The organism is Rickettsia asiatica, from assembly GCF_007989425.1.
Taxonomy (GTDB): domain Bacteria; phylum Pseudomonadota; class Alphaproteobacteria; order Rickettsiales; family Rickettsiaceae; genus Rickettsia; species Rickettsia helvetica.
In genome coordinates, this window is record NZ_AP019563.1 from 346,030 (window position 1) to 461,372 (window position 115,343).

A 115,343-nucleotide genomic window follows, 5' to 3' on the forward strand; every position below is an offset into this window, starting at 1 on the left:
CAAGAATCAGATCGGCTAAAAATCAAACAAGAAATAGTGCAGTTCAGCTTGATAGTACGATAAAGCAGACCCAAGCAGGGGTTGTAAGTGTGTGGGAGGGATTTGAAGCAGCAAAATCTCGTATTGTTGCAGCTAATCAAGGAGTGGATGCTGCTCAAATATCATATGACGGTACTGTGCAAGAGGAAATAGTCGGGTCTAAAACAATGTTAGATGTTTTAACTGCCGAAGAAAAATTATACGAAGCAAAAATAACTTGTGTGGATGCGTATAAATCTTCAGTACTTGCGGCATATCAAATGAAATTGTTAACCGGCGAGCTAACGGCTCAAAGTTTAAAACTTAAAGTAAAATATTTTAGTCCTGAAGAAGAGTTTAAGACTATTAAAAAGAAAATGTTTATAGGTTTCTAACGTGAGTAAGGAAAATAAAAAGAACCAAGATATGTCTATAGAAGACATATTAAAATCGATCAAAGGAATAATTAACGAACGTAAAAATCCTATTCACGAAAATGATAGTGAAAATGAAGATATATTAGAGCTAACGGAAATAGTAAATCAAGATGAAGAAGAAAAGTTAATATCAACTAAATCTGCTGAAGAGGTAGGTGATATTTTTAAAAATTTTACCGATACTATTAAAGATAAAAAGCTGGATAATAATATTTCATCTAAAAATGCACTTGAAGAATTAGTCGTTGAGATGTTAAAACCGGAACTTAAAGCTTGGCTTGACAAAAATCTACCTTTACTTGTTAAAGAGTTAGTAGAGATTGAAATAAAGAAATTGGTGCAGAATAGTAAGAGGTAGGAGAGTGAATTATTGTCATACCGTGGCTTGACCACGGTATCCAGAAAAAAATTTAAAAGACTGGAGGCCGTGATCAAGTCACGGCATGACAGGATAAATAAGGAATTATATGTTAAATAAATTATGTAAGATATTATTTTTTATCAATCTGTTATTAGTTGCAGTGCAAAGTTATGCTTCACCTCCGCCCTTACCGCCATCATTACCGGCTGCTGAAGTAGATACTAACGATAAGGATGTTAGCGCTAGTTCCGATATTTCTTTTTTTGATAAATTTAAGCAATTTTTTAGTAAAACAAAAAAGAAAGATATACCCCCTAAACAGGCAAATGAACAAACTAAAGCAGACCATCAAGAAGAACCAAAGCTCGCTTCCCAAGAGCCTAATGAAAATGAACAAGCTGAGCCGTTTATAGATGTCGGTAATACAGCATTGCCTAGTGCCACCGCAAGTAATGAACATGAAAGTAGTGTAAATTTAGCTTCTCATGACATTCATAAATCTAATGAAAACGAGGCATCTGAACCTTTTATAGATGTTGGTAGTACAACATTGCCTAGTGCTGCAAGTAATGATGTTCATACAAATACCGAGCATGAAAATAGTACAAATTTAGCTTCTCATGATAACACACCGGATATACAAGTTACACAACAAGAATCTAATGAATCGGAAACATCTGAACCTTTTATAGATATTGGTAGTGCAAAGTTACCTAGTGCTACAAGTAATGAAATGCATGAGGAAGAAGTTGTTTCTAATGAGCATAATGATACAAATTTAGCTTCTAATATTATAACTCCTAACGTACCGAGACCGATAGTATCGATGCCTCCGGCTCAAGCAGGAAGTTATGTAGTGCCTCCGCAGCGACCGGTGCAAATATATAAACCGACCAATTTATCGCCTGTGCATAAGCCTATTCCTCTTAATCCACCTCCTGATGCTAATAAAGAGGAAGAAAGCGTAGCACCGATATCACCACCGTCGATACCTAATATGCCTGCTGTTTCTCCGCCTGTGGTTAGCCCGCCGGTAACCCAAGATACTACACCAAGTACTATGCCGACAACAGTACCTCCTGCAGAAACTCCGGTAGTACCTAGTAATGTACCTGCACCGCCGGTAATGCCTACAGATCAACCGTCTACACAGCCTATAACACCGACTAGCCCAAATACACCCGTTACTACTCCGCCTAAAGTAGTTCCTACAACCGATTCTTCGGCGGAAATAAATAACTTGCAAGAGACATTTATTGCTGTTTCAAATGTCCCAAAAAAACAAGATTGGAATACTCCGCTTATACCCGTTGTTGTAGTGAAGCCGAATCAACCTCAGCCTTTAGAGAAGCAAATTAAGAATAATCAAACTACGAATAATCAAGAGAAATCACCGCCGATAAGCTCTCCAAATGTCACGATTCAAAAACAAGATAATAACGTAAATAATGAAACATCGGAGTTGGTAACAAAATTTGTTAAAGATGAAACGCAAATGTTACTTTTACCTGATGATGATATAGTTCTTGGTAAACTAACAGAGCAAGCGACTTTAGAGCAGATGGATATGTATGCATATATAGGGCTATTTCAAAAGAAAGAAGAATGGATAGTAAATGCCGAAAGAAGAAAAGTTGTAGAGAGTTTTATTAAATATGATAATGATATAAATAAAAAGAAAGATATTTATGCCAACCTATCTTATTATAGTGCAGTAGATAATGCTTTTAGAGCAGTTGATAGAAACAATCTTTTGGGGTTGCGTGCGTTACTTGACGTTTATCCGATATTGCAAGAAAAGAGCAGATTAGGTGAAACATTACTAACTGCTGCTATTTATAACGATAATTACTATTTAGCAAAATTTTTGGTCATACGAGGTATTAAAATTTCTACTCTAAATGATGAGTGCCAATATCCATTAGATATTGCATTAGCTCAAGGAAACGCTAACATAGCTTGCATGCTAATCAAAGCTAAGGGGTATAACTGATAAGATTATTTTTATCGTCATTGCGAGCGACTGCAAGGAGTGTGGCAATCTCATGAAATAGTATAAAATCCTGAGATTGCTTCGTCAAAACTTACAGTTTTTCCTCGCAATGACGTAGAATTTTCAAATAATTTCTTTCAAAGCAGAATTGCTTTTCTATATTAAATAGTTTAATTTAGGAAAGAAAATAATTAATTGAATCTCTAATATATGAGCGATTTATTCAGCTTTAACAAAGAAAAAAAAATTAAGCTAGTCGATAATAACTATAGTGCAAAAGATATTGAAGTATTAGAGGGACTTGAGCCTGTTCGTAAAAGACCAGGGATGTATATCGGCGGCACTGATTCAAATGCTATGCATCATTTAGTATCTGAGGTGTTGGATAATGCTATGGATGAAGCGGTCGCCGGCTTTGCAAGTATCATCACGATAAAAATGCATCAGGATCATAGTATTACTATATTTGATAACGGTCGCGGTATCCCTATTGATAATCATCCTAAATTTCCTGATAAATCAGCTTTAGAAGTAATTTTAACCACTCTTCATTCAGGAGGTAAATTCTCAAATAATGTTTATCATACTGCAGGCGGATTGCATGGTGTTGGACTATCGGTAGTAAATGCTTTATCTAAACATTTAGAAATAAAGGTTTATAAACAAGGTAAATTATATAGCCAAAGTTATTCTAAAGGAGAAAAGTTAACTGATTTAATATGTGAAGAAGCATCTAAAAGGCTAAGAGGTACATCAATAAATTTCACTCCTGATCCGGAAATTTTTAGTGAAAAATTACATTTTAATCCTAAAAAGATTTATGAGCTTGCAAGGTCAAAAGCTTATTTATATCGCGGTGTTACTATAGAATGGGAATGCGAAGTAGAAGTGCCGTCAGATATACCTAAAAAGGCATTAATAAATTTTCCAAACGGTTTAAAAGATTATTTAAGTTCAAAAATAACTTTAGATAATTTAATTATTCCGGAAATTTTTTCAGGCAATATAGAGTCTACGTCAGACGGGATAAAACTTGAATGGGCAATCTGCTGGCAAAATAACGATAGCTCGGCATTTATTCAATCATACTGTAATACCGTTCCGACTCCTCAAGGAGGAACACATGAGCAAGGACTTAAGTCGGCTATTTTACGTGGGCTTAAAGCATACGGTGAAATGATAGGGAATAAAAAAGCTGCTAATATAACTATTGAGGATATTTTAGAAACCGCAAGTGTCGTACTTTCTATTTTTATAGCTGAGCCGTCTTTTCAAGGACAAACTAAGGAAAAATTAGTATCAAACGGTGTAAGTAAACCGGTTGAGAATATAATAAAAGATCATTTTGACCACTTTCTTAGTAGCGATAAAGCTTTAGCTACTAATTTACTTGAGCATGTAATTAGCATTGCCGAGTTTAGAATAAGTAAGAAAAACGAAAAAAATATTTCCCGTAAAAATGCCACTCAAAAATTACGTTTACCCGGTAAACTTGCTGATTGCACACGAACTTCACCTGAAGGGACGGAATTATTTATTGTAGAAGGTGATTCGGCAGGAGGCTCTGCAAAACAAGCACGTAATAGAGAAACGCAAGCAGTATTACCGCTATGGGGTAAAGTTCTAAATGTTGCGAGTTCTACGCTTGAGAAAATCGTTAATAATCAAGCAATACAAGATTTAGAAATAGCTCTTGCTTGCGGTAGTTTAAAGAATTATAAAAAAGAAAATTTGCGTTACGAAAAAATAATTATTATGACTGATGCAGATGTTGACGGTGCTCATATAGCTTCGTTATTAATGACTTTCTTTTTTTTACGAATGCCGAAATTAGTAGAAGAGGGGCATTTATATCTAGCTAAGCCTCCGCTTTATCGTTTAACGCAGTCTAATAAAACTTATTATGCAGGTGATGAAGAGGAAAAAGCTAAGTTAACAGATAAATTATCAAAAGCTAGTAAAGCTAAAATTGAAGTAGGTAGATTTAAGGGGCTGGGTGAAATGATGCCTGCACAATTAAAGGAAACTACTATGCATCCGGAAAAAAGATCGCTTTTAAAGGTAACTTTAGAAGATTTTCAAAATGTCGATAAAATAGTAGATGATTTAATGGGTAAAAAGCCAGAAAAAAGATTTCAATTTATTTATGAACAGGCTTTAGTTAAAATGGATAAGATTATTAGTGAGCTGGATATTTAATCGTCATTGCGAGCGTCCTCAATGTCACCCTGTGGCTTGACCACGGGGTCTCAGGACATAGCCTGTGATATAAGATCCTGCGATCAAGTCACGGGATGACAAAAAACACACATATTTGGAGTATTATGTTATTACGTTTAATTATAACACTATTTTTTATTATAAATTCTATTTGTGCATTTGCAGAAGAAGAAAAAGAACCTGAAAATAAAATATCAAATCAGGAGGCTTATAAGCAATTTCAAGACGTATTTGAACGTATCGAAAAGGATTATGTACAGGTACCCGATAGGCAAAAAATGATAGATGAAGCAATTAACGGTATGTTAAACTCACTTGATCCTCATTCAAGCTATTATACCGATGAGGATTTAGAAGATATTTTTACTTTTACAAAAGGTGAATTCGGCGGAATCGGTGTTGAAATAATGTATGATAGCGGAGCAATTAAGATAATATCGCCTATTGACGATTTGCCGGCTTTCAAAGCAGGGCTTAAAGGCGGAGATTATATAGTAGGCGTGAATGACGAGTTAGTCTCTACGCTTGGTCCTAATAAAGCTATAAAAGAAATGCGTGGTACACCGGGTACTAAGGTTAAATTGTTGATAATTAAGGAAGAAGAGGCAAAACCGCAAGAGCTAGAGCTTACTCGCGAAATAGTAAAAATCAAGCCGATAAAAGCACATTTAGAAAAAAATAATATTGCATATATACGTATAACTACTTTTAATGAGTCAACAATTTCTGAGCTGAAGGCAGCAGTAAAGAAGTTAAAAACTGAAAGTAAAGATGATCTTAAAGGTATAATTCTAGATTTACGTAATAATGCCGGTGGTATACTCGATCAAGCTATTGCCATTAGTGATTATTTTATTGATTCCGGTGTAATTGTAACAACAAAAGGTAGAACTACATCAAGTAATAGCGAAACTAAAGCAAATGAGTTTTCGTTAAAAGCTCCCAAAGTACCTATGATAGTTTTAATAAACGGTAATTCTGCCTCTGCCTCGGAAATAGTTGCCGGAGCTTTGCAAGATCATAAAAGAGCAATAATACTTGGCACTAAGTCTTTCGGTAAAGGATCAGTTCAGGCTTTAACGCAAATTAATTCTAGGGCTGCCGTAAAACTCACTATATCTAAATATTACACCCCAAGCGGTCGTTCTATTCAAGCAGAAGGAATAGAGCCTGATATTTTAATTGAGCCGGCAAAAGTCGAATATCCTAAGGTGAAAAAAATAGATAAGCGTTTTTCAGAAAGTTCTTTAAAAAATTACTTAAAGAATGATAATGAAAAAAATAAAGATTATTCATCTAAAAACAAAGATAGCACAAAAGAAACAAGAGCCAAAAATAATAAACAAGAAGAGAATGAATTATCGGAATTATACAAAAAAGATTATCAATTTGCTCGTGCTTATGATGTAATTACAGGGTTGATTATTAATAAGAAGCTGGACACAAAAGAGAAAGTTAAACAAGAAAGTAAAGAGAAAGGGTAATGTCATGCCTAGCTAAAAGCAGGAATGACATCAATGACTTTTTTAAGAGCCATACAAGCATAAAATACTTGCTCTTAAAAGAAAAGAAAGGTCGTAATGAACCATAATAAGTATATAGTAAGATTGTCATTCATTATATTGTTTCTTAATATTGTCATAAATATGATGTTTTACCGTTATTTTATGATAAAAGAAATGATAGTAAAACAAGTGGTTTTGGAACATACTAAAATTGTAGAACTTTACACTGATAATATTTGGAATACTCATCAGAACGTAATCAGTAAATTACATAAATTCGATTATTTAAAATTATTACAAGATCAAGATTTTATTAATTTTGCAAAGATTACCGCTCAATGGTTCACCAATCTTAATATTAATATTTCTCTCTATGATCTTAAAGGTAATAAATTCATCACTAGTAATATGTTACATATGTATAGTGTAGACAATTATAAAGATGATAGTTTGGTTGAGATAGTTACCGCAAAAATCGATAAATTTTTTTTAAAGTCTTTTACTTCAAAAGCTCCGCTTCGAGACGCTTTTAAAGGTATTACAAGTCATATATTATTACCAAGGGTAATAATAGAAAATGAAAGTGATTTAACAGTGGAAGAAGCTTCCTTTGTTACTAGCTATATCCCTGTTATAGATAATAATTTAGATTTTCCCATAGATGCAGTATTTGAGATTAACACTAATATTACCAGCCAGTGGCAAAATATAACCTCTCTTGAGCAAAAGGTTTTTATAACTTTTATCATTATTTTTATAATATTCTGCACTATAATTATTAGTAACACTAACTATGCTAGACAAGTTATTGAGGAGCAGCTTGAAACAAATAGAAATTTAAAAGCTCAAATAGTAAAAGTAGAAAAAACCAGATCTTCAAATACAAAGTTTTTTGCTAATATTAGTCATGAATTGCGTACACCACTTAATGCTATAATAGGCTTTTCGGAAATTCTTATGTCGGAAAGAGATGCAGAAAAAAATAAAAATTATATTAAAGATATAAATGATGCTGGTAAACATTTGCTTAGTATGATTAATGATATTTTAGATCTTTCTAAAGCTTCTGCCGATAAATTAAAAGTAGATAGTATAGATCTTGATTTAAATAAATTAATTAGTTCTTCACTGATACTTGTTAAGCCTCGTGCCGATCAAGCCAAAGTGGCTTTAATTAGTAGATTACCGAAAGAGCATGTTGTTATAAAAGCTGATCCAAAAAGGCTAAAACAAGTATTCTTAAATCTTTTATCAAATGCCGTGAAATTTACAAATTCCGGAGGAAGTGTTACTATTACACTTGAAAAAGATGAGTTAGCAAAATTAGTATATATAAAAGTTATAGATACCGGCATCGGTATTGAGGAAAAAGATATCCCAAAAACTTTATCGGAGTTCAGTCAAATTGATAGTGAGCTTAGTCGAAAATACGAGGGTACCGGTCTTGGGTTGCCGCTTACTAAAAAGCTGGTTGAGCTTATGAACGGTAAATTTGATTTGCAAAGTAAGATAAATGAAGGTACCACCATAACAATAACTTTTACATATGACGATAGTATTAAAATATAAAAAATTGTGTGGAATATTAAAAAATTTTCGGTATACTTGTTTAATGTGAAAAATTGGCTACGTCGTTTTATAAGATCTGCGGTTCTCACGTATTAAGTATACGCTGTGATCCTCACCTTATAAACTCTTTGCTCTTTTCCAAATAAAACTTCGTCTACTTACTCTTCGTTTATTCAGAGATATTATAAAAAAATATATGAAACTTATTATCTTATTATTTACTTTTTTATTTTCTATGTTTTCTTTCGGAGAAAGCGAAACTATTAAAGGAAAGCCTTTAAAATATGCAGCAAATAATGATTTTGAAAATAGACTAGATGAACAGGAACAAGAAATCAGAAGATTAATCGGTAAAGTTGAGGTTTTACAGCATAAAATTGATATGTTAACGCAAAACTCAAATATTCCAAATCAAGAAGAAAATACTGAAGTTTTAGAAGTCGGTGACTCAAAAAAACAAGATGTTTTTGATGTAGCTTTGCTTAAAGATATGCCGGATAATGCTCCTAAAAAACCTATTGCGGTTAATAAGGATATAGCTCCCGATAAGCAAGCTTACGATTTGGCTCTTGCTGCTTATAAAGATAATAAACTTACTGAAGCAAAAGATAAATTTAAAAATTTTATCCAAAAATATCCTAACAGTTCGCTGATTAGTAATGCTTATTTCTGGTATGGGGAATGCTTTTTTAAACAAAAAGACTATAACGGAGCAGCAGTTAACTATTTAAAAGGCTATAAAGAGTCACCGAAAGGGGCAAAATCTTCCGATGGGTTATTGAAGTTAGCACTTTCCTTAGGCAAACTAAAAAAAACTCAGGAAGCATGTAATATGCTTGCTAAGCTTGATAAGGAATTGCCAACTAATAGAACTGCCGCATCCAAAAAAATGGCAGAAGATGCTAAGATCAAATTTGGCTGTAAAAATAAATAAAAATAATAAAATATGACTGATATTTTGGATGAAGTACTGAGTGATCAAAATGAAGAAAAAAGGTTAATGTTTTTCAAAAAGCTTTTACCTATAATAATAATCATTTCTATAATAGCTATTACTATAATGGTTGTTATTAATAATAATAAAGATAAAAGAATTAAAAATAACCAAAAAAACGGAGATATTCTTGTTAAGACTGTTGGTTTGGAAACAACAAAAGATAATGAAGAATTAGCTTTTAATACTTTAGAGAATTTAGTTACTACTAGTAATACTAAAATAAAAGAAATAGCTGCATTAGAACAAGTAGCCATAAAGATTTCGGAAAAAAAATATTCAGAAGCGAAAGACCTGCTTAATAAAATTATTGAAAATAAAGAATATTCCGAAATTTCTACTTTTTATGCACGTATTTCATGGTGTGGTCTTGTTATTGATGATCAAAATCTAGATATTCAAGATAAAGAAAAATTGACCAAATATTTAAACTATTTTGATGACGAGAAAAAACCTTTTTGGGCTACGGCAACTATTATAAAAGCTATGTGGGATATTAAGAATAATATGAAATCGCAAGCAGAAAAAAATCTAAAAAATTTATTAATTTCAAATAATGTATCTGATCTAATAAAAGATCAGGCTAAAGCATTGCTTGTAAATTTAAATAAATAATAATTCGTACTTAAGGAAAAATATGACAAAAAAAATAGCACTTCTGTTATTACCGTTTATTTTAATTTCATGTAACGGGCTTGGACTAAAAAGGGTAAAAAATATTGTTGAATTGACTCCTAAATTAGCGATTCAGACCAATGAGCCGATATATTTAGATTCTAATGCAAATATATATGCATTTAATGCAAATATGCTTAAGAATAAACAGTATAGTTTCGCTAGAAGCAAAACAATTACCGAGCCAGTTTTTATAGGCGATATGATTTATGCATTGGATATTAGATCAAATATTTCTGCATTTTCTATAGAGCAAAATAAGATTATTTGGTCTTATAATTTAAGTAGACATAAAAAAGATAATTATATAGGCGGCGGAATTTTACACCATAGTGGAAAATTATACGTAACATACGGTTCAAGGTTGTTAGTAGTGCTAGATGCAAAATCAGGTTATGAAATAATTAGAAAAGAACTTCCGGATATTATTAGAATTAAGCCTATTGTGCTAAATGATAATACTGTCTTAGTACAAACTATCAGTAATCAAACTATTGCTTTAAATGCAGAAACTTTAAAAACCGTATGGGAACATGAAAGCCTAGCGGAAGTTTTATCGGCTAGTTATTTTATGACGCCGATAGTACAACATGACAATGTAATAGTAACTTATAATTCCGGGCAAGTACTTGCCTTAAATATAAAAAATGGTGAAGTAAGATGGAATTTTGAGTTTGCAAATCTTAATGATCATACAGCTATACCGAATTTTGATGAATCAAGTATTTTATGTACCCCCGTTCATGATAATATGAATCTGTATATAGCGACCGGTCTTGGTAAGCTTATTAAACTGAGTACAGCAACCGGTAGTGTGATTTGGCAGGTAAATGCCGAGGATATTCAATCAATGTCTTTAATCGGTAATAGCCTATTTGTAATAAATAATGCAAGACAAATAGCAGCGTTTAATCCTGAAACAGGGAAAGTAAAGTTTGTAACTGATTTAAATGATGGAAAGGATCCTAAGAAACTAAAATCTGCTACTTTTTTAGTACCTTTTGTTGGAGTTGATAATAACAATAAGCGAAGTTTAAATGTTATTTCCGTTAACGGTGTTTTATATAGTTTTGATGTTGATAATAATGGATTAAACATGATGCCTCATATTGTCAAAATTATAAAAAATATTCGTTATTATGGGCTAAGAGCAAATAATAATTTATATTTTTCTACCGATAGAAAAATAATATTTGGAAGTAAATAGGATTGCCTAGAAAAAGTTGTTTTATATAGCATAGCTTAGTCTTCCGGTGTCATTCCCGCGGAAGCGGGAATCTAGAAAAAAGCGAGATAAATCGAGCTTTTAATTTTAAAAACTTACTGTGTATACACCTTTTAATTACTAGATTCCCGCGAAAGCAAGAATGATATAGAAACTTTAGGTTAACTCTTTTTAGACAATACCAGTAAATAGATTATATTTAACTTGACAAATGGCAGGTATTAATGCTATTAAGTATGTTTCTTAAGTCTTTATTTAAAAAATTAAAAAGATAATATTGTGAAAACTTACTCGGCAAAGCCATCGGAAATTGAAAAGAAATGGTGGGTCATAGACGCAAAAAATATTGTACTAGGACGACTCGCTAGCAGAGTTGCTAGTATGCTACGCGGTAAGCATAAGCCTAGCTTTACACCTCATTTAGATTGTGGTGATAATATAATCATAATAAATGCGGAACATGTAAAATTAACAGGTAAAAAAGTGAATCCCAAAGACGGAAAAATATATTACAGGCATACAGGATTTCCAGGTGGGATAAAAGATACTACGGCAGGTAAAATCTTAAGCGGTAAACACCCTGAGAGAGTTATTAAAATGGCCGTAAAAAGAATGATTACAAGAAATGTTTTAGGTGCTAAGCAAATGAGTAATTTGTATGTTTATGCAAATGGTGATCATCCTCATATGGCACAACAACCTACTGTTTATGATTTTGCAAGCCAAAATCCAAAAAATAAAAAGTAATAGAATATGACCGAGTTAAAAATTAAAACAGAAAAAGTAGAAAAGCAGTTAACTAAAGAACCTTTAAAACCGGTATTAAAAACTCCTAAAGAAAAAATAGATAATTCAGGCAAGTTTTATGCTACAGGTAAAAGAAAAAATGCTATAGCACGAGTATGGCTTAAAGTAGGAAAAGGAAAAATAGTTGTTAATAAAAAAACAATAGACCAGTATTTTCCTTCTGAAACTTATGTGAAAACTATCTTACAGCCTTTTGTCTTAACAAAAACTATTGATCAGTATGATATAATTTGTACTGTTAGAGGTGGAGGAATTTCAGGACAGAAAGGTGCTATTTTACATGGAATTTCTAAAGCTTTAGATAAATCTGCTCCGGATGTTCATGCTATTTTGCGTAAAGGCGGTCTTTTAACACGTGATTCTAGGGTAGTAGAGCGTAAGAAATACGGACAACGTAAAGCACGTAAGAAAACACAATTCTCTAAACGTTAAGATAAAATTTGAGAAGTTGCTAGTCAATTGATCCATGCAACAATACACTATTTTTGTTTAGAATGACACTTCTTTACGATCTTAACAAATTATATAAACACTTTTCCCCTGGCGGGGTAGCTCAGCTGGTTAGAGCAACGGAATCATAATCCGTGTGTCGGGGGTTCAAATCCCTCCCTCGCTACCATTCATTCGTCTTTTTGAAAGTTCTATAGTAAACTGATTTGAACTTTGTGCTTCGTTGTTTATCGTCTCGCCTATTAATATATAGGCTCTACCCTCGTGCCTGTCACAAAATGGGGTTGAGTTTACTATAGTTTTTAATAAAATTTTGTATAAGATAAATATTAGACTTCTTGCATAACCTATCTTATAAAGAGGAATTTGAAGGAGACACGGAACACAGAACCGGAGCATAGTCAAATCTATGTGAGGATTCAAGTACCGGATTACCTTTAGAAAGAGGTTATGCAAGAAGTCTATTTTATATTAGGTTCTGTGAAGATCTCTAAAAAGATTTGATTTGTACTAAAAAATATCTCAAAATAACAAATCAATTAGAAACCTTTACCAAGTCTAGCATTTTATGAAATTGATTTTAACAAGTTTAATTCTTATATTTATGAGCTTTCTTCCAATATATGCTAAATCCTTACCTAAAGGGTTCGTATATCTGAAAGATATCGATCCTACAATTATTCAAAGTATGCGTTATTATTCAGATAAAAATTTTGTTGGTAAAAAGGTAGAGGGTTATAAAGCACCGGAAGCAATTTTAACCATAGAAGCTCTGCTAAGGCTCTTAAAGTAGTACAAGCTGAGATAAAAAAAGATGGTTATTCACTTATTATATATGATGCATATAGACCATAAAAAGCTGTACAACACTTTTTAAGATGGAGCAAAGATAATATTGATCAAAAAAATAAGGAAAGCTTTTACCCATATATAGATAAGTCTAAATGTTTTACATTAGGTTATATAGCTGAAAGATCCAGTCATAGTAGGGGTAGTACTGTAGATTTATCAATAATAAAAATTCAGCAGAAAGTTAATAATAACCCGAAAGTCATTAAGAGAAAGTTGAAAGACGAGCGTGTTATATCCTATTTAGATGACAATACGGTAGACATGTATACTTCTTTTGACGTATTTGATGAAGCTTCACATCATGACAGTAAATTAATTGATAAGCAATATTTAGCAAAACGTAATTATTTACGTTCTAAGATGCAAAAACATAATTTTACAGCATGTCAAATTGAGTGATGGCATTATACACTTGAAGATGAGCCTTATAAAGATCAATATTTTAACTTTGATATAGAATAAAAAACTATGATAGTATTAAGCAAGAAAAGATGCATACCATGTGAGGGCGGTATTCCGCCGCTTGAGAAAAAAGAAATTGATAAGTTACTAGCAGAGTTATAAAATGATTGGCAAGTGAATGAATTAGGGCATCTTTATAAAAAATATAAATTTTCTAATTTTATAAAAGCTATGGAATTTGTAAATAAGATAGCTGAAATTGCAGAGCAGAAGCACATCATCCCGATTTAACTATATCTTGGGGAGCATGTAGTGTGGAAATATGGACTCATACAATCGACGGTCTTACAGAAAACGACTTTATATTGGCTGTAAAGATAGAGAAAACTAATTAGCTCTTGAACATCTGCTAATATTTATTTGACAAAAATAAATATATAAATATACTTGAAATTATTACATAATGACGTCATTTTTTCATGGAAATCTTAAGAAATAATTTACTATCTAAAATTGAAGAAGAATATTCTATTCACCAAGTTTGCGGGTTAGTAGGACCAAGGCAATCGGGTAAAACAACATTAGTAAAATCTTATTTAAACAGTATAGAAATACCTACACATTTTCTTTGATTGTGAAAATCCTTTACATTTAGCTAGACTTGAAAATCCAATGCTTACTTTTCAAGAATTTACAAGGCTTGATAGTAATTGATGAAGTACAATTAAGACCCGATTTATTTCCTGTGCTACGTGTAATTGTAGATAACAATAAAGAAAGTAAGTTTCTAGTTACAGGCAGTGCTTCACGTGATCTACTAAACCAATCTTCTGAAACCTTAGCAGGAAGAATAGGTTATCACCAGGTTACTCCTTTCACTCTTGAAGAAGTTAAAGATTGGAAATTATTATGGAAAAGAGGTGGATTCCTAAAGTCATTTCTAGCTGCTTCTAATAAATTAAGTGAACGATGGCGGGATGAATATATAAAAACTTTCTTAGAAAGAGATATATTAAAACCTGGCTTTGATTTAACCCCTTCAATTGTTAATAAATTATGGCGTATGCTTAGTTTTATGCAAGCTCAAGTTTTAAATATTCATCATTTAAGTCAATCCTTGGGAATAGATCATCGTACTGTTAAAAGGTATCTTAATATTTTGGAAAGTGCTTTTATGATTACTTTATTAAGACCATGGCACAACAATTCAAAAAAACGTGATGTAAAATCTCCTAAAATATACATTAGAGATAGTGGTTTATTATATAGATTACTTGGATTATCAGATGAAGAAATAGAATTTAACCCAAAACTTGGAGCTTCTTTTGAAGGCTTGGTTATTGAAGAGATAGTACGTCATTTTAATGCTTATGAAACTTCTTATTTTTGGGCTACTCATAGCGGAGCTGAACTTGATTACTTATAACAAATGGAATAAGAAAAATAGGATTTGAAATAAAATATACTGAAAACCCTAAGATAACAAAATCAATGAATATCGCTTTGAATGACTTAGAATTAGAACATTTATATTTAATAATCCCAAGTAACGAAAAATTTAAACTCTCTGAGAATATTACTTGTTTAGGAATTGAAAATCTTAGGTTTTGTAAAGATTTCTAATTTATTTACTGATAGCCTCTTATATATTAAAAGTAAGAAAAACTACTGAATTAATGATTCAAATTCTTTTACGACGGCTTGATAAAGTTTCCGTTTGAAAGGAATTATAATAGATAATAGCTCGTCAAGTGATGCCCAACGCCATTGATCAAATTCCGGATTAGAGGTATTTATATTAATATCTTCGTTATTTCCGGTAAATCTAATGAGAAACCAGCGTTGTTTCTGTCCACGAAAATTACCGTTCCACAATTTAGGTATTAAAAAGCTTGGTACATCATAACTATACCAGCATTTGCTTTCGGCAATAATATATCCTTTATCGCTTCCTATTTCTTCTAACATCTCACGCATTGCTGCAATACTTGGTGTTTCGCCGGGAACTATCCCACCTTGCGGCATTTGCCATGCAGATATTTTTGTATCTATTCTTTTACCGACGAATATATGGTTATCGGCATTTAATATCATCATGCCGACCCCTGGTCTATATGGTAAATCAAGATGTTTTTTGGAAGAATTTCTCATTATTTTTTTACTTTAAAAAATCAATTATAATTTTACTACTTTATTTTTACCCGTTCTTTTAGCTTCATACATAGCTTTGTCAGCACGTTCAATGAAAGATTCTATTGATTCTTCTTTTTTATATTCCGTAACTCCGATTGAAATAGTTTTTTTTAAAGGTTCAATTTGATCTTCAATGTGAAAATCCATATATTCTATTTTAACTCTAACTCTCTCCGCAGTTTCAATTGCTTTAGAAATATCTATATCCGTTAAGAGTATAGTAAATTCTTCACCGCCGAATCTTGCTATTAAGTCTGTTACTCTGAGAGTATTCTTCAAAATACGGGATACAATTGTTAAAACCTTATCGCCTGCTTGATGACCGTAAGTATCATTTACATGTTTAAAATTGTCGATATCACACATAAGTAAATATAATTTAATACTTTCTTTATTAGCTTTCTCAATCATTTGTTTAAGGTGTATATCGAAATAGCGACGATTAAATAAGCCGGTTAAGCTGTCTTTAGCTGCTAAATTAACACTTTGTTCAAGATCATTACGTAAATTATCTTGGTATTGCTTACGCCTTAATTGTGTTCTAATTCTAGCAAGCAATTCGCTTTCCTCTATAGGATAAACGAAATAATCATTAATACCGAGTTCAATACCTTTCACAACCAAAGGCATACCGTCTTCATCAATTTGTAAAATTATTACCACGCCACTTATTTCTGCTTTACCTCTTAAAATAACACTGATCCTCAAAGGATCTTCATTTTCGAGCGTACTACTGATAATTACTAAATCGGGTGTATATTCATTTATAATATCTAATTCATCGGAATTACTTATTACCTTTACGTTTTGGGTAATCTTAAGTAACATTTGTTTTATATTTTTAGCTTGTACTATATCATCATTAATTAGTAATATTTTTTTATCTGTGAAAGTGTCATGCATTTCGATATTTGTTACGCCTAATAATGCATTAGTGTTATTACGAAGCTTTAACTCATCAATTAAGCTTTTCATTCTAGATAGCGATTTAAGTCTTACAAATAGAGCAGTATCGTTAATCGGCTTTGTTAAAAACTCATCAGCTCCTGCCTCAAGACCTTTAACTCGATCATCAATATCGGAAAGTGCAGTTACCATTACAACCGGTATATGAGTAGTTTCCGGATCGGTTTTTATCGTTTTACATACCTCAAATCCATCCATTTCCGGCATCATAACATCAAGTAGTATAATATCAATTTTTCCCTTTTTAAGAATTGCTAGTGCTTCTTTGCCGCTATTTGCAGTAAGAACCGTATAATACTCTTTTAAAAGTTTGGCTGTTAGTAACTTAATATTGGTTTCTATATCGTCTACTACTAATATTGTGGTCATAAGATTAAATTCTTGTTTTTAAAGGAAATAATTTGTATATTTATACTTTAATTTTAAGTTTTAAATGTATAATATATGAAAATTTCAGCAAGTTCAATTAGAACAGGTAACATATTAGTTTATAATAATGATTTATGGGTTGTAAGCAAAACACCGGAACATACTCAACCAGGGAAAGGCGGAGCTTATGTACAAGTTGAGATGAAAAATTTAAAAACAGGGACAAAGCGTAACGAAAGATTCAGTTCTTCCGATTATTTAGAAAAAGCTGAACTTGAACAAAAAGATTATCAATTTTTATATTTTGAAGGTGATGATTTGGTATTGATGGATACCAAACATTTTGATCAAATAAATGTTCCCAAGGAAATTTTAGAAGAAAAATTACCTTTCTTAACTGAAAATATGATTGTTAAAGTCGAATTTTATAATGAAAAGCCTTTAAATATTGAGCTTCCTCCAACTGTTATACTTGAGATTAGTGAAACTGATCCGGTAATAAAAGGAGCAACCGCTACCGCTTCTTATAAACCAGCAATTTTAGAAAACGGTATTAAAGTTAAGGTGCCGCAATATTTAGAAATAGGAGAAAAAATTGTTGTTAAAACTGATGATATGACATATGTTGAAAGAGCCAAATAAGTATAATTGTCATACTATGGCTTGACCACGGTATCCATATAAAATTAAAAAAAAACTAGACCCCGTGATCAAGTTACGGGGTGACATCTGTTTCTGGATTCCTGCACTCAACGGAATGACAACCAAGCCATGCAACAATATGCCTACAAGCTCGTGGACATAACAACGAGAAATTAACTATCATTTACATCAAATGCAACCTATAACTAATTTATTAATTAATGCCCTGCGTAAAGCAGTTAAGTTTTTGCATAGAGATTTTTTAGAACTCGAAATGCTACAAAAAAATTCTGTAAGAAATGAAGAATTTTGCAAGCGATCTTATTTAAAATTAAAAACTTTATTATGTGAAGAATTAAAAAAACATACACAATATTTATTTTTTCCGGAAGATAAATTCGATTTAAATAATAATTATGAGAGTGTTTTTGTAATTAATCCTATAGATAGCCCAAATAATTTCGCCAGAAGCATACCTTTTTTTGCGATATCCGTAACTTATTTAAAAAGGAATCAAGAAGTTTTAACTCCTACTTCTACAGTAATATATTTCCCTGCTCTTAATGAAATTTATTATGCTGAAAAAGGTAAAGGAGCTTGGATAGAAAAAAATAATTTAAACTCTAATTATCAAGGGTTAAGACTTAGAGTTTCCGATAATGCCGATTTAAAGAACTGTTTAGCAATTATTGAAGATGTAAATCATAATGATTTGGAGGAGATATACTCCGGTGAAGTGAAGAGTGATTATATAAATAATATGAGATCTTTTGGCTCTCCTTGCTATGCAGCTACGCTTGTAGCTTCAGGTAAAGCGGATTTAATATGTTTATCATTATTAAATTTTACATTATATTATGCATTTGAGCTTCTTATTAAGGAAGCAGGTGGGATAATTATAGATTCTAGCGATAAATTTATATATTCAAATCGTTATATTGCTAAGAAACTTAAAAAATATTAGACAAGAAATTATTTTAGATTTGCATTTTTATTGTTAGAATATAATAATATTAATATAATTATTAATTCATAAAGTTATGGCACATTATAAAGAGTTTGAATTTGACTGCGATTTTGGTGGACAAAGAGCCAAGTTTAAGTTTTATATAGGTATGCCGCAAGAAGGGCATCATCCGCTACAATTTCAAGCAAAATGGTTATCTGACGAAAGAGGCGGTACTATTCCTGATGAGGTTATGAAAGCAATATCACAGCTAAATGATCTTGCCAAAAAACACGGTGTTCCACTTCCGGATTTATGCGTATATGCTCTTGGTTCTGCTCAAGAAGCCCAAGCTACCCATCAAGAAGAAGATGAAGACGAGAGTGAGAACCAAGAAGATAAAGCAGAGCAGGCATAGTTTAAAAATAATAAGGAGATTCATAGAGATTAAAATGAAACAATATAATGATTTATTTAAAATTATTCACCGCGAAGGATATATATTTATTGCTAGCTTTGCATTAGTAAGTTTTTTATTAGCATCATTTAATGAAAAACTTGGCTGTATTGGATTTATTGCTACTGCTTGGTGTATTTATTTTTTCCGTGATCCTGATCGCTTTGTGCCTATAAGTGATGATCTGGTAATAAGTCCTGCAGATGGAATAATTCAAGAAATTAAGGAAGCATTGCCGCCGCTGGAATTAGGGCTTGGTGATGTGGAAATGATTAGAGTTAGTATTTTTCTAAATATTTTTAATGTCCATGTTAATAGAATTCCGGCAAACGGAAAAATTTTAGCACTTCATTATAATCCGGGAAAATTTTTTAATGCTTCACTCGATAAAGCTAGTATTTATAATGAGCGTCAATCAGTATTAATGGAAACTGATCAAGGACAGAAAATTGTTTTTGTTCAAATAGCCGGACTGATAGCAAGGCGTATAGTTTGTGATTTAGAAGAGGGTAATGAAGTTAAAACGGGCGAGCGATACGGTATAATTCGTTTCGGTAGCAGAGTAGATGTTTATCTACCGTTGAAAACAGCTTTATTAGTGAGTAAAGGGCAGACTGCTATAGGTGGTGAAACTATCATTGCTGATTTTGGACGTAAAAAGACAGCAGAATTTAAGTTTGAGAGGAAGTAGTCTCATAACTTCAAAACCGTCATTGTGAGCAGCCGTAGGCTGCGTGGCAATCTCATGAAATAGTAACAAACTCCTGAGATTGCTTCGTCAAAACTTACAGTTTTTTCTCGCAATGACGTTATAAATACATTTTGAGTATAAAAATTGTTAAGAATTCGTAAATCTATAATAACTAAGCCTGTACCTCTAATAAAATTAATTCCCAACTTTATTACGTTGCTTGGTTTAGTAACCGGTATGAGTTCTATAAAATTTGCTTTGGATAGCCGATGGGAACTTGCGGTATATTGCATTATAGTAGCGGCAATTATTGACGGTATCGACGGTAGAATAGCAAGGATACTAAATGCAGCTAGCCCATTTGGGGCAGAGCTTGATTCATTATGCGATTTTGCTAATTTCGGTATAGCTCCTGCTTATTTAATATATTTATGGTCTTTTCAACAATATGAGTATAAGGTATTTTCATCAGCAGTAATGCTATTATTTATAGTGTGTATGGCATTGCGTTTAGCTCGCTTTAACGTTGGTATTTATCAACCGAAACAAGATAAAAAAACTGAATATTTTTTTACCGGTGTACCTGCTCCATGCGGTGCTTTACTTGCTTTAATGCCTGTAATGATAGATTTTGAAATCGGTATGTTATTAAATATCAATACACGTACTCACACCATAACAATTAATATATATTTAGCTATTATAGCTTTTCTACTTGCTAGTAGGCTTCCTACAATCTCAACAAAAAATTTAAGTATTAAACCTGAATATTTATCGCTTGCAATGATTTTAGTTGCTATTGTTATTATAAATCTTATCATATATCCATGGTATTCACTGCCGTTAATTGCAGTTATATATATTCTTTCTATACCAATTTGTTATTTTTTTAAACATAGAGGGTATTGGTAAAGTTAATTATGCCGAGTGTATTACAACAAGCTATCGACAAATATAAACATCATATATTTACTAAATATGTAATTATTATAGCCTTAATAATATTTATTTATTTGGGATATAGAATTTATGTTTGGGCAAATACACAATTCACGGATAATGCTTACATAGATGCAGATATTTCAAATGTTAGTGCTGAAGTTAGTGGTGTTTTAACAAAGTTATTTGTTACCGATAATACTAAAGTTAATAAAGGCGATCTGATAGGTGAAATTGACGATAGAGATTATAAGGCAAAGCTTGCAGCACTTGAAGCATCTATTGAAGCTTGCATAAAAAATATAGAAATTATAGAGCAAAAAATCTCAATAGGGCGGATTAGCCTAGAACAAGCAGCTGAAAAATCAAAGCTTACTAAAATAAGCTTTGATATTGCTTCAACGGATTTTACTAGAGTGCAGGAATTAAATAAGGCAAAATTTGCTAGCTCTAAAACGTTAGATGATTCTAAGAACGCATATCAAAAAGCCAAAACGGATTATAAACAAGCACAGTTAGATTTAGATATATCTAAGCAAAATTTACAGCTTCTTGAGCTTGAAAAAGCAGCAGAACAGGAAAAACTTAAAGAGCTAACGGAAAATAAAAAAGTAACCTTAAGGAGCTTACAAAATACTAAACTTATTGCTATGGTACCCGGTATATTCGGTAATAGTAGTTTAGAAGTCGGAAATTATATATTACCCGGTAGAGCATTGTTTTCTATAGTGCAGGATAATTCAATGTATATTCAAGCTAATTTTAAGGAAACACAAATTAAGAAATTTAAGTCCGGCATGAAAGTCAAAATTGAATTTGATGCTTTGCCTAAAAAGGTAATTTACGGGAAGATTCGTAATATCGCTCCTGCTACCGGCTCTAAATTTAGCTTAATCCCACCAGATAATGCTACCGGTAATTTTACTAAAATCGTACAACGTGTACCTGTTTTAATAGATTTTGAATCCCCAAATGCTAATCTAGTTCCCGGCATGTCAGCAATCGTATCCATTAGAACGGATCAAAGGACGTAATTTTCGCTAAAGAATAGCCATATTATAATTATTCTATCAAAAGTATATACAGAATCTAGTATATTTACTTAAAAAGTTATATAATATAAGTAATACTAATAAGTAATAATTAATATGCAAAGATATTTAGATCCTACGAATGATATTTATTTAAAAAAATCTTTCGTGATTTAGAGAGGTTAAAGGAATTTATCAATGCAGTTCTTGAACTACCTGAGGGGCTTAGAATTAAAGAAATAGAATTTATACCTGTAGAGCAAGTACCTATGCTCGATAAAGGGAAAAAAAAGCATAGTTGATTTAAAGGTTAAAGATGAAGCCGGTAGCTGGTATATAATCGAGATGCAAAAAAGAAATGAAAGCGATTACTTAAAAAGAGTACAATATTATTCTGCTCATTCTTATGTACAGCAACTTACACAAGGAATAAAGCATAAAGATTTATTACCGGTAATAGTTATTTCGCTTATAAAGACTAAAATGTTTGATGACGAAGTGCCTTGTATCAGTCTTCATAAAATGCTTGAAACTAAAACAAATAAGCAATATTTATTTGATTTTTCCTATGTATTTATAGAGCTTAAAAAGTTTGATAAAGATAAGTTTGATACTACTATAGATGAGTGGCTACATTTATTTAAATGTGCAGAAAACGAAACTAGCCCGCCTGCAAATATAAAGAGCGAGAAAGTATTAGATGCATACAATGTAATAGAAATGCATCACCTCACACCCCCGAAGAATATGATGCCTATATAAGAGCAAAATTAATGGAAGATGCTGAAGAAATAGCTTTAGAAGAAAAGTTTGAAAAAGGTAAAGCTGAATTAATATAAATGATGTTAAAACAAGGCAAACTGTTCAGCAAATAATAGAGTTTACAGGGTTATCTAAGGAAGAAACAGAAGAGCTAAAAGCAAAAATAGAAAATTCTAAAGCTAGTTGATTAATTATTTACCCCTTAACTCTGCTAATTCTTTTTTTAGTTTTATTACTAAAGTTTGTAATTTTTCAAATTCTTCGCGAGTGACGTAATTACCTTTAAGTATTTTACCCTCAATTATGCCACAGCTTTTATCCGCTATACTATTTAAGACTTTTTGTGCTACGCTGCTAGCTCCAACAGCTACTTTTAAAATATTATTTGTTTTCATAGTACCTCTATCGATAAAGCATGCAAGCCGCTATTAAATTCATCGGCAAGTAAGTTATTAATAGTGCGATGATTGGCAATTAGGCTTTTTCCCTGTAATGTTTCTGCAGAAATTCTTATTTTTATATGGCTGTGGATTCCGTCATAATGACTCGCATGTTTATAGCTTTCATCTATTATTTCTTGAAAATGTGGTTTTAACACACTTAATTTTTCTTGTATCCTTTCTATGCGGCTCATATTTTTATTTCATTTACAGTAAAAATGTCCTAATATTCTTAAGTATATAATTTTATGATAAAAATGGCAATGTCAGAATTAATAACGGATTATAAAGATTTACAAGATGAGATAGATAAATTGGAAAAAGGCGTATGTTTTGCTTGTAGATTAGTTAATTATGATGAAATAGAATTTATAGAGCAAGATAAACACTTTATAATTAAAGATTTAGATCAAATCATTGAAGATATAAGCAAAGAACTTAATATTTTTTCAAAGTTTAAGAAAATAAAGCAAGATAGAATATTATTTATCCTAAATACTACTGATTCTGACTTAATTAAAAATTTTGCTAGAAAATTATATTTATTTTCGCAGCTTTATATTAATGAACAGAAGCCGGCAATTTATATGAATTGTTATATTGCTAGTATTAAATTTCCAAAAGTAAGTAATAATGCTAAAGAAATTGAAAAAACATTAAATATGTTACTTGCACAAAATAATAATTATTATTACCGTGAATATAGCAGTACAGAACATGATTTGGAAAATATAAGAAAATCTAATCTTCAGCTTAACTTACTACGACAAGCCTTAGCAAAAAAGACTATGCGATTTGCTTATCAGCCTATAATAGATCGCAATACTATGAAAATTCATTATTATGAATGTCTGCTTCGTATACCTGACGAGAACGGCGTTTATATTTCCATAGGTCCTATAATCCCTATTGCTGAAAATAAAGGATTAATTTTTATAATTGATCAAATTGTTTTGGAAATGACTGTTAATGAACTTGCCCGCAACCCAAACTTAATGTTAGCCGTTAATATTTCAAATATAGGAACAAGCGATGAAGCTTTATGGGAAATAGCAGAAAACTTATTAAAAGCTCATAATGTTCGGGATCGCTTAATTATTGAAATTACAGAAACTTCTTTCAATGAGAATTACGATAAAATAACTTTATTTATTAATAAACTACGTAAGTACGGATGTAAATTTGCATTAGACGATTTTGGTTCGGGTTTTACTTCTTTTAAACAACTTCAAAGCTTACCAATTGATATTATCAAAATTGACGGTAAATATGTGCGTAGTATTACAAGTGATGTACAAAGTAGGTATTTCATAGAAAGATTAATTAAAATTTCAGAAGATTTAGGTATTGAAATAGTAGCTGAATTCGTAGAAAACGGAGAAATAGCTAAATTTTTAATTGATCTAAAAGTCGGTGGGCTACAAGGGAACTTCTATTCCGAAGCAAAGTTTGATAGGGTGGATGAGGTTTAATTATTGTCATACCGCGACTTGGTCGTGGTATCTCATGATATAGCCTGTGACACAAGATCCCGTGGTCAAGGCCACGGGATGACAAAGGGCTTGACAACCTACATAAAAACCTATATGCAGAACTCAACTTTAAATGATTAAACTTAGATGCTGTTACTTGAATTAAAAAAAACTAATCAAACCTTAGAAACTATACATTTTATAGGGATCGGTGGCGTTGGAATGAGCGGTATTGCCGAGATATTACATAATCTAGGTTATAAAGTACAAGGTTCCGATTTAGTAGAAAATTATAATACTAAAAGGCTTGAGTCATACGGCATTAAAATATTTTTAGGACACGCTGAGCAAAACATTACCAATGTTTCGTATGTTGTTATTTCATCGGCAATTAATCCAAATAATCCTGAAATACAAGAGGCATTAGAGTGTAAAATTCCGATTATTAGACGTGCGGAAATGCTTGCTGAACTTATGAGATTAAAATGTTCAGTAGCAGTTTCGGGATCGCATGGTAAAACCACTACTACTTCTTTAGTTGCTTGTTTATTTGAGGCCACCGGTTTATGTCCTACGGTTATTAACGGCGGGATCATAAATAATAAATCGACTAATGCATATCTTGGTTCAAGTAATTATTTAATTGCGGAAGCCGATGAATCGGATGCAACGTTTATTCATATTCCATCAACTATTGCGATAATAACTAACATTGACCCCGAACATTTAGATTATTATAAAGATTTTGAAACATTAATTGGTGCTTTTAAAAGCTTTATTACTAATTTGCCGTTTTACGGTTTTGCCGTTTGTTGTATCGATCATAAAATAGTTCGTAAGTTAGTAGATGATATTACTGAAAGGAAGATTGTTACTTATGGAATCGATTCGGAAGATGCTCATATTATAGCGTTTAATATTAACACTGATATTGCCTCCTCTACTTTTGACGTAAAAATTAGTCTACCAAATGTACTAGGTACAACGATTATTGAAAAAATTACTATTCCAACGCCTGGAAGACATAATATTTTAAATAGTCTTGCTGCAATTGCCGTTGGGATAGAATTAGATTTCGGTATTAAAGCTATTAAAAACGGTTTTAATAATTTTAAAGGAGTGAAGAGAAGATTTACTAAAGTAGCGGAATATAATAGGGCTTCAATTATTGATGATTACGCTCATCATCCTGAGGAAATCAAAGCAACACTTGCGACGGCTAAAAATATAGCAAATAAACAAAACGGTAAAGTTATTGCTATTTTTCAGCCTCACAGATATTCAAGAATGCAGCATTTATTTGATGATTTTATGCTTTGCTTCGCTGATGCCGATATACTCTATATTACCGATATATATGCTGCAGGTGAAAACCCTATAGAAGGAATTACAGGACAAAGTTTAGTTGATAAGATTACTAAGAATAAGCATCACGATAAAGCAAATTTTCTAGTGCAGCTAGATGATGCGGTTGGGGTTATTATAGATAATGCAGCTTCCGGTGATATGATAATTATGATGGGAGCAGGTAATATTTCAAGTTTTGCTAATGAATTAGATGGGAGATTGTCATCCCGCGACTTGATCACGGGATCTCAGAATACAGACTGCGATACAAGATCCCGTGATCAAGTCGCGGGATGACAGTAAAAATATGTTAATTTTACCGATAGTAAAAGGCGAGTATAAAAAAGATTATAATTTAAAACATCTGACATGGTTTAAAGTAGGCGGTAATGCCAAAATTTTCTTTAAACCTTTAGATAGCGAAGATTTAAAAAGTTTCTTAATACAAAATAAGCAAAAATTATCTATAACTACTTTTGGAGCAGGCTCAAATATTATTATAAGAGACGGCGGCATAGAAGGGGTCGTTATAAAACTTGGTCAGAATTTTAGCAATATTGAGTTTATAGATAATCATTTGATAGTAGGTAGCAGCTGCCTTAATTATAATTTAGCAAAATTCTGTCAAGTAAATGCTATTTCCGGTTTTGAGTTTTTAGTAGGTATTCCAGGGACTATCGGCGGCGGAGTTGCTATGAATGCCGGTGCTTACGGCTCTGAATTTAAAGATATTATAGTGAAGATTGAAGCGATTGACTTTGCAGGAAACTTTTTAACATTTGCCAATGAAGAAATCGGTTTTAAATATCGCAGTAATAATTTACCAAAGGATTTAATTATTCTCAAAGTCGTTTTTAAAGTAAATAAAGGCGATAGTGAAAATATCTTATTACGGATGAATGAAATAAATAACGCAAGATCATCTACGCAGCCTATTAAAGAACGTACAGGAGGTAGTACTTTTGCAAATCCTGAAGGGCTTAAATCTTGGGAACTTATTGACAAAGCAGGGCTTAGAGGCTATAGAATAGGCGGTGCTTCGATGTCAGAACTTCATTGTAATTTTATGATAAATAACGGCGATGCTACCGCTAAGGATTTAGAAAATTTAGGTGATTTCATCCGGCAAAAAGTATTTGAAGATAGCGGGGTTGAATTAGAATGGGAGATTAAGAGAATAGGGGTATATCGATGAACACTTGTCATCCCGCGACCTGATCGCGGGCACTCAGGAGACAGACTATGATACAAGATCCCGCGATCAAGTCGCGGGATGACAATATAGAATCAAAGCAAATAATATGAAATATCAAACACATTGGGTGGAACACTCTGTAGTCAAAATATTAAGTAGTACCGGTAAAAAACATATAGCGTTAGTAGCGGGTGGTATGTCTGCTGAGCGAGAAGTATCTTTAGTGTCAAGCGAAGGAGTTAGTAAAGCTTTAATTGAATTAGGGTATAGAGTTACCTTTATTGATATGGGAGCAGATATTGCAGTTAAATTACAAGAAATAAAACCTGATATTGTTTTTAATTGCCTGCATGGTACATATGGTGAAGACGGTTGTTTACCAGGATTACTTAATATAATGCGGATTCCTTATACTCATAGCGGCGTGTTATCTTCAGCTTTAGCATTCGATAAAATACATTCTAGGAGCTGGTTTTTAACGAATAATATTAATATGGCAGAAAGTATTGTCGTAAGTAAAAGTGATGATATAAAAAGCGATCCTATGAAACATCCATATGTAATTAAGCCTTTTACGCAAGGATCAAGCATCGGTGTTGAGGTGATATTTGAAGAAGATGATTTTAACTTTGCCGATTATGATTTTCCTTATGGTGATCAGGTAATAATAGAGCAATATATAAAAGGGCGAGAATTGCAAGTAGCGGTATTAAACGGCAAAGCTCTTGGAGCTTTAGAGATTAAATTACTAAAAAATCGTTTCTATGATTATGAAACTAAATATACCGAAGGATTTGCTGAGCATCTTTATCCTGCTCCGCTACCTGCTAATTTATATGAAAAATTACTTATAGAATCAGAAAAAATTTATAAAACAATGAATTGTAAAGGTCCTGCTAGAGCAGAGTTTATTTTAGAAGATCAGACGAACAAATTATATGCTTTGGAGATAAATACTCACCCAGGTATGACGCCTTTATCCATAGTGCCGGAAATTGCAGCTTATGCAGGGATAAATTTCACTAACTTAATTGAAGAAATTATAAAGACGGCAAGCTTTAAATCATGAGAAAAAAAACAAGCTCCAATAAAAAAAAACAAACAAAAAAAACTAATAATATCTCATTACGCCGAAAATTAGGACTAATTTACAAAAAAGCAATATTAGGGCTTAAGATTGCTTTAATTATCTTTGTATGTCTATTTATTTTTACAAAATATTTTGCCGGCGTAAAAACCTACTTAACAACAAATATATACCAAACAACAACAAAACTTGGGTTTAAACTTGAGAATGTTATCATTGAAGGACAGCAAAATGTCGATGAGTCTACAATATTAAAGGTTTTAAATGCGAGTAAAGGTAGTCCTATTTTTGCTCTTAAATTAGACGAAATTAGAAATAATTTAAAGAAAAATAAATGGATCAAGGAAGTATATGTCAGTAGAAGATTACCAAATACGGTATATATAAAATTATTTGAAAGAGAACCTATTGCTATTTGGCAAATTAATAATCAGCTTTTCTTAGTCGATGAAGAAGGTTACGAAATTAGTAAAAATATTCAGCCTTTTCCTCATTTATTACATGTTGTAGGGGAAGGGGCAAATATCTATGCAGGTAAATTAGTAGTAGAGTTGCAGAAATATCCGGCATTAATGAATAAAACTTCAGCTGCTGTAAGACTCGGAGATAGAAGGTGGGATTTAAATCTTAAAGGTAATATAAGTATTAAGTTACCTGAAAAAGAGTTTGAAGAAGCATTAAAATATATCGATGCACTAAATAAAGCTAACAAGCTATTTAACCAAAATTATAAGGTTTTGGATTTGAGGGATAGAAATAAATATTATATTGAGAAGTACTGAGAATCGTCATTGCGAGGAGAAACATAGTTTCGACGTGGCAATCTTGTCACGCATCCTGAGATTGCTTCGTCGAATTACTTTGCAATTCTTCTCGCAATGACGTTTTTGGAATAACAAGCATAAAAAAATGAAAGAGAAAATATCAAATTTTGTAACACTTGATTTCGGTAGTAGTAAGATTGCCGTAATTGCTGCCTATATTAGTAAAAAAGGTGAAATTAAAGTAGCTAGCCAAAATTTGCATCATTCTAAAGGTATTAAATCAGGAGTTATATCAGATTTAAAAAATGCTGAAACTAGTATTGTTTCGGCAATTTACGCACTTGAAAAAGATTGCGGTAAAAATATAAAAAAAGTTATATTATCGTTATCAGGTGCTGACACTAAATCTTATTATATTAATTATACCATTAAAGTTAACGGGCAAACTGTAACGCAGCAGGATATTAAAAAGTTACTACAAAAAGCATTACTTGAATTTAAAGTTAAAAACCAAGAAATTATTCATTATTTTCCTCTTGAATTTACCCTTGATAATAATACAGTCGAGAATCCTATCGGTATGTATGGTAGAGAACTTAGTTGTGAATTACATATTATTGCAGCTAGTTCAAATATGTTATCAAATATTGTACAATGCTTCGCTAAATGTCATGTTGAAGTCACAAATATTACTCTAGCAATTTATGCTTCTGCTATTAGCTGTCTTACGAATGATGAAAAAAATCTAGGCTCGCTTATTATAGATATGGGTGATAAAACTACCTCTTTCGGCATTTTTTTTGCAGGTAAATTAATATATACAGGGCATGTAAATATAGGTAGTTTTCATATTAGCTCGGATATTGCTAAAGTCTTTGGTATTGATCTTGTTACGGCAGAGAAATTAAAAATTTTATACGGTAATGCAATTATACCTTTATTTGAGAAAGATAGTATTATAAATATGGATGATTTTCAGGTTGATACTCATCATAATTTAAATACTTCTGTAACAATTTATAAATTGGCTGAGGTAATAAGAGCAAGAGCCGAAGAAATATTATCAATGGTAAAAGCCAAATATGATAAAGCAACAAAAGGGCAGGTTGAAGTTTTTAGAGTTGTAATTACCGGCGGTGGGTCTCAGCTTAGAGGGCTTAAAGAGCTTTCAAATAGAGTTTTTGAAAAACAGAGTAGAATCGGTAAACCAGAGATTATTGCCGGTTTTACAGAAGACTATAATCCGGCTATGTATTCAGCAACTATAGGAATGCTAAAAATTCATGCTCTAAAACAGCAAAAAGAATTCGCTCATATTAGACTTGATGAAAATAGCAGCTTCTTTAAAAAAGCTTTTGATTGGTTTAAGGAGAATGTTTGAATTTGATTATTATTTTTTTTCTTGCTACTGTGGAAAAATACCTTGAGAATCATTATATAATTTCAAGGATTTGGAATCCTGCTTTTTCTAGCTGTTTAGTGTTTCAGCTTCTGTACGAAAAACTTGCCATGCAGCGTTAATAATATCGCTAAAAATAGTCTTTTGTTTTAAAGCATCCTCAGTATTAATATTTTTCCATGTAGATTCCTTTGATAATGTTGGAGGAGGCGTTAAAAAGCTTGCAATTAGTATGCCGCTAGGTTTAAGCACTTTACTAAATTGTTTATATAGATCAGTAACTTTATCATCATCAAATTCATAAATATTAAGACCATTACTCATAAGGATATCATATTCCTCGTGAATATCAAGATTCCAAGCATCTTGAAAGTTAACATGCGTAAGATGATGATTTTTAGCGTTTTCTTGTGCTAATTCTAAAGCAATAGCATCTAGATCAATCCCTGTCAGATGCATTTCTTTTATTTCGCTGTAATCTAATGTAAGCAAATCGTCCATAGTACCGCAAGGAACAGAAATAAATTTCATTCCGTCTTCTAACTTATCCTGTAAAATTTTTTGAAATATTTTAAAGCGTTCTTGGGTAGCTTTAACAGAAGGAGCATGATACAAAATCCATCTTTCTAAAGGGTGGAGTTTTTCTTTTTTAAGACCATGAATTATTATATAAGATGTCCAATAACCATTCAGTCTTTTATTGGCCAACAAAAAACGACCTAACTCAAATTCACGTAATTGATCAAGTAAGGCAAGCTGTTCATCTAATGGCAAAAAAGTAATATGCTTGTTTTCCAACTCTTTTTTGAGTTGCGAAGCATCAAAAGTAGATTTAGTTAATCCATGATGCATTATTAATCTTGGCATAAATTATATAGGGTTTGATTCTATGTTTTAGGTCTATGCTTAGAGCAAATTAGTACATTCCCTTTAACTTCGATAATAAAAAGTCGGTCGCCTGTTTTTGCATCGATTTCGTTTGGGGCAAGATAAGCATTCATAATAGTACCGGACCATCTTACTTGTCCTATAGTATCAGAAGAAACAGTAGCACTATAAACCTCTACCGTTTTGCCTATCATATCCGAGTAATTTTCTGTTTTATCAGTTTTATTATAAACATATTTTTTAAGAGGATAATATAATATGCAAAACCAAATAAGCGATAATATACCAAAAAATGTTATTTGATTTGTTAAGCTAACTAGAGTATAGTTATATACCACAAGAGTGTTTGATAATGCTCCGAGCCCAAAGAATAAGAATCCAATGCTTGGAATTGCAAAGGATTCAACAACTATACAAATTATGCCGATTATTAACCATATTTCGGTGAGATAATTATTTATCATGAACATAAGTTTTTAAAAATAATATTACGTCAGCTATGTCTTGTGGTTTTGAGATACCGGCAAAGGACATTTTAGTTCCTGAGGCATAGCTACTTGGCTTACGTAAGAAAGCAAATAAACTATCATCATCCCATACGCCGCCAAGTTTTGATAGAGCAGGGGAATATTTATAGTCTGCTATGCTTGCTTTTGGTCTGCCTGCTACATCCCACAAATGAGGTCCTATTTTGTTTGGACCGTCTTTATCAAGGGAATGACACATTAAACATTTCTTAGCTATCTGTTGACCATTATCGGCATTAGCGGCTTTCATCAATTCCGGTATATTTACCGGTGCTTGCTCTATTGCCGTAGTATCTTGATTTTCTGTCGATTCCTGAACTGCAATGCTATAACCACGATGTAAAACTTGTAAGTTTGGTTTGTATAATATATTTGCAACAAATCCAACCATCATAGCAATTAAACTAGCAAATAAGATGGCTGCAACAATTTTATTTAATTCTTTTCCAGACATTTATTTTGTTTCTTTATTAGAGTTTATACTATAATTTAAGTTGTAAGAGAAGTTAATTAAATAAATAAAAGAAAAATTTATAAAAATATTGTTCTTTGGAGAGAAAAATAAATGTCTGATTCAAAAAAATCAAGGGTTAGAAAAATATTTAATAAGTTAAAATCTTATTGGACTAGTTTTAGACAAAGTAAAATCGGTAAAATATTATTTAGCAATAGTTTAAGTTATGCAGTTTCCATAGCTTCTATAGCAATTACAGTTTCCGGACTTTTTACTCCTATATCACCGATAATTATGGCTGTAGCTGTGATTTCAGGCGTTAGCGTAGGAATTCAGGCTATAAACGAGACTTGGAAAGTACATAGTTTGCGTAAACTTCATAAAGAGAATAATTTATTAGTACATAACAGAAATGCTAAAAGTCAGCAAGATTATATATTATCATTAGAACCGAGCTTAAAAGATATTTTAAAAAATGAATTATATATGCCGCAAACGGCAGGTAAGGATTCTACTCAAGATAAGTATGAGTTAAATGTAAATAAATTGAAAAGTACAGGACGAATATTTGGAAATAATTTAGGTGGAGCTGCAAATTTGGCTGCCTCTATTATTAAAGGTGCTAGCGGTAATGTGCTTGATATATTAAAAGCTACGGGTTACGGTGTAGTTACGACCGCATCATTAATTATCGACGGTCTTACTGAAAAGGAAAAAATAGAAATAAAAGCAATATTTAAATTCAATATAAATGAAGAATATAAAAAACAAGATACTCCTATATATGAAAATTTAGAACAATTAGAGAATTATACTAAGAATCAAGTATTACAAACATTAGCTTTAAAAAAATTAATAACGGATAAGAATTATTGGAGTATGAATAAAGACCAAAAAATACAAAAATTTCGAGAAATAAGAGGCAGTTTTAATTTTGAAATAAAAAGAAACGGTTTAGAAGAATTTTTGAGAAAAAATAAAATAACAATGGATAATAGAAAAGAGAATTATGTTAAAGATATTAAAAATGTAATGAATCCATTTTATGAAAATCCTAGTAAAGCTGAAGGATATAGTCCTTTAACTAAAGCTATGGATAAAGATAAAGTTAATAATGCTGAAATAAAAAGGATGAAAAGTGAAAAGTCAAAAAGGATACAAAAAAGAAAGCGAAATTTAACAATATGAAATGATTATTATAACTCACTGGCAGTAACAAATTTGTAAGAGGTAGTATCGCTAAATATTCTATGCAATAATTCATTATTAAGAGCATGGCTGGTTTTATAGCCTTTAATTACACTTACAACGCTAGTGCCGCTGGTATATAAATCACCGAATAAATCTAATAGTTTATGGCGAACAAATTCATCTTCATAACGTAAGCCGTTTGGGTTTAAGATTTTATCTTGCTCATCTATTCCTATAGCATTCTCAAATGAGGCACCTTGGGCAAGTCCTTTGCTTTTCAAATAATCAATATCTCTTATAAATCCAAAAGTTCTAGCATCCGCAATATTTTTAGTAAAAGATTCTTGATCCCCAAAATTTAGATTTTGTCTGCCTATAGCTTTACTGCTAAAATCAATGGTTAAATCTACAGTCATGTGATCGGAAGGAGTACAATATAATTCACAATCTTTATGAACTACTTTTTTATCCTTTAAAATTTTTAGATATTTTTTAGGAGCATTTTGTAATTTTTTACCTGCACATTCAATCATAAACACAAAAGGTTTACTACTGCCGTCCATAATTGGTACTTCAGGGCCGTCAATTTTAATAATTGCATTATCAATGCTGCATCCCCAAAGTGCTGCCATTAAATGTTCAATTGTTGAAATTTGAACTTTATGATCATTACTTATAGTGGTAGATAACAAGGTATCGGAAACATTGAAATAGCTAGCTTCAATATAATTATTTTCAGAAGATATATCGGTTCTAATGAATATAATTCCGGTATTTTCTTTAGCGGGTTCTATAGTTAACTGGGTGCGTTTTCCTGAGTGAACCCCGATCCCGTAACAACTAACCGGTTTTAATAATGTACTTTGCTGCATTTTAGGCATTGTAAAAATATATTTAAGTATTAATATTTAATGCCAAATTATACAAGCTATATTATGTTACAAAATATTACATGAATGTCATTGCAAACGACTGAAAGGAGCGTGGCAATCTCATGAGGCGATATAAGAATTCCTGAGATTGCCACGTCGGTACTTCATACCTCCTCGCAATGACGAAAACCTCTTAAAATCTATACAATTTATACTTAATACAATACCAAAAATGATAAGCTACAAAACTACCGACTACGGCAAAAACGGAAAATAAGAAATCACTGCCGTTAATAGTGCCGTAAGGTACATGAGATGATAAAGCTCCGGCATATATACCGATGCTGCACATTGAAAAATACGAAAATAAAGCTGTTCTAAGTTCGTAATCCCTAAATTTATCAATTAGTATTAAAATATTGCAAATATAAATGGATCCTAAACAACTACCGATTAGTATTATATATAATATATTAAGGTTTTTATTAGTTCCATGAAGCGGTAGTAAAATAAAGCAGACTAGTAGAATTATAGTTAGTGATAAATTAGCCAAATATTTATTTACTTTGCTTAATATGTAGCATATAGGAATTATAGAAAAACATATTGCTAGGAAAATATATTTTAGTATGAGTCTTAAATTAATTAATGCTAATTCTTTCTTTAATGCAAAAGCTTCATAATACCATAATATATCTAGGGTGACATAAGCAACTACGAAGCCTGTCAATAATTGTAATTCGACATTTTTTATTAAGGATGAGAATTTTGAATTTAAATTTAATTTATGAGATGTAGGATTATAATGCAGAAATTCGGTTAGTATATTGATACAGTATAACAATGCACAAATTACTATAGTATTATTTGTCGGTTTTATAAATGGATTTAATAAATCTACCATTAAGTTTCCACCCGCCCATAACAACATTATAAAAGCTAAAAAAAAATATTTCTTTTCTTTGCTACTCTCAATAATGTCTAATGTTATAGAAGTGAAATATGAAAATGTTCCAAAATTAATTAAAATAAAATTAATTTTAATTAAAGTATAATTATTTAATAAAATTAGGTTTATTGTACAAATAATTAATAAAGATAAGCTAATTAAAATAATTTTTTTATTACTTAACTTATTAATTAACTGTGTTGAGGCAAAGCCTGCGATTATCGAACCTATAAATTTAGTTTGATTTATATGATTTATTTGTTCTCCGCCTAGATTTTTATTTATCAGTAAAAAGATTTTAAAATTATAAAAATTTATAGCATTGATACAGGAAAAAATAAATATTCCCAAAAGTGAGAAAAAAATAGTTTTATAATCGTTTTTTAAAGTCATAAATTAAGTGTTTGCTAAACATAAATACATGGTATATAACTCATAATTATAATGATTAAGATTAGACTTCTTGCAAAATTAACTTCTAAAGGTAATTTGTGCGTCAATCTGGTACTCGAGTCCTCACGTAGGTCTACTACGCTGTGGTTCTGCGTTCCGTGTTTCCTTCAAATTCCTCTTTATAAGTTTAATTTTGCAAGAAGTCTATTATTATCTTAAAAATCAAAGAGATTCGTAATTCCATTATTTTAAGTATATATGGATAATTATTAGATTATCAGCTTTTAATCAAGTATGGTAGTCTTATTTATAATTTGTATATAATTATTATTTAATTTTAAAAAAATTAATGAATTAAATAATATGAAAATATTTTAATGTAAGAAAAATAATAATATATTTTTTAGTATTTTAAAGAGGTGTTATTTGAAGTTTATCTAGAATTTCATTTTTGCTCTTTAATCATAGATAAATTATCTATTTAAATAAATTAATACAAGATAAGCAATGATTTTTCTTAAGATACAAGCATTATATTAATTATTTGTTCTTCAAGTTAGTGAGCAAGATAAATGAATAAAAAGATTATAATTGATGCTAATTTTCCAAGCGAAACAAGAGTAGTTTTATTAGGACAAAGCAACAATATAGAAGATATTGAATTTCAAACAACCGTAAGACAACAAAATAAAGGTAATATTTATTTAGCAAAAGTCACAAGAATAGAGCCGTCGCTACAAGCTGTTTTTATAGAGTATGGAATGGATAAAAGTGGATTTTTACCGTTTAGTGAAATTCATCCTAACTATTATAATTTGCCTGCCTCGGAGAGAAATTTTCCGGTTAATGCTTTTCCTGAAATAGCTCTTTCAAATATTACGGTTGAGGATGATAAAGAGAAACCGGCTGCTATATATGATTCTTTGGTTGATAGTGAAGAAATTGACCTAAAAACCATAGAAGATTTAGTAGAGAGTAAATTCCAGTCAGAACTTAATTTAGAAGCGGCTGATGATATTGAAATTATTCAAAGCGGCACCCCTGAGTCAAATATTCCGCAATATAAACAATATAAAGTTCAAGAAGTAATAAGAAAAAACCAAATATTATTAGTACAGGTTACTAAGGAAGAACGAGGAAATAAGTGTGCCGCTTTTACTACTTATATATCCTTGGCTGGTAAATATTGTGTTTTAATGCCTAATAAAGGTTCGCAAAACGGCATATCGCGTAAAATATCAAACGGGGAAGAAAGAAAAAGACTGAAAGATATTTTAAATAAAATAGTAAGCGGTGACAAAAATGCTTATAGCGTCATTGTTAGAACCGCAGGTAGAGGAAGTAGCACCTTAGATTTGAAGAAAGACTATAATTATTTAGCAAGGTTATGGAATAAAATTCGTAAAAGTACTATTAAATTTCCGGCTCCGTGTTTCATTCATGAAGAAGATAGTATAATACGTAAAACCATACGTGATATGTGTGATCACAATGTTAAAGAAGTAGTGATTCAAGGACAGGAAGCCTATGAAGATGCTTCAAAATTTATGCAGGATTTATTACCTTCAGAGCTTTCAAAACTTAAAGAACATAAAAATAAAACTCCTATATTTACTAAGTTTCAAGTAGAAGAGCAATTAGTTAAATTATATCAGCCTGTTGTGACACTACCTTCAGGGGGATATATCGTTATTAATCCTACGGAAGCTCTTATTTCAATTGATGTAAATTCCGGTAAATCAACTTCTGAAAAAAATATTGAAGAAACGGCACTAAAAACTAATTTAGAAGCAGCCAAAGAAGTAGCAAAGCAAGTAAAGCTTAGAGATCTATCAGGTTTGATAGTTGTTGATTTTATAGACATGAGTGAAGCTAAGAATCGTAAAATTATTGAACGATCCTTTAAAGAGTTTTTAAGTCGTGATCGTGCTCGTATACAAACCGGTAATATTAGTCAGTTTGGACTACTTGAATTCTCAAGGCAGAGATTACGTTCTTCTTTCTTAGAAACTAATTCGGCAATTTGTTCTCATTGTAACGGTAAAGGAGTCATTAGAGCGAGTGATGCTAATGCTATGTTAATTTTACGTACTATAGAGAATGAAATTTTTGAAGAAAGAATTGATGTAATAAATGTTTTTACCAATATCGTTTCAGTTATTTATCTACTTAATAATAAACGTGCTGAGATAAAATTTATTGAAGAAAAATATAATATAAAGCTTAATTTTTATTCCGATCCTAATGCTACATCAGATAGTTATTCAATTGAAAAAGTGAAGCTGTTGAAGAAAAATAACAATAATGTTAATCCTGTTAAGCCGGTAATTCAGAATCATAGTGCCGATTATACTGAAGAAGAGTTGAAAAAAGAACAGTTACGCAAAAATAAACATAAATGGAAAACAGCTAATAATAGTAATAATATTGCTAATGAAGTAAAAGATAAGAGTTTAGAGGCAAAAGAACCGGTAGAGCAAACCGTAAACGTTGTGGAAGAGGTGAAAGTTGTAGAAAGTAATGCCGGCTTAGAAGAAGCACAAGCTGCTCCAAAAAAGACAAAACATAGATATCATAATAAAAAATCAAATAAGAAACATCCTGCTAATACCGCCGAAGATATGGAAAAGAATGCAGAGTCTTGATGTGAGGGTAATTGTTAGGGTGTTGTATGACTCCTCAATTGTCTGAGCTACGGAAAAACTATAAGTTTTGACGAAGCAATCTCATGCCAAAATCCTGGGGTTGCCACGCTCTCTTCATTCGCGGTGTTGTTGCATGGCTTGTGTATGCCATTCCCGCGTATGCGGGAATCCAGTAAAACATATAAAAAACTCATTTTTTATATGTTTATTTTATCAAATATGTAACTTCTGTATCAATATTGAAGTTATTTTCTGGATTCCCGCCTATGCGGAATGACATCTAGCAGATTTTTCGAGCCATGCAACAACGCTTTCGTTCGCTCGCAATGACGAAGCAAAAAAACATAAACTTAAAATAAAAGTGCAGAAAAATTTAATTACAAAATGGTTGTGTATAAGTTGTATAATGGTCATAGCGATGATTGTTATAGGAGGGATAACAAGGCTTACCGGTTCTGGTTTATCTATAGTTGAGTGGCGTCCGGTAACCGGTATTTTGCCACCTTTTAGCTTTGATACTTGGCAAGCGGAATTTGCTAAATATAAAGCTTTTCCTGAATATAACTCCGTTAATTACGGAATGACTTTATCACAGTTTAAATTTATTTATCTGTTAGAGTTTATACATCGGTTACTCGGTAGAATTACAGCTTTAATATATATCTTACCTTTAATATATTTTTATTTTAAAGGCATAATAAAAAATCGTGATATTATACCTTATATAACTGCTTTGCTATTATTTTGCCTGCAAGGCTTTATGGGGTGGTATATGGTTAAAAGCGGCTTGTTGAATAGCCCGTCTGTTAGTCATTTTCGACTTGCTTTTCATTTAATTATCGCCGTAATTATTTATCACATACTTTTTTATCAATTAATAAAAAATCGTTGTGATATTTTGTTAATCCCGTCACAAACAGATTTAAAATTACCATTAATATTTTCTGGTATTGCTATTACTGTAATATATGTGCAAATTTTTTTAGGTGCTTTAGTTGCAGGGCTTGATGCAGGGCTGATATATAATAGTTTTCCGCTAATGGGTGATAGTTTTATTCCGATGGAGATAAAAGATAATTTCTTTGATCTTAAAAATTGGTATGATCCGGTTTTTATACAATTCATACATCGTTTAGGTGGCTATAGCGTATTTTTGATTGTTGTGGTTTTGGTAATTTGCTTGTTAACAATAGAACATCCGAAATTAAATAAGATAGCTTATTTTCTAATGATTGCATTATTGATGCAGATATCTACCGGAATAATTACTCTTTTATACTCTGTACCTATAATAATTGCCTCTATACATCAGCTTTTTGCTATAATCCTTTTATCTATAATAATTTGGTGCTATTTTTTAATAAAAAGTAGTTAAAATGTCACCGTGGTCAAGTCGGCGTTATTGCATAGCTCAGAGAATCTATGCAACAATGCCTTCCCGCTTATGCGGGAATGACATAAACCGATACATGCAATAACACAATAAAAAGCTCTAAATGATCATCGATGTCAATACTCCTATTTCTTCTAGATTAGATAAATATTTAAAACGTCTATATCCGTTATTGACTCAAGGAGTAATAGAGAAAGCATTACGTCAAAAACAAATTACCGTTAATTCTCAGAAAGCAGAGGCGAGTTTAAGAGTAATAGACGGCGATAAAATTTTTATTAACGATAAGTTTAATTTACCCGTTAAGCAACCTGAAAAATTAGTTTTTACCGATGCCGAAATTAAGCTAGTGAAGAAAATTACTACCGATTATTTGATATATGAAGATGATAATTTAATAGCTATAAATAAACCTGCAGGGCTTGCTACTCAAGGTGGCAGTAAAATAAATTTATCTATTGACTCTGCATTAAAATATTTGAATTATAAAGGTGCTGATTTTAAGCTAGTACATAGGTTAGATAAAGAAACAAGCGGTTTGCTCTTAATAGCTAAAAATTATTTAAGTAGTGTAAAACTTCATGATGCTTTTAAAGAAAAATTGGTTGTAAAAACATATTTTGCCGTAACCTATGGGAAGCCAATTAAAAATGTAGGCGAAGTTAGAAGTAATATAGAAAAGAGTAAAGGAAGTACACCTAAAATTACTGATATTGATAGTGAAAATGGTAAACTTGCCATTACTTATTATAAATTACTTAAATCACTTGAGAATAACTTATTTTTAATTGAATTTACGCCGGTTACAGGTAGAATGCATCAATTAAGGTTGCATGCTAAATTATTAGGTTGCCCGATACTTGGAGATGATAAATATGGTAATAAAGAAATAATGCCGTATAGTAAATATATGTTCCTACATGCTAATAATATATGTTTATCTGAAAAGATTTTTGGTAAAGAGATTAATTTAGAAGCAAAATTACCGTTTTATTTTAGTAGACATCTTACATAACACAGCTAATAAAGAGGAATTTGAAAGAAACACGGCACGCAGAACCAAAAAAGTACGTGAGGATTCGAGTATCGGATCTACGTACAAATTACCTTTAGAAGCAAGTTATGTAAGATGTCTACTAATAAGTTTGTGGAGTGTTGAAGTTATGATTCATAGATATTTTTTATTGCTGCTTTTTTTAATTATTAATTGTATTGATTGTTTTGCAGATATACAGCAAAGAATCAATGAAGCAGAAAAAGAATATATAAGTAATAGATTTTTAAATGCCGTTTTTATATTTGCCGATGATTATAAACCTTTATTAACCGGTGCTAAAGGAATCTTTGCTTTAAACGGTGAGCAATTAAAAGCAAATGAAATGATGCCTATTGCTTCTGCTACAAAGCCTTTTACAGCGGCAGGAATCTTAAAATTACAAGAACAGGAATTATTAAATATTAACGATAAAATCTATAAATATCTTGATCCGGAAATGTGGGGGGGAAAAGTGCCGGATTGGGCATATAAAATATCTATCCATAATTTATTAACGCATAGTAGCGGTATTGCCGAATATTTTAGTTTTGTTAAACTTGATTTAAATATGCCTAAGAAAGAGATTCACAAGAAAATATTACAATTTGTTTCTTCTAAGCCTTTAGAAATATCTATAGGAAAAAAATTTAAATATAGTAATACTAATTTTGTTATACTCGGTATGATTATCGAAAAGGTATCTAAAAAAGATTTAGCTAACTTTTTTTATGATGAATTTTTTAAACCTCTTAATATGAAATCTACTAGTTTTGCTTCATATAGTGAAGCCGCTAGAATCCAAAAAAACGTTATTAGTTCTAATTATCCGGTAAGATATTTTTTAACGCCTAATAATAGTAATAAACCTATATTTACTCCTGTAACTACTGATTTTTTAGCAGTTCCTTGTGCTGACGGTGGTATAATATCAACATCGGTTGATCTTATTAAATGGTATAGGGCATTGAATGAGGGGAAAATTCTTTCTAAGAAGTCATATAAACTTATGACTACTAAATATTTTTTAGCAAAAGATATAGAAGGGCGTAAGTCTTATATGGGTTACGGTATTTTCCTTACTGATCTTGATTCTAAGCATTTAATGATTCATTATACGGGAAAAGCCCTTGGAATACAAAGTGAAGCAGGATATGTTGTGCCTGATAATCTGTATTTTGCTATATTAAGTAATACTATGATTAAAATTCCTGAAGAAGAAAAAGATAAAATTGACATGAAAAATCCTTTAAATCAACTTGGAATAATTTATTTCAGAGATGCAATAATAGGAGCAGCTATAAAAAATTAAATAGACTTCTTGTATAACCTATCTTATAAAGAGGAATTTGAAGGAAACACAGAACGCAGCACCGCAGCGTACACTTAGCATGTGAGGATGCGAGTACCGGATTAACGTATAAATTACCTTTAGAAGGAGGTTATACAAGAAGTCTAATGAAGATAGTTACCTGGAATATTAATTCATTGCGTCTACGGATCGATTTATTAAGAAAATTAGTACATGAACATCAGCCGGATATTATTTTACTTCAAGAAACAAAGGTAGCTGATTCATTATTTCCTCTTGAAGTTATTAAAAATATAGGCTATGAACATGTAATATATTCAGGGCAGAAATCATATAACGGTGTTGCTATTATTTCTAAATTTCCTTTGCATAATGTTTTCTCTTTGGAATTATATAACAGTGATAAAAGGCATATAGCCGCTATAGTTAATGATATAGAAATACATAATTTTTATGTTCCTGCTGGTGGTGATATACCTGATATCGAGGTAAATGCAAAATTTAAGCATAAGTGCGAATATGTAAGGTTAATATAGGAATGGTTAACTACTAACCGTACTAAAAACGATAAAATTATCATTGTCGGGGACTTGAACATTGCTCCGCATGAACATGATGTATGGTCTAGTAAGCAGCTGCGAAATGTTATCAGCCATACCGATATTGAACGCTCGTTATTGGTAGAGCTATAAAATTCGTTAGGTTTTATTGATAGTAGCAGACATTTCGTATCGCTTGACGAAAAATTTTATACTTGGTGGAGTTATAGAAATATAGATTGGAAAAAATCTAACAGAGGTAGAAGGCTTGATCATATTTGGGTTAGCGATAATTTAAAAGATGCATGATTTTCTATGCATTTACTACCAGAAGCACGTGATTGGCCACCACCTTCGGATCATATACCGTATTTTGTAAGTTTTAATTTTGATGGTTTTGAGTTCTATGTCATTCCTGCTTTCGCAGGAATGACATAAAAAGCTACGTGAATGATATAAGACTAAGAATCTTAGGGAGTAATTAGTGGATATTAAGTTAGGAAAATATAAGCCGATTAAGGAAGAATATATAAAAAGCTTTAAAGATATGCTCCTACTGCGTCGTTTTGAAGAAAAATGCGGACAGCTATACGGTATGGGAGAAATAGGTGGTTTTTGTCATTTATATATAGGTCAGGAAGCAGTAATTTCTGCAGTAGATATAGTTAAACAAAAAGGCGATAGCACTATTACTAGCTATCGCGACCATGCTCATATTATTTTAGCAGGAACTGATCCTAAATATGTTCTTGCCGAGCTTATGGGGCGAGCTACAGGCTGCTCAAAAGGTAAGGGCGGTTCGATGCATTTATTTGACGTACCGAATAAATTTTACGGCGGACACGGTATAGTTGGAGCTCAAGTACCTATAGGTACAGGGCTTGCTTTTGCTGAGAAATATCAAGGTACGAATAATATTTGCTTTACTTTTTTAGGTGATGGTGCGGTTAATCAAGGTCAGGTATATGAAGCCTTTAATATGGCTGCTTTATGGGGTTTACCTGTAGTGTATATTATTGAAAATAACGAATATTCGATGGGAATGTCTGTAGCACGTTCTACCTTTATGTGTGATTTATATAAGAAAGGGGAATCATTTGGGATTAAAGGATTACAGCTAGATGGTATGGATTTTGAAGAAATGTATGACGGCTCTAAGCAAGCAGCCGAGTATGTTAGAGAAAATAGCTTCCCGCTGATATTAGAGGTAAAAACTTATCGTTATCGTGGGCATTCGATGTCCGATCCGGCAAAATATCGCAGCAAAGAAGAAGTTGAGCAATATAAAGAGCGTGATCCGTTAGTAATAATAAGAAAAACGATACTCGACAATAAATATGCAACCGAAGCAGATTTAAAAGCAATAGAACAGTCGGTAAAAGAAATTGTGAAAGAAGCAGTAGAATTCTCAGAAAATTCACCGCTGCCTGATGAGGGGGAATTGTATACGAATATTTATCATACCGTGGCTTGACCACGGTATCTAGCTCTTTCCAGTGTCATCCCGCGACTTGATCGCAGGATCCAGTCTTTAATTTTTTTGGATACCATGGTCAAGCCACGGTATGACAATTGTTTAATTTAAATAAAAAGAAAAATGCAAATAACGGTACGTGAAGCATTGCGTGATGCGATGCAAGAAGAGATGATAAGAGACGATAAGGTTTTCGTCATAGGCGAGGAAGTTGCAGAATATCAAGGAGCTTACAAGGTAACTCAAGGATTATTAGAGAAGTTTGGTCCTAAGAGAGTAATTGACACGCCAATAACGGAATATGGTTTTGCAGGGCTTGCAGTTGGGGCAGCTTTTGCAGGACTTCGCCCGATCGTGGAGTTTATGACCTTTAACTTTGCTATGCAAGCATTCGATCATATAGTTAATTCGGCTGCAAAAACTCATTATATGTCAGGTGGGCAGGTAAAATGTCCGATAGTATTTAGAGGACCAAACGGAGCAGCAAGTAGAGTAGCAGCACAACATAGCCAAAATTATACAGCTTGTTATTCCCATATTCCAGGGTTAAAAGTAGTAGCTCCTTATAGTGCAGAAGATCATAAAGGGCTTATGATCACGGCTATTAGAGATGATAATCCGGTTATTTTTTTGGAAAACGAGATTTTATATAGTCATAGTTTTGACGTGCCGGAAACAATTGAGCCTATACCTTTTGGTCAGGCAAAAATTTTAAGAGGAGGTAGTAGTGTCACTATAGTTACTTTCTCGATTCAAGTAAAACTTGCCCTAGATGCTGCAAATGTTTTGCAGAATGATAATATTGATTGCGAGGTTATTGATCTTCGCACTATTAAACTGCTTGATACGGATACAATAATAGAATCAGTGAAAAAAACTAATCGTTTAGTTGTAGTCGAAGAAGGTTGGTTTTTTGCAGGTGTTGGAGCAAGTATAGCCTCTATAGTTATGAAAGAAGCATTCGATTATTTAGATGCTCCGATAGAAATTGTCAGCGGTAAAGATGTACCGCTTCCTTATGCCGTTAATTTAGAGAAATTAGCTCTGCCGAGCGAAAATGACGTAATAGAAGCCGTTAAAAAGGTTTGTTATTATAGTGTTTAGGTTATAACTTTTTATTGTATAGCTTAGTTTTTTTGTCATTGTGAGCGACTGTAAGGAGTGTGGCAATCCAAAAAAAAAGTAAAAAATGCTATAAATTAGCATTTTTTTACTGGATTGCTTCGTTAAAACTTACAGTTTTTCCTCGCAATGACGATATCAACTTTTTCGAGGCAATGCTTACTTCGCAGCTCTTTTGCGGTCGTTAGGGTCAAGTAGAGCTTTTCGCAAACGAATAGATTTCGGCGTTACTTCAACTCGCTCGTCATCCTGTATATAGCTGATTGCCTGCTCTAACGTTAAAAGCATCGGCGGAGTTAGCCTTATGGCTTCGTCTTTACCTGCTGCTCTAACATTGCTTAATTGCTTCGCTTTTAGTGGGTTTACCTCTAAATCATTATCACGATTATGTTCGCCGATAATCATACCTCTATATACTTTATCGCTAGGGTTTATAAACATTTTCCCCCTTTCTTCTAAATTCCATAGAGCATATGCGACAGCTGCCCCGTCACCGTTAGAGATAAGCACGCCGTTACGTCTTCCCTCGATATTTCCTTTATAATCAGCGTATCCGTGGAAAATATGGTTCATAATTCCTGTACCACGTGTTTCGGTTAGAAACTGGCTGTGATAGCCGATTAACCCTCTAGACGGTCCGATGAACGTAACACGGCTTTTACCTCCGCCTGACGGTCTCATATCAGTCATTTCGGCTTTTCTAAGTGCTAAAGATTTTACGACTACTCCAACATAATCGTCATCAACGTCAACTTGGATTTCTTCCATCGGTTCTTGCTTATTACCTTTCTCATCGGTTTGGAATAATACTTCAGGTCTGCTAATAGATAACTCAAACCCTTCACGACGCATAGTTTCAATTAGAATACCAAGCTGTAACTCTCCGCGTCCTGCAACTTGAAAAGCATTTTTCTCAGCAGCTTCGGTAACTTTTAGTGCGACGTTACTTTCAAGTTCACGCATTAATCTAGCTCCAATCAAGCTCGACGTAACTTTTGTCCCCTCGCTTCCTGCAAGCGGTGAGTCATTAACGCTAAAAGTCATGGATAAAGTCGGCGGATCGATCGGTAGAGACAGTATGGCTTTAGTTACTTCGGGAGAGCAGATAGTATCGGCAACGTTGGCATTTTCAACGCCTGCTATGGCAATAATATCACCGGCTGTAGCCTCATCTATAGCAATTCTCTCTAAACCTCTAAATGCTAATATTTTAGTGATACGTCCGGTTTCAAGTACTTTATTCTCTCGATTTAATACTTTTACGTTTTGATTGATTTTAACAGTGCCGCTTTGTACACGTCCCGTTAAAACCCTACCGAAGAAAGAATTATATTCTCTAGTAGTAACAAGCATAGAAAACGGTGTTTTATCATCGGCTACAGGCTTTGGTACATGCTGTACTATAAGGTCGAAAAGCGGTGCTAAATCATCTGCTAAATTGTCTAAAGGATTAATTTTATCATCAAATGTTAAAGATGCTCTTCCTGCTCTACCTGATGCATAGACTATAGGGAAATCAAGCTGATCGTTATTGGCCTCTAACGCTACAAATAGCTCGAATACTTCGTCGATAACTTCTTTAATTCTTTGGTCATCCCTATCTATTTTATTAATAACGATAATAGGTTTTAAGCCGAGGTTTAAGGCTTTAGAAAGCACGAATTTTGTTTGCGGCATTGGCCCTTCTGATGCATCGACAAGTAGTACCACACCGTCAACCATGCTTAATATTCGCTCTACTTCACCACCAAAATCAGCGTGTCCAGGTGTATCAACTATATTAATACGGATATCGTTCCACATAAGAGCGGTGCATTTGGCTAGTATGGTAATACCGCGTTCACGCTCAAGATCGTTAGAATCCATAGCACGCTCGGCTACTGCCTGGTTAGCTCTAAATGTTCCGCTTTGTTTAAGCATATTATCGACAAGTGTAGTTTTCCCATGATCAACGTGGGCAATAATTGCTATATTACGAATAGATGTCATCTTTAAAAATTCTCACAAGTTTACAATAGTTTTTCGTATTATACACTAAAATACCGAAAATTGGAATAAAGTTCTTGAAAAACTAACTGATTTAACTACAGAATAAAAATTACTAAGAATCTTTAAACTTTAAAATAAGAGAAATTAATGAACGAAAATACAGCACTATTTAATATTTGATTTTGACGGCACTTTAGTTAATGGACATTCACATAATTATATCGGAGAGCGATTAGGAGGCTTAATAGCACGTAATATACAAAATCACTTTTTTAGTTCATATGACGAACGTGCTAAAGAAAATAGCTAGGCTTGAGCAAAAATTCTCTATAGAGCTGATGAAAGGATTCCTAGATAATGAAAATTTAGGTTGGAAAAATGAAGAACAATTAGTACGTCTTTTTAAAAATATCATATCATCCGGTCATAAAATAGCTATAGCATCGTTTAATGATTATCCTGATGCCGTAAAATATGCATTAGAGCAATTATTAGGCACAGAAAATAGTAGAAAACATATATATAAAATCAGGTTTACCTGCTAAGAAGGATGAAGAGATAAAACTTTGCAATAAAGTACCTTATATTGAAAAAATAATGAGGAATACCGAAATAACTAATGAAAAAAATGTATTTTTCATGGATGATACTCTTAAGCATATCAAAGCCGTAGAAAAATATGAGATTAGAGCTGTTTGGGTTAAGACGAAGGGAACAGAGCATATTCATCAAGCTTTGAATTTTTTATATGACTTTAATGAAAAGCACGAAATTTATGTTGAGTTAAATTATCCTGATACTGAACCTCTTCTTAGTGATGAAGAGAACACCTACTTAAGTTTGGAAACAATGCAAAACATTCCATTTGAACCTATTTCAGATGATTATTATTTGGATAGTGAGGGATATACACCATGGGGAGATGGAAATGTGCCAACGTTAGGTAACAGTTAAGTTTTTAATTATAGACAAATCACCCGATGTTATTTATTCTTAGATTAATAAGGGTATTCGTTATTGTGAGGAAAAACTGTAAGTTTTGACGAAGCAATCTTAGACAAAATTCCTGAGATTGCCACGCTCCTTTCAGTCGCTCGCGATGACGAAGGTAACTGACACCGTTTAATCTAAAAGGATCAAGGATGATATACCGAATATTATGTTTATGCATATTCATAATAAATTTCTCAACGATCACGGAGGCACAAAATGTGCCGATTAAAGAAGATAATTTTAAAGTTAGAGTAGCTGTTGCTGATGTACAATCTATATTGGAAGGTTCGATAGCTATAAAAGATTTGCGTAATAAAATCGAAAAGCTTAATCATAAAATTCAAGAGGATATTGCTGCAAAAGAAGCAGAATTTAAACCGCTGGAAGAGAAATTGCTAAATGAGCGTTCTAATTTAAGTGAAACCGAATTTGAGCATAAAGTAAACGAATTTAATGCAAAAGTTAGTCACGTTAGAAAAGAAATTCAGATTAAGAAAACAAAGCTTGAACAAGCCCACGCTGAGGCTATGAGTAGAGTCCATGAAACAACTATTACAATAATTAGTGAACTTGCTGAGAAATATAACCTTAATTTGGTAATTCCAAGTGCTCAAGTTTTATATGCCAAAAATAATTTGAATATAACTTCCGAAGTGACTTTTATGTTGAATGAAAGGTTAAAAGAAGTAACTATAAACTATTAATGGCGTTGTTGTATGGTTTAGTTTTAACGTCATTGCAAGGAAAATTACGAAGTAATTGACGAAGCAATCTCAAGATATTTGACAAGATTGCCACGCTCCTTTCAGTCGCTCGCAATGACGATTTGGTATCCACGCAGGCAGTGCTATTATTTAACGAGAGTATTTAATATGGCAGAATTTACACCGATTACAATTGCATACGGAGACGGTATAGGTCCTGAAATAATGGAGGCAGTGCTTTATATATTACGTAAAGCCGAGGCTCGTATTCGTTTAGAAACCATTGAAGTAGGTGAAAAGCTTTACAAGAAGCATTATACTTCAGGCATAAGCGAGGAAAGTTGGGAGTCGATACAACATACCGGTATTATACTTAAGACCCCGATTACTACTCCGCAAGGTGGAGGATATAAAAGTTTAAACGTCACGATTCGTAAAACATTACAGCTTTTTGCTAATATTCGTCCTTCCATTTCGTTTTATCCCTTTACTAAAACACTGCATCCAAATCTAAACCTAACTATTATACGTGAAAATGAAGAAGATTTATACGCAGGTATAGAATACCGCCAAACGCATAATATGTATGAATCGGTTAAGTTAATTAGCCGTACCGGTTGTGAAAAAATTATTAGATATGCTTTTGAATATGCAGTAAAAAATAACCGTAAAAAAGTCACGTGTTTAAGCAAAGATAATATTATGAAATTTTCCGATGGGGTTTTTCATAAAGTATTTAATGAGATTGCAAAAGAATACCCGCAAATTAATAATGAGCATTATATTATCGATATCGGGACGGCAAGGCTTGCAACCAAACCGGAAATATTTGACGTTATCGTAACTTCTAATTTATACGGCGATATCATATCCGACGTAGCTGCTGAAATTTCAGGCTCGGTAGGGCTTGCAGGTTCTGCAAATATCGGGCAGCATTATGCGATGTTTGAAGCAGTACACGGAAGTGCTCCCGATATTGCGGGCAAAGATATTGCTAATCCGTCAGGGCTGTTAAATGCTGCAATAATGATGCTAATACATATAGGGCAGGGTGATATCGCTAGTGTAATCGAAAATGCTTGGAAAAAAACTATAGAGGATGGAATTCATACAGCCGATATATATAATGAGCAGAGTTCTAGTAAAAAAGTCGGCACAAAAGAATTTGCCGAAGAAGTAACAAAAAGATTAGGACAACTACCTACAAAACTACCTAAAGCAGATTATCCGTTAATTGCTGAGAAACAAGAAAGCAATATAGATTATAAAATTGATACTAAAGAAGTTAAGAAATTGGTTGGTACGGATATATTTGTAAATATGAAAATATCTTCTGCTCATGATATAGCGGATAAAATTAATAAGCTTGATCTTGGCAATTTTGAGCTAAAAACTATATCTTCAAAAGGGCTAAAATTATGGCCTCGTGATACAAGATTTGAAACTGTTTCCGATCATTGGTGTTGTCGTTTTATGAATAAGGACGGCACGGAAATAAAGCATTTAGATATAACAAGATTACTTGAAGCTTTAAGCAAAGCAAATATCGATTTTATCAAAGTAGAGAATTTATTTGAGTTTGATGGGGTGGCAGGGTATAGCTTGGCTCAGGGTGAGTGATATACTCGATGAACTTCAAAAATTGGCTACGTCGTTCTACAAGAGCTGCGGTACTCACATATTAAGTATACGATGCGTTCCTCGTCTTGTGGATTCCTTGCTCTTTTTGAAGTTGATCTTCATCTATCAATGCTAAATAATTAATAAGATTAAAAACAATGATATTATACTATATAGGAATCTTATTAGTAATTATTGGATTATTTGCTGTATTTTCAGGGATAATCGGGTTTTTTAGATTTCCTGATTTTTATACTAAATTACATGCAGCAAGTGTTATTGAGAGTTTTGGAGTGCCTATTTGCTTAATAGGCTTTGCGTGCATTAAAGCAGATATTATTAACTCTGTTAAATTAATTTTAGCAGCTTTATTGATTTTTCTACTAAATCCGGTAGCAACTAATGCACTCGGTAAAGCATCGCTGCTTTCGATATCATTCCTGCGAAAGCAGGAATCCAGAAAAACAACTAAAAATACTAATAATATTAGTATTTTTTAACTAGACCCCGTGGTCAAGCCGCGGGGTGACAGTGGTGAAACCAAACCACACAATAAAGCCCCGCTTTTGCAGGAATGACATTAGACACCAACATCTTATAAAACTAATGAATACAGCTTTAAATTTTGATCTCGGCAATTACCTACTTAACTTAATTGCTTTTTTATTAATTTTAATATCCATAAAAATAATTTTTGTTAAAGATTTACTAAATGCAGTTATTGCTTCCTCTGTCTTTAGCTTATTAATCGGTGTATCTTATCTCATTATGGATGCTCCTGATGTCGCAATGACCGAAGCAGCACTTGGAGCTTGCTTATCAACATGCGTATATTTGAATTTGTTACGTAAATTACCTCCTGATTTAAAGAATATTGAGAGAACTAATATTATTCCCGCAAGTTTAATATGTTTATTGTTTGTAGTAACTCTTGCTTATATGGGGCTAGAATTATCGAATTACGGTGATGATAATGCTCCTATTCATATGCATTCAAGTAAATATTATATAGAAAATACCAGTAAAGATATAGGTGTACCTTCTCTTGTTGCAGCTATTCTTGCAAGCTATCGTGGATATGATACTTTAGGTGAAACTAGCGTAATTTTAATTGCAGGAATTGCCGTGTTGTTGATATTTTCAAAGAAAGATGTCATACCGCGACTTGATCGCGGTATCTTAGGACACAATATGCTAAACAAGATCCCGTGGTCAAGCCACGGGATGACAAAATCCACAATTATATTAAAAGCTTATCCGATAATAAAATATATCACTAGTTTTATAATACCTTATATAATTTTATATAGTATATATATTCAGCTTAACGGTGAGTCTTCGCCGGGCGGCGGTTTTCAAGCAGGTGTTATATTTGCATCTAACCTTATTGCTTATGATTTAGTTTACGGTAATCGAAAATTAAGCCGATATTTTCCTCCTAATGTGCTAATTTGTATTGCTATTTTAGGTGTAGCAATATATGCAATTGTAGGAACTATATCACTCTTTTTTAATGATAATTATTTAAATTATTATTCACTAACAAATTTTATCGATGATAAGTTACTTGCTCAGCATATCGCTATAGTTATTGTTGAAATTGGCATAGGTTTAACTGTCGCAGCTATTATGTACTTAATTTACAACGTATTTAATAATTATGAATAATCTATTTGTATTAATTAAGCGTGAATTTATAGTGCAGAATCGCATTAATAATATAATTAAATATCTAGTTATATTTTTTTTATTTTGCATAATTAGTACTGTTTTAATTAACAATGAAAGGGATATTAATAAATTCGGTTTAATTTTTTCGGTAATTTGTTTATTAATTTCATTAATCGGTTTTTCTTCGATTATATTTAAATATGATTTGGAAGACGGAAGCTTAGAGTTATTATTATCAATTGTTAGTCATGAAAAAATGATATTAGCTAAATTTTTTGCTATATTTATCAGTAGTACGGTAGGGTTGGTTTTTATTTTACCCATTATTTATGTTTTTTTTGATCAAACTTTGCTTGAGATAGTATTTTTCTTTATTAGTGTATGGATGATATTAGTTTTATCAAGTAGTTTAGTAGTTTTATCCGGTAGCGTGCAATGTTATTTTAAGAAGAATGCTAACTTTGTCGGTACGTTTATCATGCCGTTATTAATTCCGAATATTATAATGACAGGTTTAATATTACAAGATAATAACTTACAATTAATTTTTATTATGATAGGAATTAATTTAGTATTTTTACCGATTTCATTCTTCTTGAGTTCCTATTTAATTAAAAATATTTATAATATTACGTGATTTTGCTTTATTTTTACTAATGTAGTGATATAAAATAAGATGAATATTATTAATAAATTTTTTTGAGAAAAATATATGTGGCAGGCTTTACGAAGGTTAATTGCAGCAAATCCTATGGGATTTTTTCTGTGGTCTATTATCACTAAATGGTATTTAATTATAGCAGTTGCTTCCTTAATTACTGTATATTATACAGTATTAGGATTAAAAAAGATTGGGTTTATAGATTATTTTACTAAAACTACAGTCGAGATATTAGATATAACTAAAGCAGTTGCTCAAAATTGTACTACAACACTCGGTCCTAATTGGAATCATTTAGTTAGTTTTTGGAATTGCTTAAGTGATCCTGGAGAATATAAGCATGAAGAAGGGACAGGAGCAAAAGTGTTAGAAGATGAAATAAATAAGCTTACGCCAAAACAAGCAGATAGTGCTGCAGACGCTGAACGTCCTATAATAAATCCTTATGAAGAACTAGAAAATCCAAATAATCTTAATAATACCCCAAGCAGTAGTAATAATAATCGTTAATTTATGTCACTTTAATATTGTATGTCGGATACTGAAGATAATAACAACAAACAAACTACACGTCGTGATTTTATGGTTCTAACGGCTAGTAGTGTTGCAGCAGTTGGGGCAGCATGTACTCTTTGGCCTCTCGTTGATTCTTTAAACCCTTCTGCAGACGTGCTAGCTTTATCATCAATTGAGGTTGATTTATCAAATATTGCAGTAGGGCAAACAGTTACGGTTAAATGGCAAGGTAAACCGGTTTTTATCACTAACCGTACTCCTGATAAAATAGCTGAAGCAAGAGCCGTAAAAATGTCAGAATTGATCGATCCTGAACCGGATGAAGCACGTGTGAAAGCAGGGCATGATAATTGGTTGGTGACGATCGGGATCTGCACGCATTTAGGTTGTGTGCCGCTTGCTAATCAAGGTGAATATGATGGATGGTTCTGTCCGTGCCATGGTTCACAATATGATTCTTCAGGCAGAGTTAGAAGAGGTCCTGCTCCTTTAAATTTAGCAGTACCGCCTTATACCTTTATTAGCGACAAAAAAATTAGAATTGGGTAGTTATTTATGAATGAAGATATTACCCCTAAAAAGCCTAATGCCGTTGTCCAGTGGATAGATTATCGCTTACCGATTTTCTCTTTCTTAAAGCATTTTAGCCATTATCAGACTCCAAAAAATCTTAGCTATTTGTGGAATTTAGGCTCTATTGCCGGTATTGCGTTAGTGATTCAGATAATTACCGGCGTGGTGCTTGCTATGCACTACACACCCCATGTTGATCATGCTTTTGATAGTGTTGAGCGAATCATGCGTAATGTAAATTACGGCTGGTTGCTGCGTTATACTCATGCAGTAGGTGCATCGATGTTTTTTGCCGCCGTATACTTACACATAGCAAGAGGTTTGTATTACGGTTCTTATAAAGCACCTAGGGAACTGCTTTGGCATATCGGTATCATCATTTTTCTAACCATGATGGCTACTGCTTTTATGGGCTATGTGCTTCCTTGGGGGCAGATGAGCTACTGGGGAGCAACGGTTATTACTAATTTATTTTCGGCTATTCCATTAATAGGGGAATCCATAGTTACGTGGCTGTGGGGTGGTTTTTCCGTTGATAACCCGACATTAAATAGATTCTTCTCACTGCATTATTTATTGCCGTTTATTATTGTTGCTCTTGTGATGCTGCATTTAGTAGCCTTACATCAGCATGGCTCAAATAACCCAAAAGGTATCAACGTTCAAAGCCCTAAAGATACTATTCCGTTTCACCCTTATTATACCGTAAAGGATTTTGTCGGTTTTGGGGTTTATTTCATAATATTTGCCTATTTTATTTTTTACGAACCGAATTATTTAGGTCATCCCGATAATTACATTCCAGCAAATCCGTTAGTTACGCCTGCTCATATCGTACCTGAATGGTATTTTTTGCCGTTTTATGCGATCCTTAGAGCCGTACCTTCTAAACTCGGCGGGGTGTTATTAATGTTCGGAAGTATATTTGTGTTATTCTTACTACCTTGGCTTGATACTTCAAAAATTAGAAGTAGTAATTATAGACCAATATACCGAATTGCTTTTTGGATATTTATGGCAGATTGTTTATTGCTTGGTTATTTAGGCGGGCAGCCGGCAGAAGAGCCGTATATTACCATTAGCCGTTTTGCTGCGTGCTATTACTTTTTTCATTTCTTAGTAGCTCTGCCGCTGATAGGTAAATATGAGAAGCCACTGCCATTGCCGGAGGAGTTGTAAGAGTTAAGTCGTCATTGCGAGCAGCCGTAGGCTGCGTGGCAATCTCAGGCAAGATTCCTAAGATTGTTTAGTCGAATTACTTATATTAGTAATGACGTTTTTTGTATCATGCAAATTTATGAAGCAACCAATAGTATATATAGTAACTAACAAGAAAAATGGTATACTCTATACCGGTGTTACTTCTAATTTAATAAAAAGAGTATACCAACACAAAAATGATATAATTAGGGGGTTTAGTAAAAAGTATAATTGCAAAATTTTAGTATTTTATGAGATTCATGAAACTATGAATTCAGTAATAAATAGAGAAAAACAAATTAAAGCCGGTTCAAGAGACAAAAAAATTAAATTAATAGAACAAACAAATATAAATTGGGATGATTTATATAATGAAATTATTCTGTAATAAAAATATCATTGCAAGGAAAGACAAAATCTCGACACGACAATCTTATAAAATAATAATAAACTTCTGAGATTGCTTCGTCAAAATTTTCAATTTTTCCTTGCAATGACGACTCAAAAAATTTATGAAAACTAAACTACTTATCTCTAGCATCATACTACTAACTTCATGCTTAAGTCTAGCCAACGAAGAAGCATTACCGCCGAAAAAGATGAAATGGTCATTTGACGGCGTATTTGGCACAGTTAATCGTGAAGCTGTACAAAGAGGTTTTCAGGTCTATAAAGAAGTTTGTAGCGTTTGCCACGGTTTAAACAATTTATATTACCGTAATCTTAAAGATATCGGTTTTTCGGATGATGAAATAAAAGAAATCGCTAAAGGATATACGATAAAAGACGGACCTAATGATGATGGTGAGATGTTTGACCGTCCCGCTCTTCCATCGGATCGTTTTGTACCTCCTTACCCTAATGAGCAAGCAGCGAGAGCGGCTAATAACGGAGCCCATCCTCCTGATCTATCTTTAATAATAAAAGCACGTCATGACGGAGCTAATTATATATATTCGCTCCTTACCGGCTATACCGAACCGCCGGCAGATTTTAAGCTGATGCAAGGAACTCATTATAATCCCTATTTCCCTGGCGAGCAAATAGCAATGCCACCGCCGCTTACAGACGGGCAGGTAACCTATATGGACGGTACTAACGCAAGTGTAGAGCAGATGTCGCATGATGTTGCGGTATTCCTGCAATGGGCGGCTGAGCCGGAAATGGAACACCGTAAATCTATGGGTCTTAAAGTTATGATGTTTTTGGTAGTATTTACTATCTTTTTCTATATTGCAAAAAACCGCATTTGGTCTAATTTAAAGTAGTTCAATATTATTTTTACACGGTAAAATCGTCATTGCGAGCGACCAAAGGCGTTGTTGTATGGATTGAAAAACGCACTCGGTGTCATCCCGTGGTCAAGCCACGGGGTGACAGTGGAAAAGCCGATCCATGCAACAACGTCCCTCTCTTAGTATAATGACTTATCTTTGCTATACTTATCCTAAAATTTATATAGATAGGTATTTATGATTACTTTATTTGCAGCGATCACAGGCTTTATTAGCTCTATTATTCCTGAAATTTTAAAAATATACAAAGATATTAACGACAAAAAACACGAGATAAATATTTTAGATCGTCAAATTGCTAATAACAAACTCAATCAATCCAAAACTTTTACAGAGCTTACTATATCGCAAGAAATGGCAGAGCAATATTCTCTACTCCACTTATAAATCAGGTGTTAGTTGGGTTGATGCTTTAAACAGCTTGGTAAGACCCATACTCGCCTATAGCTTTTTTGCAATGTATGGGGGTGTTAAATATGTTCAATATAAATCGTTAAAAAGTTCTGCTCTGCTAGTGGAGTATTGAGATATATTATGGAGCATAGAAGATCAAACTATTTTTGCGGGGATTATTAGCTTTTATTTTGGTCAACGTACTTTCAGCAAATTATGGAAGTATACTCGGTGAATTTCAAAAATTGGCGTTGTCGTTCTACAAGATCTGCGGTGCTCACGTATTATTTATACGCTCCGCTCCTCGCCTTGTGAACTCCTAGCTCTTTTTGAAATTGACCTTCGTCTACTAATTCTTCATTTACTCTGAGTATATAAGACTTGAATTTTGAATAGATAATGTTATATATTTAAATATATAACTAACAAAATTAATGGTGGTTTTATGTTAAAGAGCGTAAGATTATATATTCCGTCTATAGCAGCTATTATTTTATCTAGTAATATTGCAATAGCTAATAAGAATTATGATTCCGGTCATGCAGTGCCGCTGCGTCAGGTAGTAGATTTAATAGATAATCAAATTACAAATATTGATAATTTATTTAAAAATAGATTGCCATTGTATGAATTTAATAGCATAAAAAGCAATTTTATTACTAAAGATAAGCACTATATTATTATTATGGAAGTACCTGGTTTTGATAAAAGTCAAATTAAGGTTAAAGTGAACGGCAATAAATTATTTATTACAGGGAATATAGAAGAAAAAAATAAAGGTGATGATTCAGATAATTATATGAATAAAAATTTTAATTATGTAATGTCATTATATGAAGATGTAGATCAGGCAAATATCTCTTCAAGTCTTAAGAATGGAATACTTACTATTATTCTACCTCGCATTGAGATTAAAGAACAAGAAGCAAGAGAGATACCGATTAATTAATTAGCATTTAATTTTTCTGAAACAAAACCTTTCTCTATATAGCTAGGTAATTTTATTAGCTCCTGTTTTAGTTCATGATCTACTTCTGAGGTTTCAAATTTTCGATCGACTAAAAAAATCATAAGTTTAGTGTTATGATTGAAGAAGAAGTCAAAATTCGGTTTGTTATCAAAATATCGATTAACACGAGGAAAATGATAAGCATGAGTAACAATAGCAATTTCGGCATTATCTAGGTCAATATTACCGTTTTCATGCTCTTTATATAGAGTTTTAAATTGTCCGCCGGTATTGGTGTGATTTTCCGGTAACGTGAAAATATAGAAATTTTCTTTCAGATAATCGATAATAATATTTTTATCAAGGGCTTCTTTTAGTAAGCTATTATCATAAGCTCTGCCATTAAATAAAATTATCGGTTCGTATTTTTGTAATTCTTCAGATGTTAAGTTAGATTCCTGCTTATCAAGTTTTTTAGCTGCTACTTCTCTTGCTATTTCGATCCCACAAGCCTCATTCTATTATATCCGTCCTCTTTATCTACCGCTCCAATATTTTGAGCATCAGAATTAATCGGTATTTTTGTATAAGAATGTCTTGCAGATAAAACCCATACATAGTTTATATTCTTATCTATTTCAGGATTTTCGGTTGCATAAATATTTTGTATTTCTGAGATAAAATTCTTGCGGATTTTTTCATTAGCAGGATCAAACTCTAGATTATTTAGATCGGTTATTATCTGCTCAAAATGTTTGTCTTGAGTAAATTTTTGATAATTTTGGAATCCTAAAAATGAAACTACACCTATAATAATTATAGAAATAACAGTGGTAAGGTTTTTATAGTTTTTCATGTTGTGATAAAAATAATGAGGTTGAAATACGGATATGTCATACCATAGCTTGACTGTGATATCAAGAAAAATAACTTTTAGTAACTTATTCGCTTTTTAGCTTTGCTAGCTCTTGAGGGGTAGGCAGAAATTTTTCAAGCTTTTTAGGTAATGTTTCTGTAAGCTTAAATTGTGATACTCCTATTGATTTTTGGATGCCTTCTATAGCGTATTCTACAGTAATACCTTGTTTTTCTTCACACAAAATTAATCCAATTGTAGGATTATCCGAATTATCTTTAATTTTGCGATCCATTAAATTAAGATAAAAATTTAGTTTACCGGCATATTCCAGCTTAAACTTACCGGTTTTTAATTCAATAACAACATAACATTTGAGTTTTATGTGATAAAAAACTAAATCCAAATAATAATCTTCTCCCTCAAGTTCTATATGATACTGATTGCCAACAAATGCAAAACCTTGTCCTAACTCTAATAAAAAGTTTTTAATATTATCTATCAATTTATTTTCTAAATCTCGTTCTATTATTTTACCTTGAATATCTAAAAATTCTAAGTTATAAGGGTCTTTTATAATCGACCTTGCTAAATCAGATTGTAATTTAGGTAAAGTATTGGAAAAGTTATTTATACCTTTCGCTGACCTTTCATATAAATTACTTTTAATTTGCAAAGATAATACATTTCTTGACCAACCATTTTCGATGGTTTGTTGTGCATACCAAATTCTTTGATTTATATTTTTTAGTTTTGAAAAAATAATAATATTATGACTCCATGGGATTTCTCCAACCGCCTGTTGGAGAATTTGGTCATTTTATATTCTGCAAAAAACTGACGCATATAAGAAAGGTTTTGATATGATAATCCTTTCATTTCAGGAAATTCTTTACGCAAATCATCAGAAATATTTTGAATAACTTTTGATCCCCATTTCTCTTTATTCTGACGTTCTAAAATTAATTTTCCTATATTCCAATAAAGAACTATCAATTCTTTATTAACTGCTAAATGGGCTCTAATACGAGCTTTGCTAATTTCTTGTTTTAAATTTTTAATTAAATCAGTATATGATTCATTACTTAAAATATTGCTCATTGATTTTAACTACTTCTTACCACCCGCATTCATAGCAAGGCTTGCGGAAACAAATTCTTCAAGGTCACCGTCAAGTACTCCTTTAGTATCAGAAGTTTCATAATCGGTGCGTAAATCTTTCACCATTTGATACGGTTGCAAAACGTATGATCTAATTTGATGTCCCCAGCTATTATCGGTTTTAGCGGCATTCTGCTCGTTAACGCTGTCCGTGCGTTTCTGCATTTCAAGCTCATAGAGTTTTGCTTGAAGCATTTTCATAGCTTGAGCTTTATTTTTATGCTGTGACCTATCGCTTTGGCATTGCGTTACCGTATTGGTCGGTATATGGGTGATACGTACCGCAGAATCGGTAGTATTAACGTGCTGTCCGCCGGCTCCTGATGCTCTAAAAGTATCGATTCTTAAATCCTTATCCTCAATAGTAATTGCTATATTATCGTCAATTTCAGGATATACCCAACTACTTGCAAAGCTGGTCATTCTTTTACCTGCTGCATTAAACGGAGAAATACGTACCAGCCTATGAACTCCTGCTTCGGTTTTAAACCACCCGTAAGCACGCTTGCCTATTATCCTAATCGTACATGATTTAATGCCTGCTTCTTCGCCGTTAATAATATTGATTATTTCGGTTTTAAAGCCGAGTCTCTCGGCAAAACGCAAATACATACGCATCATAATAGATGCCCAGTCATGGCTTTCAGTTCCTCCCGCACCGGCATTAATCTCTAAAAAGCAATTATTACTGTCTGCTTCACCTGAAAATAAACATTCAGTTTCAAATTTGGCAGCGATTATGCTTAAATTTTTAAAGTCCTGTTCAACTTGTGAAAGTGTTTCTAGGTCGTTTTCGGCAGCCATTGCTTCAAGTTCTAAAGCATCTTTTAAATTGGATTTGAGCTTATTAAAAGCATTTAGTTTTTCTTCTAAATTACTTTTTTCTCGTAGTAATTTTTGTGCATTAGCCTGATCATTCCATAAACTCGGGGCGGCTGCTAATTCTTCTAGTTCTTTCAGTCTTTCAGTTGATGCTTCAACGTCAAAGTGACCTCCAAAGTAGTTCTAAAGACTGCTCAATTTTTTTTACGTAATTTTCTATTTCGGCTCGCATTATTTTTTCCTGTTATAAATTTCGATTTTGTTATATATTATCGTGATTGTAGCCGTCATAAGCTACGGAAATTACAAAGTAATTGTACGTACGCAATCTCAGGAGTTTGTTATTATTTCATGAGATTACCACGTCGAGGCTTCACCTCTCCTCGCAATGACGGGGATGACAAAACACAAATTATATCACAATAATTATGAATAATCAAAAATATATAAGGAACTTTTCAATAATCGCTCATATCGATCACGGTAAATCTACATTAGCCGATAGGTTAATTGAGCATTGCGGTGGCTTGCAGGCTAGGGAAATGAGCCAGCAAGTACTAGATTCGATGGATATCGAAAAAGAGAGGGGTATAACTATTAAGGCACAAACCGTGCGGCTTGTATATAAAGCTAAAGACGGCAATACCTACTATTTGAATCTAATGGATACTCCTGGGCATGTTGATTTTGCTTATGAGGTTAGTAGGTCACTTGCTGCTTGTGAAGGGTCGCTATTAGTAGTTGATAGTACGCAAGGAGTAGAAGCCCAAACGCTTGCCAATGTTTACCAAGCAATCGAGAATGATCATGAGATTGTGCCGGTGCTTAATAAGATTGATTTGCCGGCGTCAGAACCTGAGCAGGTTAAGCAGCAAATAGAGGATATAATTGGGATCGATGCAAGTGAAGCTATATTGATTTCGGCAAAAAGCGGTATAGGTATTGAGTTAGTTTTAGAGGCAATAGTAAATAAATTACCTCCGCCGAAAGAAAGTAACACTGATATTTTAAAAGCTTTGCTTGTTGATAGTTGGTATGATCCATATCTTGGTGTGGTTATTTTAGTACGTATTATTGATGGAACTCTGCGTAAGAATATGCGGATTAAAATGATGGCTACTAACTCAGTTTATACAGTTGAGAATGTTGGATATTTTACTCCGAAAAAACATATTTCGGATGTTTTGCATGCAGGCGAAATCGGCTTCTTTACTGCTTCTATAAAGCAAGTAGCGGATTGTAAAGTCGGGGATACTATAACTGATGAGAAGAAGCCTTGCGAGCAAGCTCTACCGGGTTTTAAACCAAACTTACCCGTAGTATTTTGCGGGCTTTATCCGACAGATAGTTCAGAGTTTGAGCATCTAAAGGATTCTCTTGCTAAATTACGCCTTAATGATGCTAGTTTTGAGTATGAAATGGAAAGCTCGTCAGCACTCGGAGTAGGTTTTAGATGCGGCTTTTTAGGGTTACTACATTTAGAGATAATCCAAGAACGTTTAAGTAGGGAATTCGATTTAGATTTGATCACCACTGCCCCAAGCGTAGTGTATAAAATCCATATGCGGGATGGTGAGAGCTTGGAGATTCATAACCCCGCAGATTTGCCTAATTTGCAAAAAATCGAATCGATGGAAGAACCATGGATTAAGGCAACTATAATGGTACCTGATGAGTTTTTAGGTGCGGTATTATCGCTTTGTACGGAAAAGAGGGGAATGCAACTCGATTATAGCTATATAGCAAATAGGGCTAAAATAGTTTATAAATTACCGTTACATGAGATAGTTTACGATTTCTACGATCGTTTAAAAAGCTGCTCTAAAGGTTATGCAAGTTTTGAATGGCAAATGGATGTTTATGAACCTTCCGAGCTTGTTAAGCTTGGGATTTTGGTTAACGCAGAAGCGGTTGATGCACTGTCCACAATCGTACATCGCTCACGTGCCGAGCAGAGGGGTAGAGCGTTATGCGTGCGGTTAAAGGACTTGATACCAAGACAGCAGATCGATATAGCAATTCAAGCAAGTATCGGTAGCCGTATTATTGCCCGTGAGACTATTAAAGCCCTGCGTAAAGATGTTTTATCTAAATGTTACGGCGGCGATATAAGCCGTAAGCGTAAACTTCTTGAGAAGCAAAAAGCAGGTAAAAAGAGAATGAGACAGTACGGTAATATCGAAATCCCGCAATCTGCCTTTATTGCAGCCTTGAAAATTGGGGATGAATAAACTTTTTTTATTTTGTATAAAGAAAACGCTAGACGTTATAGAAAAGATTTGTTATAAGAAGTTACAGCATATTTTAGAAAGCTTGATACAAGCGAATTTTGTAGATCTCGCCTGTGCTCACGTACTTTTGTACGCTGTGCAGGCTCGCCTTTAAATTCATCTTATCTGAAGCTTTCTAAAATATGCTGTATCTAAAATTTTTTAGAGTTTCTAGGTTCTGTGTACTTTTGATTAATGATTATAATTATGAGATATTTTTAAGCGAAAATTAATAAGATTTTTGAGGGGGTAGCTGTTCCTATTTCAAAAAAATCTTATAATTTGCAGCTAAAAGCCATAATTATAATCATTAATCAAAAGTACACAGAACCTCTATTCCTCGGTAGCTCAGTGGTAGAGCAAACGGCTGTTAACCGTTCAGTCGCTGGTTCGAGTCCAGCCCGGGGAGCCATTCCTCGACTTTCGACACATTTATGAATGAATCAAACGGCGAATGCAGCGTAAAGTCAAGCTTTTTGCCTGTTAATTTAATTGTCGAAAACATAGTTTTTATTAGGCGTCTTTTTCTCTCAACATTCGACAACATAAAATATTGATGTGCATTGGCAGTTAGATTTAGTACATCTATCATTTTTTCCGTAAAACAATCATCACCTTTATTATGCTCTGCTATCTCTAACATTACTTTATCTTGATGTTTTTTCCATTATGTTTTCTTACGCAAAAACTCTTCTCTAGTTATAATCCCGTCCGCTACTAACTCTAAATATGAATCGAGCTTATTTGTTCTATGTTAAAAAACTAGTAAAGACTCGTTAAACGTCGTCAAATAGAACGTACAGTATTTTAGGGAAAGTTTACGCTAAAAAATTACTTGATAAACTCGAATATTTAAACACTAAAGTAAAAAATCCTGTGGATATAGAGGAAGTTAAAAAAGGCATCTACTACGCTCGCAAATATCACGGCTCACAAATGCGTAAATCTGGTAAACCTTATTACTCTCATCCGATTGAGGTGGCAATTATGCTTGCAGAGTTTGTAGCCGAAGAAGTACTAAGCTTTATAATGCTATTATGCTGCAAGCTGCTTTACTGCATGATACTATTGAAGATACAGAACTTACTGAAGAGATAGTAGCTGAGATCTTTGAACCAAAAGTAGCAAGACATGTAGAGGGATTAATGCGAATCAAACCTTATGGTAAAATTACCGCTAAAGAAAGCTTAAACCTATTAATTCAGCAAAAAAGATATAATACGGCACTTATAAAATTATTTGATCGAATACATAACGTGCAAACTCTAGGAGTTAAATCTCTTGAAAAAGCACAAAAAATTATAGAAGAAACTATAACGGATTTTTTAGTTGTTGCTGCTCACTTGGAAATACACAGTATAGAAGAAAAATTATTCAATATATGTAATGAATTTATCAATGGCAATAAAACTATTATTAAATTTGATGCTCACTGTTCTTTTCTAAATTCTCAAAGTGACGTAACCCGAAATAATAGCCTATTGTTACCCCGGTATCATAATCATTAATATCCCCCAGTAAAATGTTCAGTTAAGTAAGCAAGACCAAATGAAGTTATTAAGAGCATTATTGCACGTGATATAGCATATATGAGGCTAAATGCATAAAACGTTTAAATATCGGAAAATGTTTAAAAAAATTGAAAAAGCTGGATTAATAAAACAACCAAATAACATGATAAACAATTGTATTAAAAATATATAAGTTGGGTTTGTAGCATTATAAAACAAATAAGGACACGCTATAATAAAAATAGCAAATACTGATAATTTTATTTTAAGAATTTTTAAAGGATAAATTTTTGTGCTTAAATAGATTAATAAAAAAGCATCAAATAACTCTATGACAGATACGAGTAAATTTTGATGTATAACCTGTTCAGGAGTATAATTAAAATTATTTTTTAAAATATCACCGCAATAAATATACGTTAAATAAAACCCCAAGGGCTAAGCACAATCTGTTAGGAAAAATGCTAAAAGCTTTTACCGCTAATATTATCCCTCTGTTTCTTCTTTGATATTTGACCTGCTCCGTGCTTTAAAACGTAATTACAACAATCCATTGCCTCTTTATATTTTCCTATTAAATTTAGCAATACGGCTTTATATCTATATAAATTTAGTTTTTCATATTCAATTTTAAATTCTAAAACCTCATTTATAGAGTTAAGTGCTTCATAGTATTTTTTCTGATCACTTAGATGTATCGCCCTTATAAAAAGGTAGCATATTTGTAATTCTTTATTTTTTATACCTAATCTTTGGATTCTTCTAAAAAATCTTTCTGATTCTTCAATCTTTTTTTTCATTTAATACTCCCAAAGCTATCCCTTTATTAAAGTAGAATAAAGCGTCGTTTTTAGCTTTATTGCTTTATTAAATGACTCTAATGCTTTTTCCGGTTCCATATATATTTGAGATTTACCCAACAAATACCAGTATTCACTATTATTTGATTCTTTATCAACTTGCATAATAACCTAAATATTAAAGACTTTTTGAAGTCTATAATCTGCTTAATTTTTATTAACTTATTACTAGCTATTCAACAATCGTTAACTAAAAATTAATAAATATTATTAATTAGTTGTATTTTTGTTAACTACATCTCTTAATAATAGTAGAAATAGTAAAAAAATTATAAAGACTTAGTGTAGGTTATTCTTGGAGTTATGATTTAAGAAAGTTTTTACAAATGACTATTAATAATGATGTTTATATAAATCAGTTAAAACCAACTGCAAAAGCAGCAATGCTTATTCGTAAACCAATTGATCAAGTATTTGAAGCTTTTATAAATCCTAATATTACCTCAAAATTTTGATTTACTAAAAGCAGCGATAAGCTAGAAGTTAAGAAACAAATCACTTGGACATAGGAAATGTATGGCTTCTCAGCTCAAGTTAACGTGCAGGAAATTAAAAAAAATAAAAAAATACTTATTGAATGGGATGCATATAAAACCCCAACATTGGTAGAATGGCAGTTTACTTCGATTAGTTCAGGAGAAACTTTTGTTACTATTACAAATAACAGTTTTATAGGTGATGGTAATGAAGTGGTAGAACAGGCTATTTCTTCAACTGAAGGATTTACCTTAGTGCTTGCCGAAGCTAAGGCATTTCTAGAGCATAATATTATTTTAAATCTTGTAATTGATCGCTTTCCTAAAAAAATAGATTAATAAAAGAATTAAAACTTTAAATTTTCTTTTAATAGTTTAATATGAGAAAAAACATTAAACTTTAAAGATATATTTCTTATAGTAGCAAACTAAGATATGCAAACTTCAATTCTAAGTCCATTAATAACAAGATTAAAAATCTTATACCGTTCCCAAGATACTTTACCAAAGCTAATAGAAGATTAGAAAATCAAAGCTCAGTCTTTAGAGGAATATTATGTAAAATTACAGATATTACTTAGTGAAGATGATGAAGCAGCTAAAGCAGCATTACGTGATAAAGTTGTCGGAGAAAAGAAATCAATAGAAATAGAGAATATTTTTAAAGCCATAGATACGGAAAAAAAGATAAGGGAGTTGTTTGATAAAAATTATCAAGTTCAAGAAGAAAAAATTGATAATATAGTTAAGTCACTAGAGGAAGAAACAAATGAGGAATACAAATTTAAACTACTTTATAAAAATTTACCTAATAAAAGTGAATCAGAAATAAAAAATATAATTGAGCAAGTAAACAGAATTCAAGCTGATATGGGTAAAGTATTGTTACTCGGTAGTGCAGGAATAGGTAAAACCACGTTAATGCACTATCTATCTCATAAATGGGGAAAAGAAAAACTGTGGAACGACAAATTTGATTATGTCTTTAGAATCAGGTTAAAGGAATTGTTAAATGAAAATTGGAAAGACGATTATAGTGGGTATTTTGATATTAATAATTTATCTCAAAGTAAACTCAATTATTTTATCCATTATTGTTTAGGCGGTAGTGAAAGTACATTAAGTGTTAAGGAAATAATGGATATCCAAAATAAAGATAAGATATTGTTATTACTTGACGGATATGACGAAGTAGCACATCTAAATATCCGAGATGAATTTAAAAAGTTAATAGATAAAATATTAGAATATAAAAACGTAATAATGAGTTCTAGACCTAATGCGGTTGTAGAAAAAATGAGTAACGGGCTTGAGCGGAAAGTAGAAAATACAGGCTGGGATAGTGAGGGAATAGAGCAATATGTAAATAAAAATTTTGAAGATGATAAAGAGCTGGGAACACAATTAAAAAGCTTTTTAGATACTCATAGCCAATAAAAGAAATATGCGAAGTTCCTATCAATACTGCATTAATATGTTTGGTTTGGGGCGATAAAGATATAAGGGATAAGTTTCAAAAAAACAGTAATGAAGATTTTAATATAAGCCGGCTATATCAAGAAGTGGTAATATGGCTTGGAAAAAAATATTTTCAGAAATTTGAAAATGAAAGAATAGTAAATATTATCTACACCTGAATTTCAGTTCTTACAAGAAATAGCTTTTGAAGCTGTGGTAAATACAGGAAAGCTAGTAACACATCAATTAATAAAAGCAAAGTTAAAGGATAAGGATTTTACAATTCTTAATATAGAAAAAATAAATAAGCTTGGGTTGCTTAAAGCGGAAGGAACAAGCGAAAGCATAATAAATCTAAATCATCAATTTATTCATTTAACATTTCAAGAATATCTAGCTGCACTCCGTTTAAAAAATCAATTAAAAAATAAAGAGGATAAAAGTAAAGCTGTGAACTTTATAGGTGAGCATAGAAACGACCCGAAATATTTAATGGCTCTAAAGTTTTTAGCAGGGATAGTAAATAAATGATAATAATCAAGAGTTAATAGAAATATTTTGGGAAGCTACAACTTACAACATTAACGATATATTAGAGCTAGGGATTGAAAGAAAGATTATATTATTAATGCATCTACTAACTCAAAGCAAAATTAATGAGAAATTTGATGATAGAATACTAAATCTAACATAAATCCAAAATTTAATGGATGAGATCGTACTAAAAGATATTACAATTTGGGAACAACATATAAATAGACAGCGGATATTTATCAGAAAAAATAATTAAAACAGTAAATGAGAAATTACGAAAAAGAAAATCTGCATTTCAAGAATTAAAAGCATCTGTAGGAATAATAGCAGGCTTAGCAAATAGAAATGAATGGGGCAGTAAAACTAAAGTTTATGAAAAATTAAGGATATTCGGTTGCAGAAGATATTATTACAAAAATTAGCACAAATATTAGACGAAACAATAGATAAAACAGTATTCTAAAACAGTTTAATACAATTGTCAAATAGTTGGAATATTGCGTTCTCAGAAGAATTAGAGCAATATGTAAATCAAGTATTCACTAAAATAATAAGTACTAAACCTACTTTAGATAAAATAGTACTAAATTACGCAAATTATAGTATTTTAGATGAAGCAGTAAAAGCAATGCCCGCTCCTGAAGTATTTAATTTTGTGAAAGAGCTACTCATAAATTCTAACTATAGTGGTATCATGTATGTAATTATTAACATTTTGCCTAAGATGATAGAAGCAATGACTATTCAAGAAGCCACTCTTTTTTTTTAAAAAATTACTTATAAATCTTGACTATGATGTTAAGCATGCAGCTATTGTAAACTTGTCTAAAACAGTAAAAGTACCAAAGATTAGAGGCTCATGAAATTAAGATAGATAGTCACAATAAAACACTAAAAGATAGTGGAACAATATAAAAAGCAGAAATTAATAGAGAAATTAAAAGTTTAACACAAGAAAGCCCATTATTATACGATTACTGTAATACATTTTATGGGAATATAGACAATATTATAAAAGCTTGCCGTATTGCTGAAACTAAAATATTTAAAAATAATATTAATGAGAAAGAGGCTATAATAAAAATATTGTCGAAAAGTCTAGATTTAATAACGAAAGGTCTCTTAACAGATGTGTTAAAAGATTTGGCTTGCAGTATAGTAGAAGCAAGGCATGAGAGAAAGCGTGGAAATGAAGTAATTAGTATAAATGATTATTATTCGCAATAAAATTGGAATGGAAGATTTAGATGATAGTTTAAAGAAAATAGCTATTAATAAAACGCAAGAACGTAGAAACGAAATAATAAATCTCCAAAAAATACATGTATCAAATTCTTGTTCCCCGAAATCTCAACCTAAAATACAAAAATTAGGTAATGTGGTTAAAGAATTTGTGTTTCCTAAAGCTTTAAAAAGACATGATATGGATAATTTAACTGTGCAGCTAGCTTTAAAGATTCTATTTCATTTATCGAATCTTTATATACAAACCGTGATGATATATTGAATGAAAAAAACGATTTTTACATGCAGGATGAAAAGGGTGAAAATAGTAATATTGTCTAATGTTAATCTCTTCTGACACCCAATAAATGCAAAATCAGATAAGCAGCAATTGCCACTCTCCTAAGAATCGTGCATGCTGGTTTCCCCGCACACGGCTCAAGCTCCTTGTTAGACCCAGCTATTTGGTGGTGTGTCACCTTCCCCCCACTAAATGGAGCGTTTTATTATGAACCCAATGCACATGTGATGAATTTCTTTTGAGTCGCTCACGCTTTTCAAAATATTTCTTATATGCCGGATCATATATTGTAGCATCCATTTTCACTTTAACATGTCTTACAATCGGTAAATATTTCATTATTTCATATTTATAATAATGTACCCATCCTCTTAACTTAGAGTTTAACTGGCGTATTAATTCTACAGTTGTTGATGTAATATTCATCTTGATACCTTCTCGAGCTTCTTTCATTAAGGATCAGATATCTTTATCATATTGGCTATCTAGCAACTTATCTGATTGTGATTATCAGAAGGGAATTACTCTCACGAGATTTTCCCTATGCTTAACAGTATTTCATCACATTGTCAGGGTAGCTCTTTATTCATACCCTTAGATTCATATAGTGACATAGATGGTTTCCTGCCTAGCGGAAAAACAACTCTTTGATGCAATCTCGTGTCACACACTATATATATGGCTTTTCGGTTATTTAGGTATATGTTAAATATTGCTGAATATCATATGAAAGTAATAAAAAACAAAAAATCTCCTTTCATATATTATTTAGTGTTTTATAATGGCATACAAAAATATACTGCTCCTTTAAATTTATGGGAATTATTTGAAAATAGTGAATTAGTAAAAGCTACTTGGATTAATGATTATCGGCTAATTAATGTTCATGAAATTCCTGATGAAAAATTGAAAGAAAATACTTGGTCCGGAATTCTACAATTTTTTATGAAGCATATTCATAAACGAGATTTGTTAAAGAGATGGTAAGAAATAGCTGACCTTTTATCTATATTTGCTGAGGTTAATATAGGGATTGATTATATAGAGTTAATTTTATTCTATACTTTGACCAAAGTTGGTCAAAATGATATAATAGAAATAGAAAAAATACTTAAATCACAATTAATATAGCCAAAAATTTAATCAAAGCCGGTGTAAAAACTGACTTAATAGCTACCTCAACCGGATTAAAGAAGGAAGAGGTTGAGAAACTTAAATAAATTACTCATACATGTATTTATTATCATTTATATTAGGAGGATTAAATGCATTACTCCGTCAATTACGTTTATCAATTAGCTCTATAGAGTTTTATAAAGACGTATATATAAACTATCAAGGATATGGAATAAGATATTTATTTACCATATCTTTTATTCCGTCAATAATTTATTGTATTTTTATATTAAATTACATAATAACTTTAAAAGATTATTTTAACGGAATACAATCATCAAAAGTTACAGACAACATTGAATATATTATCAATCAATTACCGGAAATTAAATATAATAATTCAAAAATTTCAGTTGAAGAAGTAGAGCCTATATATTTATATAGTAAAAATAACAATAAAATAGTCGTCATTGATACAAAAAATCAAGTTTCTAACAAAGAAAAAAGCAAAATACCGTTTGTACTTGAAGAGAATAAGCTGAAGATAAATTTAATTGTAGCCAATACTAAGAAAAATTTCCCAAGTACTGTTAACTATTCTGAGATATTCAAGCAAAATGAAGTAATTTTAACTCTTGAAATAATAAAAAAATATTTTGCCGATAATTTATTATATGCACCAAATTTGTTTATTTATTTCGGTATGCCGGCTATTATATTATTTTGGTTTGTAACATTCTTATTAGAGAGAAGTATTATAGTTTTGTTAGTATATAGCTTAGCTAATTTACTTACTACTAAAACTTCAATACAAACTTCTATAAGGTTAGTAATGTTTTCAAGCGGAGTCCCGATAATATTACAACCGGTTATTATTATATTAATACCGGAATTAAGCATATTATTACAGCTACTACAAATGTGTACAACTTGTTTAGTATTTATCGCTATTTGGCAAATTAACAAGAGCCTATCGCACTATATATAAGAAAAATCGGTTATCATATAATATGTGATTTTAAATCCTCAATTTACTAAAAAAACAGCCTATTATTAAAAAAATAAAAGTTTTTATTGTTAAAATGAAACCTAAAATTATTTGTTTATAAATTTAGGTAATTTAAATGGGTAAGGAAAAAAAGAAAGTAAGGTTTGCAGAAGAGCCGCAAGTTAAGGAATTTTTGCAAGATCAAGAAGCAACAGAAGTAGACCTTATAAGAGGAAGAGTAATTAATATTTATGATAAAGGCGGCTACTTAAGCCGGATCAATTGGTAATTCATGAAAGAGAAGTACTGGAGTAAAAAATGTTGAAGTAAAGAGAAATCTAAATTTCTTTCAACAAATTTTCGCTGCAGTAGGTCTTGTAAAGGACACAAAAACAATCAAAGAAGCATTTACTTATACTACCGGCGATATACAAGGAATATTAAAGGATAACGGTCAATTTATTAATAATTCTGAGGAAATTAGAAAATTTGTTGATAAAAAGAGATATTCAAATTGCGGATATTGATGGTATCGGTATTGGTAATTTAAATTATCAAGGTAAAATACAAATTAATTCAAAGCTTGGATTAAATAATGAAAAAATTATCCTTTATAAGGATGGTCAATTAGCTGCTATTGAAAGAAAAGGTCAACTTATCAATCAAGAGGGAGAGCCTTTATACAAAGATAACTTAGTCCAAAAAGATAATAAAGTTTATCTAGTTGGGGATGCCGGAAAAAATATTGATACACCTTTTAGAGATCCAAAAACTAGAGCTAGAGATAATTGGAATAGATTAATAAATAAATTCAAGCATGCTTTAATACCGGAACATGAGTTAGGAAAATTAAACGATGCTATAGTAGATTCTGTAAGAGTTAAAGTAGTTCATCCAAATCCAAAACTTGCAGAACATCATCTTCAAATAGCTCAAGGTAAACAAATATGGGATGGGCATGAATTTGAAATATTGCGTATGGGGCCGGAGGAACAAAAATCACCGACTATTCTATGATACCTCCTCTCAGAGATTACTTGATTCTAACGGTAAAGTAGCTTCTACTATCGGTAAAGAAAGTAAAAGCATGAATAATGTTCAAGCATTTGTAATGGGAAAGGATGGAGTAATTTATATGGGTACTCATAAAAATCAATATTTGCCAAATACTAAAAATCTTGTTCACGGTTCATTTTTAAGTGGAAAGCCTGCGGAAGCAGCAGGAGTTATAGGTATAAATGATAGGGGAAAAATTGATTACCTTAGTAATAATAGCGGTCATTATCAACCTTAAGCTTTAGATATGTACCGTGCTGTAAAAAAATACAAGAAACTATGCCTGGTGCTTTAGATAAAAATTGTCAAATCGATATTCAAGGGCATCCACGAATATTTGTTACTGATTTTATAAAAGATATGAAAACCAAAGTAGGTTTTGGAAAAAGTGCTAGAACCAAGCATGAAAAACTAAGAGAAAACAGAATAGAAAAAATTAAAAATTATCAAGCTCATTTAAAAAATATTGCTGCTTCTTCAAAACCTAAAGCTAGAAATAGAATAACAAACAGAGGGTATGGATAATAAAATAATTAACTATAATTAAATGTCATTCCTGCAAAAGCAGGAATCCAGCTAAATGTCATATGCCGGCATTGTTGCGTGGATCGGTAAAACCCACTATGTCACCTAGCTCGCTTGACCACGGGGTCCATAAAAACAATTTAAAATACTAATAATATTAGTATTTTAAGTTGGATCCCGCGATCAAGTCGCGGGGGGGGATGACAGAGGTGGAATTGATCCATGCAACAACGTCCCTAGGTAATTCTGGATTAAGCACTTATTTATAATATTTTGTCCTTCTTTTTCACTTCTACTAGATTCTACACAATTAAATTTTAGTTTATATTAACAAGCTAATTTTTTATTAAATAATATAATTATATACTTGACTAAATTACTTGGGTATTGTAGATATAAAAAAAAATTTTAAGTTTTAATAGGTTGGTTATATGATGCTGACGACGAAAGGAAGATATGCCGTAATGGCAATACTTGAAATGGCTTCAAAATCAAGTGCCGAACCGGTCACTTTGAATGACATTTCCGTAAAACAAAATATATCGCTTAACTATTTAGAGCAGATATTTTCTAAACTTAAAAAAGCTGATCTAGTTAAGGCTATTAGAGGATCGAAAGGGGGATATATTTTAATAGGTAACCTAGAAGAAATAAAAATTTCCGATATTATGGACGCCGTTAACGAAAATTTTATAATGACTACCTGCTATAAGAAATTGGTTAAAACTTGTGTGCCTGATACAATAAAATGTAATTCGCATAAATTATGGAAAGGTCTTGGTAAGCATATTAGAGATTATTTTGAAAATATATCGATTAAAGATGCTTTAAACTTAAATATACTCCTGTGAAATGAAGAGTTGGGATACGAAGATCAACTTGGACAAGAGCAAGGAGTCTGTAAGCCGAGGAGCAGAGCGTACAGAAGTACGTGAGCATCCGAGGACTTACAAAGACGACATAGCCAATTTTTCAAGTTCAATGAGTATATATGATATATTTAGACCATAATGCTACTACTGTTATTGATCCTAGGGTTAAGGAATTCATAATAAGTTTAATGGACAAGGAGCTTAACCCTTCATCAGCACATAGCTCAGGTAGATTTGCTAAGAATATCATAGAAACGGCACGCTTGCAAATAGCAGCAGCTCTTGGTATAACCTTATCATCTAGAGAATATGATATTACTTTTACGTCATCGGGAACTGAAAGTAATAATTTAATAATGAAAAATTTTTATGACAGCGATATTTTTATTTCAGCTATTGAACATTTATCGATCTATAACCATATAAACTACGCTCCAAATATTAAAGTTATAAGAGTTAACACTCAAGGTTTGGTTGATTTAGAACATCTAGAAGAGTTATTATCTCAAAGTAATGCTACTAAAAAATTAGTTTCTGTAATGATGGCTAATAATGAAAGTGGAGTTTTACAAGATATAACCAAAATAAGTGAAATAGCTAAAAAATATGATGCAAAATTTCATAGTGATTTAGTCCAAGGATTTGGTAAAATACCTATAAATATCAAAGTATTAGGGTTAGATTTTGCGACAATTTCAGGACATAAAATAGGAGCAGGGCAGGGTAGTTCGGTTTTAATTTCTAACTCTAATTTTCAAGTTACTCCAATAATTATAGGAGGAGGGCAAGAAAAAGGAATAAGATCAGGTACTGAAAATGTTTTAGCTATTGCAGGGCTTGGGTTAGCAGCTGAATTAATAACAAAAGATATCTCAAAGAAATATGTAAAAATCAAAAACTTACAGGAAGCTTTAGAGAAAAAACTAAAAGAATACCCAAACGTAAACATTGTTAGTAATAATGTAGCGAGGTTGCCTAATACTACCTTAATTACTATACCGAATACGGATGCACAAGTGAAATTCATCGGGTTTGATTTACGTAATATTTGCGTAAGCTCCGGCTCTGCTTGTTCATCAGGAAAAATATCTAAATCACACGTATTAACCAATATAGGTATGAATGAAGAAGAGGCAAAATCCTCTATTAGGATATCTTTAAGCCATACTAATACGGTAAGTGATATAGAGGCTTTTATAGAAGCCTTTGAGGAGATATACAATATATGAACTTTCAACCCATCATTGCGAGGAAAATTACGAAGTAATCCAGTAAAAAAATGCTAAAATTAGCACTTTTTTATTATACTTTTTATTATTTTTCTGGATTGCCACGCTCCCTACGGTCGCTCGCAATGATGAAAAACAAACTATTTAACATTTGTAACCATATGAACCCACAATTAAACAATTTAGCCTTACCGATATATATGGATTATCAGGCAACAACGCCGCTAGATCCAAGGGTAATGGAAGTAATGTTGCCCTATTTTACTACCAAATTTGGGAATCCTCATTCACGTAGCCATTCTTTCGGCTGGGAAGCAGAAAACGCCGTTGAAGAGGCAAGGAGTAGGGTAGCAAGGTTAATAGGAGCGGATACTAAAGAAATTATTTTTACCTCCGGTGCAACTGAATCTAATAACCTTGCAATAAAGGGAATAGCAAAATTTTACGGTAATAAGAAAAATCATATTATTACCGTAGTCAGTGAACATAAATGCGTACTTGATGCTTGCAGGCATTTAGAGCAAGAAGGGATAAAAATCACATACTTACCGATTAAACCAAATGGAATAATCGATTTAGAAACTCTAAAAAATGCCATTACTGATCAGACTATGTTAGTTTCAGTTATGGCGGTTAATAATGAAATAGGTGTTATTCAGCCTTTAAAGGAAATCGGGAAAATTTGCCGTGAAAGAGGCGTTTTTTTTCATTCCGATATTGCTCAAGGTTTTGGTAAAATTCCAATTGATGTTAACGAGTTTAATATTGATCTTGCCAGTATCTCAGGACATAAAATTTACGGTCCGAAAGGAATAGGGGCATTATATGTAAGGAAAAAACCTCGTGTGCGTGTTACGCCGCTCATAAACGGTGGCGGGCAGGAGAGAGGTATGCGTTCAGGTACGCTACCGACTCCTTTAATCGTAGGGCTTGGCATGGCTGCTGAAATAGCGTATAGTGAGATGGAACAAGATACTAAGCACGTAAATTACTTATTCGACAGATTTTTAAATAATATACATAGCCGAATTTCGGAAGTGTATTTAAACGGCGATAAAGATCAAAGATATAAAGGCAATCTAAATCTAAGCTTTGCTGGAGTAGAGGGGGAGTCAATTATCCTTGCTATTAAAGATTTAGCGGTTTCCTCCGGTTCTGCTTGTACTTCTGCTTCTTTAGAGCCGTCATATGTTTTGCGTTCCATGGGTATCGGTGAAGAGCTTGCCCATACTTCGATTAGGTTCGGTATAGGTAGGTTTACTACCGAGCAGGAAATTAATTACGCAGTAAATTTAATATGCTCAAAAATCGATAAACTAAGGGAATTAAGCCCTCTTTGGGAAATGATGCAAGAGGGGATTGATTTGAAGAAGATTAAGTGGGCAGCACACTAACATTGTCACCCCGTGGCTTGGCCACACGGGATCCAGTTTAAAATACTAATATTATTAGTATTTTAAATTATATTTTTGGATGCCGTGATCAAGTCACGGCATGACAGAATTGAAACTAAATTTTAGAGAATAACAATGGCTTATAGCAACAAAGTGATAGATCATTATGAAAATCCGCGTAATGTTGGATCGCTTGATAAAGAAAATAAAAATGTCGGTACAGGACTAGTTGGAGCTCCTGCTTGCGGTGATGTTATGAAGTTACAAATCGAAGTTGATGATGACGGGATTATTACAGATGCTAAATTTAAAACATTTGGCTGCGGTTCAGCTATTGCTTCAAGTTCTTTAGTAACGGAGTGGGTTAAAGGAAGATCAGTAGAAGATGCCGAAACTATTAAAAATACTGAAATAGCAAAAGAATTATCACTTCCACCGGTAAAATTACATTGCTCACTACTTGCTGAAGATGCAATAAAAGCAGCTATAGCTGATTACAAACAGAAAAAAGAAAGCAAAAAAGACTCTTAAAACATGAAAAATGTTATTTCATTAACCGATTCTGCTGCAAAGCAAGTAAAATTGCTAATAGAAAAACGAGCCAAGCCTACCTTTGGTATTAGGGTAGGAGTTAAGTCAGGCGGTTGTGCCGGTCAGACTTATTACGTTGAATATGCCGATAGTAAAAATCAATTCGATGAAGTAGTTGAAGAAAAGGGCGTGCGGGTACTAATCAACCCAAAGGCATTAATGTATATTCTAGGTTCTGAAATGGACTATGTAGAGACGAAATTCAAATCCCAATTCACTTTCACCAATCCCAACGAAAAAGCTAATTGCGGCTGCGGCAAATCCTTTAGCATATAAGAAGCTATCTGTAAACTTATTTTAAGGCTAATTAAATTCTTTTCTGCTGCAAATTATAAGTTTTTTTTGAAATAGGAACAGCTATTCCTGCAAAAAATTTATAATTTTCGCTAAAAAATCTCTTTAATTATCAATTAAAATAAGTTTACAGATAGCTTCTAACAATCCCACTTGATTAATACCATATGTTATTTATTAATACTTCAGAACTCAAATAAGTAATTTATATGGCACAAAGCATGTATATTAAAACCGGATGTAAAAGGAAGAATAACACTTGGTAAAAATTAGCTAAAGGAGTAAGTAGTTTTCACGTTATTGTTAATAGTAAAAAAGGACAAATTATTTTAGAACCCTATACGGAAATACCTTTAAAAGAAAGTTGGCTATTTAATAATAAAAAGGCTTTAATACAATTAAATAACGGTATTAAAGATTCTGCTAAAAGGCAAGTTAAATTTATAGAAGATTTCAGCAAATATTTAGATGATGACTTTTAAAATTCTTTACTATTCAAGCTAGTAAAGATTTGGAAGAACTTGAAAATAATAAAGGATTAGAAAAGCGTTTAAAAGCAGTGAAAAAAACACTGGCATATTTACAAATGAATCCTCGCCATCCTAGTTTAAATACCCATAAATATAAATCTATTAAAGGACATAACGGAGAAGAAATATTTGAAGCTTATGCTGAAAATAATACTCCTACTGCTTATAGAATTTTTTGGCATTATGGGACCAAATAAAGATAACATCACTATCTTAACAATTACAGTACATCCATAAAAAGCAGGTTGCGGTTGACTATTACACCAACAGCTTTATTTCAATAAAAATCATGCGAATCACCGGAAAATGAAATCTCCCAGTCTACTTTGATATGATTAGGGTCGCTTATACTATTATATTTAACTAAATCCTGAACAGAAGTACCATAATTTTGTGAAATTTTTGATAAAGTGTCTCCTGATTTCACTGTATAAACTTTAGCGATGCGATTTGGCATATTAACTCCTAAGATTGATAGCTTAAAAAGCTATCAATCTTTTGTTTAGAAATCAAGAGTAAAATGACTATAGTAGTTTTATCTATTGCTAAAAATCATTATTTCAGCTATATTAAAAGCCGTTTTATAATTAAATCAATAACAAAATTATGTCACAAAAATTAGGTTTTTGGGCGGTTTTTGCCTTAGTAACCGGCAGTCAAATCGGTACTAGCGTTTTTATATTGCCATTAAGTTTAGCACCATTCGGTATATACAGCATTTGGGGCTGGGTACTTTCATTATTCGGTGCTATGAGTATAGCACTGGTATTCTCTTGCTTATGTGCAAAATTTCCTAAAACAGGCGGTCCGCACGTTTATGTACGGGAAAGTTTCAGGGATAAAATAGCTTTTTTCACCGGTTGGACTTATTGGGTTATATCCTTTGTCAGTACAAGTATAGTAGTCATTTCGGCAATAGGCTATCTAACACCTTTTTTTAAATCACAAGCGGTTTTAGATTTAATATTACAGATAATATTATTAGGTGCTATTACGGTTTTAAATTTAAAAGGTCCTGAAGTAGCAGGAAAAGCAGAGTTTTATTTAACTCTCTTAAAATTTGTTCCGCTGCTTGTAGTAGGTTTAGCTGCATTATCTCATTTTAATATAGATAATATAGCTATTGCCGAGGAAGTAGAGAGTTTAAGCATTCCGACCATTATGGGAAGAGTTGCGCTTCTTACTTTTTGGGGATTTATCGGCATTGAGTGTGTAACTACTACGGCAGGAGCGGTAAAAGATCCGGCTAAGACTATTCCAAGAGCTATAATGCTCGGAACTTTCTGCGTAGCGGTTTTATATATTATTAATAGTATAGGTATAATGGGGCTAATCCCTGCTTCTGAACTTATTAGTTCTAAAGCTCCTTATGCTGATGCTGCTGCATTATTATTTGGGGGTAAATGGTCAAGCGTAATTGCGGTTATAGCTTCTATAATATGTATTGGTACGCTTAATGCTTGGGTACTAACTAGCGGACAGATAGCCCTAGGACTTGCCGAAGATGGATTATTACCGAAATTTTTTGCTAAGAAAAATAGCAATAACGCTCCAACTCACGGAATTATTGTAAGCTGTCTTGGCATTGTGCCGTTATTAGTCTTTACGGCAAATGATAATTTTGCCAAGCAGATCACACAAATAATAGATTTCTCGGTAATAGCGTTCTTATTCGTCTATTTAATTTGTAGCTTAGCATTTTTAAAAGTAATTCTTAGTTCAAAAGAAAATTTTTCTTATTATTATTTACTTATAGTTATGATATCTATTATCTTTTGTAGTTGGGTTATCTATGAAACACCTGTTAAAACTCTGATTATAGCTAGCTCCTTTACTATCCTTGGTATTCCTTTGTATTATGGATGGTATAAATGTCATTCCCGTCTATGAGCGTTGCCTAGGTGGTCAGCATCCAAGCGGGTAAGAGAACGACATGAGAGATATAAACATGACAAAAATCCGAATTAATCTACTTAGAAACTTATTTTCAAAATATAATATAGACGGTTATATAATACCGTCTAACGATAAATATATGAGCGAATATGTACCGGATTATGCTAAAAGGCTTGAATATATCACAGGTTTTACCGGCTCAAACGGTATGGCTATTATATGTAAAGATACTGCATTATTTTTTACTGATGGGCGTTATTTAGAGCAAGCAAGCAAAGAGCTTGATCTGCAAATTTTTAAGATTTTTAACTTAAAAGATATATCCACAACATTAGATAAAGATACTAAAATAGGATATGATTCTGAATTATTTACTTATCCTACTATATCGAATTTAATTTTACTAGATCCTGCGGTCAAGCCGCAGGATGACAATTTGTGCAAAATTAACGGAAATTTAGTTGATAAGATTTGGCAAAATCAGCCTCTAGAACCAAGCTCTAAAGTTTATTTACATGATATTAAATTTGCGGGTGTTAGTCATACTGATAAAATAAGTAAATGTTGTGAAATTGCATTGTCATCCCGCGGCTTGACCGCAGGATCTAATAATTATATGGATACTGTGGTCAAGCAACTAGATGACAACACTGAGGACTTTGCCTTAGTCATTCTTGATAGCTCCTCCATATGCTGGTTACTAAATTTGCGGGCTAGTGACGTTGCCTATACACCTTTAATGTTTGCAAAAGTAATTGTTACATCTACAAAATTATATCTATTTATCGATCCTACAAGAATTGATGCCGAAATTATTGATGCACGTCCTGAAATAACGATTTTACCGGAAAAAGAATTTGAAAATATTTTAAGAGATAGCGAAAATATTTTTATTGATGATACTATAGCCTCTGTTCATATAATGGACTTAATAGCTGATAAAAAAGTACAGAAAATTACCGATCCATGCTTAATGCTTAAAGCTTGTAAGAACGATGTAGAAATTAAACATGCAATCGATTTTCATATTAAAGATGCAGTAGCTTTATGTGAGTTTTTTGCTGATTTGGATAAATGTGTCATCCCGCGGCTTGACCACGGGATCTCAGAACACAGTGTGCAGCACAAGATCCCGCTACAAGCTCGCGGGATGACAAAGACTATAACCGAACACATCCTCGGTTTAAGGCTTACAGAGTATCGAGCTAAACAAGAGGGGTATGTTTCGGATAGTTTTCCAGCTATTTGCGGATTTCAGGAAAATAGTGCCATTATTCATTATAGAGCTGACCAAAAAACTGCTAAGAAAATTAGAGTTCTTCCTTCTATAGGGCAGGGGATATTACTAATTGATTCCGGCGGTCAATATAGTGGTGCTACTACCGATATAACTCGAACAATCGTGATAGGTACGCCGACCGATGAGCAGAAAAAGCGTTATACGCAAGTACTTAAAGGACATATTGCTTTAGCTAAAGCCAAATTCCCTAAAAATATTGTTACAGGGGCTAATCTTGATATACTCGCTCGGCAATATTTATGGCAAGAAATGCTAGATTATCCACACGGTACAGGACATGGAGTAGGGAGCTTCTTAAGCGTCCATGAAGGACCGCAAAGCATAAATCTTCGTAATAAAACCGTACTTAAAGCAGGTATGATCTTATCTAATGAACCTGGATTTTATATTCCAGGAAAATACGGAATTAGAATCGAAAATTTAATGTATGTAAAAGAAAATAGCAAATGGCTTGAGTTTGAGACCTTAAGCTTAGTACCTTATGCTAGTAAATTAATTGATGTGAAACTACTTAATATTGATGAAATAAACTATATCAAGGAATATTATAACAAAATTAAAATCCAAATTTATTCGTTATTATCGTCAAATGCTCAAAATTGGCTTAATAATGAAATAAATTTATTTTTACAATCATTATTGTAATTGACGTTTCCGCTATTTATTGGTATAAAGTCGATACATTTCTAATTTCTACATTGGGACGTCGCCAAGTGGTAAGGCAACGGTTTTTGGTATCGTCATTCGGAGGTTCGAATCCTCCCGTCCCAGCCATCCGTCAATTCCTGATGTTTTTACGAGGCTATCGAAAGGCGAACGCAGCATAAACTCAAGGTTTTCCTATGACTTCTGATACTTTAAAATATCTTAAAAGGGTCTGTCAGATTCTTTGTGTAAGTATGATTTCTCCATTTGCCCAATTTTGTAAAGTAGTATCACAAAGGATTGCAAATTGATTTAAAGCCATCGCCCAATTCTTAATAGGCATTGTCCATTTTTTAGAGGCATTTGTCAACGCCAAAAAGATTATTTTCTGAATCGATTTGTCATCTGGAAACACTCCTTTATTTTTAATAATTTTATGAATTTGACGGTTAGTGGATTCAATAGCATTAGTAGTGTAAATCGCTTTTCTAATGTCTTCCGGAAAGCTAAAAAATGGAGCTATGCCAGACCAATTTCGTTGCCATATGTCAAAAATAACTGGATATTTTTCATCCCATTTTTTGGCAAAATTTTGTAATTCTCTTAATCCCTCTGCTTCATTTATTGCAGAATAAACTGCTTTTAAATCAGCTGTTACCGCTTTTAAATCTTTGTATGATACGTATTTTACAGAATTTCTTACCATATGAACAATACACAACTGCACTATGGTTTTTGGAAAAATGTTATTTATCGCCTCTGGAAAACCCTTAAGACCATCAACACATGCAACATATATTTGTTCAACTCCTCGATTCTTAAGTTCTGTTACTACCTGCATCCAAAATTTAGACCCTTCATCTTGCCTATCCAAATTCCTAATAGCTCTTTCTTGCCCTCCATATTCACTCCAATAGCTATATAAACTGCTTTATTTATTATTACATGATTATCTCTTGCCTTAACATGAATACAATCTAAGTACATTATAGGATATACATTATCAAGTGCTCTATTCTGCCAGGCAGTTACTTCCTCTAAAATACCATCAGTTACCTTTGATATTAACTCAGATGATACCTTGGTGGCATATAGTTCTTCTAAGTGCCATTGTATTTCCCTAATGGTCATTCCCCGAGCATATAAGGATATTACTTTATCATCAAATCCTTCAAATTTACGCACTCCTTTTGGAATTAGTTGAGGTTCAAATTCTCCGTCCCGATCCCTTGGCACTTCTACTTTCAATTTACGACCTTCTGGATCTATTAGAGTCTTTTCATAATTGCCATTATGTCTGTTATCTGAGTCTTTCTCATTTTTAGAATGTTTCTCATAACCTATATGAGATTCCATTTCTTTCTCTAAAATCTTATTTACTATCTGCTTTTTAATTTCCTGAAATATCCCTTCTTTGCCAAATATCTCAGATGGATCACTTTGTGATAGTATTTCTGATACTACTTTTTCTATAGTTGGATTTGATACTTTGCTCTTATTTTTCATATTAGCCTCATGTAAGTTGTTTTAATTAATTTTATTCTTAACTATTTTTATAACTTACATAAACTTTCTGACACCCTCTCTTAAAAAAGAACAAACAGATATTTATCAGTGGATGAAGCAAACCATGCTGCTTAATGCTAATCGAGAGGCTTATGATGATTTAAGAGAGAAGTTTTCGCTATCTAGAATATATCCTCAGTTAGTAAGTATGAATGCTACTCGTGGGTTATTTCAGCAATCATTTTCCTATCTTATTGCAGGAGAAATGGCAGCAAATTTAATGCCTATTTTGCAGTCAGTATTTTTTGCCTTGGTAATTTGCCTTATTTTTGTAGTATTTCCAATGTCAATGCTGCCTGGCGGTTATATGATATTTAAAACTTGGATCACCTTGATTATTTGGGTAACTAGCTGGCCAGTATTTTTTACCGTAATTCATTGTTTAGGGATGATTAGCTGGTAAATCTGGCATAAGTCACCTTACTGGTTTAAATATCTTATCACAAGGAAGTTTTTCAGAAAATGTTTTACATTGTTATGCAACGTTTCAGATGCTACTAGCACAGTGCCGATGTTATCATGGGCAGTATTAAAGGCTTGTGCTCATGCAACAACTACTTTGGCTCATCAATTTTCTCCGGTACCAGTTGCAAAGTAGCATTTTACCTGAACACAAAAAATCTTATTATAACGCCCCTTAAAATCGCTAATTTAGCATTGTGAACTTTGTTACTAAGGTGGTATTAAAAAATTTTATAAAAACATCTGTAATATTTTACGATAAAGAACGAATCAAATCTTCTTCAAGACCAGTAACACTAGAAATTAAAGAAAAATTACAACCTTGAGATAGCATTTTTCTTGCTACCTCTGTTTTTACTCTGATATTTTCTTCAGCTTTTCCCTCAGCTTTTCCTTTCATTTGACCAATTTGAATCCCCTCAGCTTTTCCTTTTTCAATGCCTTGAATTATGCCATGCTGAATGCCCTCATCTATGTATTTTTGTGCTATTGTTCTCATAATATTATCTTTTTCTTCTGTTGATAAATGCTTAACTATTATTTGTTCTAATTCTTGCTGCTTCTCTTCAGAGATCTTAGCATCAGTATACCATAAAAACGATCTTAAGTAAATATATCCTGATTCCTTATCCATTATTAAACTTGGTTTAAATCTAGTTAAAAACTCATCCCATAGTTTTAGCATATCCCTTTGGTATATGTGCTTTAAAAAATACTCCATCATCCCAAGATGCTTCTTCTTTGCTATCTCATCATCAGACTGACTTTGCAAATCTACTAGTTGATAATCTTTCACCATTAGTTTCTTTGCTTGCTCTGGTTTTGTAAATAATTCCCAGAAATTTCTTGGCGCGCTATATACTTCAGAACCATTATATATTAACAATGGACAAATTAATGGTAATTTCTCTTTATTTGTCATGTGACGCTCACATAGAAGCAGCATATATTTCCATAATCTTAATGCTATCCAATAATCACAACTAGATTGAGCCTCTATTAGTACATAGACAAATGCTTTTTCTTGATCTTTAGTTTTGACTGAATAAATTATATCACTATATTTTCTTTTTAAATCATCTTCGACAAATGACTCTTTTTCTACTGTTATTGCTTTTAAATCTATTAACTCCTTAAAATCTGAGGGCAAATAATGTTCTAAAAATTCCTGGGCTGCTATCTTCTCAGTTAGAATCTTCTTGACTAAAGCATCATGTTTTAATTTTTTTGCCATATAACTTATTTATTATTTAATTCGTATAGCAACACTGCTTATTATACTCTTAAAGTCTGATGCCTTGATTAAGTTTGATCTCAGAGCAGTGTTTTATCTCAGTTCTTATTGCTTTACCTATTTCGGAAGCTGGATTTATATACTGCATAACTTGCTTATCTTTTCCGATAGCTAATAGATAATCTTCAGCAACAAGATGACTTTTGCCTTGAAAATCATATACTACTATATCAGAAAATCTTTTATCACCAAGATTATAATTAGGATCAAATTTATTCTTCGTAATTTGTAAATCTTTCTGTATCTTCTGCTCTATTACCGACTCACAAATCTTATTACTATAGAAAAGACAAGAATCTATACTTTTTTCTCTGTAGAGTTGCATAGCAGTATTGATATTCTCTGCTGTGCCAAATTTTGCCAGAGCTGTTATTTGCTGCTGCTGAACATTATTTAGTTCGTTATTATCGTTATTTGCAAATTTTGAAAATAGTAATTCTATAGAGTTAAATTGTATTATCACTTGCTTTTAAGGATGATTTAAGTTCTGTTACTTTGCTAGCTGCTGTTAATTTTACTATTTCAGGCTCTATAAGCTTGTTGATAGATTCTACTCCTTGGGATTTTAACATATCATTAAAATCGCCTTTTTCTGGTGGTCGTATTATTGATACTATAGCTCCTTTGCTAATTAATTCTTCCTGTGCTTTAATTACAGTATTAACTGATACTGCATCTTTGCCATCATTATCAGCAGCAATTATTATTCTCTCACCTTTGATAGGCTCATAGTTCCTGATGTTACTGACACCTAAACTACAAAGAATTTTGCCTTTAATACCAGCTTCCGCAATGCTTAAAGTTGTCTCTACCCCTTCTGCTATAATCGTTACATTACTAACTAAATTGTTGCCATCTTTACTGTTTGGTATGTGCTGTTGTTCATTATTTTTATTAATCTCAACAAAAGAACCTCTGATTCTGCCAAATGAACGTTTATTAACCTCAATATCAGCTTTATTATTTGTGTCTTTGTTTAAATAAATTGATTATCCACCGGTAATATTACCATCTTTATTTCTAGCAAAAGCAATTAATGCAGGATAATATTGTTTACTAATTGGAGTTGCCAATTATGTTTAATAGAATTTTTAAGCTGGTCGATATCTTTTTCTTGATTCTCGTTGCTAATTGTCATAATCTGCCTCTGCTGTTTTGTGTTATAAAATAGTAGCTAGAGGTTAAATGTTAAAATTTTGGTGTTTTGTAATTTAACCTCTATGCTTAGCGTTATCTCACATAAAGTCAAATCACGAATATCCCAGCTATTTTTGGAAGTACAGAGGATTCTTCAGCTTTTCTGACAGATTTTTTCATAATATAACAAACAGCTGCACAAATGAGACACTGATAAAATACTAAAAACATACTTCCTCAATTCCATATCACTCTACACACTAATTAAAATTAGTCAAATCACCATTTATTATGCCATAAAAATATCTATAAAATCCCTTAAATGCAGTATTGTACTGGCATTTGAGGCTATTTTCTGATATAATCTTTAGTAGAAATAAGTAAGATAAATAATGATTATGTCAGTAAACAAAATAGATAAAGCACAACCATTCTTACAATGGGTGGGTGGTAAAAGAAAAATTGTTGATCAATTAGTTCAGTTTATCCCTCTAAATGTAAATAACTACTATGAACCATTCCTTGGTGGTGGGGCTTTATTCTTCCATGTAAGAGATAAGTTTAAACATTGCTATCTATCTGATATTAATCTGGAGCTAGTGACCTCCTACAATATGATAAAGAAAAATCCTGATGAGGTCAGTAAATTACTAGACTCCCATAAAGAACAACATTCTAAAGAACATTATTATCAAGTTAGGAGTAACAATGATAGTAATGATCCAGCTAAAATTACTGCAAGGTTTATTTATCTGAATAGATATTCATTTAAAGGTATTTACCGCGTTAATATCAACGGCAAACCAGCTCAAACTTTCTCTGGCAGAAATTATGCCAAATCTGATATTGCCCCTAGATTAAAACAATGTAGCAGCCTTTTAGCTGGCACAGCTATTTTTGCTATGGATTTTTCTTTCATTGAACCACAAAAAAATGATTTCGTGTACTTTGATCCTCCTTATCATAAATCAGGTGAGAAGTTTTATACCAGATTACCTTTTGATGAAAGTGAGCAAACGAGACTTAGAGATTTTGCTCTAGAGCTAAACAACAAAGGAGTTAAAATAATGCTTTCTAATAGCAATACTCCGTTTATTAGAAACTTATACAAGAATTTCAATATTAAGATTATTAAAGTTAAATATTCTATGCCTGAGAATAATAAAATATCTGATGAGGTAATAGTAACGAATTATTAAAGAGAGATTAAAGTACTGAAATCTACCATAACTCAATCAGTTAGCCATTATTATTTTCTAAATCATAAACAGCTTTAATTATTTTGAAATTTCATCAATTCAAAAGTAAAACCTTGAGCCTTAAAAGCCTTATCTAAATCCTGCATATAATTATTTCTCACATAGTAATCATAGAAAGCTGATGTGGATTTAAGGATTAGTTTCTTATTATCTATATCTTATTCTGTCACTACTAAATTTACTTAATACACTAGAATCAATATGTTTGTTATAACGCTGAATAAGAAATTGCCGCACCCTGTACCATATTGTATCAGGATTTAATTGTTTACTGAGCTGTGATAAATAATTTTGCGTTTCATCTTCAGTATTATTCTGCTTTGTCTCAAGCTCAGTAAATGGTATAATGTCCAACTTTCCAATACTATTGCCATAGATCATTTGTACTTGCTGTAGTATCTGATCTTGTGTATTTTCTGAAAGCTTAATATTTTTAAGCAGTTTTATCTTATATTGATTATCAACTATGCCAATAAAGCAGCAAGAGCTTAGTAATTCATAAGCTATATCAGAATCAAAAACGCCGATTATTTTACGTTTCAGTTGTGCTTGTTTGCTAATATTGCTACTGCTTTCTATCTCATTTAAATATTGCTCTTGAGCTTTATTTAAGTGACTAGATTGAGACTGAGTAGGACAGTTATTAGCTTTAGTATTTTCTTCACTTAGCTCATGAAATAACGCCTTAGCCATATAATCCATCAGGACTTTCTTATGACCAAAATGATGATGAGAATATTTTCCTGCAAGCTTTAAGAGCAATTGATTGATAGAATCAAGATTAAATGCTCTATTTGATTTTATCTGGAGTAAATTGCCATCTTCTTGGCTTAATGGATAAAAATCTATTAATTTTTTTCTTTTGAACCAGCATTTCTGATTAACACGACTAATTGCAGTATTATTAGTGCTTGATTCTGTAGAAGTAGAATTATATTGTTTAGAGATTTTATCCATAACTACTTGCAGTGTAGTGTTAATTTGTGTAGCTCCTGGTGTGCTATCAGTGCTAGATGCACTAATATTATCGCCTTGTTGTTCATAGTGTACTGGTTTTATGCTATTACATTGTGAATTTGCTTCAAGTTTTTGTTGTTGTAACTGATTTTCTGCATTTTGACTGCATTTATCTTTTTCATTTTGCAAAATTGTAGATTCAGTATATCTAGATTTATTAGATATATTTTTATTATTATCTATAATATTATAGAGTGGTCCAAACTTTTTTGGGGTTGAGTCAAAATTTCTTTTGGGTTGACCCTAAAGTTTTTTGGAGTTGAAGCAAAAATTTTTTCATTTTTAGATGGTATTTTATTAGAAGCAGGTTGGAAATTTCGAGCTAGCTTAATACAAGGAGTATTACGGCATTTAATGCCATATTTAACAACTGTTGCGTTGTAAACTTGAATAAAGCCACTTTTTTGTAACTCAAATATACATTGTCTTACACGTTCTTGACAAACACCTAAGTGTTCTTGAAAGAAATGATAAGTTTCCTTAAGTTCATCAATGCTATTATTATGATAGATTTGCAAGCGAAAGACTATTAGAGATAGAAGCTGTCTTGCAGTTTTACTTAATATTTTTCCGTTATGAGATGAGAGATTACTCCATTCAGGAGGAATAAAATTGCCAACAAAATTATAGAAAATTATTTGCTTTTGATCATCAAAATTATGCGTTGCACAATCATTAGTAAAATGCGATGAGCATATAGTGAGCATAAGGAGTATGGAGGCAAAATCGGTATATTAAGAAAAGCTAGGAGATAAGGTGGTGGGCGATAGAGGGATTGAACCTCTGACCTTTACGATGTCAACGTAATGCTCTAACCAACTGAGCTAATCACCCGTATGATTTTTTAAAATTATGGACCTTATAATATTTATAATTACGATAAGTGTCAATTGATTAGTTCAAGTTATATTGATAACAAATAATTGTATAATATATCAAATTTGATATATTATATATATAACAAAGTGGATTATAAAATTTATAAATAATGCTGCAGAGAAAGAAGTACAGAAGCTTACTTATGATCTATAAGCTGATTTTTTACATCTATGTGAACTGCTTATTGAGTTTAGTCCACATAATGTAGGAATGCCTCACACAAGAAATATAGAAGACAAACTTTGGGAACTAAGGTTACGTGGTAAAGATAATATAGCAAGATCAATATATTATTTAGCTATGGATAAAAAAATAGTTATATTGCATACATTTATTAAAAAAACGGAAAAAACTCCTAAAACAGCTATTTTAATAGCTAAAACTAGATTAAAGGAAGGTTTTAATGAAAAACTTTGATGAATTTAAAAAAGAGTTATTATCAAACCCTGAAGTAAGAAAAGCTTATGAAGAACGAAAAATGGAATTTGAGATAGCAAGCACTTTAATAAAGGCTCGTCTTGCATCTAATATGACTCAGGTGGATGTTGCTAAAAAAATGTCTACTTCTCAAGCTCAAATAGCAAGAATGGAAAGCGGACATCATATTCCTAATTTCTTAAGCCTTCAAAAATATGCTAAAGCTGTAAATCAAAAAATTAATTTGTTAATTACCCCATAGGTTCAATTCCCATAGGGTGTACTACTAAATCTGTATGTAGTTTTTAACCCTTGTTTTTTACAAAAATTCATTAATGTACTAGATTTCAAGCTTTATTTCCATTATTTATAATATTTTATTATTTAGTCTATAATTTTATGGTGGATTTAAAAACTAAAGCCTTTGATATTTCTCAAAATTTTACTATTGCTCTTGACGGTCCTGCTGCTTCAGGTAAAGGGACCATCGGTTTAATACTGGCCAAGAAATTTTCTCTTAAATATTTTCAGTCAAGTATTGTTTATAGGCAGCTTGCTTTTGACTGTATTAGTCAAAAGCAAGATATCACTAATATAGATGCGGTAATTGCTTTATCTAAAGAATTAGAACTCGATAATACTAGACATCTTTCCAAAGTCGCTTATAGAGAAGAATTTAAAGGAGACACGGAACACAGCACCGCAGCGTATACAAAAGTACGTGAGGATGCGAGTACCGGATCGACGTCTAAATTACCTCTAGAAGTAGAGTTTGGGAAGATGTCTAATATTGATTTAGAGAATGAGAATATAGGAAATATAGCATCACAAATTGCCATAATAAGTGAAGTTAGAAATAATCTAAACAAATACCTGATTAATCTAGTAAAAACAACGCCAAGAATTATTATGGAGGGTAGGGATATAGGCACCGTTGTTGCACCTGACGCCGATTTAAAGATTTTTATAACCGCAAATCCTCAAATTAGGGCTGAAAGACGATATAAGCAGTTGCAAGCAAAAGGAAAAACATGTATACTCGATGAGATTTTACGGCAAATAATTTTGCGAGATAAAAGAGATAAAGAGCGAAAAGCTGCACCGTTATTACCGGCTTCAGATGCTTTAATTATCGATACTTCAGAGCTTACGGCTATGGAAGTCGTAGAAGAAGTAACAAATTACATAAAGAATAAAATAACTTGAAAAAGTGCTAGGTTATTTTATTCAATTTTATTGGTATTGCAAAATATAATTATAGATATCGTCATTGCGAGCGGTCAAAGACCATGTGGCAATCCAAAAAAATAATAAATTTAACTGGATTGCTTAGTCAAAATTTTCAATTTTTCCTCGCAATGACGTAATGTATTTTACAATATCGTTTTATTAACCTTTTTAAAAATTTTTATTAGTTTAGGTTCTATGAATATTGAGCCTAGGCACTTTAGCTAATATTACGAGCAGAATATGTCAATAAAACTAAAACAACGATTTGTTCCACAACTTGCAGCAATTAATCACGAATTTGAAGAAGATTTTTCTAAAATGCTTGAAACCGTTGATATAAGTCACATAAAAGAAAAAATGGTAGTGAAAGGTCAAGTAATCGAAATAAAAAACGATATGATTATTGTTGACGTTGGATTAAAAAATGAAGGTAGAATACCTAAGTCTGAATTTTTAGCTTTACCTGAAGTTGGGGACATAGTTGAAGTTTTCATCGAGAAAATTGAAGGACGTAACGGCAGAACGATATTGAGCCGTGAAAAAGCAGTTAAAGAAGAATTATGGGGACAACTAGAAATCATGTGTTCCAAGGGCGAATTTGTCGACGGTACGATTTTCGGTCGTGTGAAAGGAGGCTTTACCGTGGATTTATCCGGTGTAGTAGCATTCTTACCAGGAAGCCAAGTCGATGTTAGACCTATTAAAGATCCTACTTCTATAATGAATATCAAGCAACCGTTTAAAATTTTAAGCATGGATAAAAAGCTTGGTAATATAGTAGTTTCAAGAAGAGCTATCTTAGAAGAATCACGTTCCGAAGCTAGAGATGAGATGCTATCTAAAATTAAAGAAGGCATGGTGTTAGAAGGGACCGTGAAAAATATTACTGATTACGGTGCGTTTATCGATCTTGGAAGTGTTGATGGTTTATTACATTTAACCGATATTTCTTGGGGAAGAGTTAACCATCCTTCAGAAGTGTTAGAATTTAACCAAAAGGTTAAAGTAATGGTTATTAAGTTTGATGAAAAAACCAAAAGAATATCACTTGGTATAAAACAACTTGATTCTAACCCATGGGAAGCAATTAAAGAAGAATTCCCCGTCGGTAAAAAAATGATAGGTAAAGTTACAAATTTTGCTGATTACGGCGTATTTATAGAATTAAAAGACGGACTTGAGGGACTTGTTCATTCAAGCGAAATTAGTTGGTTAAAATCTAATCAGAATCCTAGAAAAACGCTAACTATAGGACAAGAATTAGAATTCGTAGTTTTAGAGGTCGATACTGAAAAGCATCGTATTTCTTTAAGTATTAAACAATGCCAAGAAAATCCCTTAATAAAATTTGCCGAAAATAATCCTGTCGGTACTATAATTAAAGCACCGATTAGAAATATTACGGATTTCGGTATTTTTGTTGCACTCGGTAATAATATGGACGGCATGATTCATGAAGGTGATATTAGCTGGGAAGATAAGGGAATGGATCTATTAACATCATACAAAAAAGGTGACGAAATAAAATGCAAAGTTCTAGCCATTAATATTGAAAAAGAACAAGTTAGTTTAGGTATAAAACAATTGTCGCCGAATCCATATCAAGAAATCAGTGACGAATATAAAAAAGGCACAATAGTTAAAGCCCTTATAACAGAAGTTAAAGATGATGGACTCGAAGTACTATTAAACAATAAAGTAGCAGGTTTTATTAAAAGAGTTGAATTATCAGATGAAAAAGATGAGCAGAAACCTGAAATGTTTAAAGTAGATGAAGAAATAGAAGCAAAAGTTACTTCTATAGAGAAATCAACCGGTAGAATTTTATTATCGGTAAAAGCTCATAAAATAGCAGAACGTCAAAAAGCTCTCAAAGAATACGGTTCTAGTGATAATACTACCAATATAGGAGATATACTTGCTCATGTTTTAGAAGATAAGAAGTAATAATCTATATCGTCATTGCGAGCTGAAATTGCCTGCGTGGATCGAAAAACGTACTCGGCGTCATACCGCGTGGCCTGACCACGGCATCCAGAAAAACAACTTACAATACTAATAATTTTAGTATTTTTAACTGGATACCGCGATCAAGTCGCGGTATGACATCTTTAATCAATCAATTTCAGGAGAAAATATTAATGTCGTATGTACCGATAGTAATTGAACAAACCTCTCGAGGGGAGCGTGCTTATGATATATATTCAAGATTGTTAAAAGAACGTATAATCTTTGTATGTAGCACTGTTGAAGATCATATGGCAAACTTAATCGTTGCACAATTATTGTTTCTTGAAGCAGAAAATCCTAAAAAAGATATATATATGTATATTAATTCCCCTGGAGGCGTTGTAACCGCAGGTCTTGCGATTTATGACACAATGCAATATATAAAACCTAAAGTGGCAACGCTTTGCATAGGTCAAGCTTGTTCTATGGGTTCACTTTTACTTTGCGGCGGTGAGAAAGGAATGCGTTATAGTTTACCTCACAGCCGTATTATGATCCATCAGCCGTCAGGAGGTTATAAAGGACAAGCTACTGATATAGAAATCCACGCTCAAGAAACCCTAAAAATCAAAAAATTAATTAATGGATTATATAGTAAACATACCGGGCAGGATATACAATATGTGGAAAAAAGTATGGAACGCGATAATTTTATGTCACCGGAAGAAGCAAAAAAATTTGGATTAGTAGATAATATAATTTCTTCTAGAGATGCTATGGCATTGTTAGCAAAATAAAGATTAAATTTTATAAAAAAATCTTATAGATTTAGTTTTATTATTATAGTATAAGAGAGTTAATTTGTTATAGTCAATTCAGTGGGATTTGCATGCAAGGAGTGAGGAATGAAGCCTATAACTAATAGGAGAGCGACGAGTGACGATGTAAGGCGAGTCCAAATCAATTGACTATATTGGGGTCATAGCTCAGTTGGTAGAGTGTTTGAATGGCATTCAAAAGGTCGGGGGTTCGATCCCCCCTGGCTCCACCATGTCTTATTTCTATTTCAATTTATAAACACTTCAAACAGTAAACATATTATAAACTAAGGACTTTTTGCTCTTCAAAAAAAGGTTAGATAAATATTCAATCTTTATCATAATTCTTTTTTAGATTAGTTTTGACTTACTTAGTGAATTAATAAGAGGCTATAAAATGAATAAAGTAATTACACAATTATCAGAAATTAAATTAGTTGGTATATAGCCCGCGCCACCTCAAACGTCGCAGAAATGAACGCTGATACTGCAAAAATAGGGATAATAATGCAGCGATTTTTTGCAGACAAATTACAAGACAAAATCCTAAATACAAAAACTCCGGAAAAAGTTTTTGCAGTTTATACAAATTATGAGAGTGATGCTACCGGGGAATATACTTACTTTCTTGGAGAAGAAGTTACTTCTTTTGAGAATATAGATAAAGAATTTTTGACTTTTACTATTCTAATATAAATTATGCAAAATTTACATCCGATCCTGATCAAATGCCTAAAGTTGTTATGGATATATGGCAAAAAATATGGAAGATGGATGCAGCAATGTTAGAAGGTGAAAGAGCGTACATAGCTGACTTTGAAATATATGATGAAAGAAGTAGTGATCTACATAATGCGGTAGTTGATATTTATATTGGCATCAAAAATACTTAATAGTTAAACTAGGCTCTGTGAACATTTCTAATTGATTTGCTATTTTGAGGTATTTTTTAGCGAAAATTAATAAGATTTTTGATAGGATGTTGTTCATATTTCAAAAAAATCTTATAATTTGCAGCAAATAACCAAAATTAAATCTTTTTAGAAATGTTCACAGAGCCTAAGCTATATGCTTTATCGGCAAGTTTTAAAAATAACTCATTTTCTCTCTATTCCATCCTCAAGATTCCAACAGATACTAGCATAAGCTGGACAAAATACCAACTTCTAACCTCTTGTAATTTAAAGCCAAAATAATTTGCTGCAAATTCGGTATCTTTCTCTATACCATAATAAATGCACATACTTCATTTATAGGATATCCAATTACTCTTTTAGGGTCAATTACTACCCATTGCTTATCATTTTGTAATATATTCTCATGATGTAAATCACCGTGAAGTAAAATTTGAGGTTCGGAATTTTGAAGAAGCTCATCTCTCAATTTTCTTGCCTTTTGTAAGTAAGTTTTAGGCAAATCCCATTCTTTATCCAAAGCTTTTAGCTGATCCTTGATATTAGGAAAATGATGAATTTTTGGTACAGATGCTTTGTGTAATACGCTCATTACCTTGCAAGCTATAGCAATTTTGTTATCTGATGAATATTCTTTTAAAGAAATACTGGATACTGCTCTCTCAAGTAATAAAGCATTATCTTTTTGAGCTAGAATAGCTACAGCCCCAAAACCTGAAAAAGCTTTTAAAGCTTCCGCTTCATTTACTAAGTCCTGAGCAGCAAAGCTTAGTTTCAGTATAATAGGCTTATTATTTTGATACCCTGTTATTTTGATACCCTGATAGAACATAATTGAAAGATAAATTGTCTATAGGAGTTAGATTAGATAAATTCCACTCACTGGCTAATTCTGTTACAATTTTCGGTAATTTTTCAAGCCAGCTTTTCCCTTGCTCTTTATATATACTAATTATATTATTTTTAAATCTATTCATATATATATATGAATCCATTTTAAAAAAGCTAATTTAACTCATAAAGAAATTATTTTTATAGTGAAATGCATTGAATTAGTTAAGAATGTTCTTCCACCTTTTATATGGCGTTGTTGCATGGTTCTTATGTCATTCCTGCAAAAGCAGGAATCCAGTATTTTAAAGCTTAATTTGAAAAGTAAAAAATCTTTAAAATCAAGATTTTTTAGCCTGGATCCCTGCTTTCGCAGGGATGACATCGATCCTTAAGTTGATGCTCATGCACGAAAACGGGAATATGAACATAAACTTTATCCCGCTTTCTACTTCTCATTTTTCGTTTCTTTTAAAATGGCTAGAAATGCCGCATGTGAAACTATGGTGGGATGAGGATATAAAATGGAGTTTAGAATTGATCGAACAAAAATACTTAAGCTATGTTAAGGGATATAAGCTAGAAAATAATGACCCGAAAAATATACAAGCTTATATTATAGAAGCAGACCATACTCCTATAGGGTATCCAAATTTACAATGCTTATGATTTTGAGCGTTCAAGACCCATTAATAAACTTACCTTCAAAACTTGCAGCAATCGATTTCTTTTTAGGTGAGCCTGAATATTTAAATAAAGGGGTAGAGTTACTTACTCTAAGAACTTTTTTAGAAAATTTTATAGATAAGCAATATACTCATGTTTTAGTTGATCCTGATAGAAAAAATATCGCTGCTATTAAAACTTATGAAAAAGCAGGATTTAAAATAATTCAAGAGAATAACGACGTCTTAATGCTTAAGGAATTAAGGCAATAATTCTAACTTTGGCAATATATCTTATAATTTGTATATTTCTTAAAGCCTAATTTTTCAGCAAGTGACGTTGCCATTGGTGAAGTTTGAATTATTACCTTATCGATTCCCATTTCTTTTAATATTTTAGACCTAGCTATATATAAATCACTTGCAAGACCACGATTTCTATATTCCGGCATCGTTGAATCGTGATAAAAACCTGCTATGCCGTTTGCAAAAATTATAGAGGCAGTTGCAACAATTTTATTTTCTTCATATGCAGTAAGTGGAATAAATACTTTGTTATCTCCAATAAATTTTGATAAATTATCAAAATAAATATTATAAACATCATCACTAAATCCAAATGATCTAATTAATACTCGAATCCATTCCTTATATTCCTCTATTCCAGTAATAATTCTAATATTAGACATCTTCCCAAACTTCGCTTCTAGAGGTAATTTATACATCGATCCGGTACTCAAATCCTCATGTACGTTTGTGTACGCTGCGGTTCGAGGTGAAGTGTCTCCTTTAAATTCCTCTCTATAAGCCGGTTTGGAAAGATGTCTATTTTTATTATCCATATTTTGTTTAGAATAATCTTTAAGCTCATAAACCATTCCAGGTACGTCACCAAAATCAGTATATTTACCGTTTTGGAAATGCTCAAGCATTTCAGATGATAGATTCTTTTCATCAACCCACCAAGCAAACGGTAAATCCTATAGTTTAAACACTTCTTCCATTTTATCCATTTGGCTTATATTCACTTTATCAGGCAGTACAATCATATTCCATACAGGATGATTGCATCCTGTATGTATCAGATAATAATTTATTCCATCTATTTGTTGCTCTTGTAGCCTCAAATATCTAAATGTTTCTATTAAACTTTGATCCACTAAATCAGCATTATTACTCATAAATTTATCTAAGTGTATTAATTATATACCAAAAGTTATAATAAGAATTAGGAAATAGTAAAGAAATATATTTTGCAAAGCTAGAAATATTGTTATAGATTAGGTTCTGTGCACTTTTGATTAATGATTATAATTATGAGATATTTTTAAGCGAAAATTATAAGATTTTTGCAGTAATAGTTATTCATATTTCAAAAAAAATCTTATAATTTATAGCTAAAAAATATCTCATAATTATAATCATTAATCAAAAGTGCACAGAACCTAAGTATAAAAAAGAATTAACGAGTAAAATGTCAAAAAATCAAAGTTTAGATATAGAAAGAAAGCAAGATCATATTAAAATTAATCTTATAAAAAACGTCGAATCTACACTTAAAAGCGGTTTTGAATCTATTCAATTTATTCACAACGCATTACCGGAAATTAACTACGATAACATAGATACAACTACTACTTTCCTCGGAAAATCTTTACAAGCACCTATTCTAATTTCTAGTATGACCGGAGGCACAACTAGAGCTGGAGATATTAACTATCGACTTGCACAGGCCGCCCAAAAAGCTGGAATTGCTATGGGGCTTGGCTCTATGCGGGTTTTATTAACGAAACCGGATACGATCAAGACATTTGCAGTAAGGCATATAGCTCCCGATATCCCTTTATTAGCCAATATCGGTGCAGTGCAACTTAATTACGGAGTGACACCTAAAGAATGCCGGTATTTAGTTGATGCTATTGAAGCCGATGCCTTAATTTTACATCTGAACGTATTGCAGGAGCTAACTCAGCCGGAAGGTAATAGAAACTGGGAAAATCTTTTACCTAAGATAAGAGAGATGGTTAATTACCTCTCTGTCCCTGTAATTGTTAAAGAAGTAGGGTATGGTTTATCTAAACAAGTTGCTAAAAGTCTTATTGATATAGGAGTTAAAGTTCTTGATATTGCAGGGAGCGGTGGGACATCTTGGAGTCAAGTAGAGGCTTATCGTGCTACAAATTCGTTACAAAATCGTATAGCTAGTAGCTTTATTAACTGGGGAATTCCGACTTTAGATTCTCTAAAAATGGTGAGGGAAGTTTCAGACAATATTCCGATTATTGCCAGCGGCGGGTTAAAATCCGGCATTGACGGGGCAAAAGCAATTCGTATGGGAGCTAGTATTTTTGGACTTGCCGGTCAATTTTTAAAAGCTGCAGATACATCAGAAAGCTTACTTTCCGAAGAGATACAATTAATAATCAAGCAGCTTAAGATTACTATGCTATGCACCGGATCACGCACTTTAAAAGATTTAGCAGAAGCAGATATAAGGCATTGCTAGATTAGTCAAAATTTAACGTCATTGCGAGGAAATTATGTAATAATTGGAGGGTGTCAGAAAGTTTATGTAAGTTATAAAAATAGTTAAGAATAAAATTAATTAAAACAACTTACATGAGGCTAATATGAAAAATAAGAGCAAAGTATCAAATCCAACTATAGAAAAAGTAGTATCAGAAATACTATCACAAAGTGATCCATCTGAGATATTTAGGCAAAGAAGGGATATTTCAGGAAATTAAAAAGCAGATAGTAAATAAGATTTTAGAGAAAGAAATAGGAATCTCATATAGGTTATGAGAAACATTCTAAAAATGAGAAAGACTCAGATAACAGACATAATAGGCAATTATGAAAAGACTCTAATAGATCCAGAAGGTCGTAAATTGAAAGTAGAAGTGCCAAGGGATCGGGACGGAGAATTTGAACCTCAACTAATTCCAAAAGGAGTGCGTAAATTTGAAGGATTTGATGATAAAGTAATATCCTTATATGCTCGGGGAATGACCATTAGGGAAATACAATGGCACTTAGAAGAACTATATGCCACCAAGGTATCATCTGAGTTAATATCAAAGGTAACTGATGGTATTTTAGAGGAAGTAACTGCCTGGCAGAATAGAGCACTTGATAATGTATATCCTATAATGTACTTAGATTGTATTCATGTTAAGGCAAGAGATAATCATGTAATAATAAATAAAGCAGTTTATATAGCTATTGGAGTGAATATGGAGGGCAAGAAAGAGCTATTAGGAATTTGGATAGGCAAGATGAAGGGTCTAAATTTTGGATGCAGGTAGTAACAGAACTTAAGAATCGAGGAGTTGAACAAATATATGTTGCATGTGTTGATGGTCTTAAGGGTTTTCCAGAGGCGATAAATAACATTTTTCCAAAAACCATAGTGCAGTTGTGTATTGTTCATATGGTAAGAAATTCTGTAAAATACGTATCATACAAAGATTTAAAAGCGGTAACAGCTGATTTAAAAGCAGTTTATTCTGCAATAAATGAAGCAGAGGGATTAAGAGAATTACAAAATTTTGCCAAAAAATGGGATGAAAAATATCCAGTTATTTTTGACATATGGCAACGAAATTGGTCTGGCATAGCTCCATTTTTTAGCTTTCCGGAAGACATTAGAAAAGCGATTTACACTACTAATGCTATTGAATCCACTAACCGTCAAATTCATAAAATTATTAAAAATAAAGGAGTGTTTCCAGATGACAAATCGATTCAGAAAATAATCTTTTTGGCGTTGACAAATGCCTCTAAAAAATGGACAATGCCTATTAAGAATTGGGCGATGGCTTTAAATCAATTTGCAATCCTTTGTGATACTACTTTACAAAATTGGGCAAATGGAGAAATCATACTTACACAAAGAATCTGACAGACCCAATAATTGACGAAGCAATCCAGTTAAAAAATGCTAAAAACAATACTTTTTTATTATTTTTCCGGATTGCCACACAGCCTATGGCTGCTCACAATGACGATTGACATATTCTGCAATATATTTTAGTCCAGGAATAATTACTTGGTCATCAAAAAGACTAAACTGAGTCATAATTTAAATTCTTAAGTAGCAAATTTAGAATACTCTTCAATTGCACTTTCATCTTGATTAGTCATGGTATGTACATATCCTGGATAATCTTTTGGATCAAATTTATATTTGATGGGTATTGGTATTTTAAATGCATAATCAAAATCTTCTTTATTTATCATAATAACCTCTGCAACATTACGGATATTATATCATATAAATACTTTATACTAATCCTATTACTATATTATACTTTTCTTCATCCTAGGCTTTCCTATTAAATAGCATAGTACCGGACAGTTTTTACTCGATGTCATCTCTGCGAAAGCAGGGATCCAGGCTAAAAAATCTTGATTTTAAAGATTTTTTTATTACATTATTTCACTTTTTATGTAAAACCTTTAATCATTTGATTTTTTTAGGTTTTACTGGATTCCCGCTTTCGCAGAGATGACATCGAGTAAAAACTGCCCGGTACTATGATTAAGTAGATGATGGTTGTCATGTTATTATTTCAATTTTGGCATTGGAAAATTGCGGATTCTAGGGTGCATGTGAGTATGTAGTACTCTTATAATCATTATACCTTTTTCTTATTTTATATTAGACATCTTCCCAAACTCTAAATCTTTAGGAGCAGAATGTTCTGCTACAGAAATTAAATATAAAGCATCCTTTAAGGTTAATTTGTTTGGTATAGGAATATCGATATTAACAGGCAAAAACGCTTGCATTAACACATTTCTTTTATTTTCTTCTTCAGCTTGTTCTTTCTGTTTTCTAATTTCTTTACAATTAGAACAGGAACAGTAAGTATGGTCTCGATGATCACATACAGGGCAAAATTTTTCAAAATGTACTACATTATAATTCCTATGACTTCTACCGTCTAATTTACTTACTAGGTTTATATCCGGACAATATTTACAAAATAATTCATTATGAACTACAAGCGGAAAAAGTTTAACTAATATGCTAGGATATACATTAATCTCAAATTCTTCTAATAAATTAGCTATTTTCTCATGGTTATAGTAACGTTTTATTAAATCTTTGATTTGTTCTTCTGTTAAATGTGATAAATCTTTATGAGCCATAACTTAATATAAATTAATTGATTATTAGGTATATAATTGTAACTTATAAAATTACGGCTATAATAGAGAAAGTAATATAAATATACAACTATTTTTATTATAAAAGTAAAAATAGAAATTAAAAGACTATCAATATGAGGTAATTAGTAGACGATAAGCTTTCTTAAAAGCTTTTAGACTTTATAAATGTAATAACAAATGCATATGAAACTTTTAAAGGCTTGACAGTGGAAACCTTGATTACTACTTTGGCTTTCCCGTTCGATAAACTACAAAAATTGGCTAACTGTCCAGACTAGAGCGTGGTATGTTAGTATTACAGAAAAAAGATATTTTTGTTTAGGTAAAGTTGATGGTAATATTTTAACAGTCCGTTTTATGTTCCAAGATAATCATATAAGAATTTTTGGAGTAGGATACTGGCGTAAAGGTAAGAGGATTTATGAGCAAGAGAATAAAATACACTGACGGGGGAATAGATGCAGTAAAAATAGTAAAAGATTTCTTGCCACACCCTAGAGAACTTTTATTAAAAGATGATTCTGTAAAAGTAACCATTTCTTTAAGTAAAGAGAGCGTAGAATTTTTTAAATCAGAAGCAGCAACTGCACATGTTCCTTATCAAAAAATGATTAGGATTTTACTAGATAAATATACTAAGCATTATAAAGAAAATACAAGAGCATAACATACTCTTCTGCTTTTAAGAATTGCTCTTTGTTATCTTCATGGATTCACGTACTCACTTATTAAGTATAAGCTGTATACACTCACCATTTGATAACAAATTCAATTCTTGCAATCATTTGAGTATACCATAAACTAAATTGGCGGGGAGGGTGTATGTTATGCAAACCTTTAACCTACATAAACTAAAGTTAATTAATATTCTAATAAAATTTTCTTACTTTAACAACCCTAATGAAAAAGAAAAGATAGCCATCATCTGATACAATTATATTAATAAAATATTAATTTATTAATTATTCATGTTGCTATTATGTGTTAATTATGTCATAATAATGCATAATTTTACATAAAAAAACAATGAACAATAATTCACATAATAATCCTGACAACACAATGCCTTTAGCAGTGATAATTACTGTACATTATGACAACAACTCAGCTTTTAATAAAAATAGAGGCTATTTTAAAGCTAATAAACAGCAATTACTAAATGGTTATAAAGTTATTGAGATAGATGATATAGCAAGCCCAAGAGATATTGAGAATATTTTAAAGGATATACCCCCAGATAAAATAGTTTTTTTTTGGCTAAGAGGTCATGGTGAAGCAAAATCAATACGATTTTCAGAACAAAATTATTTACTATCACAAGAGGTAGAAGAGATTTTTCACTGGTTACCAAATAAATTACAAGCGAAGGCAATTCTCTACTTAGAGTCATGCTCAACCGGTAGCCTTGAAAATGATTTTTATAATAATATTCAGTTTAGCTTTGCCAAGTTAACGAAACCCTAGTATTAAAGTTATTGCTCCTGCAGAAAAAGCAGCTTTAAATAAATTTACCATCGATCAGGATAATAATTTTAAATTTGCAGCCTTACCTGATTATAGTATAACTTCTCCTAATATTATGAAAATTCTTGATAAAAGTGTAAAAGAATTACTTAAGGGTATCGAGTTAAATACAGAGTGAAATTATCAGGATCAACTTCGTGAAAACGTAAAAGCTGGTAACGATGTATTTAAGCATTTTAAATTTAATGAATATCTTGCAGATAATTGTTTCCTTCATGAGAAAGCAATATGTGCAGCTATATTTGCTAATGATTTAGAGGCAGTTAAAGAATTAACAACACTCTTTAATGTAGATGTAAATAATCCATTAACTATGGGTGAAGGACTATGTTATTTCCCATTAAGCCTTGCTATTGATTCTAAAAACATACAAATATTGAAATTATTACTAGAGCAAGGGGCGAATATTTTTGCTGAATACAATAATTCCTCGCCTTTTAAATATTTGCTAGAACATTATAACTCCGGAGATTTATTTTATTTATCTACTTGGCAAGAAATAGATCAGCATTTAATAAAAAATGGTGAAAAATCTCTTATTGATAAATTTAATATACAAAGAGATGAATATAGAATAGCTAAAAGTTTTTATCAACATAATGATTTAAAAGTTGCTTGGGAAAGTTCCGTAGATGAGATAAATACTAACAATTCTCAGCCTTATTTTGATAATCAAGATACTATGTGTTTAGGAAATACCATACATAAATTATGTAATTTGATACAATAAACTAAACTGGCGGAGAGAAGGGGAGTCGAACCCCCGACACGTTGCCGTGAACACGCTTTCCAGGCGTGCGCCTTAAACCACTCGGCCATCTCTCCAAAATTTTTAGCATTGTGTGCCCCCCTATGGCTTCCTATGTAATTCTCGCAATGACAACTCAGTATCCATGCGGGTAACGCTAAGACTTATTCTTAGAAAAAATATTATTAGTTTCTTCTAGCTCATTTTTAGTATTAACACCAACAATTAAATCATGATCAGTAGATAATAAATATGAAACTTTTTCACCGTGATTTTTACATATTTTTACTATTTCAGTTAAATAAACTTCCTTATTACCGTTAGTATTAGTAGCAAATAAAGGTAAGTATTTATTTAAAATTCCTCTACTGAAAGCCATAATACCTGAATTACAAAGTTTTATGTTTTTCTCTTCTTCGCTTGCGTTTTTATGTTCGATTATCTCTAAAAATTCGCCATTTTTATCAGTAGCTATTCTTCCATATTGAGCCGGATTTGCTCTCTCAAAGCTTAAAGTCACTAATGCAGAATTAGTAAGGCTTAAATAATCTATTAATTCATACATAAGTTTTGGAGTAATAAGAGGATGATCACCGTATAAAACTAATATTGTTTTATTTTTATCAATTAAATCTATTGCTGCATAAGTAGCATGAGCTGTGCCTTTAGGTTCTTCTTGCAGTACAAAGCGACACATATTTTCATAGGGCATTAAATGTTTTTTAAGTTCTTCTGAATAAACTATAATTACATCATTTGTGATGTTAAGCGAATTCTTTAATACCGTTTCAAGCATTGGAACTCCGCCGACTTTATGCATTACTTTCGGTAAGTCGGACTCCATTCTAGTGCCTTTACCGGCTGCTAAAATAATTATTTGATAATTTGCATCGTTATAAGTCATTGTTCTCCTTGTATTATTTCGTAAACATCATCAGATAACTCATAATTCCCGAAAACTCTTTGTACATCGTCGCTTTCTTCTAAAACTTCCACAAGCTTTAGTAATTTTTCAGCTTTTCCCTTATCATCTATAATTATTGTATTTAATGGAATCCAGCCTATATAAGAGTCTTCAGGTATACCGTATTTGCCGGTTAAAAATTCTAGAACTTTAGAAAAATTTTCAATATCCGTATAGATTGTATGGGTGGTATCATCAGATATAATATCATCTATATCTATTTCTATAACTGCTTCTAAAATATTTTCATTCGATGCTATGTCACTTAGATATTGAATAACGCCGCAATGCTTAAATAAATAATTGACACTACCGGTTTCGCCTAAACTCCCACCATATTTAGTAAAACTAGAGCGTACTTCTGCAGCAGTGCGGTTTTTATTATCGGTTAAAGCTTCAACTATTATAGCAATACCATTCGGTGCATAACCTTCATATCTAATTTCCGTATAATTTTCGGTATTAGAAGAATCATTAGCACTATTAATAGCTTTATCTATTCTTTCTTTAGGGAGATTTTGACTACGTGCGGCGGTTAAAGCATTTCTAAGACGTGGATTATTTTCAGGGTTATTAGAAGAACCGGTTTTAGCTGCAGTAACTATTTCACAAATTAATTTAGTGAAAACTTTTGCTCTTTTTTTATCTTGAGCCCCTTTACGATGCTGAATATTTTTGAACTTTGAGTGACCGGCCATATTTATTTTTTTTCTCCAAACACGATTAATTAACCTTGTTTTGCTTTAAATCTTTTATTCTTTTTATTTATTATAAAAATTTTGCCTCTTCTTTTAACGATCTGACAATCTTTATCACGTTTTTTTAATGATTTTAATGAGCTAACAACTTTCATACAATATACTTTTACATTTAATTTGGACTGATAATAAACATTTTGATTTATTCAGTCAATTACCAATTTAAAGCATTTTAAAAATACCATATTTTATGGTTTTTTAAATAAATTTAACCAATAATTATAAAAAGGTCAAATTATGAAAAAATATTCGCCATATGATTTTAATCAAGTAACTAATAAATGAAGTCAAATAAAATGGAAGAGAATGGAGTTTAGACAAACCATATTATGATGAATTTCTTGTTGAATTACCGAAATTAGTTCAAAAATTTGATCTATCTAAAATAAAGTAGATTATCCAGGTAAACATGTATCCATACTTAATGCAGTAGGGGAGCTAGCATCATATGCTCAACTTGCTAAATGGGCTGAGAACGCTATTAAAGATGAGCAGCAAGGTGAAAATGAAAAAGCTAATAATCAATGGAAAGCTATAAAAGCAGTATTAGAGCATGTTAAAACATCAGGTATAGATTATTGTAGTTTAACAAGGGGTTAGGAAAATAATAAGGGGCAGCACAAGGCGATCAGATACTGAAACTTCTTTTAAACAAAGTTAAGCAAAATATTGACTTAAGTATAGATGAACTGAAGATAGCTAAAATCATAATAGACGAAGCAGATAAAGGAGAATACGGTTTATACGCTATTCCGAGTAATTATAAAAATAATGAAAATGTAAAACATGCAGCTAACGAACATAAGAAATGGTATGAAAGCGTAATTAAAGATGATGATTTTTCAATGTTACAAGCTTTAAGCGATAGTGTGGATACAAACTCTATATTGCAAGAAGAAGATCTAATTGATCTATCTGAGGATGATTCTACTTTATCTCCAGAAATATCAAAGGAACAAAATAATCTTAACGATCAACAACTTGCAGCTTTGGTTCATCAAGCAACTGTGCATACTACGGAGAGGCAATACTACATGTACAACCTTCTACTAGTTCTAATAGAGGAGAGAGCGGTACAGAAAATACTATTTTAGATATACAAACTAAGGATTTAGTAACCTTAATTAAGGCCGGAGTGCAAGCTTTAGATGGGGGTACTAATCCTCAAGATACTCAAGGTAGAACTGCTGAAGACTTTGTAACGCAAGTAAGTAATCTTTTGCAAGCGACAGGAGGTGATATTAATAATTTGTGGGATATGATACCCGATATATTAGGTAATCCTCAAAACACTAATGATGCAGCTTGGGATCTAGATTAAGTCTTTACATCTTAAATGTCATAACTTCTTTTGTTTCATAAGAGAAGTTATGATAGATTGTCTTTATTTCTTAAAAATAATTAATAACCTCTATACGCAAATCTTATATTTTATTGACAAAATTTTATAAATTCTATATATCTCCGTTTTCAAAAATTCAAAATCCATATCTCATGGTTTTTGAGATTTTAATTTAAATAAGGATATATTTGTGAAAGAATCTTTGATTGAAAAATTAAAAAAAGATGCAGTGGGTAAACTAGAATCGACAGATTATTTAAGTATACTTACTGAAATCGGAAAGCTTATTGAAGCTTAATATTGATAATATAGCATTAAGACAAGGTTTATTGTCCTTAGAACAAGTTTCAAAAGAAGCAAAAAATAATAATGAAGCTATTATAAAAGGTAAGGACATATTAGAGTTACTTGCTCAAAATTTACCGGCAACTAAAAGCGATCCATTAAAAACAACAATATTTCACTTACTACTAAATGATTGTAGTGATTATTATAGAAATAATGAAGATGTTAATAATACATATCAATGGCTTAAAGAAATTGGCGTAAGATTTAGTGTGGTTAGAGCTGCAAGTTTAGATGAAGAAATATTAACCTCAGAAAACTTTAACTTTAATAAAAAGTCAGCTGAGTTAGAGCCTGTAGTAATAGAACTTGAACAAATATTAGAAACATTAGGTATTACTAAAGATAATAAGTAATTTTGTATCATAACGTCCCTTGCTTCATAAGATAAGTTATGATAGGCTAGTTTATCTTATTGTAACTCAAGTTATTTTAGCGTTGCCGGTATGGTTTGGAAAAACAGTATGTCATCCCGTGGCGGGACCGGTGTTGTTTCATGGCTACTGATGTCATTCCCGCGAGGATTGCTTGCGTGGATACTGAAGCGTCATTGCGAGCGACTAAAAGGAGCGTGGCAATCCAGAAAAATAATTAAAAAATGCTACGCATTTTACTGGATTGTTTCGTCAAAACTTATAGTTTTTTCTCACAATGACATTAAAACCATCCTAATTCTCTTATCTTCCTTTATCCTCTTCTCTAAGTCGGCTATTGCCGATCCTGAAATAGCTGAATCCTTTAAATGTTCAAAACTTTTTCCTTACTTTGAAAAAAAATTTAATATCCCATCTAATACGTTACATTCAATAGCTTTAAAAGAATCGGGGAAAAAACATACAACCCGTAAAATTAGAGTAGTATGGCCTTGGACGGTAAACGTTGAAGGAAAAGGCTATTATTTTAACAGTAAAAGAGAAGCTATAAATTTTGTTAGAATAGAGCTTATAAAAGGGCGAGAGAGCATTGATGTCGGATGCATGCAGATTAACTTAAGACATCATTTAGGGGCTTTTAATTCCCTTGAACAGGCATTTGATCCAAATAATAATGTTCGTTACGGAGCAGAGTTTTTACGTTCAAAATATGACCAGCTAGGGAGTTGGCACAAAGCTATAGCACATTACCACTCAGCCACTCATTCTTTAGGGTTTAAATATAAGCAAGACGTAGTTAAAATAGCAAGTAACATGGCACTTTATAAAGCATCCTTACATAGTTATCTAAATAATAATGAAGGGGCTTTAGAAGATACAATTCCGGTAAATAATAACAAAGTGCAAAAAAAATCACTTTTTAGTGGCAATAAAAGATACAGAAGTAGTATTATGATACCTATTCCTGCTAAAATTAATTAATTCTATGAATATTAAATTAATTACATGTTTTTTAATATTAGTAAGTACTGTAAAAGCAAATGCCGATTTTAACAATATTCAAGATAATTTTGAATATCAGGAAGAGCAGCTAACAATAGAATTACCTTGGAGCGATTGTACCGAAATTCATAAATTATTAGAGGAAAAATTATCTTTTTCAGAACAACAAATAAAAAAAGAAAATAAAATTCATGAGAAATATAAGCAATTTTATTTAAAACATAATAATCCTACTAATTTTTCTATGCAATTTCTTGAGAAAAAATCTGAGACTAATGGAGTAGAAACTTTAATATCAGGTTTTTTAAAATTTTGTGAAGATCATTTCCAAACTAGTAAAAGTAAATCTCATTCCCTAAATTATTATATTAAAAAACAACAAGACCAATGGTTTAATGATATAAGAAATGAGAATTACAAAATATATTATAGGAAAAAATACGAAGATAATATCTTTAGAAATAATTAATTTATTTCAGTACTTGATTCATATATTATTTAATTTATATTAACTATAATAATATACAGGGTTATTTATGTTAAAGAAATGTATATTAGTATTGTGGTGTATTAAGTGGTTATAAATCTCTAGGAGAATCTAATAAGATAGAGAACAATGTTTCAGCAAATGTTAATAATAATTCATTAATAGAAAAGAAAAAAAATTCTAGTAATAGATATCTTTCCAAACTTCGCTTCTAGAGGTAATTTATACGTCGATCTAGTACTCGAATCTTCACGTACGCTTGTGTACGCTGCGGTTCTGCGTTCCGTATCTCCTTTAAATTCCTCTCTATAAGCTAGTTTGGAAAGATATCTAATGATAAACAACTAAAACCTGTCTACTTAGAGTATTTTGATCTAACTTCGGATTTAAATCCTTCAGAAAAAAATTTGCTAAGTTTAGAACCTTTATTACCTAATAATAAAAATACGAAACCTATAGTTGTAGGTATTCAGGATAATTTTGAAGGGCTAGATAGAGTTAAGGGGGATGATATACATATAGCAAGACAGAGAGAACTTATTCAAAATAGTTGGCTAGGAGGTTTTATTTCTGGATCACTCCCAACAATTTTAGGAGAGAAAATTCAAGATAGGAGAGAATTATATATTCAACAGATTAAAGCTAAAAAATCACCGAAATAATGCAGTAAGAGGAATAAGTAACAGCTTATTTATCAAGCATGCAGCTGATGATATAATAAGCCGGTTAGGGATGATTGACAAGGATTTAGCAGATATTCTAGAAATATCTGCTAAATGCGGTTATCTTACAGCTTTACTAAAAAATACTTATCGAAATGCTGATATTACCGCAACAGATATGTCTCCTTTGTTGCTTGATCCTTTTGAGCATAATCACAAATTATTAATTGATGATGAAGATTTAGAATTTCCTCCGAACTCTTTTGATTTAATTATTTATTCATTAGGGTTATACTGGATAAATGATGTGCAGAGTTTTCTATCTAATATAAGAACATTTTTAAAGCCTGACGGTATTTTTATCGGTAATTTTGTCGGAGGAAATAGCTTAAAGAATTTACGTAAATCCTTAATAGATGCCGAAATAGCAAGTGGTTTTAAACACTCTCCTCATATTTCTCCTTTTATTCATTTTGATCATGTTCCGATTTTATTTTCGCAGGCAGGATTTGCTGAAGTAATTATTGACTATGAAAATATAGATCTAAAATTTGATAATCCTTTAGCTTTAATGAGGGAAATAAAAAATATAGGTGAGTCAAATTCACTAAATGCTAGTCATAATTACGCTATTTCTAAAAAGATGTTTTCTTTACTACAAAATTATACAAACGGCTTTGAAGATAATATTAATTTAATTAGTTTTATTGCTTCGCCAAATAAGAATAGTATAAGATTAAAGTTGTTATAAGGGTAATAGTGGTGTATTTTTAGCAGTATTACGTCATTGCGAGCAACTAAAGGCTTTGTTGCGTGGCTTGTTTTTTTGTCATTGCGAGGAAATTACGTATGTAATTGACGAAGCAATCCAGTAAAAAATTCTAGTTTACAGAATTTTTTTATTATTTTTATGGATTGCCACGCAGCCTACGGCTGCTCGCAATGACGACTCGGTATCCACGCAGGCAAGCCTCCTCGCAATGATGAGCTAACCATCCAACAATTTATTAAGGTCAAACAAATATGCAAGAATTTGATTTAGTGGTAATAGGTAGCGGTCCGGCCGGTTATACAGGCAGTATTAGAGCTGCTCAGCTTGGTATGAGAGTAGCGTGTATTGAGAAAAACGATACTCTTGGCGGCACTTGTTTAAATATAGGATGCATACCGTCGAAAGCTTTACTTAATTCCTCCGAAAAATATGAAGAAGCTCTAAAGCATTTTGAGAGTATAGGTATTACTGCAGATATAAAATTAGACTTACAAAAAATGCTAGCTAATAAAGATAAAGTAGTTCTTGATCTTACAAAAGGTATAGAAAGCCTATTTGCCAAAAACAAAGTTACTAGAATAAAAGGCGAAGCTAAAATTATCTCTAGTAATATCGTTGAAGTAAATAAAGAGCAAATTAAAGCCAAAAATATTCTAATTACTACAGGCTCCAGCGTCATAGGAATACCGAATATCAAAATAGACGAAGAATTTATTGTTTCATCTACCGGTGCTTTGAAACTTTCTAAAGTACCTGAGAACTTAATAGTAGTCGGCGGAGGGTATATAGGCTTAGAACTTGGTTCAGTTTGGCGTCGTTTGGGAGCTAAAGTAACGGTTATTGAGTATGCACCGAGCATTATACCTATGCTTGATAAAGAAATTGCTACGCAATTTATGAAACTACAGCAAAAACAAGGTATAGAGTTTAAACTGAATACTAAAGTGCTATCTGCTGAAGTAAAGTCAGGAAAAGTAAATCTGACAATAGAGGAGGGCGGTAAGAGTTCGGTAGTAATAAGCGATGTTGTGTTGATGGCGGTAGGCAGAAAAGCCTATACGCAAAATCTAGGACTTGAGTCTGTCGGTATTATTACGGATAAGCAAGGTAGAATTGAGATTAATGACCATTTCCAAACAGCCGTTTCAAACATTTACGCAGTTGGTGATGTGGTAAAAGGAGCGATGCTTGCTCATAAAGCCGAAGAAGAGGCTGTAGCTGCCGTGGAAATTATGGCAGGGCAGGCAGGGCATGTTAACTATAACTTAATTCCAAGCGTGATATATACTTATCCTGAAGTAGCAAGCGTCGGTGAAACGGAAGAGCAACTAAAAGAAAAAGGTATTAATTATAAAGTCGGTAAGTTTCCATTTTTAGCAAATAGTAGAGCAAGAGCAATCGGTAGTACGGAAGGTATGGTTAAGATGCTTGCCGATAGTAAAACCGATAGGGTGTTAGGAGCTCATATTATAGGAGCCGATGCAGGTACATTAATTGCCGAGCTTACCGCTTATATGGAATTCGGAGCAGTGGCAGAAGATATAGCACGAACCTGCCACGCCCACCCGACTTTAAGCGAAGCTATAAAAGAAGCAGCTCTTAGTGTAGATAAAAGAACTATTAATATGTGATATACTCCTACGTCATTGCGAGGAAAAACTGTAAGTTTTGACAAAGTAATCTCAGGAGTCCTGCTTTATGAGATTGCCATGCTCCTTTCAGTCGCTCGCAATGACGAATTTAAGGATATTTATGCACAAACAAGAACTGCGTCTTTATTTCAAAGATCTTTTAATAAACAACCAAGAAAAAATTACTTCCGACTTAGTCAGAAACTCCTTAATAAGTAAAATTAGCCGATTATTAAAGGAGTTAAAAGTAAAGACAGTAGGACTTTACTATCCTCTAAAATACGAAATTAACTTACTTAAAATAACAAACTTACTTCCTGAAATAAAATTCTTCTTACCAAAAATTATAAAAAATGAGATAAAATATTGTGCTTATAATTATAATGACCGGCTGACTTCAGGTGATTTTAAAACCTATGAACCTATAAATAATGATTTTTTTATTCCTGAGTTAGTTATTATCCCAGGGCTTGCATTTAGTAAGGATGGTTATAGACTTGGATACGGCAAAGGACATTTCGATCGGTATTTAAATAATAACCAAAATATACTAACTGTCGGAGTTTGTTTAAAAGAACAGTTAATAGATAATTTTCCGGTTGAATCTCATGATCGTAAGCTTAAATTTGTGATCTTGGTATGATTTGTAATATTGCGTGGATCAGTTTTTTCGTCATTGCGAGCGACTGTAAGAAGCGTGGCAATCCAGGAAAAGTAATAAAAAATGCTAAAGATTAGCATTTTTTAACTAGATTGCTTCGTCAATTATTTCATAATTTCCTCGCAATGACAAAAAAACTAATCTCATAATAAAGCTGTTAATATCATAACATGCCCAAAAAATTATTACACAAATTCATTATTTCATCTTTATATTTTTGTTTATGTAAATATTTGCTTTTTAAATTTAGATTTTTAAAATCCTTGTTATTCAATGGGAGGTATTTGCAAATCTTTATTAAATCTTCATCTAAAATAAAATGTTTGCGAGGAATATTTATAGTTTGTGCATTCTCTTCACGATAAGCTGCAAGTGCTTGAATTTTACGATTAAACCTCTCATCATCACTTCTATATTTTATTTTTTTCCAAGCATCTTTCAGCTCAACCTTATAATTTCTAACATCTAATAAAGAACTAAGAGTAGTTTGATATTTAATAGTATAATTATTTCTAATAATTATACTATTTAACTCTTTATATATCTTATACAAATACTCCACGTCTAACATTGCATAATTTAACATATCACTAGTGATAGGGCGTTTTAGCCAGTTAGATTTTTGGTGGGTTTTATCGATAGTAATACCGATTAGCTTATAGCAAAGGTCATCATAGCTTAGCTGTTTACCGAATCCGCAAATATTTGCTGCAATTTGTATATCAAAAACATTAGAAGGTAGTGTTTTAAATAAATTATAGAAAATCTCTAAATCTTCACGAGGAGCATGAAATATTTTAGTAATATTATTATCTGCAAGCAGCCTATTACAAATATTCAGATCTAAATTGCTTAATGCATCAATTATTCCACAATATTCTTCTGCTTTAAATTGAATTATACTAAGCTGAGCATAATAGGTATAACGACGCTCAAATTCCGTATCTATGCTTAAGCATGTCTTATTTGCTAATTGTTTACAAAATTCTTCTAATGTTTTTTGATTATCGATAATTTGCATAGAAGATATTTATAAAGCTCCGATAATTTTTAAGAAAAGATTAGTATGAGATAACGACAGGACAACTTCAAGACCGATTAAAATAATAATAATCCACTCAAGTTTGGTAGAATGTTTATAATTAAGATCGTTTGAAAGAATGTCTAAAAGCTCGTGAATCATATTAAGACGATGATTCATTATATTTTGCCGTATTTCTATGTCTTGAAATTCTGCCGTCATAAGATATAGAGGCTCATAGCTCGGACGACGCCAAAAGAATTCCGGAGTATCAAATATATCGCTATGCAAACTGATTGAATAACGTTCGTTAAATAATATACCTATCTGCTGTAATATCTCCTTTTTAGAAAGCGATACGCTACCGGTTCTAGCTAGTTCCTGCTGTATAGGAGTTGTCTGAACAATCAAGTTACTAACGGATTGCTCAAGAACGCTAAGTTTAACCGATTGTGCAAGAGCATGGGAAATAGAAAGTTTAACAAAAACTGATTTATCTGCTAAGATTATTTTATTTTTTTCTTCATCAATAAATGTTTTCTCGACTTCTGTATTATATTCAAAATAAATATAATCAGATACCGGCTCTTTAAGCTTGTTCACGGCTACTAAATCAGTATCGCTTAAAACTATTTTTTCTTGAATTTCATCGCCGCCCCAAATAGTTACACAGCCAAACGGAAAGAAAAATATCTCTATAAAATCAGAATCTTTATTTATCTCTTTCCGAATATATAAAACATCGTCAAAATGTTGAGGTTCAAGACCAATCTTTTTTAAATTAGTAACTAGATCACTCATATTATATTCGGAAGAAGTACAGTAAGATGAACATCTCATGATTATTAAGTTTAATTTATATAAATTTAGAGTATAGTAGTTAGCAGCATATAAAGTCAATAATATTATAATTATGTATGAAATATTAAGTAATAGAGAGGTCATTAAAATAATAGGTTTAGATTCCGTAAAGTTCCTACAAAATCTCATTACGAATGATATTTGTAAGAGTATAGTCAATTCAGTTGGGCTTGGATACAAGGCACCGAGGATAGAGCCTATAATAATAGGCGAGACGACGAGTAACATCGTCAGCGAGTCCAAATCAATTGACTATAATTACTGCTATACTTATTTGCTTAATAATCAAGGAAGATATTTATTTGATTTTTTTGTGTATGTTCATAACCTTGAAGAAATTTACCTTGATATTGATAAAAGTAATAAAACTGCTTTGATAGATCATTTAAATTTCTATAAATTTCGCTCCAAAATACAAATAATGGATTGTAGTAGAGAATATAAAGTTATATATTTACGTCAAAAATTAGATATAGACACGCTAATTACGGTTCGTGATCCTCGCTATGCTAAGCTTGGTTTTCGTTCTATAGTATGTCATTCCTGCGTTCCCTTATGTCATGCACGCGAAAGCAGGAATCCAATATATCTAGAAGATAAATATAATTTTGCAATAATAGACGGAGTAGAAGATTTAATCACAGATAAATCTATTCCAAATATGTATGGTGCTGAGGAGTTAAATGCAATTAGTTTTGACAAAGGTTGTTATGTCGGGCAGGAAGTGATTTCAAGAGCTAAATATCAAGGTGTTATAAGAAGAAAGATATATAAAATTACGTCGGAAGAAGATTTATCCTCATTAGTTAAAGATGAAGTAATACTCGCAGATAACGATAAAATCGGTGTAATATGCTCAAGTTACCGTAATAAAGCAATCGCCTTAATCAGAGAAGAAAAATATTTTGCCGATAAAGAAGCTGATATTACCGTTAAGGGGATTAAAATAAACTTATCTCTCGCACCTTGGTATTAAATAATAGTTAATTTTTTAATAATTGCTTGACATTCATCAAGTTTTCATGTATTATACTAATTATAAAAGACATAAACCATATTTCATGGTATTTTTTTTTATAAAAAATTAATATAAATTGGAGA

Annotated in this window: 123 protein-coding genes, 6 tRNA genes and 18 pseudogenes (1 of these 147 running past the window's edge); 106 read left to right on the forward strand and 41 right to left on the reverse strand. The window is 32.0% G+C overall.

The annotated features are described in order from the left end of the window. The 17 genes and pseudogenes from RAS_RS01895 to RAS_RS01980 form a co-directional block, all read left to right on the forward strand. A protein-coding gene (locus RAS_RS01895; protein WP_147141848.1) for a TolC family outer membrane protein crosses the window boundary here: on the forward strand, positions 1-413 show its final stretch. Its footprint begins 949 nt before the window's first position; only the last 413 of its 1,362 coding nucleotides appear in the window; its start codon lies off the left edge, out of view; it ends in the stop codon at positions 411-413. A 1-nt stretch (position 414) separates the two neighbouring features. Then, positions 415-813, forward strand: a complete 399-nt coding sequence (locus RAS_RS01900) for a DUF2497 domain-containing protein (protein ID WP_147141851.1) — start codon at positions 415-417, stop codon at positions 811-813. 109 nt (positions 814-922) lie between these two features. Continuing rightward, positions 923-2,809, forward strand: a complete 1,887-nt coding sequence (locus RAS_RS01910) for an ankyrin repeat domain-containing protein (protein WP_147141854.1) — start codon at positions 923-925, stop codon at positions 2,807-2,809. A gap of 210 nt (positions 2,810-3,019) precedes the next feature. Then, positions 3,020-5,008: a DNA topoisomerase IV subunit B gene (parE, locus tag RAS_RS01915; RefSeq protein WP_147141856.1), complete on the forward strand. Its 1,989-nt coding sequence runs from the start codon at positions 3,020-3,022 to the stop codon at positions 5,006-5,008. Between the two features lie 125 nt (positions 5,009-5,133). After that, positions 5,134-6,513 carry a S41 family peptidase gene (locus RAS_RS01920; protein WP_147143929.1) on the forward strand — a complete coding sequence of 460 codons (1,380 nt, stop codon included), beginning with the start codon at positions 5,134-5,136 and terminating at the stop codon, positions 6,511-6,513. A gap of 96 nt (positions 6,514-6,609) precedes the next feature. Next, positions 6,610-8,103: a sensor histidine kinase gene (locus RAS_RS01925; protein WP_147141861.1), complete on the forward strand. Its 1,494-nt coding sequence runs from the start codon at positions 6,610-6,612 to the stop codon at positions 8,101-8,103. Positions 8,104-8,299: 196 nt separating this feature from the next. Next, the gene (gene ybgF, locus RAS_RS01930; protein ID WP_147141864.1) at positions 8,300-9,037 is read left to right on the forward strand and encodes a tol-pal system protein YbgF; all 738 of its coding nucleotides are present in this window, start codon (positions 8,300-8,302) and stop codon (positions 9,035-9,037) included. 12 nt (positions 9,038-9,049) lie between these two features. After that, complete coding sequence (locus RAS_RS01935; protein WP_147141867.1) at positions 9,050-9,712, forward strand: DUF2659 family protein; 663 nt, start codon at positions 9,050-9,052, stop codon at positions 9,710-9,712. Between the two features lie 22 nt (positions 9,713-9,734). Beyond that, positions 9,735-10,979: an outer membrane protein assembly factor BamB gene (locus RAS_RS01940; protein WP_147141870.1), complete on the forward strand. Its 1,245-nt coding sequence runs from the start codon at positions 9,735-9,737 to the stop codon at positions 10,977-10,979. 297 nt (positions 10,980-11,276) lie between these two features. After that, on the forward strand, positions 11,277-11,744 hold the full coding sequence (rplM, locus tag RAS_RS01945) for a 50S ribosomal protein L13 (protein ID WP_147141873.1): 468 nt from the start codon (positions 11,277-11,279) through the stop codon (positions 11,742-11,744). A 6-nt stretch (positions 11,745-11,750) separates the two neighbouring features. Further along, positions 11,751-12,236 (forward strand): 30S ribosomal protein S9, encoded by a 486-nt coding sequence (gene rpsI / locus RAS_RS01950; RefSeq protein WP_010423593.1) that lies wholly within the window; start codon positions 11,751-11,753, stop codon positions 12,234-12,236. A 110-nt stretch (positions 12,237-12,346) separates the two neighbouring features. Then, positions 12,347-12,423 (forward strand) — tRNA-Met (locus RAS_RS01955). Between the two features lie 399 nt (positions 12,424-12,822). Then, positions 12,823-13,047: a M15 family metallopeptidase domain-containing protein gene (locus RAS_RS01965; RefSeq protein ID WP_147141876.1), complete on the forward strand. Its 225-nt coding sequence runs from the start codon at positions 12,823-12,825 to the stop codon at positions 13,045-13,047. A 320-nt stretch (positions 13,048-13,367) separates the two neighbouring features. Beyond that, complete coding sequence (locus tag RAS_RS01970) at positions 13,368-13,505, forward strand: peptidase M15 (RefSeq protein WP_197734679.1); 138 nt, start codon at positions 13,368-13,370, stop codon at positions 13,503-13,505. Between the two features lie 69 nt (positions 13,506-13,574). Continuing rightward, positions 13,575-13,903 (forward strand): annotated as a pseudogene (locus RAS_RS01975) (4a-hydroxytetrahydrobiopterin dehydratase). 84 nt (positions 13,904-13,987) lie between these two features. Beyond that, a complete protein-coding gene (locus RAS_RS10660; RefSeq protein ID WP_332094804.1) occupies positions 13,988-14,140 on the forward strand; it encodes a hypothetical protein in 153 nt (50 codons plus the stop codon). 29 nt (positions 14,141-14,169) lie between these two features. Then, entirely contained in the window at positions 14,170-14,934 is a 765-nt protein-coding gene (locus RAS_RS01980; protein ID WP_332094805.1) for an ATP-binding protein, read from the forward strand. A gap of 239 nt (positions 14,935-15,173) precedes the next feature. Here RAS_RS01980 and RAS_RS01985 read toward each other — a convergent pair whose 3' ends face one another. Together RAS_RS01985 and RAS_RS01990 are read right to left on the reverse strand one after the other, a co-directional pair. Continuing rightward, a complete protein-coding gene (locus RAS_RS01985; RefSeq protein ID WP_008580323.1) occupies positions 15,174-15,659 on the reverse strand; it encodes an RNA pyrophosphohydrolase in 486 nt (161 codons plus the stop codon). 24 nt (positions 15,660-15,683) lie between these two features. Next, positions 15,684-17,036, reverse strand: a complete 1,353-nt coding sequence (locus tag RAS_RS01990) for a PleD family two-component system response regulator (protein ID WP_147141883.1) — start codon at positions 17,034-17,036, stop codon at positions 15,684-15,686. A 75-nt stretch (positions 17,037-17,111) separates the two neighbouring features. Between RAS_RS01990 and efp the strand changes: the two genes are divergently transcribed. The 8 genes and pseudogenes from efp to RAS_RS02035 all read left to right on the forward strand — a co-directional run bounded on the left by efp (position 17,112) and on the right by RAS_RS02035 (position 22,504). Next, positions 17,112-17,678: an elongation factor P gene (efp, locus tag RAS_RS01995; RefSeq protein WP_010423577.1), complete on the forward strand. Its 567-nt coding sequence runs from the start codon at positions 17,112-17,114 to the stop codon at positions 17,676-17,678. A 193-nt stretch (positions 17,679-17,871) separates the two neighbouring features. Further along, complete coding sequence (locus RAS_RS02000) at positions 17,872-18,642, forward strand: inositol monophosphatase family protein (protein ID WP_147141886.1); 771 nt, start codon at positions 17,872-17,874, stop codon at positions 18,640-18,642. Positions 18,643-18,718: 76 nt separating this feature from the next. Further along, positions 18,719-19,042 carry a DUF2610 domain-containing protein gene (locus RAS_RS02005; protein ID WP_147141888.1) on the forward strand — a complete coding sequence of 108 codons (324 nt, stop codon included), beginning with the start codon at positions 18,719-18,721 and terminating at the stop codon, positions 19,040-19,042. A gap of 34 nt (positions 19,043-19,076) precedes the next feature. Then, a complete protein-coding gene (locus RAS_RS02010) occupies positions 19,077-19,772 on the forward strand; it encodes a phosphatidylserine decarboxylase (protein WP_147141891.1) in 696 nt (231 codons plus the stop codon). A 144-nt stretch (positions 19,773-19,916) separates the two neighbouring features. Beyond that, positions 19,917-20,684: a CDP-alcohol phosphatidyltransferase family protein gene (locus RAS_RS02020; protein WP_147141897.1), complete on the forward strand. Its 768-nt coding sequence runs from the start codon at positions 19,917-19,919 to the stop codon at positions 20,682-20,684. Positions 20,685-20,692: 8 nt separating this feature from the next. After that, on the forward strand, positions 20,693-21,745 hold the full coding sequence (locus RAS_RS02025; RefSeq protein WP_147141900.1) for an HlyD family secretion protein: 1,053 nt from the start codon (positions 20,693-20,695) through the stop codon (positions 21,743-21,745). Positions 21,746-21,859: 114 nt separating this feature from the next. Further along, positions 21,860-22,044, forward strand: a pseudogene (locus tag RAS_RS10665) (hypothetical protein). Positions 22,045-22,081: 37 nt separating this feature from the next. Next, positions 22,082-22,504 (forward strand): Rpn family recombination-promoting nuclease/putative transposase, encoded by a 423-nt coding sequence (locus tag RAS_RS02035; RefSeq protein WP_232049350.1) that lies wholly within the window; start codon positions 22,082-22,084, stop codon positions 22,502-22,504. Positions 22,505-22,695: 191 nt separating this feature from the next. On the opposite strand, the gene RAS_RS02040 is transcribed toward RAS_RS02035, so the two are convergent. After that, positions 22,696-22,899, reverse strand: a complete 204-nt coding sequence (locus RAS_RS02040; protein WP_147141902.1) for a hypothetical protein — start codon at positions 22,897-22,899, stop codon at positions 22,696-22,698. After that, on the reverse strand, positions 22,896-23,138 hold the full coding sequence (locus RAS_RS02045) for a BolA family protein (RefSeq protein WP_010423560.1): 243 nt from the start codon (positions 23,136-23,138) through the stop codon (positions 22,896-22,898). The genes RAS_RS02040 and RAS_RS02045 overlap by 4 nt, the downstream gene beginning before the upstream one ends. A gap of 54 nt (positions 23,139-23,192) precedes the next feature. On the opposite strand from RAS_RS02045, the gene RAS_RS02050 reads away from it, so the two are divergent. The 6 genes from RAS_RS02050 to ftsA all read left to right on the forward strand — a co-directional run bounded on the left by RAS_RS02050 (position 23,193) and on the right by ftsA (position 30,190). Beyond that, entirely contained in the window at positions 23,193-24,416 is a 1,224-nt protein-coding gene (locus RAS_RS02050) for an EAL domain-containing protein (protein WP_147141905.1), read from the forward strand. Positions 24,417-24,563: 147 nt separating this feature from the next. Further along, the gene (gene murC, locus RAS_RS02055) at positions 24,564-26,060 is read left to right on the forward strand and encodes a UDP-N-acetylmuramate--L-alanine ligase (RefSeq protein ID WP_147141908.1); all 1,497 of its coding nucleotides are present in this window, start codon (positions 24,564-24,566) and stop codon (positions 26,058-26,060) included. A gap of 10 nt (positions 26,061-26,070) precedes the next feature. After that, positions 26,071-26,958 carry a UDP-N-acetylmuramate dehydrogenase gene (gene murB / locus RAS_RS02060; RefSeq protein WP_147141911.1) on the forward strand — a complete coding sequence of 296 codons (888 nt, stop codon included), beginning with the start codon at positions 26,071-26,073 and terminating at the stop codon, positions 26,956-26,958. 106 nt (positions 26,959-27,064) lie between these two features. Further along, positions 27,065-28,027: a D-alanine--D-alanine ligase gene (locus tag RAS_RS02065; protein ID WP_147141914.1), complete on the forward strand. Its 963-nt coding sequence runs from the start codon at positions 27,065-27,067 to the stop codon at positions 28,025-28,027. Beyond that, on the forward strand, positions 28,024-28,827 hold the full coding sequence (locus tag RAS_RS02070; RefSeq protein WP_147141916.1) for a cell division protein FtsQ/DivIB: 804 nt from the start codon (positions 28,024-28,026) through the stop codon (positions 28,825-28,827). Before RAS_RS02065 ends, RAS_RS02070 begins: the two co-directional genes overlap by 4 nt. A gap of 127 nt (positions 28,828-28,954) precedes the next feature. After that, positions 28,955-30,190 carry a cell division protein FtsA gene (gene ftsA / locus RAS_RS02075; RefSeq protein WP_147141919.1) on the forward strand — a complete coding sequence of 412 codons (1,236 nt, stop codon included), beginning with the start codon at positions 28,955-28,957 and terminating at the stop codon, positions 30,188-30,190. An 87-nt stretch (positions 30,191-30,277) separates the two neighbouring features. Here the strand turns inward: ftsA and RAS_RS02080 are convergent, their stop codons facing one another. The 3 genes from RAS_RS02080 to RAS_RS02090 are packed head-to-tail and all read right to left on the reverse strand — an operon-like array spanning position 30,278 to position 32,077. Then, positions 30,278-31,075 carry a methyltransferase domain-containing protein gene (locus RAS_RS02080; RefSeq protein WP_147141922.1) on the reverse strand — a complete coding sequence of 266 codons (798 nt, stop codon included), beginning with the start codon at positions 31,073-31,075 and terminating at the stop codon, positions 30,278-30,280. Between the two features lie 20 nt (positions 31,076-31,095). Further along, complete coding sequence (locus RAS_RS02085; protein WP_147141924.1) at positions 31,096-31,566, reverse strand: NfeD family protein; 471 nt, start codon at positions 31,564-31,566, stop codon at positions 31,096-31,098. Then, positions 31,550-32,077, reverse strand: coding sequence for a c-type cytochrome (locus RAS_RS02090; protein WP_147141927.1), 528 nt, complete (start codon positions 32,075-32,077; stop codon positions 31,550-31,552). Before RAS_RS02090 ends, RAS_RS02085 begins: the two co-directional genes overlap by 17 nt. A gap of 111 nt (positions 32,078-32,188) precedes the next feature. Between RAS_RS02090 and RAS_RS02095 the strand changes: the two genes are divergently transcribed. Beyond that, complete coding sequence (locus RAS_RS02095) at positions 32,189-33,265, forward strand: hypothetical protein (protein ID WP_147141930.1); 1,077 nt, start codon at positions 32,189-32,191, stop codon at positions 33,263-33,265. Positions 33,266-33,273: 8 nt separating this feature from the next. On the opposite strand, the gene lpxC is transcribed toward RAS_RS02095, so the two are convergent. Further along, a complete protein-coding gene (gene lpxC, locus RAS_RS02100) occupies positions 33,274-34,140 on the reverse strand; it encodes a UDP-3-O-acyl-N-acetylglucosamine deacetylase (RefSeq protein WP_147143935.1) in 867 nt (288 codons plus the stop codon). 193 nt (positions 34,141-34,333) lie between these two features. Continuing rightward, positions 34,334-35,482: an MFS transporter gene (locus RAS_RS02105; RefSeq protein WP_147141933.1), complete on the reverse strand. Its 1,149-nt coding sequence runs from the start codon at positions 35,480-35,482 to the stop codon at positions 34,334-34,336. 572 nt (positions 35,483-36,054) lie between these two features. Here RAS_RS02105 and RAS_RS02115 point away from each other — a divergent pair. From RAS_RS02115 to RAS_RS02150, 9 genes and pseudogenes are all read left to right on the forward strand, one after another. Next, complete coding sequence (locus RAS_RS02115) at positions 36,055-38,127, forward strand: Rne/Rng family ribonuclease (protein ID WP_147141935.1); 2,073 nt, start codon at positions 36,055-36,057, stop codon at positions 38,125-38,127. Positions 38,128-38,169: 42 nt separating this feature from the next. Next, positions 38,170-38,352 (forward strand): tail protein X, encoded by a 183-nt coding sequence (locus RAS_RS10975; protein WP_408634811.1) that lies wholly within the window; start codon positions 38,170-38,172, stop codon positions 38,350-38,352. Between the two features lie 136 nt (positions 38,353-38,488). Next, positions 38,489-39,502 (forward strand): COX15/CtaA family protein, encoded by a 1,014-nt coding sequence (locus RAS_RS02120; RefSeq protein WP_147141938.1) that lies wholly within the window; start codon positions 38,489-38,491, stop codon positions 39,500-39,502. 121 nt (positions 39,503-39,623) lie between these two features. Then, positions 39,624-40,535, forward strand: coding sequence for an RluA family pseudouridine synthase (locus RAS_RS02125; RefSeq protein WP_147141940.1), 912 nt, complete (start codon positions 39,624-39,626; stop codon positions 40,533-40,535). Positions 40,536-40,683: 148 nt separating this feature from the next. Continuing rightward, positions 40,684-41,865, forward strand: coding sequence for a serine hydrolase domain-containing protein (locus RAS_RS02135; protein ID WP_147143938.1), 1,182 nt, complete (start codon positions 40,684-40,686; stop codon positions 41,863-41,865). Next, positions 41,866-42,035 (forward strand): annotated as a pseudogene (locus tag RAS_RS11290) (palindromic element RPE1 domain-containing protein); the annotation flags it as partial. After that, a pseudogene (xth, locus tag RAS_RS02140) lies at positions 42,012-42,842 on the forward strand (exodeoxyribonuclease III). The pseudogenes RAS_RS11290 and xth, both read left to right, overlap by 24 nt. A gap of 46 nt (positions 42,843-42,888) precedes the next feature. Next, a complete protein-coding gene (pdhA, locus tag RAS_RS02145; protein WP_147141943.1) occupies positions 42,889-43,878 on the forward strand; it encodes a pyruvate dehydrogenase (acetyl-transferring) E1 component subunit alpha in 990 nt (329 codons plus the stop codon). 123 nt (positions 43,879-44,001) lie between these two features. Then, positions 44,002-44,982, forward strand: coding sequence for a pyruvate dehydrogenase complex E1 component subunit beta (locus tag RAS_RS02150; protein WP_147141945.1), 981 nt, complete (start codon positions 44,002-44,004; stop codon positions 44,980-44,982). Positions 44,983-45,159: 177 nt separating this feature from the next. Here RAS_RS02150 and typA read toward each other — a convergent pair whose 3' ends face one another. Further along, positions 45,160-46,989 (reverse strand): translational GTPase TypA, encoded by a 1,830-nt coding sequence (gene typA, locus RAS_RS02155; RefSeq protein ID WP_147141948.1) that lies wholly within the window; start codon positions 46,987-46,989, stop codon positions 45,160-45,162. A gap of 147 nt (positions 46,990-47,136) precedes the next feature. Here typA and RAS_RS10980 point away from each other — a divergent pair. Both RAS_RS10980 and RAS_RS02165 read left to right on the forward strand, forming a co-directional pair. Further along, positions 47,137-47,366 (forward strand): annotated as a pseudogene (locus RAS_RS10980) (hypothetical protein); the annotation flags it as partial. Positions 47,367-47,586: 220 nt separating this feature from the next. Next, positions 47,587-47,943, forward strand: coding sequence for a hypothetical protein (locus RAS_RS02165; protein WP_172616085.1), 357 nt, complete (start codon positions 47,587-47,589; stop codon positions 47,941-47,943). Between the two features lie 19 nt (positions 47,944-47,962). On the opposite strand, the gene RAS_RS02170 is transcribed toward RAS_RS02165, so the two are convergent. Next, entirely contained in the window at positions 47,963-48,166 is a 204-nt protein-coding gene (locus tag RAS_RS02170; protein WP_232049389.1) for a hypothetical protein, read from the reverse strand. On the opposite strand from RAS_RS02170, the gene RAS_RS02175 reads away from it, so the two are divergent. The 12 genes from RAS_RS02175 to RAS_RS02235 all read left to right on the forward strand — a co-directional run bounded on the left by RAS_RS02175 (position 48,132) and on the right by RAS_RS02235 (position 57,564). Continuing rightward, entirely contained in the window at positions 48,132-48,686 is a 555-nt protein-coding gene (locus RAS_RS02175; protein WP_010423519.1) for an OmpH family outer membrane protein, read from the forward strand. The genes RAS_RS02170 and RAS_RS02175 overlap by 35 nt on opposite strands. 168 nt (positions 48,687-48,854) lie before the next feature. Then, positions 48,855-50,306 carry an NADP-dependent isocitrate dehydrogenase gene (locus tag RAS_RS02180; RefSeq protein ID WP_147141951.1) on the forward strand — a complete coding sequence of 484 codons (1,452 nt, stop codon included), beginning with the start codon at positions 48,855-48,857 and terminating at the stop codon, positions 50,304-50,306. A gap of 158 nt (positions 50,307-50,464) precedes the next feature. After that, on the forward strand, positions 50,465-50,806 hold the full coding sequence (locus RAS_RS02190; RefSeq protein WP_147141957.1) for a Na+/H+ antiporter subunit G: 342 nt from the start codon (positions 50,465-50,467) through the stop codon (positions 50,804-50,806). A 106-nt stretch (positions 50,807-50,912) separates the two neighbouring features. Beyond that, positions 50,913-51,974, forward strand: coding sequence for a DUF4040 domain-containing protein (locus RAS_RS02195; RefSeq protein ID WP_147141960.1), 1,062 nt, complete (start codon positions 50,913-50,915; stop codon positions 51,972-51,974). Further along, positions 51,967-52,614, forward strand: coding sequence for a heme exporter protein CcmB (locus tag RAS_RS02200; RefSeq protein ID WP_010423515.1), 648 nt, complete (start codon positions 51,967-51,969; stop codon positions 52,612-52,614). Before RAS_RS02195 ends, RAS_RS02200 begins: the two co-directional genes overlap by 8 nt. A gap of 75 nt (positions 52,615-52,689) precedes the next feature. Beyond that, entirely contained in the window at positions 52,690-53,148 is a 459-nt protein-coding gene (locus RAS_RS02205) for a DUF2670 domain-containing protein (protein WP_010423514.1), read from the forward strand. Between the two features lie 21 nt (positions 53,149-53,169). Further along, complete coding sequence (petA, locus tag RAS_RS02210; RefSeq protein ID WP_147141963.1) at positions 53,170-53,703, forward strand: ubiquinol-cytochrome c reductase iron-sulfur subunit; 534 nt, start codon at positions 53,170-53,172, stop codon at positions 53,701-53,703. 6 nt (positions 53,704-53,709) lie between these two features. After that, the gene (locus tag RAS_RS02215) at positions 53,710-54,906 is read left to right on the forward strand and encodes a cytochrome b (protein WP_010423512.1); all 1,197 of its coding nucleotides are present in this window, start codon (positions 53,710-53,712) and stop codon (positions 54,904-54,906) included. 118 nt (positions 54,907-55,024) lie between these two features. After that, complete coding sequence (locus RAS_RS02220; protein WP_147141966.1) at positions 55,025-55,315, forward strand: GIY-YIG nuclease family protein; 291 nt, start codon at positions 55,025-55,027, stop codon at positions 55,313-55,315. A 124-nt stretch (positions 55,316-55,439) separates the two neighbouring features. After that, positions 55,440-56,195, forward strand: coding sequence for a cytochrome c1 (locus tag RAS_RS02225; RefSeq protein WP_147141968.1), 756 nt, complete (start codon positions 55,440-55,442; stop codon positions 56,193-56,195). A gap of 204 nt (positions 56,196-56,399) precedes the next feature. Next, positions 56,400-56,609 carry a hypothetical protein gene (locus RAS_RS02230; RefSeq protein ID WP_147141971.1) on the forward strand — a complete coding sequence of 70 codons (210 nt, stop codon included), beginning with the start codon at positions 56,400-56,402 and terminating at the stop codon, positions 56,607-56,609. A gap of 451 nt (positions 56,610-57,060) precedes the next feature. Next, entirely contained in the window at positions 57,061-57,564 is a 504-nt protein-coding gene (locus tag RAS_RS02235) for an Hsp20/alpha crystallin family protein (RefSeq protein ID WP_147141973.1), read from the forward strand. Here the strand turns inward: RAS_RS02235 and RAS_RS10415 are convergent. The 7 genes and pseudogenes from RAS_RS10415 to prfB all read right to left on the reverse strand — a co-directional run bounded on the left by RAS_RS10415 (position 57,561) and on the right by prfB (position 60,635). Then, the gene (locus RAS_RS10415; RefSeq protein ID WP_269473005.1) at positions 57,561-57,686 is read right to left on the reverse strand and encodes a hypothetical protein; all 126 of its coding nucleotides are present in this window, start codon (positions 57,684-57,686) and stop codon (positions 57,561-57,563) included. The genes RAS_RS02235 and RAS_RS10415 overlap by 4 nt on opposite strands. A 110-nt stretch (positions 57,687-57,796) precedes the next feature. Further along, positions 57,797-57,980: pseudogene (locus RAS_RS10670) on the reverse strand (hypothetical protein). Positions 57,981-58,057: 77 nt separating this feature from the next. After that, positions 58,058-58,420 (reverse strand): hypothetical protein, encoded by a 363-nt coding sequence (locus RAS_RS08500; protein WP_172616086.1) that lies wholly within the window; start codon positions 58,418-58,420, stop codon positions 58,058-58,060. A gap of 85 nt (positions 58,421-58,505) precedes the next feature. Continuing rightward, positions 58,506-59,096, reverse strand: a complete 591-nt coding sequence (locus RAS_RS09420) for a PDDEXK nuclease domain-containing protein (protein WP_232049286.1) — start codon at positions 59,094-59,096, stop codon at positions 58,506-58,508. Positions 59,097-59,120: 24 nt separating this feature from the next. Further along, positions 59,121-59,207 (reverse strand): annotated as a pseudogene (locus RAS_RS09425) (DUF1016 N-terminal domain-containing protein); the annotation flags it as partial. Continuing rightward, the gene (locus tag RAS_RS09430; RefSeq protein WP_232049287.1) at positions 59,168-59,521 is read right to left on the reverse strand and encodes a DUF1016 N-terminal domain-containing protein; all 354 of its coding nucleotides are present in this window, start codon (positions 59,519-59,521) and stop codon (positions 59,168-59,170) included. The pseudogene RAS_RS09425 and the gene RAS_RS09430, both read right to left, overlap by 40 nt. A 9-nt stretch (positions 59,522-59,530) precedes the next feature. Continuing rightward, a protein-coding gene (gene prfB / locus RAS_RS02250) for a peptide chain release factor 2 (protein WP_147141976.1) occupies positions 59,531-60,635 on the reverse strand; the annotation gives its coding sequence in 2 pieces (ribosomal slippage) (positions 59,531-60,565 and positions 60,567-60,635; 1,104 coding nt in all). A gap of 196 nt (positions 60,636-60,831) precedes the next feature. Here prfB and lepA point away from each other — a divergent pair. After that, positions 60,832-62,634, forward strand: coding sequence for a translation elongation factor 4 (gene lepA / locus RAS_RS02255; protein WP_147141980.1), 1,803 nt, complete (start codon positions 60,832-60,834; stop codon positions 62,632-62,634). A 62-nt stretch (positions 62,635-62,696) separates the two neighbouring features. On the opposite strand, the pseudogene RAS_RS09435 reads toward lepA, so the two are convergent. After that, positions 62,697-62,825, reverse strand: a pseudogene (locus RAS_RS09435) (palindromic element RPE3 domain-containing protein); the annotation flags it as partial. A 185-nt stretch (positions 62,826-63,010) separates the two neighbouring features. Here RAS_RS09435 and RAS_RS02265 point away from each other — a divergent pair. Both RAS_RS02265 and RAS_RS02275 read left to right on the forward strand, forming a co-directional pair. Further along, positions 63,011-63,085, forward strand: a tRNA-Asn gene (locus RAS_RS02265). A gap of 392 nt (positions 63,086-63,477) precedes the next feature. Next, a pseudogene (locus RAS_RS02275) lies at positions 63,478-64,181 on the forward strand (HD domain-containing protein). 467 nt (positions 64,182-64,648) lie between these two features. Here the strand turns inward: RAS_RS02275 and RAS_RS02280 are convergent. Both RAS_RS02280 and RAS_RS08505 read right to left on the reverse strand, forming a co-directional pair. Next, positions 64,649-64,984 (reverse strand): hypothetical protein, encoded by a 336-nt coding sequence (locus tag RAS_RS02280; protein ID WP_147141982.1) that lies wholly within the window; start codon positions 64,982-64,984, stop codon positions 64,649-64,651. Positions 64,985-64,999: 15 nt separating this feature from the next. After that, on the reverse strand, positions 65,000-65,149 hold the full coding sequence (locus RAS_RS08505; protein ID WP_172616110.1) for a tetratricopeptide repeat protein: 150 nt from the start codon (positions 65,147-65,149) through the stop codon (positions 65,000-65,002). A 221-nt stretch (positions 65,150-65,370) separates the two neighbouring features. Between RAS_RS08505 and RAS_RS10420 the strand changes: the two genes are divergently transcribed. From RAS_RS10420 to RAS_RS02305, 6 genes are all read left to right on the forward strand, one after another. Then, complete coding sequence (locus tag RAS_RS10420; RefSeq protein ID WP_269473006.1) at positions 65,371-65,499, forward strand: SRPBCC family protein; 129 nt, start codon at positions 65,371-65,373, stop codon at positions 65,497-65,499. Between the two features lie 57 nt (positions 65,500-65,556). Beyond that, complete coding sequence (locus RAS_RS08960) at positions 65,557-65,859, forward strand: SRPBCC domain-containing protein (protein WP_197734680.1); 303 nt, start codon at positions 65,557-65,559, stop codon at positions 65,857-65,859. A gap of 357 nt (positions 65,860-66,216) precedes the next feature. Beyond that, on the forward strand, positions 66,217-66,957 hold the full coding sequence (locus RAS_RS09440) for an NACHT domain-containing protein (protein WP_232049288.1): 741 nt from the start codon (positions 66,217-66,219) through the stop codon (positions 66,955-66,957). Between the two features lie 234 nt (positions 66,958-67,191). After that, positions 67,192-67,509: a hypothetical protein gene (locus RAS_RS09445; protein WP_232049289.1), complete on the forward strand. Its 318-nt coding sequence runs from the start codon at positions 67,192-67,194 to the stop codon at positions 67,507-67,509. A 481-nt stretch (positions 67,510-67,990) separates the two neighbouring features. Further along, complete coding sequence (locus RAS_RS02295; protein ID WP_147141986.1) at positions 67,991-68,281, forward strand: hypothetical protein; 291 nt, start codon at positions 67,991-67,993, stop codon at positions 68,279-68,281. Between the two features lie 438 nt (positions 68,282-68,719). Further along, positions 68,720-69,019 (forward strand): hypothetical protein, encoded by a 300-nt coding sequence (locus RAS_RS02305; protein WP_172616111.1) that lies wholly within the window; start codon positions 68,720-68,722, stop codon positions 69,017-69,019. Positions 69,020-69,211: 192 nt separating this feature from the next. On the opposite strand, the gene RAS_RS02310 is transcribed toward RAS_RS02305, so the two are convergent. Beyond that, on the reverse strand, positions 69,212-69,463 hold the full coding sequence (locus tag RAS_RS02310) for a group II intron maturase-specific domain-containing protein (RefSeq protein ID WP_197734681.1): 252 nt from the start codon (positions 69,461-69,463) through the stop codon (positions 69,212-69,214). A gap of 252 nt (positions 69,464-69,715) precedes the next feature. Between RAS_RS02310 and RAS_RS02315 the strand changes: the two are divergent. The 13 genes and pseudogenes from RAS_RS02315 to RAS_RS02375 all read left to right on the forward strand — a co-directional run. After that, positions 69,716-70,162, forward strand: a pseudogene (locus RAS_RS02315) (Rpn family recombination-promoting nuclease/putative transposase); the annotation flags it as partial. A gap of 106 nt (positions 70,163-70,268) precedes the next feature. Continuing rightward, positions 70,269-71,141, forward strand: coding sequence for a DUF1189 family protein (locus RAS_RS02320; RefSeq protein WP_029374777.1), 873 nt, complete (start codon positions 70,269-70,271; stop codon positions 71,139-71,141). A 136-nt stretch (positions 71,142-71,277) separates the two neighbouring features. Next, positions 71,278-71,430, forward strand: coding sequence for a hypothetical protein (locus RAS_RS08510; RefSeq protein WP_172616112.1), 153 nt, complete (start codon positions 71,278-71,280; stop codon positions 71,428-71,430). A gap of 200 nt (positions 71,431-71,630) precedes the next feature. Beyond that, positions 71,631-72,158, forward strand: coding sequence for a hypothetical protein (locus RAS_RS09450; protein WP_232049290.1), 528 nt, complete (start codon positions 71,631-71,633; stop codon positions 72,156-72,158). Positions 72,159-72,228: 70 nt separating this feature from the next. Beyond that, positions 72,229-72,435, forward strand: a complete 207-nt coding sequence (locus RAS_RS02330; RefSeq protein WP_010422253.1) for a hypothetical protein — start codon at positions 72,229-72,231, stop codon at positions 72,433-72,435. 41 nt (positions 72,436-72,476) lie between these two features. Continuing rightward, on the forward strand, positions 72,477-72,722 hold the full coding sequence (locus RAS_RS02335) for a hypothetical protein (RefSeq protein ID WP_147141988.1): 246 nt from the start codon (positions 72,477-72,479) through the stop codon (positions 72,720-72,722). Between the two features lie 431 nt (positions 72,723-73,153). Further along, positions 73,154-73,573, forward strand: a complete 420-nt coding sequence (locus RAS_RS02340; protein ID WP_147141991.1) for a Fe-S cluster assembly transcription factor — start codon at positions 73,154-73,156, stop codon at positions 73,571-73,573. 1 nt (position 73,574) lies between these two features. After that, the gene (locus tag RAS_RS02345) at positions 73,575-73,733 is read left to right on the forward strand and encodes a palindromic element RPE5 domain-containing protein (RefSeq protein ID WP_147141994.1); all 159 of its coding nucleotides are present in this window, start codon (positions 73,575-73,577) and stop codon (positions 73,731-73,733) included. Continuing rightward, a complete protein-coding gene (locus RAS_RS02350) occupies positions 73,714-74,823 on the forward strand; it encodes a cysteine desulfurase family protein (RefSeq protein WP_147141997.1) in 1,110 nt (369 codons plus the stop codon). The genes RAS_RS02345 and RAS_RS02350 overlap by 20 nt, the downstream gene beginning before the upstream one ends. A 161-nt stretch (positions 74,824-74,984) precedes the next feature. Then, entirely contained in the window at positions 74,985-76,217 is a 1,233-nt protein-coding gene (locus RAS_RS02355) for an IscS subfamily cysteine desulfurase (protein ID WP_147141999.1), read from the forward strand. A 135-nt stretch (positions 76,218-76,352) separates the two neighbouring features. Beyond that, entirely contained in the window at positions 76,353-76,748 is a 396-nt protein-coding gene (gene iscU, locus RAS_RS02360) for a Fe-S cluster assembly scaffold IscU (RefSeq protein ID WP_147142004.1), read from the forward strand. 3 nt (positions 76,749-76,751) lie between these two features. Beyond that, positions 76,752-77,084: an iron-sulfur cluster assembly accessory protein gene (locus tag RAS_RS02365; RefSeq protein ID WP_147142007.1), complete on the forward strand. Its 333-nt coding sequence runs from the start codon at positions 76,752-76,754 to the stop codon at positions 77,082-77,084. A 529-nt stretch (positions 77,085-77,613) separates the two neighbouring features. Then, a complete protein-coding gene (locus RAS_RS02375) occupies positions 77,614-77,829 on the forward strand; it encodes a hypothetical protein (RefSeq protein WP_232049291.1) in 216 nt (71 codons plus the stop codon). A gap of 80 nt (positions 77,830-77,909) precedes the next feature. Here RAS_RS02375 and RAS_RS02380 read toward each other — a convergent pair whose 3' ends face one another. Continuing rightward, complete coding sequence (locus RAS_RS02380; RefSeq protein WP_147142010.1) at positions 77,910-78,089, reverse strand: LysM peptidoglycan-binding domain-containing protein; 180 nt, start codon at positions 78,087-78,089, stop codon at positions 77,910-77,912. A 149-nt stretch (positions 78,090-78,238) separates the two neighbouring features. On the opposite strand from RAS_RS02380, the gene RAS_RS02385 reads away from it, so the two are divergent. From RAS_RS02385 to RAS_RS02395, 3 genes are all read left to right on the forward strand, one after another. Beyond that, positions 78,239-79,522 carry an APC family permease gene (locus RAS_RS02385; RefSeq protein ID WP_147142014.1) on the forward strand — a complete coding sequence of 428 codons (1,284 nt, stop codon included), beginning with the start codon at positions 78,239-78,241 and terminating at the stop codon, positions 79,520-79,522. A 58-nt stretch (positions 79,523-79,580) separates the two neighbouring features. Beyond that, positions 79,581-81,473 (forward strand): aminopeptidase P family protein, encoded by a 1,893-nt coding sequence (locus RAS_RS02390; RefSeq protein WP_147143951.1) that lies wholly within the window; start codon positions 79,581-79,583, stop codon positions 81,471-81,473. 54 nt (positions 81,474-81,527) lie between these two features. Further along, positions 81,528-81,602 (forward strand) — tRNA-Gln (locus tag RAS_RS02395). Positions 81,603-81,708: 106 nt separating this feature from the next. Here RAS_RS02395 and RAS_RS02400 read toward each other — a convergent pair. After that, positions 81,709-82,979, reverse strand: a pseudogene (locus tag RAS_RS02400) (IS256 family transposase). 79 nt (positions 82,980-83,058) lie between these two features. Between RAS_RS02400 and RAS_RS02405 the strand changes: the two are divergent. Beyond that, a pseudogene (locus tag RAS_RS02405) lies at positions 83,059-83,631 on the forward strand (conjugal transfer protein TraG N-terminal domain-containing protein); the annotation flags it as partial. Between the two features lie 123 nt (positions 83,632-83,754). Here the strand turns inward: RAS_RS02405 and RAS_RS02410 are convergent. Continuing rightward, the gene (locus RAS_RS02410; RefSeq protein ID WP_147142017.1) at positions 83,755-84,735 is read right to left on the reverse strand and encodes an Rpn family recombination-promoting nuclease/putative transposase; all 981 of its coding nucleotides are present in this window, start codon (positions 84,733-84,735) and stop codon (positions 83,755-83,757) included. A gap of 49 nt (positions 84,736-84,784) precedes the next feature. Then, a pseudogene (locus RAS_RS02415) lies at positions 84,785-85,853 on the reverse strand (toprim domain-containing protein); the annotation flags it as partial. A gap of 477 nt (positions 85,854-86,330) precedes the next feature. Between RAS_RS02415 and RAS_RS02420 the strand changes: the two are divergent. Continuing rightward, entirely contained in the window at positions 86,331-87,131 is an 801-nt protein-coding gene (locus RAS_RS02420) for a DNA adenine methylase (RefSeq protein ID WP_147142020.1), read from the forward strand. A gap of 74 nt (positions 87,132-87,205) precedes the next feature. Here RAS_RS02420 and RAS_RS10985 read toward each other — a convergent pair. After that, positions 87,206-88,915 (reverse strand): annotated as a pseudogene (locus RAS_RS10985) (hypothetical protein). A gap of 50 nt (positions 88,916-88,965) precedes the next feature. Further along, positions 88,966-89,042 (reverse strand) — tRNA-Val (locus RAS_RS02430). 213 nt (positions 89,043-89,255) lie between these two features. Between RAS_RS02430 and RAS_RS02435 the strand changes: the two are divergent. The 8 genes and pseudogenes from RAS_RS02435 to RAS_RS10430 all read left to right on the forward strand — a co-directional run. After that, positions 89,256-89,504: pseudogene (locus tag RAS_RS02435) on the forward strand (type II toxin-antitoxin system RelE/ParE family toxin); the annotation flags it as partial. Continuing rightward, positions 89,491-89,766: a helix-turn-helix transcriptional regulator gene (locus RAS_RS02440; RefSeq protein WP_010422366.1), complete on the forward strand. Its 276-nt coding sequence runs from the start codon at positions 89,491-89,493 to the stop codon at positions 89,764-89,766. The pseudogene RAS_RS02435 and the gene RAS_RS02440, both read left to right, overlap by 14 nt. Before the next feature lie 137 nt (positions 89,767-89,903). After that, entirely contained in the window at positions 89,904-90,710 is an 807-nt protein-coding gene (locus RAS_RS02445; RefSeq protein WP_147142023.1) for a (d)CMP kinase, read from the forward strand. Between the two features lie 264 nt (positions 90,711-90,974). Further along, positions 90,975-92,681: a 30S ribosomal protein S1 gene (locus RAS_RS02450; protein WP_147142026.1), complete on the forward strand. Its 1,707-nt coding sequence runs from the start codon at positions 90,975-90,977 to the stop codon at positions 92,679-92,681. A 194-nt stretch (positions 92,682-92,875) separates the two neighbouring features. Then, complete coding sequence (gene clpP / locus RAS_RS02455; RefSeq protein WP_010422374.1) at positions 92,876-93,481, forward strand: ATP-dependent Clp endopeptidase proteolytic subunit ClpP; 606 nt, start codon at positions 92,876-92,878, stop codon at positions 93,479-93,481. A gap of 178 nt (positions 93,482-93,659) precedes the next feature. Beyond that, positions 93,660-93,735 (forward strand) — tRNA-Ala (locus RAS_RS02460). A 241-nt stretch (positions 93,736-93,976) separates the two neighbouring features. Then, positions 93,977-94,198, forward strand: a complete 222-nt coding sequence (locus RAS_RS10425) for a GyrI-like domain-containing protein (RefSeq protein ID WP_269473007.1) — start codon at positions 93,977-93,979, stop codon at positions 94,196-94,198. Between the two features lie 32 nt (positions 94,199-94,230). After that, positions 94,231-94,395, forward strand: coding sequence for a GyrI-like domain-containing protein (locus RAS_RS10430; protein ID WP_269473008.1), 165 nt, complete (start codon positions 94,231-94,233; stop codon positions 94,393-94,395). A 328-nt stretch (positions 94,396-94,723) separates the two neighbouring features. Here RAS_RS10430 and RAS_RS02475 read toward each other — a convergent pair whose 3' ends face one another. Both RAS_RS02475 and RAS_RS08515 read right to left on the reverse strand, forming a co-directional pair. Beyond that, on the reverse strand, positions 94,724-95,248 hold the full coding sequence (locus tag RAS_RS02475) for an aminoglycoside phosphotransferase family protein (RefSeq protein WP_232049296.1): 525 nt from the start codon (positions 95,246-95,248) through the stop codon (positions 94,724-94,726). Next, on the reverse strand, positions 95,208-95,393 hold the full coding sequence (locus tag RAS_RS08515; RefSeq protein WP_172616113.1) for a hypothetical protein: 186 nt from the start codon (positions 95,391-95,393) through the stop codon (positions 95,208-95,210). The genes RAS_RS02475 and RAS_RS08515 overlap by 41 nt, the downstream gene beginning before the upstream one ends. A gap of 277 nt (positions 95,394-95,670) precedes the next feature. Here RAS_RS08515 and RAS_RS09465 point away from each other — a divergent pair, with 277 nt between their 5' ends. Beyond that, on the forward strand, positions 95,671-95,916 hold the full coding sequence (locus tag RAS_RS09465) for an acetyltransferase (protein WP_232049297.1): 246 nt from the start codon (positions 95,671-95,673) through the stop codon (positions 95,914-95,916). After that, a complete protein-coding gene (locus tag RAS_RS09470) occupies positions 95,907-96,185 on the forward strand; it encodes a GNAT family N-acetyltransferase (RefSeq protein ID WP_232049298.1) in 279 nt (92 codons plus the stop codon). The genes RAS_RS09465 and RAS_RS09470 overlap by 10 nt, the downstream gene beginning before the upstream one ends. Before the next feature lie 2 nt (positions 96,186-96,187). On the opposite strand, the gene RAS_RS02485 is transcribed toward RAS_RS09470, so the two are convergent. Together RAS_RS02485 and RAS_RS02490 are read right to left on the reverse strand one after the other, a co-directional pair. After that, positions 96,188-96,844, reverse strand: a complete 657-nt coding sequence (locus tag RAS_RS02485) for a GNAT family N-acetyltransferase (protein ID WP_232049299.1) — start codon at positions 96,842-96,844, stop codon at positions 96,188-96,190. 48 nt (positions 96,845-96,892) lie between these two features. Further along, positions 96,893-97,093, reverse strand: a complete 201-nt coding sequence (locus RAS_RS02490; RefSeq protein ID WP_147142029.1) for a hypothetical protein — start codon at positions 97,091-97,093, stop codon at positions 96,893-96,895. 293 nt (positions 97,094-97,386) lie between these two features. On the opposite strand from RAS_RS02490, the gene fni reads away from it, so the two are divergent. Both fni and RAS_RS09475 read left to right on the forward strand, forming a co-directional pair. Then, entirely contained in the window at positions 97,387-98,418 is a 1,032-nt protein-coding gene (gene fni / locus RAS_RS02495) for a type 2 isopentenyl-diphosphate Delta-isomerase (protein ID WP_147142032.1), read from the forward strand. 124 nt (positions 98,419-98,542) lie between these two features. Further along, positions 98,543-99,816, forward strand: a pseudogene (locus RAS_RS09475) (IS256 family transposase). Between the two features lie 188 nt (positions 99,817-100,004). Here RAS_RS09475 and RAS_RS08525 read toward each other — a convergent pair. After that, positions 100,005-100,154, reverse strand: a complete 150-nt coding sequence (locus tag RAS_RS08525) for a hypothetical protein (protein WP_010422388.1) — start codon at positions 100,152-100,154, stop codon at positions 100,005-100,007. Between the two features lie 411 nt (positions 100,155-100,565). Beyond that, positions 100,566-101,069, reverse strand: coding sequence for a hypothetical protein (locus RAS_RS02510; protein ID WP_147142045.1), 504 nt, complete (start codon positions 101,067-101,069; stop codon positions 100,566-100,568). A gap of 442 nt (positions 101,070-101,511) precedes the next feature. Here RAS_RS02510 and RAS_RS02520 point away from each other — a divergent pair, with 442 nt between their 5' ends. From RAS_RS02520 to RAS_RS02530, 3 genes are all read left to right on the forward strand, one after another. Continuing rightward, positions 101,512-101,757, forward strand: a complete 246-nt coding sequence (locus RAS_RS02520; RefSeq protein ID WP_147142048.1) for a CopG family transcriptional regulator — start codon at positions 101,512-101,514, stop codon at positions 101,755-101,757. A gap of 359 nt (positions 101,758-102,116) precedes the next feature. Beyond that, positions 102,117-102,554, forward strand: a complete 438-nt coding sequence (locus tag RAS_RS02525) for a C13 family peptidase (protein WP_147142051.1) — start codon at positions 102,117-102,119, stop codon at positions 102,552-102,554. A gap of 373 nt (positions 102,555-102,927) precedes the next feature. Continuing rightward, the gene (locus RAS_RS02530) at positions 102,928-103,344 is read left to right on the forward strand and encodes an ankyrin repeat domain-containing protein (RefSeq protein WP_147142054.1); all 417 of its coding nucleotides are present in this window, start codon (positions 102,928-102,930) and stop codon (positions 103,342-103,344) included. 7 nt (positions 103,345-103,351) lie between these two features. Here the strand turns inward: RAS_RS02530 and RAS_RS02535 are convergent. From RAS_RS02535 to ykgO, 4 genes are all read right to left on the reverse strand, one after another. Further along, positions 103,352-103,439 (reverse strand) — tRNA-Ser (locus RAS_RS02535). Positions 103,440-103,519: 80 nt separating this feature from the next. Next, a complete protein-coding gene (locus RAS_RS02540; protein ID WP_147142057.1) occupies positions 103,520-104,266 on the reverse strand; it encodes a sugar phosphate nucleotidyltransferase in 747 nt (248 codons plus the stop codon). Further along, positions 104,263-105,024, reverse strand: coding sequence for a YebC/PmpR family DNA-binding transcriptional regulator (locus tag RAS_RS02545; RefSeq protein ID WP_147142060.1), 762 nt, complete (start codon positions 105,022-105,024; stop codon positions 104,263-104,265). Before RAS_RS02545 ends, RAS_RS02540 begins: the two co-directional genes overlap by 4 nt. A gap of 29 nt (positions 105,025-105,053) precedes the next feature. Then, positions 105,054-105,179, reverse strand: a complete 126-nt coding sequence (gene ykgO / locus RAS_RS02550; protein ID WP_147142064.1) for a type B 50S ribosomal protein L36 — start codon at positions 105,177-105,179, stop codon at positions 105,054-105,056. 750 nt (positions 105,180-105,929) lie between these two features. On the opposite strand from ykgO, the pseudogene RAS_RS10675 reads away from it, so the two are divergent. From RAS_RS10675 to RAS_RS02570, 4 genes and pseudogenes are all read left to right on the forward strand, one after another. Next, positions 105,930-106,405: pseudogene (locus RAS_RS10675) on the forward strand (hypothetical protein). Positions 106,406-106,713: 308 nt separating this feature from the next. Next, entirely contained in the window at positions 106,714-107,127 is a 414-nt protein-coding gene (locus RAS_RS02560; RefSeq protein WP_232049302.1) for a hypothetical protein, read from the forward strand. A 150-nt stretch (positions 107,128-107,277) separates the two neighbouring features. After that, complete coding sequence (locus RAS_RS02565; protein ID WP_147143963.1) at positions 107,278-108,126, forward strand: lytic transglycosylase domain-containing protein; 849 nt, start codon at positions 107,278-107,280, stop codon at positions 108,124-108,126. Positions 108,127-108,130: 4 nt separating this feature from the next. Beyond that, a complete protein-coding gene (locus RAS_RS02570; protein WP_147142068.1) occupies positions 108,131-108,616 on the forward strand; it encodes a DUF2532 domain-containing protein in 486 nt (161 codons plus the stop codon). A 185-nt stretch (positions 108,617-108,801) separates the two neighbouring features. On the opposite strand, the pseudogene RAS_RS02575 reads toward RAS_RS02570, so the two are convergent. After that, positions 108,802-108,978, reverse strand: a pseudogene (locus RAS_RS02575) (palindromic element RPE1 domain-containing protein); the annotation flags it as partial. Between the two features lie 63 nt (positions 108,979-109,041). On the opposite strand from RAS_RS02575, the gene RAS_RS02580 reads away from it, so the two are divergent. The 4 genes from RAS_RS02580 (at position 109,042) to RAS_RS02595 (ending at position 112,342) form a co-directional block, all read left to right on the forward strand. Next, a complete protein-coding gene (locus RAS_RS02580; protein ID WP_147142074.1) occupies positions 109,042-109,296 on the forward strand; it encodes a hypothetical protein in 255 nt (84 codons plus the stop codon). Positions 109,297-109,327: 31 nt separating this feature from the next. Then, positions 109,328-110,047: a methyltransferase domain-containing protein gene (locus RAS_RS02585; RefSeq protein WP_269473019.1), complete on the forward strand. Its 720-nt coding sequence runs from the start codon at positions 109,328-109,330 to the stop codon at positions 110,045-110,047. 272 nt (positions 110,048-110,319) lie between these two features. Then, positions 110,320-111,699, forward strand: a complete 1,380-nt coding sequence (gene lpdA / locus RAS_RS02590) for a dihydrolipoyl dehydrogenase (RefSeq protein ID WP_147142081.1) — start codon at positions 110,320-110,322, stop codon at positions 111,697-111,699. Between the two features lie 121 nt (positions 111,700-111,820). Beyond that, positions 111,821-112,342, forward strand: coding sequence for a 5-formyltetrahydrofolate cyclo-ligase (locus RAS_RS02595; RefSeq protein WP_147142084.1), 522 nt, complete (start codon positions 111,821-111,823; stop codon positions 112,340-112,342). 181 nt (positions 112,343-112,523) lie between these two features. Here the strand turns inward: RAS_RS02595 and RAS_RS02600 are convergent, their stop codons facing one another. Beyond that, positions 112,524-113,381, reverse strand: a complete 858-nt coding sequence (locus RAS_RS02600) for a ribonuclease D (protein WP_147142087.1) — start codon at positions 113,379-113,381, stop codon at positions 112,524-112,526. Positions 113,382-113,390: 9 nt separating this feature from the next. After that, complete coding sequence (locus RAS_RS02605; RefSeq protein WP_147143966.1) at positions 113,391-114,182, reverse strand: RMD1 family protein; 792 nt, start codon at positions 114,180-114,182, stop codon at positions 113,391-113,393. Between the two features lie 112 nt (positions 114,183-114,294). On the opposite strand from RAS_RS02605, the gene ygfZ reads away from it, so the two are divergent. Further along, entirely contained in the window at positions 114,295-115,218 is a 924-nt protein-coding gene (gene ygfZ, locus RAS_RS02610; protein WP_147142090.1) for a CAF17-like 4Fe-4S cluster assembly/insertion protein YgfZ, read from the forward strand. Positions 115,219-115,343: the final 125 nt, after the last annotated feature.

Excerpts from the sequence above, each read along its gene's own strand:
- RAS_RS02380 (WP_147142010.1), bottom strand. The coding sequence starts at position 78,089 with ATGCCAAATCGCATCGCTAAAGTTTATACAGTGAAATCAGGAGACACT.
- RAS_RS02230 (WP_147141971.1), top strand. The coding sequence starts at position 56,400 with ATGATTACTTTATTTGCAGCGATCACAGGCTTTATTAGCTCTATTATT.
- petA (WP_147141963.1), top strand. The coding sequence starts at position 53,170 with ATGTCGGATACTGAAGATAATAACAACAAACAAACTACACGTCGTGAT.
- RAS_RS02005 (WP_147141888.1), top strand. The coding sequence starts at position 18,719 with ATGGCACATTATAAAGAGTTTGAATTTGACTGCGATTTTGGTGGACAA.
- murC (WP_147141908.1), top strand. The coding sequence starts at position 24,564 with ATGCTGTTACTTGAATTAAAAAAAACTAATCAAACCTTAGAAACTATA.
- RAS_RS10420 (WP_269473006.1), top strand. The coding sequence starts at position 65,371 with ATGACTATTAATAATGATGTTTATATAAATCAGTTAAAACCAACTGCA.
- ftsA (WP_147141919.1), top strand. The coding sequence starts at position 28,955 with ATGAAAGAGAAAATATCAAATTTTGTAACACTTGATTTCGGTAGTAGT.
- fni (WP_147142032.1), top strand. The coding sequence starts at position 97,387 with ATGTCAAAAAATCAAAGTTTAGATATAGAAAGAAAGCAAGATCATATT.
- RAS_RS02070 (WP_147141916.1), top strand. The coding sequence starts at position 28,024 with ATGAGAAAAAAAACAAGCTCCAATAAAAAAAAACAAACAAAAAAAACT.
- RAS_RS01970 (WP_197734679.1), top strand. The coding sequence starts at position 13,368 with ATGTATACTTCTTTTGACGTATTTGATGAAGCTTCACATCATGACAGT.
- RAS_RS02000 (WP_147141886.1), top strand. The coding sequence starts at position 17,872 with ATGCAACCTATAACTAATTTATTAATTAATGCCCTGCGTAAAGCAGTT.
- RAS_RS02135 (WP_147143938.1), top strand. The coding sequence starts at position 40,684 with ATGATTCATAGATATTTTTTATTGCTGCTTTTTTTAATTATTAATTGT.
- RAS_RS10415 (WP_269473005.1), bottom strand. The coding sequence starts at position 57,686 with ATGATTTTTTTAGTCGATCGAAAATTTGAAACCTCAGAAGTAGATCAT.
- RAS_RS02225 (WP_147141968.1), top strand. The coding sequence starts at position 55,440 with ATGAAAACTAAACTACTTATCTCTAGCATCATACTACTAACTTCATGC.
- parE (WP_147141856.1), top strand. The coding sequence starts at position 3,020 with ATGAGCGATTTATTCAGCTTTAACAAAGAAAAAAAAATTAAGCTAGTC.
- RAS_RS02050 (WP_147141905.1), top strand. The coding sequence starts at position 23,193 with ATGATAAAAATGGCAATGTCAGAATTAATAACGGATTATAAAGATTTA.
- RAS_RS02570 (WP_147142068.1), top strand. The coding sequence starts at position 108,131 with ATGAATATTAAATTAATTACATGTTTTTTAATATTAGTAAGTACTGTA.
- RAS_RS02220 (WP_147141966.1), top strand. The coding sequence starts at position 55,025 with ATGAAGCAACCAATAGTATATATAGTAACTAACAAGAAAAATGGTATA.
- efp (WP_010423577.1), top strand. The coding sequence starts at position 17,112 with ATGAAAATTTCAGCAAGTTCAATTAGAACAGGTAACATATTAGTTTAT.
- RAS_RS02340 (WP_147141991.1), top strand. The coding sequence starts at position 73,154 with ATGATGCTGACGACGAAAGGAAGATATGCCGTAATGGCAATACTTGAA.
- RAS_RS01985 (WP_008580323.1), bottom strand. The coding sequence starts at position 15,659 with ATGAGAAATTCTTCCAAAAAACATCTTGATTTACCATATAGACCAGGG.
- RAS_RS02545 (WP_147142060.1), bottom strand. The coding sequence starts at position 105,024 with ATGGCCGGTCACTCAAAGTTCAAAAATATTCAGCATCGTAAAGGGGCT.
- RAS_RS08500 (WP_172616086.1), bottom strand. The coding sequence starts at position 58,420 with ATGAAAAACTATAAAAACCTTACCACTGTTATTTCTATAATTATTATA.
- RAS_RS01990 (WP_147141883.1), bottom strand. The coding sequence starts at position 17,036 with ATGACCACAATATTAGTAGTAGACGATATAGAAACCAATATTAAGTTA.
- RAS_RS02350 (WP_147141997.1), top strand. The coding sequence starts at position 73,714 with ATGATATATTTAGACCATAATGCTACTACTGTTATTGATCCTAGGGTT.
- clpP (WP_010422374.1), top strand. The coding sequence starts at position 92,876 with ATGTCGTATGTACCGATAGTAATTGAACAAACCTCTCGAGGGGAGCGT.
- RAS_RS02205 (WP_010423514.1), top strand. The coding sequence starts at position 52,690 with ATGTGGCAGGCTTTACGAAGGTTAATTGCAGCAAATCCTATGGGATTT.
- typA (WP_147141948.1), bottom strand. The coding sequence starts at position 46,989 with ATGACATCTATTCGTAATATAGCAATTATTGCCCACGTTGATCATGGG.
- RAS_RS01910 (WP_147141854.1), top strand. The coding sequence starts at position 923 with ATGTTAAATAAATTATGTAAGATATTATTTTTTATCAATCTGTTATTA.
- RAS_RS02595 (WP_147142084.1), top strand. The coding sequence starts at position 111,821 with ATGCACAAACAAGAACTGCGTCTTTATTTCAAAGATCTTTTAATAAAC.
- RAS_RS08515 (WP_172616113.1), bottom strand. The coding sequence starts at position 95,393 with ATGAATAGATTTAAAAATAATATAATTAGTATATATAAAGAGCAAGGG.
- lpxC (WP_147143935.1), bottom strand. The coding sequence starts at position 34,140 with ATGCAGCAAAGTACATTATTAAAACCGGTTAGTTGTTACGGGATCGGG.
- ygfZ (WP_147142090.1), top strand. The coding sequence starts at position 114,295 with ATGTATGAAATATTAAGTAATAGAGAGGTCATTAAAATAATAGGTTTA.
- RAS_RS08505 (WP_172616110.1), bottom strand. The coding sequence starts at position 65,149 with ATGCAAGTTGATAAAGAATCAAATAATAGTGAATACTGGTATTTGTTG.
- RAS_RS02600 (WP_147142087.1), bottom strand. The coding sequence starts at position 113,381 with ATGCAAATTATCGATAATCAAAAAACATTAGAAGAATTTTGTAAACAA.
- RAS_RS08960 (WP_197734680.1), top strand. The coding sequence starts at position 65,557 with ATGTATGGCTTCTCAGCTCAAGTTAACGTGCAGGAAATTAAAAAAAAT.
- RAS_RS09465 (WP_232049297.1), top strand. The coding sequence starts at position 95,671 with ATGAACATAAACTTTATCCCGCTTTCTACTTCTCATTTTTCGTTTCTT.
- RAS_RS01935 (WP_147141867.1), top strand. The coding sequence starts at position 9,050 with ATGACTGATATTTTGGATGAAGTACTGAGTGATCAAAATGAAGAAAAA.
- RAS_RS02095 (WP_147141930.1), top strand. The coding sequence starts at position 32,189 with ATGTCTGATTCAAAAAAATCAAGGGTTAGAAAAATATTTAATAAGTTA.
- RAS_RS02280 (WP_147141982.1), bottom strand. The coding sequence starts at position 64,984 with ATGAAAAAAAAGATTGAAGAATCAGAAAGATTTTTTAGAAGAATCCAA.
- RAS_RS02355 (WP_147141999.1), top strand. The coding sequence starts at position 74,985 with ATGAACCCACAATTAAACAATTTAGCCTTACCGATATATATGGATTAT.
- RAS_RS02025 (WP_147141900.1), top strand. The coding sequence starts at position 20,693 with ATGCCGAGTGTATTACAACAAGCTATCGACAAATATAAACATCATATA.
- lpdA (WP_147142081.1), top strand. The coding sequence starts at position 110,320 with ATGCAAGAATTTGATTTAGTGGTAATAGGTAGCGGTCCGGCCGGTTAT.
- RAS_RS02215 (WP_010423512.1), top strand. The coding sequence starts at position 53,710 with ATGAATGAAGATATTACCCCTAAAAAGCCTAATGCCGTTGTCCAGTGG.
- RAS_RS02385 (WP_147142014.1), top strand. The coding sequence starts at position 78,239 with ATGTCACAAAAATTAGGTTTTTGGGCGGTTTTTGCCTTAGTAACCGGC.
- RAS_RS10425 (WP_269473007.1), top strand. The coding sequence starts at position 93,977 with ATGAACGCTGATACTGCAAAAATAGGGATAATAATGCAGCGATTTTTT.
- ybgF (WP_147141864.1), top strand. The coding sequence starts at position 8,300 with ATGAAACTTATTATCTTATTATTTACTTTTTTATTTTCTATGTTTTCT.
- RAS_RS01920 (WP_147143929.1), top strand. The coding sequence starts at position 5,134 with ATGTTATTACGTTTAATTATAACACTATTTTTTATTATAAATTCTATT.
- RAS_RS02565 (WP_147143963.1), top strand. The coding sequence starts at position 107,278 with ATGTCATTCCCGCGAGGATTGCTTGCGTGGATACTGAAGCGTCATTGC.
- RAS_RS02485 (WP_232049299.1), bottom strand. The coding sequence starts at position 96,844 with ATGCTTGAGCATTTCCAAAACGGTAAATATACTGATTTTGGTGACGTA.
- RAS_RS10660 (WP_332094804.1), top strand. The coding sequence starts at position 13,988 with ATGGAAATCTTAAGAAATAATTTACTATCTAAAATTGAAGAAGAATAT.
- RAS_RS02540 (WP_147142057.1), bottom strand. The coding sequence starts at position 104,266 with ATGACTTATAACGATGCAAATTATCAAATAATTATTTTAGCAGCCGGT.
- RAS_RS10430 (WP_269473008.1), top strand. The coding sequence starts at position 94,231 with ATGCCTAAAGTTGTTATGGATATATGGCAAAAAATATGGAAGATGGAT.
- RAS_RS02530 (WP_147142054.1), top strand. The coding sequence starts at position 102,928 with ATGGGTGAAGGACTATGTTATTTCCCATTAAGCCTTGCTATTGATTCT.
- RAS_RS02090 (WP_147141927.1), bottom strand. The coding sequence starts at position 32,077 with ATGTCTGGAAAAGAATTAAATAAAATTGTTGCAGCCATCTTATTTGCT.
- RAS_RS01925 (WP_147141861.1), top strand. The coding sequence starts at position 6,610 with ATGAACCATAATAAGTATATAGTAAGATTGTCATTCATTATATTGTTT.
- RAS_RS02175 (WP_010423519.1), top strand. The coding sequence starts at position 48,132 with ATGATATACCGAATATTATGTTTATGCATATTCATAATAAATTTCTCA.
- RAS_RS02080 (WP_147141922.1), bottom strand. The coding sequence starts at position 31,075 with ATGCCAAGATTAATAATGCATCATGGATTAACTAAATCTACTTTTGAT.
- RAS_RS02180 (WP_147141951.1), top strand. The coding sequence starts at position 48,855 with ATGGCAGAATTTACACCGATTACAATTGCATACGGAGACGGTATAGGT.
- RAS_RS02150 (WP_147141945.1), top strand. The coding sequence starts at position 44,002 with ATGCAAATAACGGTACGTGAAGCATTGCGTGATGCGATGCAAGAAGAG.
- rpsI (WP_010423593.1), top strand. The coding sequence starts at position 11,751 with ATGACCGAGTTAAAAATTAAAACAGAAAAAGTAGAAAAGCAGTTAACT.
- RAS_RS02010 (WP_147141891.1), top strand. The coding sequence starts at position 19,077 with ATGAAACAATATAATGATTTATTTAAAATTATTCACCGCGAAGGATAT.
- RAS_RS02490 (WP_147142029.1), bottom strand. The coding sequence starts at position 97,093 with ATGAGTAATAATGCTGATTTAGTGGATCAAAGTTTAATAGAAACATTT.
- RAS_RS02365 (WP_147142007.1), top strand. The coding sequence starts at position 76,752 with ATGAAAAATGTTATTTCATTAACCGATTCTGCTGCAAAGCAAGTAAAA.
- iscU (WP_147142004.1), top strand. The coding sequence starts at position 76,353 with ATGGCTTATAGCAACAAAGTGATAGATCATTATGAAAATCCGCGTAAT.
- RAS_RS02320 (WP_029374777.1), top strand. The coding sequence starts at position 70,269 with ATGTATTTATTATCATTTATATTAGGAGGATTAAATGCATTACTCCGT.
- RAS_RS02445 (WP_147142023.1), top strand. The coding sequence starts at position 89,904 with ATGGTGGATTTAAAAACTAAAGCCTTTGATATTTCTCAAAATTTTACT.
- RAS_RS02045 (WP_010423560.1), bottom strand. The coding sequence starts at position 23,138 with ATGAGCCGCATAGAAAGGATACAAGAAAAATTAAGTGTGTTAAAACCA.
- RAS_RS02200 (WP_010423515.1), top strand. The coding sequence starts at position 51,967 with ATGAATAATCTATTTGTATTAATTAAGCGTGAATTTATAGTGCAGAAT.
- RAS_RS02125 (WP_147141940.1), top strand. The coding sequence starts at position 39,624 with ATGATCATCGATGTCAATACTCCTATTTCTTCTAGATTAGATAAATAT.
- RAS_RS08510 (WP_172616112.1), top strand. The coding sequence starts at position 71,278 with ATGGGTAAGGAAAAAAAGAAAGTAAGGTTTGCAGAAGAGCCGCAAGTT.
- RAS_RS09470 (WP_232049298.1), top strand. The coding sequence starts at position 95,907 with ATGCTTATGATTTTGAGCGTTCAAGACCCATTAATAAACTTACCTTCA.
- RAS_RS02235 (WP_147141973.1), top strand. The coding sequence starts at position 57,061 with ATGTTAAAGAGCGTAAGATTATATATTCCGTCTATAGCAGCTATTATT.
- RAS_RS02520 (WP_147142048.1), top strand. The coding sequence starts at position 101,512 with ATGAGCAAGAGAATAAAATACACTGACGGGGGAATAGATGCAGTAAAA.
- RAS_RS02345 (WP_147141994.1), top strand. The coding sequence starts at position 73,575 with ATGAAGAGTTGGGATACGAAGATCAACTTGGACAAGAGCAAGGAGTCT.
- RAS_RS02065 (WP_147141914.1), top strand. The coding sequence starts at position 27,065 with ATGAAATATCAAACACATTGGGTGGAACACTCTGTAGTCAAAATATTA.
- RAS_RS02605 (WP_147143966.1), bottom strand. The coding sequence starts at position 114,182 with ATGAGTGATCTAGTTACTAATTTAAAAAAGATTGGTCTTGAACCTCAA.
- RAS_RS02390 (WP_147143951.1), top strand. The coding sequence starts at position 79,581 with ATGACAAAAATCCGAATTAATCTACTTAGAAACTTATTTTCAAAATAT.
- RAS_RS08525 (WP_010422388.1), bottom strand. The coding sequence starts at position 100,154 with ATGATAAATAAAGAAGATTTTGATTATGCATTTAAAATACCAATACCC.
- RAS_RS01965 (WP_147141876.1), top strand. The coding sequence starts at position 12,823 with ATGAAATTGATTTTAACAAGTTTAATTCTTATATTTATGAGCTTTCTT.
- RAS_RS01940 (WP_147141870.1), top strand. The coding sequence starts at position 9,735 with ATGACAAAAAAAATAGCACTTCTGTTATTACCGTTTATTTTAATTTCA.
- RAS_RS02335 (WP_147141988.1), top strand. The coding sequence starts at position 72,477 with ATGCCTGGTGCTTTAGATAAAAATTGTCAAATCGATATTCAAGGGCAT.
- RAS_RS09430 (WP_232049287.1), bottom strand. The coding sequence starts at position 59,521 with ATGAGCAATATTTTAAGTAATGAATCATATACTGATTTAATTAAAAAT.
- RAS_RS02170 (WP_232049389.1), bottom strand. The coding sequence starts at position 48,166 with ATGAATATGCATAAACATAATATTCGGTATATCATCCTTGATCCTTTT.
- RAS_RS02420 (WP_147142020.1), top strand. The coding sequence starts at position 86,331 with ATGTCAGTAAACAAAATAGATAAAGCACAACCATTCTTACAATGGGTG.
- murB (WP_147141911.1), top strand. The coding sequence starts at position 26,071 with ATGTTAATTTTACCGATAGTAAAAGGCGAGTATAAAAAAGATTATAAT.
- RAS_RS02330 (WP_010422253.1), top strand. The coding sequence starts at position 72,229 with ATGAATAATGTTCAAGCATTTGTAATGGGAAAGGATGGAGTAATTTAT.
- RAS_RS02410 (WP_147142017.1), bottom strand. The coding sequence starts at position 84,735 with ATGGCAAAAAAATTAAAACATGATGCTTTAGTCAAGAAGATTCTAACT.
- RAS_RS02105 (WP_147141933.1), bottom strand. The coding sequence starts at position 35,482 with ATGACTTTAAAAAACGATTATAAAACTATTTTTTTCTCACTTTTGGGA.
- RAS_RS02305 (WP_172616111.1), top strand. The coding sequence starts at position 68,720 with ATGATTATTATTCGCAATAAAATTGGAATGGAAGATTTAGATGATAGT.
- RAS_RS02085 (WP_147141924.1), bottom strand. The coding sequence starts at position 31,566 with ATGTTCATGATAAATAATTATCTCACCGAAATATGGTTAATAATCGGC.
- RAS_RS02310 (WP_197734681.1), bottom strand. The coding sequence starts at position 69,463 with ATGAATATTACATCAACAACTGTAGAATTAATACGCCAGTTAAACTCT.
- RAS_RS02190 (WP_147141957.1), top strand. The coding sequence starts at position 50,465 with ATGATATTATACTATATAGGAATCTTATTAGTAATTATTGGATTATTT.
- ykgO (WP_147142064.1), bottom strand. The coding sequence starts at position 105,179 with ATGAAAGTTGTTAGCTCATTAAAATCATTAAAAAAACGTGATAAAGAT.
- RAS_RS02040 (WP_147141902.1), bottom strand. The coding sequence starts at position 22,899 with ATGAAAACAAATAATATTTTAAAAGTAGCTGTTGGAGCTAGCAGCGTA.
- RAS_RS02450 (WP_147142026.1), top strand. The coding sequence starts at position 90,975 with ATGTCAATAAAACTAAAACAACGATTTGTTCCACAACTTGCAGCAATT.
- RAS_RS02510 (WP_147142045.1), bottom strand. The coding sequence starts at position 101,069 with ATGGCTCATAAAGATTTATCACATTTAACAGAAGAACAAATCAAAGAT.
- RAS_RS02165 (WP_172616085.1), top strand. The coding sequence starts at position 47,587 with ATGAGGAATACCGAAATAACTAATGAAAAAAATGTATTTTTCATGGAT.
- RAS_RS02115 (WP_147141935.1), top strand. The coding sequence starts at position 36,055 with ATGAATAAAAAGATTATAATTGATGCTAATTTTCCAAGCGAAACAAGA.
- RAS_RS02525 (WP_147142051.1), top strand. The coding sequence starts at position 102,117 with ATGAACAATAATTCACATAATAATCCTGACAACACAATGCCTTTAGCA.
- RAS_RS02195 (WP_147141960.1), top strand. The coding sequence starts at position 50,913 with ATGAATACAGCTTTAAATTTTGATCTCGGCAATTACCTACTTAACTTA.
- RAS_RS02475 (WP_232049296.1), bottom strand. The coding sequence starts at position 95,248 with ATGTTCTATCAGGGTATCAAAATAACAGGGTATCAAAATAATAAGCCT.
- lepA (WP_147141980.1), top strand. The coding sequence starts at position 60,832 with ATGAATAATCAAAAATATATAAGGAACTTTTCAATAATCGCTCATATC.
- RAS_RS02440 (WP_010422366.1), top strand. The coding sequence starts at position 89,491 with ATGAAAAACTTTGATGAATTTAAAAAAGAGTTATTATCAAACCCTGAA.